The following is a 115,343-nucleotide window of genomic DNA, read 5'->3' on the forward strand; positions in this document are numbered from 1 at the left end:
AGGCAAATTGCACCGCGTCAAAGTGACGCAGGCGGACCTCAATTATGAAGGTTCCTGCGCTATCGATCAGGATTTCCTGGATGCATCCGGCATTCTGCAATATGAAGCTATTGATATTTATAACGTCACCAACGGTCAGCGCTTTTCCACCTACGCTATCGCGGCTGAGCGCGGCTCGAAAATCATTTCGGTCAACGGTGCAGCAGCCCGCTGCGCCTGCGAGGGCGATATATTAATTATCTGCTCCTATGTGCAGGTTGAGGATGCCGAAGCGCGTCAGTGGCAGCCTAAAGTCGCCTATTTTGAAGGTGACAACCAGATGAAGCGTCTGGCGAAAGCACTGCCAGTACAGATCGCCTGATTAATCGTTCCCCTGACAAAAAAAGGGCCGCCCGTAAAATGGCTGGCCCTTTTCTTTTCTGATAACTCAACCGGTTTGGTTGCCAACTGAAAAAGCCACGCCCTTATTCCGGCGTGGCCCTTACCTTTCGGGTTGACGTCAGGTACGCAATCCGCGCCCGCGCTGTATCAGCGCATAGACCAGCCAGTAGAACACCAGTATAAAGGCCACCAGCACCGTGAGCGTAAACACCAGCGGCACATCATTAATGCCCAAGAAGCCATAACGGAATCCGCTAATCATATAAACGATTGGATTGAGTTTAGAGACTGCCTGCCAGATTGGCGGCAGCAGACTCAGCGAATAGAACACGCCGCCCAGATAGGTCAGTGGCGTCAGCACAAAGGTCGGGATCAGGCTGATATCGTCAAAGGTACGGGCAAATACGGCGTTCAGCAGACCGGCCAGTGAAAACAGAATCGCGGTCAGCAACAGCGTGATCGCGACCATCGACCATGAGTGCACCTGGAACGGCACAAAGAACAGCGAGATGGCCGTCACCAGAATGCCGACGCAGACACCACGCGCTACGCCACCGCCAACATAACCGGCAATGATGATGTGGGTGGGCACCGGTGCAACCAGCAGCTCTTCAATGTTGCGCTGGAATTTGGCGCTGAAGAACGACGACGCGACGTTGGCATAGGCATTGGTAATTACCGCCATCATGATTAATCCCGGCACGATGAACTGCATATAGCTGAAGCCGTGCATCTCACCGATGCGCGAGCCAATCAGGTTGCCAAAGATGATGAAATAGAGCGTCATGGTGATGACCGGCGGCACCAGCGTCTGGATCCATATACGGGCGAAACGGTTAACCTCTTTGGCCCAGATGCTCTTCAGCGCCACCCAGTACAGATGTGTCATGCTTTTACTCCTGTTTTTCCCTGCGTCGTCAGGCCAACGAACAGCTCTTCCAGACGGTTGGCTTTATTGCGCATACTCAGCACCTGTACACCCTGCGCGCTCAGCTGGCTGAAGACGCTGTTGAGGCCCTGCTCACGCAATACTTCCACTTCGAGCGTTGAGGTATCGGTCAGACGGTACTGGAACCCTTCCAGCGTTGGCAGCGGGCTGCGCGGTGCCAGATCCAGAATAAAGGTTTCCGATTTTAGCTTGGACAACAGCCCTTTCATTGAGGTGTTCTCTACCAGCTCACCGCTCTGAATGATGCCGATGTTGCGGCACAGCATCTCTGCTTCCTCAAGATAGTGGGTCGTGAGAATAATGGTGGTGCCTTTGGCATTGAGATCCTTCAGGAACACCCACATAGATCGGCGTAATTCGATATCCACGCCAGCCGTCGGTTCATCCAGGATCAACAGCTTAGGCTCATGCATCAGTGCACGGGCGATCATCAGACGACGTTTCATGCCGCCGGAGAGCATACGGGCACGTTCAGTGCGTTTGCCCCACAAATCGAGCTGCTTCAGATACTTCTCTGCCCGTTCAATGGCTTCACGACGCTCGACGCCGTAGTAACCCGCCTGGCTGACGACGATCTGCATCACCGTCTCGAACGGGTTAAAGTTAAACTCCTGTGGCACCAGGCCGAGCTGGCGTTTGGCATTCACCACATCTTTATCCAGATCGTAGCCAAACACCCGCACGCTGCCCTCGGATTTATTGACCAGCGAACTGATAATGCCGATGGTTGTCGATTTACCGGCACCGTTTGGCCCCAGCAGCGCATAAAAGTCACCCGCTTCAACGTTAAGATCGATGCCCTTCAGCGCCTGCACGCCGCCGGGATAGGTCTTGGTCAGCCGGGAAAGTTCCAGTGCATAAGTCATTCTGCATCCATACCCTGTTTTGGTGGCATTGCAATGCCGTTTAAATTTATCAGGCCCTGGCATATAGTACGCGCGCGCACTTTGCGCAGTAACCGGTCGCTCAACGCCATGACAGACATCAATACCCTGATCAGAAACAACCGCGAATGGTCAAAATTACTGGTTGAAGAAGATCCCAGCTTTTTCGAGCGGCTTGCCCAGGCACAAAAACCGCGCTTCCTGTGGATTGGCTGCTCTGACAGCCGTGTCCCTGCCGAACGCCTGACCGGACTGGAACCAGGCGAACTTTTTGTTCACCGCAATGTTGCCAATCTGGTGATCCACACCGATCTGAACTGTCTGTCCGTGGTGCAGTACGCTATCGAAGTGCTGGAAGTGGAACACGTAATCGTGTGTGGCCACTACGGCTGCGGCGGCGTGCAGGCAGCGATGGATAATCCGGAGTTAGGATTAATCGACAACTGGCTGCTGCACATCCGCGACCTCTGGTACAAGCATAGCGTGTTGCTGGGGGAACTCCCGCCGGATAAGCGTCTGGACAAACTGTGCGAAATCAACGTTATTGAACAGGTCTATAACCTGGGGCATTCGACCGTGCTGCAATCTGCCTGGAAGCGCGGCAAGGATGTCTCCCTGCACGGCTGGGTATACGGCATTCAGGATGGCTGTCTGCGTAACCTTGATGTCACCGCAAACAGCCGGGAGATCCTCGAACAGCGCTACCGTCACGGCATTGCGAATCTGCGGATGAACAGCGAGTCCTGAGCCGATCGCGGCGTAAAGCGCGACATAGCCTACACCAGGCAACCGGTGCAGGCCTTGGAAGAATGTGCGGTCACAGCAGTATCAGGATTCCAGCGGCACCACTTTGCCGATGTAAGGCAGATGGCGATAGTGCTGAGCATAGTCGATGCCAAAGCCCACCACGAACTCATCCGGAATTGCAAAGCCGACATATTCGACGTTCACGTCGACTTCACGGCGCTCTGGCTTATCCAGCAGGGTACAGATCGCCAGTGATTTTGGCTGACGCAGTTGCAGAATCTCACGTACTTTGCTCAGGGTGTTACCGGAGTCGATGATATCTTCGACGATCAGCACATCCTTGCCACGAATGTCTTCATCCAGATCTTTCAGGATTTTCACATCACGGGAGCTGGACATGCCGCTGCCGTAACTGGAAGCCGTCATAAAGTCGACTTCATGGGGTACATCAATGGCGCGACAGAGATCAGCCATGAACATGAATGAGCCGCGCAGCAGCCCTACCAGCACCATATCACTGCCGCTGTCGCGGTAGTGCTCGTTAATCTCTTTGCCCAGTTCAGCGATGCGCGTGGCGATTGCCTGTTCAGGGATCATCACTTCAACAGTGTGTTTCATAGCGTTCCGCCCGGTTACGTCAGAAAAGCCCCGAAGTCTATCACAGACGCAGCCGTGACGGCTGTGCAGCCCCATACGCAAACGATTACCTCCCGAAATTTATTACCCAACGCCTGCGGGTAACTAAAATGCGCATTACCTTAGAACATTCTGGCATTTACCAGCATGATTCGCTGCGTGGTAGCCTTTATCCAACAGATCGTTACCCTACTCGCGCCGCTGGCCGGAGATCACAATGACTTCATCTTCAAGCAAAAAAACGCATATCGGTGACAGGCCGCTGCACCCTGAAACCCAGATGCTGAACTATGGCTATGATCCCCGTCTCTCTGAAGGTGCGGTGAAGCCGCCGGTGTTTCTGACCTCGACCTTTGTCTTTGACAGCGCTGAAGAGGGACGGGATTTCTTCGATTACGTCTCTGGCCGACGTGAACCACCGGAGGGCAAATCAGGTGGGCTGGTCTATTCCCGCTTTAATCACCCGAACAGCGAAATTGTTGAAGATCGGCTGGCGGTCTATGAGCAGGCAGAGAGCTGCTCGCTCTTCTCTTCCGGCATGGCGGCCATCTCCACTACCCTGCTCACGTTTGCCCGTCCGGGCGAGGTGATCCTGCATTCCCAGCCGCTCTATGGCGGCACCGAAACCCTGCTCAGTAAGACGCTGCATAATCTGGATATCAAAGCAGTCGGTTTCAGCGACGGTAATGATGAAGTCAAAGTGCGTGAAGCCGCTCAGCAGGCGATGGCTCAGGGCCGGGTAGCGGTGATCCTGATTGAAACACCGGCGAATCCCACTAACAGCCTCGTCAATATCCGCTTGATGGCGCGCATCGCCGATGAGATTGACCAGCAACAGGGTTCACGACCGATTATCGCCTGTGACAACACGCTGCTCGGCCCGCTGTTCCAGCAGCCGCTGACGCTGGGCGCTGATCTGTCGCTCTACTCGCTGACCAAGTATGTTGGCGGTCACTCTGACCTGATTGCGGGCGCGGCGATGGGCAGTAAAGTGCTGATGGCAAAAGTGCGCGCCCTGCGCAGCGCAATCGGCACGCAGCTGGACCCGCACTCAAGCTGGATGCTCAGCCGCTCACTGGAAACGCTGTCGCTGCGGATGGAGAAAGCCTTTCACAATGCAGAAGCCGTCGCGGCGTTTCTGCGCGATCACCCGAAGGTGGCGAAGCTGCACTGGCTGCCCTATCTGGATGCGGAGAGCGCCGAAGGGAAAACCTATCGCGAGCAGTGCAGCGGCGCAGGTTCGACCTTCTCATTTGATATCACTGGCGGCCAGCCCGCTGCATTCCGTTTTCTTAATGCGCTGTCGCTATTTAAGCAGGCAGTGAGCCTGGGCGGTACGGAGTCGCTGGCCAGCCATCCTGGCAGCACCACTCACTCCGGCGTGCCGCAGGCGGTGCGTCAGCGTATTGGTATCACTGACGCCACGGTGCGGCTATCGATTGGCATCGAGAACGCCGGTGACCTGATTGAAGACATCAGGCTGGCGCTGGAGCAGGCGTAATCAGCTCACAGTGAAGCCCAGCATCATGCCGGTATCTTCATGCTCCAGCAGATGGCAGTGGGCCATGTAAGCGTGTTCGGCGGTGGCGACATAGTTGAAGCGCACCAGCACTTCACTGCGCCAGCCGTCGACATTCACCATATCCTTCCAGCCCTGCCGATGCGGGGCGGGCGGTTTGCCGTTTTCTGAGAGAATACGGAACTGGGTGCCGTGAATGTGGAACGGATGCAGCATGGCATCGCCTTCCCCTGAAATCGTCCACTTCTCATAATCACCCAGCTTCACCGCAAATGACGGCTTCGTCATATCAAAGGCCTGACCGTTGATCGTGTTGCCGTTGCGGAAATCGTAACCCGCGGGCGGCGTATTGCCGTGCATGCTGTGATCCATGTTTTCCATATTTTCCATCGGCGGCATCGGCTCGGCAGCCGTTTTCTCCTGCATCTGCGGCATCGAATGATGAGCGCCCTTGCCCATCGCTTTCTCACCGTAGCGCTGCATTAATGCCTGCATTCCCTGCTGGTCCAGCTGCGGGTCCATCATCAGTTGCAGCCAGCGTGCCGTCAGGCCGTCGGTGGAGGGCAGCGCGGGCAGCGTCGCCAGCTGATCCGGCAGCGTGGCGCTGGCCATCACCCGCAGTGGCAGGATCTGCACCAGTGGCAGCGGCTGGTCAAACGGCGGCAACGTCATGCCCATCTGCTCCGTTGGCAGCGTCACCATATCAAAGGCCTTACCGTCAGAAGTATCGATCATCACCTCAAAACGTTCACCCGGCAGGATCGGCAGCGAGTCAAGCTTCACCGGCTCGGCCAGCAGGCCACCATCGCTGGCGATGACAAAGAGCGAACGTTTATCACTGGTGGCAACGTGCAGCGAACGGGCATTGCAGCCGTTGAGCAGACGCAGACGCAGCCAGCCGCGCGGCACCGCATGCTGCGGATACGGCACACCATTGGTCAGCATCATGTCGCCAAACCAGCCCACCGCGGCGCGCATCACATCAAGTTGATAATCGATAAGGCGCCCATCTTTGGTCAGTTGCTTATCCTGAAAAATCAGCGGCACATCATCCACACCCCACTGTGTGGGCAGCCTCAGCGTTCCACTCTCTTTGTCTTCCAGCAGGATCAAGCCCGCCAGCCCCTGCGCCACCTGATGCCCGGTTTTGCCGTGCAGATGCGGGTGATACCAGCAGGTCGCAGCGGGTTGATCGGGCGTGAAAGAGACCTGGCGCGACCCGCCAGGCGCAATTATCGCCTGCGGGCCACCATCCACGGCGCCGGGAATTTCCAGCCCGTGCCAGTGCAGGGTTGTCGCTTCGCTAAGCCGGTTATGGATGTTCACCGTCACCGGTTTGCCACTCTGCATCTTCAGCACCGGCCCCAGCAGGCTGCCGTTATAGCCCCACGTCGGCACCGCGTTGCCGTTCCACTGTGTGGTGCCCTGCATGGCGGTGAGGCTGTAGCTGCCCCTGGCATCGGGTTCCAGCAGTGACGGGATCGGCAACAGCGGACGGGTAGCCGCCATCAGCGGACGGCTCCAGAGCGGCAAGGCTCCGGCTGCACTCAGTGCGGCGGTGAGTTTCAGGAAATGGCGACGTTGCATGGTGATCATCCTTGTGGCATTGGAGCGAACAGCCTAAACCCTGACCTTATGGGAAGGTCAAGTCTTACCCGTGCGGATCTGACGAAAAAAGGCGTTACAGCGGCTTGCAGCCCCAAATTAATCGAAAACCTGAGAATAACTGTGCTAACGTCATGAGCAATATCCATTGAAGAGAACGACTATGAAGCAAAGTATCAGGATCCTGCTGTTGACGGGACTCCTTGGCTTCTCCTCCACCAGTTTTGCTCTGAGCGAATCCGAAGCGGAAGATCTGGCTGATCTTACGGCGGTTTTTGTTTATCTGAAAAATGATTGTGGCTATCAGGATTTACCGGATGCGCAGATTCGCAAAGCGCTGGTCTTTTTTGCTCAGCAGAATCGCTGGGATTTAAGCAACTACAGCAACTACAATATGAAAGCGCTGGGTGAAGACAGTTATCGCGATCTCAGCGGCATCGCCATCACTAACGACAAAAAATGTAAGTCACTGGCCCGCGACTCGCTGAGCCTGCTGGCCTACGTCAGGTAACAGCTCTGCCCTCTGCAGCCGGACATTGACCGTGCAACGACGGTCAGTGTTAGCTATCATGTGCCGCCCATCTTCATGGCGATGTCATCAGAGGAGAGCACCATGGCCCACAATGAAACGTGGTATGAAACCCTTCATGCCGGTTTTGGCCAGTATTTCACGGTAGACAACGAGCTGTACCGTGAGAAAACTGCGCATCAGGATTTAATCATTTTCGAAAATGCCGCGATGGGCCGTGTGATGGCGCTGGACGGCGTCGTGCAGACCACCGAACGCGACGAATTTATCTATCATGAAATGATGACCCACGTTCCGCTGCTGGCGCATGGCGCGGCGAAGCGCGTCCTGATCATCGGCGGCGGCGACGGTGCTATGCTGCGTGAAGTGTCACGTCATCCGGAAGTCGAAAAGATCACTATGGTGGAGATCGATGCGGGCGTCGTTACGTTTTGTCGCCAGTATCTGCCGAACCACAGCGCAGGTGCCTATGACGATCCGCGCTTTACGCTGGTGATTGATGACGGGGTTAACTTCGTCAACCAGACGCAGGAAAAATTCGATGTCATTATCTCCGACTGCACCGATCCGATTGGTCCAGGCGAGAGTCTGTTTACCTCCGAATTTTATGCCGGTTGCAAAGCAGCCCTTAATGAAAATGGCATCTTCGTGGCGCAGAATGGCGTCTGCTTCCTGCAGCAGGATGAGGCCGTCAACAGCCATCGCAAACTGGGCCATTACTTTGGCGATGTCAGTTTCTATCAGGCAGCGATTCCGACCTATTACGGCGGCATTATGACTTTTGCCTGGGCGAGTGACAATCCGGCGCTACGCCAGCTTGATACCGCCACTCTGCAGACACGATTCGAGGCCGCTGGCCTGACCTGCCGTTATTACACACCTGCGATCCATACCGGCAGCTTTGCCCTGCCACAATATCTGTTAAATGCGTTATCTGACGCGAGCTGATCGTGCATTTTTAAGGGGTTAACAAAATTGCAAAAGCTGAAACTACATGGCTTCAATAACCTGACGAAAAGCCTGAGTTTTTGTATTTACGATATCTGTTATGCGAATACTGAAGCTGAACGCGATGGTTACATCGCCTACATTGATGAACAATATAACGCTAACCGATTGACAGAAATCCTGACTGAGACCTGCTCAATCATCGGGGCTAATGTGCTCAACATTGCGCGTCAGGATTATGAACCGCAGGGAGCCAGCGTCACGATTCTGGTCAGCGAAGAGCCGATCGATCCTAAAGATATTGATAACTCCGAGCATCCCGGCCCGCTGCCTAACTCGGTGGTGGCGCATCTCGATAAAAGCCATATCTGCGTCCATACCTATCCGGAGAGCCATCCGGAAGGCGGACTTTGCACTTTTCGCGCCGATATCGAAGTCTCAACCTGTGGCGTAATCTCACCGCTTAAGGCGCTGAATTATCTGATCCACCAGCTGGAGTCAGACATTGTCACCGTCGATTACCGGGTGCGCGGTTTTACCCGTGATGTGAAAGGCATGAAGCACTTTATCGATCACGAGATCAATTCGATTCAGAACTTCATGTCTGACGATATGAAAGCGATGTATGACATGGTGGATGTGAATGTCTATCAGGAAAATATCTTCCATACCAAGATGTTACTGAAAGAGTTCGACCTTAAACATTACCTGTTTAACACCCGTCCGGAAGATCTCAGCCCGCAGGAGCACAAGCGCATTACTGACCTGCTCTGGAAAGAGATGCGTGAGATTTACTACGGCAGAAATATCCCCTCAGTGGGCCTGAAGACCCTTTGATTAACAGGCGCGCAGCGTTACGGCCTGCGCGTCTTATCCCGCCTGTTTTCTCCCCCACCGGTTTTAGAATGCGGTCTGGAAAAGATGGCGCGTTCTGTTCAGGCGGACGTCAGCGCCAGCGTAATCCCGCGCTCGCGCAGCGCGCGGCAGACCGTTTCATCTAACCGACTGTCGGTGACTACATCGGTCAGATCATCCACCGGTGAGGCGCAGAACAGTGACCAGGAACCATATTTGCTGCTGTCTGCCAGCAACACCCGACGTGCGGCATTAGCCAGCAGATCGTGTTTCAGCCCGGCTTTCTCCTCGGTCGGCGTGGTAATACCGCGCTCAAGGCTCCAGGAGTTACAGCTGACAAACGCGATATCGGGATTGATGCTGCGCAGCAACCGGCGTCCATGTTCGCCCACACAGGACTGACTGGAGTCGTCGATGCGTCCGCCAATAATCGTCACCTCGATCTGCTTAAACTCAGACAAAAACAGGGCAATGTGCAGATCGGCAGTGATGACCCGCAGTGGCAGATGCGTAAGCTGCCGCGCCAGCTCCAGCATCGTGGTGCCCGCATCCAGCACCACCGCATCGCCCGACCGGACAAAGCTGGCGGCGCATTCCGCGATCGCCTGCTTCTCGGCCAGGTTACGCTGCATTTTCTCCAGTGTGGTTGGCTGGGCAGGAATAAAACGATTCAGGGTCACGCCGCCATGACTGCGGCTGATCACGCCCTCTTTATCCAGCTTGATCAAATCACGTCGAATCGTGGCGGGTGAGGCGGAAATCGCACTGACCAGTTGCTCAACAGTCACCAGATTATGGCTTTTCAGGTAGTCCATAATCTGGTCAAGACGGCTCTGTCCCTTCATATATCCCTATGCGAGCTGCATCGCGAGTTTAATAGAGATCGCCATGCTGTCAGACTTCGCTTTACCTGTCCAGGCGATATCAAATGCGGTGCCATGGTCAGCAGAGGTGCGGATAAACGGCAGGCCTGCGGTGATGTTGACGCCATCATAGAAGCCCAGCAGTTTCAGCGGAATATGCCCCTGATCGTGATACATCGCGACCACCATGTCATACCGTCCATCCTGGCACTGCAGGAACACCGTGTCCGGCGGACAAGGCCCGGAGACATCAATCCCCTGCGCTTTCATCGCCTCAATAGCGGGCGCCACGGTGGTGATCTCCTCATCACCAAACAGGCCGTTCTCACCGGCGTGCGGATTAACGCCCGCCACGGCGATACGCGGGGCGCTGTAACCGACACGACGCAGGAAAGTGTCCGCCATACCAATCACGGTTTTAATGCGCGGCTGATTAAGCGTATCGAGAAACTTACGTAGCGCAATGTGGGTCGTGACATGAATCACTTTCAGCTTATCTGTGTAGAGGACCATGGCGTAATCTTTGGTCCTGGTAAGATGCGCCAGCAGTTCGGTGTGACCCGGATAGAGATGGCCCGCCGCATGCAGCGCCTCTTTGTTCAGCGGCGCCGTGGCAATGGCCTGCACGTCACCCGCCAGTGCCAGCTCAGTAGCACGTTTAACGCAACGCCATGCCAGATCGCCCGCCTCTTTCTGCACCACGCCAGGTTTCAGCGCGTCGGGATCGGCCAGGGGCTCATCGATTACGTTGATGATGCCGGGCGCAAACCGCGCATCCTGCACCCGATCCAGCACCCGCAGCTCGGCCTGTGGCGTAATGTTCATCGCCATAATGCGGCGCAGCGTACTGGCACAACCAATCACCACCGCAGGGATGCCATTCAGCTCACCTTCAGAGAGCGACCTGATGATGATTTCGGGGCTGATGCCCGCCGGATCGCCCATGGTGATCGCAATAATTTTACTCACTCGACTTCTCCTCAATAAAACCTATGGCTGCTACCAGCGTATTTTCATCACCAAAGCCACCCGCTTTGGTCATCACCGGCAGAGTAAATTCACTGTTAAGCAGAACCCCGTGCGGCACACAACCCGCCACCAGACCCTGAATTTTAAAACCGCTGGCCCCCAGTGCCTGGGCAACGGCAATCGCCACGTCGCCTCCCGACAGATAGAGCGCATGCGGCAACTGTGCCCGGCACAGGCTGTAGGTCATTTCGCCCAGCAACTGACTGATCGCTTCGCCCAGTTGCTGGCGGGTCACGCTATGCTGCTGGGTGAGATGCGCGATCTCGTGCCGCTGAGATGCATGCTGGCAGGTGCGGATCACCGTATGGCGACCGGCACGCAGTGCGGTAGCCGCCTGTTCGATCCAGCGATCCCGGTCGGTCCAGGCGGGATGTTGAAAGCGCTGACGGATATCGACATCCACTATCTCAACTGCCCGCTGGTTACGCAGCGTGGCTATCTGCTGCTGCGCGCTGCTGCTCATCGATCCCACCACCGCCAGCACGGGGCGCGACGGGCGAACAGAGAGCGCTGCGCCCAGCGCATCGCTTAATCCGGCGGCTCCGACCAGCAGCGGCTTTTCTGTCAGCTGCGCCGCCGCGGTTATCAGTCTCGCCAGATCGGCCTCATTCTCGGCATCCACCACCACGATGCCATGCGCCGCCGCTAACACTGCATCAAGTCGATCGCTGCGCAGCGTCGCGAGATCGATCTCCGTGCCGTCGATCTGCATCTGATCGAGGATGCAGGCGCTGAGGATCGGGGTTTTCGGATCGCTGGCAAATTCGGTGTCCGTCAGTAAACGCTGATTGACCCACACTTTACCCTCGCGTGTGGTGCGGCCCAGTCGTGGCACCGCTGGTGCAACCAGCGCCAGCATTTTGCCGCTGGCACGCAGCGCAGCACTGGTTTCAGCACCGACGTTGCCGCGCAGCGTGGAGTCGATCTTTTTAAACAGCCAGCCCTGCTGAAGCTGTGCGGCGAAATGCTGCACCACCTGAGCGACGCGCTCTGTGGCCTGGCTGGCGCTGACCGCCCGGCTGTCGGTGCTGATGACCAGCACATCCGCAGCGTCGTCTGGTAGCGGTACCGCAGTGCCAAACAGTACATGTACGCGGGCGCCAGCCTGTGCCAGGCCGCTCCCCGCATCGTTGGCACCGGTAAAGTCATCGGCGATGACCAGCACCGGGGTTTTCCATAATGATGAGCCCATCCTCACTCCTGTCAGGTGACTGCCGCTGCATTTGATTATATTCAATCATGATTGATTATATGTGAGCAAGTTCAAATTAATCGAAATCGATATGCCTTATAAAATTAGCCACAGAGAGTGACTGACTTCGCATTGTGCTGAGCAAGATTAATCATCTGCTCAGACATGACAGAAATAAGGGTATGAAATGAACATTAACAGCACGGTGATTAGCGGTTATCAGGCGTTAAATGACATGCGCTATCTGCTGAAAGGGAAATCAACAGCAGTCGTGGTCACTGATCGGAATATTGAGGCGATTCCGGCAGTGCAGGCGCTGATGGGTCAACTTCGGGATCAGATTCCAGGTATCAGCGTAGTCAACAGCGTCCCACCTGAACCAAGCCAGCATGACGTAGCAGCGATTATCTCAGCGCTTTCCCAGGGCCAGGTCGACATGGTGATTGGCATCGGCGGCGGTAGCGTGCTGGATGTGGCGAAGCTGCTCTCAGTGCTGTGCATCGACGCCGCGCCGTCTCTGGACGCCTTGCTGGCAGGCGAAAAGCCGCAGCGCCGTACCCGTTCAATACTGATCCCCACCACCGCAGGCACGGGTTCTGAAGCGACGCCCAATGCGATCCTGGCGATCCCGGAGAAAGAGACCAAAGTCGGTATTATTTCACCGGTGATGCTGCCCGATGTGGTGGCACTGTTGCCGGAGCTCACCACCAGCATGCCGGCACATATCGCGTCTTCAACCGGTATTGACGCCCTCTGCCATCTGATTGAGTGCTTTACCGCCAATGTCGCCAACCCGGTCAGCGACAACTATGCGCTGATTGGGATGAAGAAACTGTTCGCTAATCTCGAAACCACCCTGCGCGAGCCAGAAAATTTACAGGCGCGGCTGGAGATGCTCTGGGCCTCTTATTATGGCGGTGCATCGATTGCCCATGCAGGAACACATCTGGTGCATGCCCTCTCTTATCCGCTCGGCGGCAGATATCACCTGCCACACGGCGTCGCCAACGCCATTTTGCTGGCACCCTGCATGCGCTTTATCCGTCCGGGGGCAGTGAGCAAATTCGCTCAGGCCTATGATCTGCTGCCCGACGCCGACATCCGTTTAAGCGATGAAGAGAAATCACACGCGCTGGTCGACTACTTCACCGCGCTGGTGGCGCGGCTGCAACTGCCTGCCAGCCTGGAAGCACTGGGCATCAGCCCGGATCACCTGCCCGGATTAGTGGAAGCCGCGCTCGACGTCCAGCGTCTGATGAACAACGTGCCGATGGCAGTCACCGCCGACGATGTGCGCGCCGTCTACCTGACGCTTTTCCCTTCCTGCCAGGCGTAATGAGGAGTGTTATGAATAAGAAAATAAACGGCGTACTGACCGCCATCGTCACCACCTTTGATCGGGAAGGTGCCTTTGATCCGGTAACACAGCGTGAGCAGGTCAGACGCCAGATCAACGCCGGTAACGGCATCTTCTGTGGGGGTACCAATGGCGAGTTCTTTGTGCTGAACGAGCAGGAGAAGATCGCGGTGACCACCACCTGCGTCGATGAGGTTAACGGCCGGGCGCCGGTGGTGGCGCACATCGGGGAGATTTCGACCCGTGAAACGATCCGGCTAGGCAAACAGATTGCCCGCCTTGGCGTAGATGCTGTCTCCGCAATCACGCCGTGGTTTGTTCCGCTTAAACAGCAGGCGCTGATCGACCACTATCAGCGCGTGGCTGACGCGCTGTCGGTGCCGCTGTTCCTCTACAACATCCCGGCACGTACCGGCAATACCTTGCAGCCAGAGACCGTTCGAACGCTGGCCGCGCACCCGAACATCATCGGCATTAAAGATTCAGCAGGCAGCTATGAAAGTCTGAGCGGCTTTCTGCAGGCTACCGCCGACTGTGAGGACTTTGATGTGCTGAACGGCCCGGATTCGCTGATCCACCAGGGTTTCGTTGATGGCTGCTCTGCCGCTGTTTCCGGGCTGGCAAACGTGGCACCGGAGGCGATTAACGCCATCTGGGCGCGCTTCAGTGCGGGCGATATTGCCGGTTCGCATCAGGCTCAGGAGAACGTCACCGGCCTGCGCACCGCGCTTTACAGCATCGGTTTCTCACCTGCCGTCGTGAAAAAAGCCGTCAGCCTGCAGGGCTTTGAGGTGGGTGACAGTCGCTATGCGGTGCAGTTCAGCGACGAAGAGCAGCAGCAGATCCGTCAAATCGTGAACCACTACCTGCAATAACGTCCATCACCTTTGCACCCTACCGGTCAGATGAGAACGAACCTGATGGTCGCCATCTGCCAGAACAATCGAGGTCATGATGAAAGCATTTTCAACTGAGAGCACCTTACTGATCGTCGGCATGGTGGTCGCCTATATTCTGTTCACCACCTGGCTCACCTGGCGGCTGCGCAGTAAAACCAGCGGCGACTTTATGGAAGGCTCGCGCGCCATGCCTGCTTTTATCGTCGGCATTATGCTGATGTCTGAATATATCGGGGCAAAATCCACCATCGGCACCGCGCAGGCGGCCTTTGAAGATGGCTTTGCCGCTTCATGGTCGGTCATCGGTGCCGCGATTGGCTTCCCGCTGTTTGGCCTGATACTGGTCAAGCGCATCTACAACACCGGAAAGATCACGATCTCCGGTGCTATCGCCGAGAAATATGGCAGTTCAACCAAAAATATTATCTCGCTGATCATGATCTATGCACTCCTGCTGGTGAACGTCGGTAACTACATCAGCGGCGCGGCGGCCATCTCCACCGTGCTGAAGATCGACCTGACTCAGGCGGCCTTTATCACTGCAGTGGTGAGTACCTTCTACTTTGCGTTTGGCGGTATGAAAGGGGTGGCCTGGGTCACGCTGCTGCATAGCGCCATCAAGTATATGGGGATCCTGATCATCCTTTATGTCGCGCTGAAGATAACTGGTGGCGTCGCCCCGATGATGGAGAAAATGCCGGCGTTCTACTGGACATGGGATGGTCACGTCGGTGCCAGCACCATTGTGGCCTGGCTGATCGGAACCGTGGGCTCGATCTTCTGTACCCAGTTTGTGATCCAGGCGATCTCCTCCACCAAAGATGTGAAGTCAGCGAAGCGCGCTACCTGGGTCGCCTTCATCTTCTGCCTGCCGATCGGTCTGGCGATGGCGCTGATTGGCGTGGCGGCGAAGTTTGCTCATCCTGATATCAAGAGCCTCTATGCGCTGCCGGTGTTTCTGCAGGATATGTCACCGTGGCTGGCGGGCATTGTCACCACTTCGCTGGTAGCCTCGATCTTTGTCAGCGTCGGCACCGTGGCGCTGGCCATCGCCTCGCTGGTCGTCAAAGACTTTTACGTGCCCTATCGAAACCCGACGCCAGAGCGCGAATTTAAAATGACGCGCTGGATCTCGATTGGCATCGGCTTCTTTCCGCTGCTGTTTGTCCTGTTCTTCCCGGAAGTGCTGAAACTCTCGTTCTTTACCCGTGCGATTCGCCTGTCGATTACCGTGGTGGCGATCATGGCGTTCTACCTGCCGTGGTTTAAGAGCACCCGCGGTGCCAACGCCGGTCTGATTGGTGCCTGCGTGGTGACGTCCGTCTGGTTCCTGATGGGTAACCCGTTTGGTATCGACAATATGTACGTGGCGCTGCTCACCCCGGCCATTATTATGGTGATTGACCGCTGTATCCCGTCACGCCAGTCCCAGCCTCAATCGCAACACAATGCACAAAACAGTGGAGCCTAATATGACTCAGGAAACCGTCACCGCAGAACGTACCGGCCTGCTTGCGCCTCACCCGCAGGATAGCGCGCAGCAGGTTGCGATGCTGCCCTCTTCCTGCCCGCAAAACCACGCGGCTAACCTGCTCCCGCTGCCCGATGGCGATCTGCTTTGCGTCTGGTTTGGCGGCACGCAGGAAGGGATCGCTGATATCTCTGTCTGGTGTTCACGCCTGCAAAAAGGCCACGTTCGCTGGAGTGAAGCCCAAAAACTCTCCGACGATCCGGGGCGTTCAGAACAGAATCCGGTGCTGTTTCTCGATCCCGACCAGGTGCTGTGGCTGCTGTGGACGGCGCAGAAAGCGGGCAATCAGGACACCGCGATTGTGCGCTATCGCCAGTCTCACGATCTGGGTAAAAGCTGGGGCGAGATTAAAACCCTGCTGGATAAGCCTGGCACTTTTATTCGCCAGCCGATTGTGGTGCTGCCCAACGGTAACTGGTTACTGCCGGTGTTTTACTGCCTGACACAGCCCGGCGAAAAGTGGGTTGGCAGCTATGACATCAGCGCGGTAAAAATCTCAGACGATAAAGGCCAGAGCTGGCGCGACGTCAGCGTGCCCGACAGCACCGGCTGCGTCCATATGAACGTTACCCTGCTGGATGATGGTTCGCTGCTGGCGCTCTATCGCAGCCGCTGGGCCGACCACATCTACCAGAGTCGCTCATTTGATCAGGGGGAAAGCTGGAGCGCACCCGAGCCGCTGTCGCTGCCTAACAATAACTCCTCGATCCAGGTCACGACGCTGCGGAATGGTCATCTGGCGCTGGTGTTCAATGCCATGAGCGCCGAAGGTGCCAGCGAACGTCGGTTGTCGCTGTATGACGAAATTGAAGATGAGGAAGAGGACAGTGACGTTGCGGTCGTCGCCGAACCAGTCGTGCAAAACGGTCGCACCGCCTTCTGGGGTGCGCCACGCGCGCCGATGACGCTGGCTATCTCCACGGATGGCGGCAAAAGCTGGCCGCTGCAGCGTAATCTGGACGAAGGCGACGGCTACTGCATGACCAATAACTCCCAGCAGAAATTAAACCGTGAGTTCTCTTATCCCAGCATTAAACAGGGCATGAACGGCGAACTGCATATCGCCTACACGTGGTATCGCCAGGCGATTAAATATGTGCGGGTCGAGGAGTCATGGGTACAGGGAGGTGATGCGTGATTGAACGCACGGCGCTGGTGACCGGGGCCAGTTCCGGCATCGGCCAGGCGATTGTGGATCGCCTGCTGAATGAAGGCTGGCAGGTTACCGGCCTGAGCCGCTCGGCGATAAACCGGCCAGAAGTGGGATGGCAGAGCCATCAGATCGATATCAGCGACAGCGCGGCACTGCAGGCTTTACTGGACGAACTGCCGGTGCCGCAGGCCGTGATCCATGCAGCGGGAATGATGCAGGCCGCGCCGCTGGGGGCGCTGGATCTGATCGCCAGCGCACGTCTGTGGCAGCTGCATGTGGCCGCCGCAGAACAGCTGGCGAATCATTTTGCGCCCCGAATGAATGCAGGCGGCAGACTTGTGCTGCTGGGCAGCCGGACATCAGGGGGAGCGGCAGGCCGCAGTCAGTATGTGGCCACCAAATCGGCGATGATCGGCATGGTGCGCAGCTGGGCGGCGGAACTCGCTCCGCGCGGCATTACTGCCAATATTGTGGCGCCAGGCGCCACCGAAACGCCGATGCTGCAACAGCCGGGCCGGGCCAGTTCACCGCCAAAATTGCCGCCGATAGGTCGCTACATTCAGCCACAGGAGGTAGCCGGGCTGGTTGATTTCCTGCTCTCGCCTGCGGCGGCGGCGATTACCGGTCAGCAGTTGGTGATGTGTGGGGGAGCGTCGCTAAGTTAGTAAACTGGCCGGGCGGAGAAAATCGCCCGGCTTTTACCGTAAGGGCTTACCGTACGGGTTTGCCGTACTGGTTCACAAACTGACGCCAGGCGGTGATCACCAGCTGAAAATCTTCAATGCCGCAGAACGAGAGGCTCTCTTCATCGTAATAGTTCATCCCCTCTTCCATGCCGTCATCTTCCAGCGCCAGCAGGTTGGCGCGAATCATCACCTCTTCCTCATCCAGCAGGATGGTATATTCGCTGCCGACGCGCTGCCACTGACGCACGCTACCTTTGACGTCTTCGATTGCGGCTTCAACTTCATCCAGTAATCCCGGATCGTTTTTCACCTCTTCGTTGAACCAGTGGCCGACTACTTCATGACCCATCGACATGCGAACCTTAATCTGTCCGGTCACATCGCGTAAAAATTCATATTCCATCGCCCGTCCTCTCAACGTCGTCGCGTCATCTAATGAGTGTCAGTGCTGCCTGTGCAGCAAAGTGTGACACGTCGCGCATTATTACAGGCTGTCTGCCGAAATCCAGCTTTTGATGGTCTCTCTGCTCAATGCTGAGACGAAAAAAAGGGGCGAATCGTCGCCCCTTTCTATTACTGCCCGGTGAAAAATCAGACCGCGGTCTGGAAAATCACGCCGTCAGCTTTGTCAGTGTACTGCGTCAGCTGGTCGAAGTTGAGATAGCGATAAGTGTCGCTGGCCGTTTTATCGACCTGCGCCATAAATTGCTGATACTCATCCGGCGTTGGCAGTTTGCCAAGCAGAGACGCGACCGCAGCCAGCTCCGCTGACGCCAGGTAGACATTAGCGCCGTTACCCAGACGGTTCGGGAAGTTACGGGTCGAGGTAGAAACTACCGTCGAACCATCTGCGACACGTGCCTGGTTACCCATGCAGAGTGAACAGCCCGGGATCTCGATACGCGCACCGCTTTTGCCGAACACGCTGTAGTAGCCCTCTTCGGTCAGTTGTGCCGCATCCATCTTGGTTGGCGGCGCCACCCACAGACGGGTTGGCAGCTGGCCTTTGTGGCTATCCAGCAGTTTACCAGCAGCACGGAAGTGACCAATGTTGGTCATGCACGAGCCGATGAACACTTCGTCGATCTTCTCGCCCTGAACGTCAGAGAGCAGACGGGCATCGTCCGGATCGTTTGGCGCACAGAGGATCGGCTCTTTAATGTCGGCCAGATCGATTTCGATCACGGCGGCATATTCAGCATCGGCATCCGGCTCAAGCAGCTGAGGATCGGCCAGCCATTTTTCCATCCCTTCAATGCGGCGCTCCAGCGTACGACGATCGCCGTAGCCTTCTGCGATCATCCACTTCAGCAGCACGATGTTGGAGCTGAGGTATTCGATAATCGGCGCTTTATCCAGCTTGATGGTACAACCCGCAGCGGAACGTTCTGCTGACGCATCGGACAGCTCAAACGCCTGCTCGACTTTCAGATCCGGCAGACCTTCAATCTCCAGGATACGACCAGAGAAGATGTTTTTCTTACCTTTCTTCTCAACGGTCAGCAGACCCTGTTTGATAGCATACAGCGGAATGGCGTGAACCAGATCGCGCAGCGTAATGCCTGGCTCCATCTTACCTTTGAAGCGCACCAGCACTGATTCCGGCATGTCGAGTGGCATGACGCCCGTCGCTGCCGCAAACGCCACCAGGCCTGAACCCGCCGGGAAAGAGATGCCGATAGGGAAACGGGTATGGGAGTCACCACCGGTGCCGACCGTATCCGGCAGCAGCATACGGTTCAGCCAGCTGTGGATAATGCCGTCACCCGGACGCAGCGATACACCACCACGGTTCATGATGAAGTCTGGCAGCGTGTGGTGCGTGCTCACATCCACGGGCTTAGGATACGCGGCGGTGTGGCAGAAGGACTGCATCACCAGATCGGTCGAGAAGCCCAGGCAAGCCAGATCTTTCAGCTCGTCACGGGTCATCGGACCGGTAGTATCCTGCGAGCCAACCGAGGTCATCTTAGGTTCGCAATAGGCACCTGGACGAACACCGGTTACGCCACAGGCGCGGCCAACCATTTTCTGCGCCAGTGAGAAGCCACGGGTGCTCTCCGCCACATCTTTAGCCTGACGGAACACGGTGCTGTGCGGCAGACCCAGCGACTCGCGCGCTTTGGTGGTCAGGCCGCGACCAATGATCAGCGGAATACGGCCACCAGCACGCACTTCGTCAATCACCACTTCGGTTTTGAGTTCGAAGCTGGCCAGCAGTTCGTTGGTTTCGTGATTGAGGACTTCGCCTTTGAACGGATAGATGTCGATGACATCGCCCATGTTCAGGTTATTAACGTCCACTTCAATCGGCAGTGCACCCGCATCTTCCATGGTGTTGAAGAAGATTGGCGCAATTTTGCTGCCCAGCACCACGCCGCCGCCTTTTTTATTCGGCACGTTCGGGATGTCGTCGCCCATAAACCACAGCACCGAGTTGGTGGCAGATTTACGTGAAGAACCTGTCCCGACCACGTCACCGACATACGCCAGTGGGAAGCCTTTGGTCTTCAGTGCTTCGATCTGTTTGATCGGGCCGATGTTGCCTGCCTCATCCGGCTCAATGCCTTCGCGGGCATTTTTCAGCATCGCCAGGGCGTGCAGTGGAATGTCCGGACGTGACCAGGCATCCTGGGCGGGAGAGAGATCGTCGGTGTTGGTTTCGCCAGTGACTTTGAACACCGTAACGGTGATTTTTTCAGCCAGTTCAGGGCGTGACAGATACCATTCCGCATCAGCCCAGGATTGCATCACCTGTTTTGCGTATTCATTACCCGCTTTCGCTTTCTCTTCGACATCATAGAAGTTGTCGAACATCAGCAGCGTGTGTGAAAGGGCTTTCACCGCAATGGGGGCAAGCTTGCTATCGTCCAGCGCTTCAATCAGCGGATGAATATTGTAACCGCCCTGCATGGTGCCGAGCAGTTCAACCGCTTTTTCAGGAGATATCAGAGGAGAGGTTGCTTCGCCTTTGGCGACAGCCGCCAGGAAACCGGCTTTGACATACGCCGCTTCATCGACGCCAGGTGGGACACGGTTGACCAATAAATCGGTCAAAAATTCTTCTTCACCCGCAGGTGGATTTTTCAGCAGTTCAACCAGCGCGGCCATCTGGGAAGCCTCTAAAGGCTTAGGTACAATTCCCTGGGCAGCACGCTCGGCAACGTGCTTACGGTATTCTTCTAGCACGACGTTATCCTCGCTCTCATTATGTAGGGCTTTCCGACCACCTTGCTCACTTATGGAGAACAAACTTCCCTTTCTCGTCCAGGTTGAGGTGCCCGGTTTCGCGGAGGGCAGAATAGCAGGATTTCGTCTGTTTGTTAATCTGTTTACAAAAATACAACATAATCCACTACGGCTATTCTGCCCGCTCAGGCTCCCGCATCAGCCAGTCAGGTCAGCTGATCAGGTCTCTCAGCAGCTTACCGCATTCCACTCAGACAGAAGCATGATGGCGTCAGCTTAACCGCGATTTTAACGAAATGATTCAGTGAAATAGATAACTGGCAGGAATAGAAACGGCAGGTGTCTGGCGTACAGCTGAGGGGGATTCAGGAGGAAAACAACACCAGGTCGGATATCAGCCTGGTGATCGTCACGCGTCAGAGGATTACAGCGTCGTTTTCATTTCCCGTAGTGATACCGGCCAGTCCCCCGGCCAGACATAGTGATCTTTCAGAATTCGCGCACTGTAGTCGAGACAGATTTTCACCGGCAGGTTGGGATAGATTCGCTCCATCTCCTGCACCAGCGCTTCACTGTTGTTGACCTTATGCAGCGTCCTGATGAAGTCTTTGATGTAGGTGCGGGTAAAGCCAATCGCCGACGGGCTAAGCGTGGGCGTGGTTCGTGAGTGGCCAGGGATCAGCACTTTTGGCTCCAGCGCTTCCAGCCTGTCCAGGCTTTCCATCCATTTCTCCATGCGCTCCGGCGTGAGCATATCGGCAATCCAGACGTGTGCGTCAGCGAAGACTACATCGGAGGCGATCAGCGTTTTCGTCGAGGGGATCCAGAGCGGAGTCACCCGGATGCAATCGCCGCTGAGATCGCTCAGAATTTTAATCACCTGCCCTTCCAGCCAGATCGTGTCCTCTTCCAGTTCAGTAATCGAAAACGTCGTGCTGGTCACTACTGATAAAAACCTTCGTCGATAAATCCATTTTTCGTCCTCGCACGTTACACGTCAGAAGCAACAAGACAGACATTGCTATTCAGAAGAGGTCGTCATGACCTCTTCTGCTTTTTTGTTAATTTTTCAGGTTAGCGGGGAAATCGGCTGGCAGTTCGTTCGGCGGACAATCAATCACGCTTTCGTTATTTTCACCCACATCACGAATCACAGTCAGCGTCGCGAACTCATCAATCACTTCGGTTGGATAAGCCGGGCCTGCTTCACGGTAGCTTGCCATCTCGTCCAGATGATCATTCTGGAAGCAGACGGTTTTTTCCGGGTTGTTCATTACCCAGCGAGGGAAGAAGATGGTGCCGTGGAAGATTTTATCAGCCAGATTGACTGCCAGGCTGACATCGGTACCTGTAGGTTCGGTCCAGGATACTTTATAGACATCATGCGCCAGACGAACGACATAGACGTGCTGATTTTTAACCCAGCGATTACCCACCATGCCACTGTGAATACGGTAGTCGATGGTGCTGGCATTTTTAATGTAGAGCTCGTAGTTCCAGCCGTTGTCATAGGTGTAAACCAGATGTTTACCGACGATGCCTGACAGGTCATGTTTATCAAAAGTGCTCATGGTTAATTCCTCATGTGTTTTCCTTGAGGTGATTATTGCGCGTTACAAAAGCGATGAATAACGCTATTTTTAACGCTAAATAATTCATTTTTTAAATAAGTCATCATGTATAAGACAACACTCGAACAGTGGTATCTGCTGGATGCAGTCGTGAAGGAAGGGAATTTTGCGCTGGCAGCGGAGAAGAATAATCGCAGCCAGTCTTCACTGAGTTATCAGCTGGGCCTGTTACAACAGCGACTGGGTTTGACACTGTTACAGCAGGAGGGCCGCCGCGCTGTCCTGAGCGCAGAGGGACATCAGTTACTCGCGCAGGTGCGTCCGCTGCTGGAGGGATTCGGCGCGCTTGAGGCGCAGGCCAATGCACTGCAACGCGGCGAGCGGTCGCGCATCGATCTGATGGTCGATGCAACGTTGCCTAAACCCTTGCTGTTTGATGTGCTTCAGACCTTTCAGCAACGCTATCCGCATGTGCGTATCTGGTTTAGCGAAATCGTGCGAAGCGAAACGCCTGACAGACTGGCGGAACATCAGGCTGATCTCTGGCTGGTGGCGCAATACGGCGACACTCCATTAGCAGGCGAAAGCCTGATGAGGGTCGATTTCGTCGCCGTCGCCCATCGCGACCATCCGCTGCACCGCGAATCCGCCCCGCTTAATGCTGCTACGCTGGCACGCTGGCCCTGCATTACCATTCTGGATCGTCAGCAACAGCAGCAGTCAGAGGTCAATGGCGATCAGGCGGAGAACTGGTCATTCACGACGCTGTCAGCCGCCATTGAAGCGGTGCAGCATCAGTTAGGGTATGGCTGGCTGCCGGAACAGAATATCGCTGCGCTCTTAGAGAGCGGTGAGCTCCGTCCCCTGCCACTGCTACAGGGCCGCCGACGCAGTAGCTCGCTGGTGATGCATATAAATGAAGAGAGGTTGCCAGGCAATAGCGCCATTGCCGCACTGGCGCAGATGTTTATTGAACGGGTGGCGTCCTGGGAGGCGCGCGGATAAGCAACAAAACAGCGTGGTTTATACCCGCTCACGCGGGGAACACTCTAATTTATCTTTCTGATTATTAAATACTTACTGGCACCCAAAAACCCTGCCGAATCTAACGCTCTGATTTTACCCCACCTCACACCGAGTCCCGGCACCAAATCCAGCCGAAAAAAAAGCCCCCATAATGGGAGCTTTCTTTTTAACAGCGGCAGAAACTTATTTCTTCTTCGCTTTCGCGTTAGGCAGATCGGTGATGCTACCTTCGAAGATTTCTGCAGCCAGACCAACTGACTCATGCAGGGTCGGGTGAGCATGGATGGTAAGCGCGATATCTTCCGCATCACAACCCATCTCAATCGCCAGACCGATTTCGCCTAACAGCTCGCCGCCGTTCGTGCCGACAATCGCGCCACCAATAATACGGTGCGTCTCTTTATCGAAAATCAGTTTGGTCATGCCGTCTGCACAATCAGAAGCGATAGCACGGCCAGAAGCAGCCCACGGGAAGGTGGATGTTTCGTAGCTGATGCCTTTCTCTTTCGCTTCTTTCTCGGTGAGACCGACCCAGGCAACTTCTGGCTCAGTATAGGCAATTGAAGGGATCACTTTCGGATCGAAGTAGTGCTTCAGACCGGAGATCACTTCTGCCGCAACGTGGCCTTCATGCACACCTTTATGCGCCAGCATTGGCTGACCAACGATGTCGCCGATAGCATAGATGTGTGGCACGTTGGTGCGCATCTGCTTGTCGACGCGGATGAAGCCGCGATCGTCCACTTCCACGCCCGCTTTACCGGCATCCAGACCTTTACCGTTTGGCACACGACCGATAGCTACCAGCACCGCGTCATAACGCTGCGCTTCGCCTGGTGCTTTTTTGCCTTCCATTGAAACGTAAATGCCATCGTCTTTTGCTTCAACGGCGGTCACTTTGGTTTCCAGCATCAGGTTAAATTTCTTGCTGATTTTCTTAGTAAAGACTTTCACCACGTCTTTATCCGCAGCCGGGATAACCTGGTCGAACATCTCAACCACATCGATCTCTGAACCCAGCGCATGATAAACCGTCGCCATTTCCAGACCGATGATGCCGCCGCCCATAACCAGCAGACGCTTCGGCACTTCTTTCAGTTCCAGCGCATCGGTAGAATCCCAGACACGTGGATCTTCATGTGGAATAAATGGCAGCTCGATTGGACGTGAACCCGCAGCGATGATGGCGTTATCGAAGTTGATGGTGGTCGCGCCGCCTTCTCCTTCAACCACCAGGGTGTTAGCACCGGTGAATTTGCCGAGGCCATTAACCACGGTGACTTTACGACCTTTCGCCATACCTGACAGGCCGCCAGTCAACTGGTTGATAACCTTCTCTTTCCAGCTGCGAATCTTGTTGATATCAGTAGATGGCTGGCCAAACACAATGCCGTGCTCTTCAAGGGCTTTCGCCTCTTCAATCACTTTAGCAACGTGCAACAGCGCTTTAGATGGGATACAACCGACGTTCAGACACACACCACCGAGGGTGCTGTAACGCTCTACCAGTACGGTTTCCAGACCTAAATCCGCACAACGGAAGGCTGCAGAGTAACCTGCAGGACCTGCCCCAAGTACCACGACCTGGGTTTTAATCTCTGTACTCATCATGACCTCTTAATTGATATCCGGCGGGTCAGACTTTCTTATAATGCCCTTGTTCCACCGGGACTTTCACCGCAAGAGTTTACAGAATTGTTAACAAACTGCCAACAGCGGCGCGACGAATCGTTGCAGGAAGGCCGGCATCCGCCGGCCTTCTTTACATTTACATAACTAAACGACGAATGTCAGACAACATATTGCCGATGATAGTGATGAATCGCGCACCATCAGCACCGTCGATTACGCGGTGGTCGAAGGAGAGAGAAATCGGCATCATCAGACGCGGCGTAAACTCTTTTCCATTCCACACCGGCTCCATCGCCGACTTAGAGACACCCAGAATAGCCACTTCCGGCGCATTAACGATTGGCGCGAAGTGCGTGGTGCCCAGGCCGCCAAGGCTGGATATGGTGAAACATCCGCCCTGCATGTCGCCTGCTGTCAGCTTACCGTCACGCGCTTTCTTCGAAATCGCCATCAGTTCACGCGACAGCTCGGTGATGCCTTTCTTGTTCACGTCCTTGAAGACCGGAACAACCAGACCATTTGGCGTATCAACCGCCACACCGATGTTAATATATTTTTTCAGCGTCAGTTTCTGCGCATCTTCAGACAGTGAGCTGTTGAAGCGTGGCATCTGCTCAAGCGCCGCCGCGACCGCTTTCATGATGAACACCACCGGGGTGTACTTCACATCCAGCTTACGTTTCTCTGCTTCAGCGTTCTGCTGCTTACGGAAAGCTTCCAGATCGGTGATATCGGTTTTGTCGAAATGCGTAACGTGTGGGATAATCACCCAGTTACGGCTCAGGTTCGCGCCAGAAATTTTCTGGATACGACCCAGTTCGACTTCTTCGATTTCCCCAAACTTACTGAAATCAACTTTCGGCCATGGCAGCATGCCAGGCAGACCGCCGCCGCTGGCTGCAGCAGGTGCCGCTTCAGCGCGTTTCACGGCCTCTTTCACGTAAGTCTGCACATCTTCTTTCAGAATGCGACCTTTACGGCCGGTGCCTTTGACTTTCGCCAGATTCACACCGAACTCGCGCGCCAGGCGACGGATCACCGGAGTGGCGTGAACGTAAGCATCATTCTCGGCGAACTCACCTTTGCTCTCCGCTTTAGCTGGGGCGGGTGCCGCGGCTTTCGCTTCAGATTTGGCAGCAGGCGCCGGTGCGGCTTCCTGTTTCGCAGCCGCAGGGGCAGCCGGAGCAGCACCTTCAACTTCGAACACCATGATCAGTGAGCCGGTGCTGACTTTATCGCCAGTCGTGACTTTCAGCTCTTTGACAGTCCCCGCAAACGGTGCCGGGACTTCCATTGAGGCTTTGTCGCCTTCCACCACGATCAGTGACTGCTCAGCTTCAACTTTGTCGCCCACTTTGACCAGGATTTCGGTGACTTCAACTTCATCACCACCGATATCCGGGACGTTGACTTCTTTTGCGCCCGCAGCCGCGGCAGGTGCTGATGCCGCTTCTTCTTTCACTTCTGGCTTCGCATCAGAGGCCGGTGCTGCGCCTTCTGCTTCAAAGACCATGATGGCTGAACCGGTGCTGACTTTGTCGCCGGTCGCGATGGTGATCTCTTTGACCACACCCGCGAACGGTGCCGGGACTTCCATTGAGGCTTTATCCCCTTCCACCACGATCAGTGACTGCTCGGCTTCGACTTTGTCGCCAACCTTAACCAGAATCTCAGTGACTTCAACTTCGTCACCGCCGATATCCGGCACAGCCACTTCTTTGCTGGCAGTGGCCGCAGCAGCCGCTGGCGCAGGTGCCGCGTCCGCTTTTTTCTCTGCAGTGGGCGCAGGTGCCGCTTCAGCAGCACCTTCAGCATCAAATACCATGATCAGCGAGCCGGTCTCAACTTTGTCACCGGTAGAGATTTTAATCTCTTTCACAACGCCAGCCTGTGGCGACGGCACTTCCATTGAGGCTTTGTCGCCTTCCACGGTGATCAGCGACTGCTCGGCTTCCACCTTGTCGCCAACTTTCACCAGAATCTCGGTGACTTCAACTTCGTCAGACCCGATATCCGGAACCTTAATTTCGATAGCCATTACTCTATTACCTCTTAAGCCAGACGCGGGTTAACTTTATCGGCATCGATACTGAATTTGGTGATCGCGTCTGCAACCACTTTCTTCTCGATCTCGCCGCGTTTAGCCAGCTCACCCAGCGCGGCAACCACCACATAAGATGCATCAACTTCAAAGTGATGACGCAGGTTCTCACGGCTGTCAGAGCGACCAAAGCCATCGGTACCCAGTACGCGATAATCGCTGGCTGGGACATAGCTACGAACCTGCTCAGCAAACAGTTTCATGTAGTCGGTTGAAGCAACAGCCGGTGCGTCGTTCATCACCTGAGCGATGTAAGGTACGCGCGCTTCTTCTGTCGGATGCAGCATGTTCCAGCGCTCACAATCCTGGCCATCACGCGCCAGTTCGGTGAACGAGGTCACGCTGTAGACATCAGAGCCGATACCGTAATCTTTCGCCAGGATCTGCGCAGCTTCACGAACGTGACGCAGGATAGAACCTGAGCCCAGCAGCTGCACTTTACCTTTGCTGCCGTCTACCGTTTCCAGCTTATAGATACCCTTACGGATACCCTCTTCAACGCCCTGCGGCATTGCTGGCATATGGTAGTTTTCGTTCAGCGTGGTGATGTAGTAGTAAACGTTCTCCTGCGCTTCGCCATACATACGCACCAGACCATCATGCATGATGACGGCCACTTCATAGGCGTAAGAAGGATCGTAAGAGATACAGTTCGGGATAGTCAGAGACTGAATATGGCTGTGACCATCTTCATGCTGCAGACCTTCGCCGTTCAGGGTCGTGCGGCCTGAGGTGCCGCCGACCAGGAAGCCGCGCGCCTGTTGGTCGCCCGCCAGCCACATCAGATCGCCGATACGCTGGAAGCCGAACATCGAATAATAGATGTAGAACGGAATCATCGGCAGGTTGTTCGTACTGTAAGAGGTCGCCGCAGCCAGCCAGGATGAACCTGCGCCCAGCTCGTTGATCCCTTCCTGCAGAATCTGGCCTTTCTCGTCTTCTTTGTAGTAGGCAACCTGCTCGCGGTCCTGCGGGGTGTACTGCTGACCGTTCGGGCTATAAATACCAATCTGACGGAACAGACCTTCCATACCGAAGGTACGCGCTTCATCGGCAAGGATCGGAACCAGGCGATCTTTGATCGACTTGTTCTTCAGCATCACGTTCAGGGCACGTACAAAGGCGATGGTGGTAGAGATCTCTTTGTTCTGCTCATCCAGCAGCGCACTGAACTCTTCGAGTGCTGGCATTTCCAGCTTCTCAGTGAACTTCGGCTGACGTGTTGGCAGGTAGCCGCCTAACTTCTCACGCTGACCGTGCAGATAAGCATGCTCTTCTGAGCCTTTTTCAAAGGTCACGTATGGCAGTGATTCAATCTTGTCATCAGCAACCGGCACGTTGAAGCGATCACGGATATAGCGTACGCCATCCATGTTCATCTTCTTCACCTGGTGGGCAATGTTTTTGCCTTCCGCGGTGTCGCCCATACCATAACCTTTGATGGTATGCGCCAGGATCAATACTGGCTTACCTTTGGTGTCCTGCGCTTTTTTCAGCGCCGCGTAGATTTTCTTCGGATCGTGGCCGCCACGGTTCAATGCCCAGATTTCATCATCGGACATATCTTTAACCAGCGCAGCGGTTTCCGGATATTTGCCAAAGAAGTGCTCACGCACATAAGCACCATCACGGGATTTGAAGGTCTGGTAGTCACCATCGACAGTTTCGTTCATCAGCTGAATCAGCTTGCCGCTGGTATCTTTGCGCAGCAGTTCATCCCAGCGTCCGCCCCAGATGACCTTGATCACTTCCCATCCAGCACCAGCAAAGATGCCTTCCAGTTCGTTGATGATCTTGCCATTACCGGTTACCGGTCCATCCAGACGCTGCAGGTTGCAGTTGATGATGAAGACCAGGTTATCCAGTTTTTCACGGGTGGCGATGGTGATCGCACCTTTGGATTCTGGCTCATCCATCTCGCCGTCACCCAGGAAAGCGTAAACGGTCTGAGCAGAAGTGTCTTTCAGGCCACGGTGTTCCAGATACTTCAGGAATTTCGCCTGATAGATCGCCGACAGCGGACCCAGACCCATTGATACGGTCGGGAACTGCCAGAATTCCGGCATTAATTTCGGGTGCGGATAAGAAGAGAGGCCTTTGCCAGCCACTTCCTGGCGGAAGTTGTTCATCTGATCTTCGGTCAGGCGACCTTCAAGGAACGCACGGGCATAGATGCCTGGAGAGATGTGGCCCTGGAAATAGACCAGATCGCCGCCATCCTTCTCACTGCGCGCGCGGAAGAAGTGGTTGAAGCACACTTCATAAATCGTCGCAGAAGACTGGAAGGAGGACATGTGGCCACCGAGTTCCAGATCTTTCTTGGATGCGCGCAGCACCGACATGATGGCGTTCCAGCGGATTGCGGAACGGATACGACGTTCAAGAGAGGTGTTGCCCGGATAGTCGGGTTCATCTTCAACGGCAATAGAGTTGATGTAGTTGCTGATTGCAGAAGATCCTGCAGCCACTTTTACGCCGCCTTTGCGGGCTGCACCCAGTACCTGATCAATCAGATACTGTGCACGTTCAACACCTTCTTCACGGATGACCGATTCGATCGCCTGTAGCCAGTCACGAGTTTCAATCGGATCCACGTCATTGTGTAAACGTTCTGACATGGGTGTATTCCTTATCTGTGTCTAATACGTTGAATAATCGGGAGCCTGTTAAAGCAGATGCAGGCAGGCTCGTCTGATGTCAGTACGATCTTTGTCGCACATTATTCCTTACGTTGCTGTAAACGACGCAGGGAGCGTTCTCGACGGCTCTGCTCCCGACTTCTGTCCAGCAAGATTTCCTCTATGAACGCCAGGTGACGGTGTGAAGCCTCGCGCGCTTTTTCTGGCTCACGGGCCACAATCGCCTCAAAGATTCTGGCGCGGTGACCGCTCACTTTTGCCAGCATTTCCCGGCGCGAGTAGAGCAATTCGAAATTCTGACGAACGTTTTGTTCCAGCATAGGGCCCATTGAGCGTAGCAAATGTAAAAGCACAACATTATGGGCCGCTTCTGTGACAGCGATCTGATACTGCATCACTGCGTCCGCTTCGGCGTCTAAATCGCCGCTGTCCTGCGCCTGCTGGATATTCAGATGGCAGTCGCGAATGCGCAGCAGGTCTTCCTCTGTGCCGCGCAGTGCCGCGTAATAGGCGGCAATGCCTTCTAACGCATGACGCGTTTCCAGCAGATCAAACTGTGATTCCGGATGGTCGGCGAGCAGCTCAACGAGTGGATCGCTTAAGCTTTGCCAGAGATTCTCCTGCACGAACGTTCCGCCACCCTGTCGGCGCAGCAGTAATCCTTTGGCTTCTAAGCGCTGGATCGCTTCGCGGAGAGACGGACGTGAGACATCGAATTGTTTGGCGAGTTCGCGCTCAGGCAGCAGCTTCTCTCCCGGACGCAACGTCCCTTCCATAATCAGGGATTCGAGCTGTTGCTCGATAGCATCGGAGAGCTTAGGTTGGCGAATCTTACTGTAAGCCATCATCCCTTCTTATTAAGCCAGGCGTCCGGAGTAAATTGGTAATACCAATTGCAAAGAGGTGCCGGTAAAGTAACAAAGTATTCACCTTGTGTCTATATGGTGTCGGCGACATTCCCCCTGCCCCAAAGCCTGTGCTGGCGCTAACTTGCGGTTAAAAAAATGAAAAAATCGCGTTACCGCAAATGTTAAACAAATGCACTTTTACCAAACCTTACACCTGCTTAGCGCCTGATGAGCACGGCAACCATAAGTGAAAGCTATTCGTCATTACCCGAATTTCATGGCAGAAGTTTCGGGAGGCAGACGTGACCAGGACGGCGTTTTTTCAGTCAAGTCTCAGCACGAAAGGCGAAAGCAGGTGCAAAGCGAATCGCTTATCACTATTCTTGTCGCCAGGGTAGCAAATGGCCGCATTCAGCACGCCAGATACCGTAAAATAATCAATACGTTATTGTAACTCCTTCATTACAGCGAATTCCGCTGCGGACGAAGAATAAAAACATCACGAGGTTTGTATGGAACAACAGCAAGGCGAAGCGCTGAAACGTGGTCTCAAGAACCGCCATATTCAGCTCATCGCGCTGGGTGGTGCAGTGGGAACCGGCCTGTTTCTGGGCAGTGCATCGGTCATTGAATCCGCCGGACCGGCCGTTATTCTGGGTTATGCGATTGCCGGTTTTATTGCCTTTTTAATCATGCGCCAGCTGGGTGAGATGGTCGTGGAAGAGCCGGTTGCTGGCAGCTTCAGCCACTTTGCCTATAAATACTGGGGCAACTTTGCAGGCTTCGCCTCGGGCTGGAACTACTGGGTGCTCTATGTGCTGGTTGCCATGGCGGAACTCACCGCCGTCGGCAAATATGTCCAGTTCTGGTGGCCTGACTTCCCGACCTGGGCGTCGGCCGCCATCTTCTTCGTGATGATCAATGCCATCAACCTGACCAACGTAAAAGTGTTCGGTGAGATGGAATTCTGGTTCGCCATCATTAAAGTGGTTGCGGTCATTGGCATGATCCTGTTCGGCGGCTGGCTGCTGTTCAGCGGTCATGCCGGTCCGCAGGCGACGGTGCGCAACCTGTGGGAACAGGGCGGCTTCTTCCCGCATGGCATCGGCGGTCTGGTCACCGTCATGGCGATTATCATGTTCTCCTTTGGGGGGCTGGAGCTGGTGGGTATCACCGCAGCTGAAGCAGATAATCCGGAAGTAAGCATTCCCAAAGCGACCAATCAGGTGCTGTGGCGAATCCTGATTTTCTACATTGGTTCGCTGGCAGTGCTGCTGTCACTGATGCCCTGGACCCGCGTCACCTCAGAAGTCAGTCCGTTTGTATTTATCTTCCACGAACTGGGCGATGCCATGGTGGCGAATGCGCTCAACGTGGTGATACTGACGGCTGCCCTGTCGGTCTATAACAGCTGCGTTTACTGTAACAGCCGCATGCTGTTTGGTCTGGCACAGCAGGGCAATGCGCCGAAAGCACTGCTGAAAGTCGACCGTCGCGGTGTACCGGTGTTAACGATTCTGGTCTCTGCTGTCGCCACTGCGCTGTGCGTCCTGATCAACTACCTGATGCCAGGCGAAGCGTTTGGCCTGCTGATGTCGCTGGTGGTCTCAGCGCTGGTCATCAACTGGGCAATGATCAGCCTGGCGCATCTTAAGTTCCGTCGTAAGAAAGATCAGCAGGGCGTCACCACCCGCTTTAAAGCGCTGCTCTATCCGGCGGGTAACTGGATTTGCCTGCTCTTCCTGGCAGGGATTCTGGTACTGATGGCGACCACGCCGGGCATGGCGATCTCTGTCTGGCTGATTCCGGTCTGGCTGGTGATTCTGGGTGTGGGTTACTTTATCAAGAACCAGACACAGAAAGCCTGATGCCTGACTGCGTGCTGCGACCCTCCAAAGGGGTTGCAGCACGTTCCTGCACCAACCTGCACGCCTTATCAGCCCCGATCCAGTTCACACTTCTCTCCGCGCACCTGTTTTGTCCATCTTCATAACGAATTACTCCCGTTCATCTCGCTGATTTGCTCGCAATAATTCCTGTTCACACTGGATGCGCAGGAGAAAACCATGAAAGGTACAGCCCTCCCGTTTCGGGAAAAACTGGGATATGGCATGGGTGATGCCGGATGCAACATGATTGGCGGTGCCATCATGCTGTTCCTGAACTACTTCTATACCGATGTATTCGGTCTGGCCCCGGCACTGGTGGGCACCCTGCTGCTCTCGGTCAGGGTGGTGGATGCGGTCACCGATCCGATTATGGGCGCTATCGCCGATCGCACCCAGAGTCGCTGGGGCCGTTTTCGTCCCTGGCTGCTGTGGGTTTCCGTTCCGTATGTCGTGTTCAGCGTTCTGATGTTCACTACGCCAGACTGGACCTACCACAACAAGGTGATTTGGGCGTTCGTCACCTACTTCCTGATGTCGCTGACCTACACCGCGATTAACATTCCTTACTGTTCACTGGGCGGTGTAATAACCAACGATCCCGGCGAGCGCGTCTCCTGCCAGTCATACCGCTTCGTTATGGTCGGCATCGCCACGCTGATACTCTCTTTGTCACTGCTGCCGATGGCCGAGTGGTTTGGTGGCGAAGACAAAGCGCGTGGCTACCAGATGGCGATGGCTGTGCTGGCAACCATTGGCCTGGCGATGTTTCTGTTCTGCTTTGCCACGGTACGTGAACGTATCCGCCCTGCCGTGCCCAGCAATGATGACCTGAAAAAAGATCTGCGTGACGTCTGGAAGAATGACCAGTGGGTACGCATTCTGCTACTGACCTTCTGCAACGTCTGCCCCGGCTTCATCCGCATGGCGGCCACCATGTATTACGTCACCTGGGTCATGGGACAATCCACTCACTTCGCCACGCTGTTTATCAGCCTGGGTGTGATTGGCATGATGGTCGGCAGCACACTGGCGAAACTGCTCACCGATCGCTGGTGCAAACTCAAAGTCTTCTTCTGGACGAATATCGCGCTGGCGCTCTTCTCCAGCGGCTTCTACTGGATCGATCCTCACGCTACCGTGATGGTAGTGGTCGCCTACTTTGTGCTGAATATCCTGCATCAGATTCCCTCTCCGCTGCACTGGTCTCTGATGGCGGATGTGGATGACTACGGGGAATGGAAAACCGGCAAGCGCATCACGGGTATCAGCTTTTCCGGCAACCTGTTCTTCCTGAAGGTGGGACTGGCAGTAGCCGGTGCGATGGTCGGCTTTCTGCTGTCGATCTATGGCTACAATGCGGGCGCTAAACAGCAATCCCCGGAGGCGATTAACGGCATCATGCTGCTCTTCACCATTATTCCGGGCGTCGGCTATCTGATTACCGCCGGTGTGGTGCGACTGATGAAGGTCGACCGCAAAATGATGATTACCATCCAGCAGGATCTCGCGTTGCGCCGCGAAAACTTCAGGGACTTACAGACTGTTCGCCTGCGCGACGGTGCTGCCACGCCAACAGGAGACCTAAAATGACCGCAATTTTGCCAAATCCTTTTATTGAGCAGCGCGCCGACCCTTTTATTCTGCGCCATGAACAGCACTACTACTTTGTTGCATCCGTACCGGAGTATGATCGGCTGGAGATCCGACGCGCCACAACGCTGGCTGGCCTGCGCAGCGCCGAGCCGGTGGTAGTCTGGCACAAGCCTGATAGCGGCCCCTGCAGCGAGTTAATCTGGGCACCCGAGTTGCACTACATTGACGGCCAGTGGGTTATCTATTTCGCCGCAGCGCCGACGCGGGAGATCAAAGAAGGACTGTTTCAGCATCGGATGTATGCGCTGGTGTGTGAGGCGGCAGATCCGTTGCAGGGCGAATGGCAGCCATGCCGCCGTGTATTCAGTCAGTTTGACAGCTTCTCACTGGATGCCACTCACTTTGTGCATCAGGGCAAAAACTGGTATCTCTGGGCGCAAAAAGATCCAGTGATTCCCGGCAACTCTAATCTCTACCTGGCCGAGTTGCTGAATCCCTGGACGCTGAAAGGCACGCCGGTAATGCTGAGCCGGCCAGAATATGAGTGGGAGTGTGCAGGATTTAGCGTTAATGAAGGTCCGGCGGTCATCCGTCATGGCGATCGGCTGTTTGTGACCTACTCCGCCAGCGCCACGGATGAAAATTATTGTCTGGGGATATTGTCGATTGCTGCTGACGCTAACCCGCTTGATGTTGCAGCCTGGCAGAAATCTGCCCGGCCGGTGTTTGTGTCCAGCTGGGATAACCATCAGTATGGGCCGGGACACAACAGCTTTACTCAGGATGAGGCGGGACGCGACGTGCTGGTTTACCACGCACGTAACTACACTGAAATTGAAGGGGATCCGTTGTGGGATCCGAACCGCCATACCCGACTGAAATATTTCAGCTGGCGGGAAGATGGCACGCCCGATTTCGGCGTGCCACCTGCCGATTACACCAGCGTGCCGTAAATCGTCAGCAACGCGACGGCAACCACCAGTACCAGTGAGGTCTTTTTCGCTAACGCCACGGCAACCCGTGGCGTTTCTACTTTATCAGTGTGCGGATCGCGCGACAGGGAGAACTGTGCCAGCGTCGTCAGCACCTGATACTGAGAACGGTGACGATCGGTCAGCGAAGCAAACCACGCGGGCAGCGCCTTTTCGCCGTGGCCCAGCAGCGCGTAAGCCACACCCGCCAGCCGCACCGGGATCCAGTCGAGAAGGTGCAGAATCGCATCTACGCCCGATTGCGCACGCGCCATCGGGGTGCCGTGCTTTGCCAGCCAGCCTTGCCAGGCACGCAGAAACGCGTAACCCACCAGCAGCACCGGTCCCCACGGCCCCCCCACCACCAGCCAGAACATCGGGGCGAGATAGAAGCGGAAGTTTATCCAGATGAGCGCATTCTGCAGTTCGCGCAGGAACTCGCGCTCGCTACATTCCACCGGCACGCCATGAATCAGCGTCAGCTCAGCCGCCATCGCCTGATGCGCAGCGTCGTCGTCATGACTGGCTGCTTTCAGGTAGCTATGGTAGTGCCTGCGCACTGAACCGGCACCAATGCAGAGCAGTCCGGCAACGATCCAGAACAGGAGTTGCAGCACGCCAAAGAGCAGCCCTTTCAGACTCCAGACCACCAGCGCAGTCAGCGCCATCGCCAGCACGGTCATCAGGAGGGTGCGCATCATGGAGAAATGTCGACGATGGCGAAAGATCGGCTCCAGCCGGTGTTCGAGCTGCCAGTGCTCGCCCAGTTTGAACAGGCGCTCCCAGCCTAAAACCAACAACAAGGTAAACAACGTCATACTGACTCCGCAAAAATCAGGATTTTTGCTGCGTTAACAGCTGTTTGTAGTAGTCCCAGTCAAAAGCAGGTCCGGGATCGGTTTTACGTACCGGCGCGATGTCGCTGTGCCCCGTGATACGTGAAGGCGTTACCGGATAGTGTTGCAGCAGCAATTGGGTTACCTGCTGCAGGGCCCGATATTGCGCCTCGCTATATGGCTCGCTGTCAGTTCCTTCCAGCTCAATACCGATGGAAAAATCGTTGCAGTTTTCACGTCCTTCAAACTGCGAAACGCCCGCATGCCAGGCGCGTTTGTCAAAGGGGACATACTGCACAATCTCCCCATCACGGCGGATCAGGCAGTGTGCCGCCACTTTCAGCGCGGCGATATCCGCAAAATAGGGATGGGCATCCGGCGGTAGGGTACCGGTGAACAGTTTGTCGATCCATGGCCCGCCAAATTCACCGGGTGGCAGGCTGATATTGTGAATCACCAGCAGTGAAGGTGCCTCATTATCAGGCCGCTCATTACAATGCGTTGACGGCACATGACGCACACCGGTCAGCCAGCCCTGTTTGATTTTCATACCGGTTTCCTTGTTTCACCAGGCTGAGAATAGCATGAATAATAAAGGATTCTTGCCTCTTAGTGTGTCGGTCTGATGAGATTAAATCACTGCATGTTAAGGATACTAAACAAAATGCTATTCGTTGCTGGAACCTGATGGCGGTTCAGGCTATTGTGACCGCCTCTGCCATTCCCGTTTCTGGAGTAAAATACCTATGTCATCTCGTGGTTATGATCCCGACAGCCGCCATCAGGCACTGATTAAACGCATTGAAAGTGACATCCCGGATGCCGTTGCACTGGCGTTAAAAGAGGATCTTGGTGGTGAGATTGACGCTGACCGCGATATTACCGCGCAGTTGTTGCCCGCCGATATCCTGGCCCATGCGCAGGTCATCACCCGTGAAGCCGGTGTTTTCTGTGGTAAACGCTGGGTGGAAGAGGTGTTTATTCAGCTCGGCTCACACGTCACTCTGAACTGGCATGTCGAAGATGGCGATCAGATTAAAGCTGACCAGCTGCTGTTTGAAATCAGTGGTCCTGCTCGCCTGCTGCTGACCGCCGAACGTACGGCGCTTAATTTTGTGCAGACGCTCTCGGGGGTTGCCACCGAAGTCAGCCGCTATGTCGCGCTGCTGGCGGGAAGCCAGACACAACTTCTGGACACACGTAAAACCCTGCCCGGACTCCGGACTGCGCTGAAATATGCCGTGCTGTGCGGCGGCGGTAACAATCATCGGCTGGGCCTCTCTGACGCTTATCTGATCAAAGAGAACCATATTATTGCCAGCGGATCGATTGCTCAGGCGGTGGAAAGAGCCCAATGGCTGCAGCCCGATGTGCCGGTTGAAGTTGAGGTGGAATCCCTGGAGGAGTTACGTCAGGCGCTGGAGGCCGAAGCCGACATCGTGATGCTGGATAACTTCAGCCTGGAAGCGATGCGTGAAGCTGTCGAACTCAATCAGGGAAGGACGCTGCTGGAGGTTTCCGGCAACGTGACCGAAACCACCCTGCCGCAGATCGCCCTGACCGGCGTGGACTACGTATCGGTTGGCGCGCTGACCAAGCATGTGCGGGCGCTGGACCTCTCGATGCGTTTCAGACAAATGTAGCCTGCCTCGCCGTAGCCTGACACGGCGATTTTGCGATCCCGCTTCCGGCGCAGTTTCGACTGCGCTGCAATGCTGAAATTTCTCCATATCCCGCCTTCCAGTCTGCTGATCTCTGGCTGTCTTTCATTGCCCCCGGTTTTTAACCTGTCGCCTTCTTAAATCAGGAGGCGATGTGATGAATTATCAACGTGGATTTACGCTGGTTGAACTGATGATTGTGGTCGGTATTGTGGCGATATTAAGTGCTATAGGCCTGCCCGCTTATCAAAATTATCTGCAGCGCGCGGCGCTCACCGACATGCTGCAAACGATGGTGCCCTATAAAACGGCGGTAGAGCTTTGCGCCATGGAGCGTGGCGGCCCGACCCAGTGTCAGGCCGGAGAGGCCGGGATTCCGGCAGCCCGAGGATCGCGCTATGTCTCGGCACTGAGTGTGGCCAGTGGGGTGATTACGCTGACAGGTCAGGAGAGCCTCAATGGCCTGAGCGTTGAAATGCTGCCGATCTGGAACAGCGTCGATGGCGGTATCAGCTGGCAACGCAGCTGCAACAGCAGCAACAATAGCCTGCGCGACAATTGCCTGGCGCAGTTCCGCTTTGCGGATAAAGGAGCCAGCGATGAGCAAGCCTGATGAGGCGATCGCGACATTGTGTCAGCGCTACCGCGCTCTGGTTCTGCACCACGACGTCAGCCAGCTGCGTGTTGCCGTCGCGGAGAGCGTACCACCGGGGCTGGCTGAAGCGCTCCATTTTGCCAGCCAGTGTCAGATTGAGATCGAATGCTGGCCACAGGCCCGGCTCGACCAGCTTCAGCACACTGACACACCACGGGTGGCGCGTGAAGAGGCACCCGCAGAGTCAGCGATTGAGGCTACACAGTTGATCCTGCGTCAGGCAATGGAGAGGCGCGCCTCCGATGTGCATATCGAACCCTGCCGCGATGGCCTGCGCGTGCGACTGCGCATCGACGGCGTACTGCACCCGCTCTCTTCACTGCCTGCCACTCAGCCTGCGGCGCTGCTGGCAAGACTGAAGATCCTCGGCGGGCTGGATATCGCCGAACGCCGGTTACCACAGGATGGCCAGTTCAGCATGGAAATCACCGGTAAATCCGCCTCGTTTCGCCTGGCGACTTTACCCGTCTACGGCGGTGAAAAAGCGGTAGTCCGGCTGCTGCAAAGCGAAAGGGCCGCCCTGTCACTGGATAAGCTCGGCTTACCCGCGGCACAGTTACGCCTGTTCTGCGCCGCGCTGTCCCAGCCGCAGGGTCTGATCCTGGTGACCGGCCCCACCGGCAGCGGTAAGACGTTTACGCTCTACAGCGGACTCAGCGCCCTGAATAAGCCGGAAAAAAATCTGTGCAGCGTTGAAGATCCGATTGAGATCCCGCTGCCCGGCATTAACCAGACGCAGATCCATAGCAAAAACGGCCTCGATTTTAACCGCGTTCTGCGGGCGCTGCTGAGACAGGATCCGGATGTAATCATGGTGGGCGAGATCCGTGATGCCGAAACGGCGGAGATTGCGGTGAAAGCGGCGCAGACAGGGCACCTGGTGCTGTCGACGCTGCACACCAATTCCACCGCCGAAACGCTGACCCGGCTGCGGCAGATGGGGATTCCGGGTTATCTCCTGGGACCGGCCCTGAAACTGATCGTTGCTCAGCGCCTGGTTAGACGCCTCTGCACCCATTGCCGTCAGCCCGCCCAGGCGGTGGCGCACTATCCTGCAGAACTCTGGCCGGGCACCTTGCAAACCTGGCGAGCGCCCGGCTGTGACCACTGCTTTTCCGGCTATTTTGGCCGGCTGGCGCTGTTTGAACTGCTGCCGATCAATGCCAGGCTGCAAAATGCGATTGCGGCCGAAATGCCGCTGGAGAATCTGCTCACTCTGGCGAAACAGCAGGGATTGCGCACCCTGCTGGTTTCCGGCCTTGAGGCGGTAAGCCGGGGCGATACTTCGCTGGAAGAGATGCAACGGGTGATTGGGCTGGACGATGGCTAATGCGGCTTTATTCATCTGGCAGGCGGTCAATAGTCAGGGTCAGTTATGCAGTGGTCAGCTACTGGCTGTCGACAGTGACAACCTGCTGCTGATGCTGGCGCAGCGCGATCTCCTGCCAGTGAGCTGGAAACAGGAGAAAGTCTGGCGTCAGGGTGACTGGAAGTGGCAGCACAAAACCGATCTGATTCGCCAGCTGGCTACCCTGCTCAAAGCGGGCCTGCCGCTGGCAGAGAGCCTGGCTTTGCTGGCGGAGGGCCATCCGCATGCGGGCTGGCGCGCCCTGATGCTTGCTCTGCATCATCGGGTACTCAGCGGTGCATCTTTTTCCCAGGCATTGCGTGAATGGCCGCAGATCTTTCCGGCGCTCTATCCGGCCCTGATGGAGGTAGGTGAACTGACCGGTCAGCTGGACGTCTGTTGCAGCGAGCTTGCCCAGCAGCAGATTCGCCAACAGCAGTTATGGCATCAGGTGGCAAAGGCACTGCGCTATCCCTTGTTCATTCTGCTGGTGGCGATGGCAGTCACCTGCGGCATGCTACTGTTCGTGCTGCCGGAGTTCGTTGCGGTTTATGACTCCTTTGACGCGCCCCTGCCCGCTTTTACAGCAGCGGTAATGCAGTTATCAGCGGCGCTTCAGGAATGGGGAGGCGTGTTAGCCTTTGGGGTTTCACTTATGCTGGTTGGCTGGCATCAGCTGCGGCGACGTTCTGCGGACTGGCAACGTCGTGAGCAGGCACTTTTTCTGCGCATCCCACTGCTTTCCGGGTTGTGGCGCGGCACTCAACTGACGCAGATCTATACCATTCTGAATCTCACGCAGCGCGCCGGATTAACCCTGTTACAGGGGCTGGCAGCCGTTGAAGTGACGCTCTCCTCATTGCTGTGGCGGGAAGCGATGGCAGGGCTACAGCAGCACATTGCGCAGGGAAGTCCTCTGCATCAGGCACTGATGCATCATCCGTTGTTCACACCCTTATGTGGGCAGTTGATTCGGGTCGGGGAAGAGGCGGGCGCTCTGGATTTAATGCTGGCAAGACTGGCGGAATGGCACGAGGCAGAAACGCGAGAGCGCGCTGACGCACTGGCAGCTTCACTGGAACCGATGATGATGGTGGTGATTGGCGGCATTGTCGGCACGCTGGTGATTGCGATGTATTTACCCGTGTTCGGGCTTGGTGATGCGATGCATTAAAGGGCGCACGCAGCGCCCCACATGACTATCGGTTGAAAACACGGTTCTCCTGCTCGTTAACCCGGATAAAGGTCGTGCGCTTGGTCAGCTCTTTCAGTCGCTCTGCCCCTACGTAAGTACAGGCAGATCGCAGCCCACCCAGAATATCGCGCGCGGTGTCAGCAACCGGACCCCGCAATGGCAGTTTCACCGTTTTACCTTCTGCGGCACGATATTGGGCAACACCACCGACGTGACGCTTCATCGCTGATTCGGAACTCATGCCGTAAAAGAGCATAAAACTTTCGCCATTCTCTTCAACGACCTGCCCTTCACACTCATCATGCGCCGCCAGCATGCCACCGAGCATCACAAAGTCTGCGCCGCCGCCAAAGGCTTTGGCGATATCGCCCGGCACAGAACAGCCACCATCGCTGACAATCTGTCCGCTTAAGCCATGCGCAGCATCGGCACACTCAATGACGGCAGAAAGTTGCGGATAACCTACGCCGGTTTTTACACGGGTTGTGCAGACCGATCCCGGACCAATGCCGACTTTGACGATATCCGCACCGGAGAGGATCAGTTCTTCCACCATTTCGCCGGTGACCACGTTACCGGCACAGATGGTTTTAGCCGGGAAGGTTTCACGCGCGCGCTGCAGAAAATCGACGAAATGCTGTGAATAACCGTTGGCAACGTCGATACAGATAAACTGCAAATCGTCTGACAGGGCCATAATCGCGACCAGTTTATTAAGATCGGCCTCTGAGGTGCCGGTTGAAACCATCACATGTTTCAGTACCGATGCAGGTATCCGCTGAATAAACGCGCGCCAGTCATCTACGCTGTAATGCTTGTGGACGGCCGTGAGGATATTGAAGCTGGCGAGCGCCTCGGCCATCGAAAATGTGCCGACGGTATCCATGTTGGCGGCGATGATGGGTACGCCGCTCCAGCTCAGGCCCGAGTGTCTGAAGGTAAAGCTGCGTTCCAGCTCAACCTGTGAGCGACTTTGCAGCGTGGAGCGTTTGGGGCGGATTAATACATCTTTAAAGCCCAGTTTCAGATCTTCTTCAATACGCATAAACAGTGTCCTGGTAAGTGGCAACGAATCGTCGTTCACGAAGTAAGCACAGCTCCAGTGGCGTTATGATACGCGCCTCTCGCTGCACGACAAGACTGCGAATTTCACTTTATTTACGCTACAATCCTTTAAATTTAGTTGTGCTTTATCGGTGTGATCTGACGCGCATTTTTGCGTTTTTTAACCAGATCATTACCCTGAACTCATGCCAAAAAAGAAGTCAGGTGAGAAACATGCCCTATATCGTCGCGCTTACAGGGGGAATCGGCAGTGGAAAGAGTACGATTGCCCAGGCATTCGCTGCATCTGGCGTGGAAATTATTGATGCTGACCTGATCGCCCGTGAAGTTGTTGAACCAGGCACGCCCGCTTTGCAAGCCATTCAGGCGCGCTATGGTGCGTCTATAGTGACAAAACAGGGGATACTTGATCGTGCCCGACTTCGCGACATTATTTTCCAGCAGCCGGAAGAGAAAAGCTGGCTAAACGCGCTGCTCCATCCGCTGATAAACGCCCGGACACGACAACTGATCGCCCAGGCCACCTCACCTTATGTGCTCTGGGTGGTGCCATTACTGGTGGAAAATCAGTTACAGCACCAGGCTGATCGGGTACTGGTGGTGGATGTCGATGAGGCAACGCAGTTAGCGCGGACTCAGCAGCGTGACCATCTTTCCACCGATCAGGCGAAACGTATTCTTGCCGCACAGGCTACGCGCCAGCAGCGCCTCGCCTGTGCCGATGATATTATTGATAACAGTGGTGAGCCCGACGACGCCTTGCCACAGGTTGCCGAACTCCATCAGCGCTATCTCAGGCTGGCGGCAACGAAACAGGATTAATACCATGAGCACACCCGTTCTGTTTGAACACCCACTGAATGAAAAAATGCGAACCTGGTTACGGGTTGAGTTTTTGATTAATCAGTTAGATGAAACGACTCCACTGGATAAAACCGTTAATGCGCTGACCTTTTTTCGCCTGATTGGCGAGTTGCTCGATATTTTCGAGCGCGGCGATATGCGGACAGAACTGTTAAAAGAGCTGGAGCGTCAGCAGCAAAAGTTACGCGCCTGGGCTGATGTGCCCGGTGTCGACATGACGCTGGTGGATGCCCTGCGTGATAAACTCAAAATTCAGTCAACGCAGTTAATGAATGCGCCGCGTATGGGCCAGCAACTCCGCGAGGATCGTCTGATTGCTTTGGTGCGCCAGCGGCTGAGCATCCCTGGCGGCTGCTGCAGCTTTGATTTACCGGGCCTGCACATCTGGCTTCACCTGCCGCAGGAAACACGTGATGCGCAGGTCGAGGCCTGGATGTATACGCTGGAGCCAATGCATCATGCGCTGGCGATGATACTGGATTTGATCCGCCAGTCCGGCGCGTTCCACATGCAGACCAGTCTCAATGGTTTTTATCAGGATAATGCCGAGGGTGCCGATCTGCTGCGACTACAGCTGTCGCTGGACGATGCGCTCTATCCACAGGTGTCCGGACATAAAAGCCGCTACGCCATTCGTTTTATGCCACTTGATAGTGAGCGCGGTGAAGTTCCGGCCCGCCTTAACTTCCAACTGGCCTGTTGTTAGAGGTAAACATGCAGCAAGAAGTGATGACCGTTTCCTGTCCCCAGTGCGGCAAAGATGTGATCTGGGATGAGCTCAGCCCGTGGCGCCCCTTTTGCAGCAAGCGCTGTCAGCTTATCGATTTAGGTGAGTGGGCTGCAGAAGAGAAACGTATTCCCAGCAGCGACGATATGAATGACAGTGACAACTGGAGTGAAGAAGATCGTTGATAGCAGGATGGGGCACGCTGCCCCATCCGCTCAGAGTTCGCCAGCGATCAGACGCGCAATCAGCTGATGATTTGCGGGCGGAAACTCTTCTGCCACCAGCGAATGCTGATCAACCCAGCGCTGCGGCTGACCCTCTTTGCCCCAGGGTTCTCCTTTCCACCCTTCAACCAGAAAGAAGTGCAGCGTCACGCGCAGATCGTCATAACTGTGGTCTGCATGACCAATCGGGCGAGCCTCGGTGACGTCAATGCCGGTCTCTTCGTGTAGCTCCCTTATCAGTCCCTGTTCGGCGCTTTCGCCCGCTTCGATCTTACCGCCAGGAAACTCCCACTTATTCGCCATGTAAGAGGTCGCCGCGCGCTGGGCAAGGAAAATTTGTTTATTGGCATTGCGAATGATGCCAACTGCAACCTGCAGGTGCTTCATGGAAACTATCCGGTAGTAATAAGTGAATGAAGGCTGATTTTAGAGCATGCGGTCGCGGAAGTTAACCGCTTTAGCTCAGCGCTGGTGCACACACTGCGCTGGCCAGAACCATAAAAAAAGGAGCCTGCGGCTCCTTTTTTATCTGCATTCAGTCTCAGGCGATGCGGCCATGACACTGCTTAAACTTTTTACCGGAACCACATGGGCAGGGATCGTTGCGGCCCACTTTGCGTTCGCCACTCTGCTCCGACACAGGCTCTTCTGCCAGCAGATCTTCTTCTACATGGCTTAGTTGCTGTTGCTGTGCCAGACGTTCAGCTTCTTCACGACGCTGTTGCTCCATCGCTTCAACTTCTTCAGGCATACGCACCTGCACCTTGCTCAGCGTACTGATCACTTCATATTTCAGTGATTCAAGCATCGCAGCGAACATGGCGAAGGATTCACGCTTGTACTCCTGCTTCGGATCTTTCTGCGCATAGCCGCGCAGATGGATGCCCTGACGCAGATAGTCCATCGCTGCCAGATGCTCTTTCCACAACGAATCCAGCGTCTGCAACATCACGCCTTTTTCGAAGTTGCGCATCATTTCCGCGCCAACGATCTCTTCTTTCTCTGCATAGCTTTCCATGGCATGAGTCATGATGCGCTCTCGCAGCACTTCTTCATGCAGGTCAGGCTCTTTATCCAGCCACTCTGCTATCGGCAGGTTCAGATCGAAGTCAGTACGCAGACGCTCTTCCAGGCCTGGCACGTCCCACATTTCTTCCAGCGACTGTGGCGGAATGTAGGTATCGATGGTGGCTTTGTAGACATCGTGGCGAATGCTGTTGATGGTTTCGCTAACGTCAGACACATCCAGCAGCTCATTACGCTGACTGTAGATGGCGCGACGCTGGTCATTAGCCACATCATCATACTCCAGCAGTTGCTTACGAATATCGAAGTTACGGCTTTCAACTTTACGCTGAGCGTTGGCAATCGCTTTCGTCACCCACGGATGCTCAATCGCTTCACCTGGCTTCATGCCCAGTTTGCGCATCATATTCGACACGCGGTCTGAGGCGAAAATACGCATCAGCGCATCTTCCATCGACAGGTAGAAGCGTGAAGAACCGGCATCACCCTGACGGCCTGCACGACCACGCAGCTGGTTATCGATTCGACGGGATTCGTGACGCTCAGTACCCACGATGTGCAAACCCCCTGACGCCAGAACCGCATCATGACGAATCTGCCAGGCCGCTTTAATCTCCTGGATTTGCGCTTCAGTCGGCTCCTCCAGCTCTTCCACTTCAGCATGCCAGCTACCACCCAGCATAATGTCCGTACCACGTCCTGCCATGTTGGTCGCGATAGTGACCGCGCCTGGCTGACCAGCCTGCGCAACGATATCCGCTTCGCGGGCATGGAATTTGGCGTTCAGGACGTTATGTTTAATACCGGCTCGGGTCAGTTCGTTAGAAACCACTTCTGATTTTTCAATCGAGATGGTCCCCACCAGCACCGGCTGGCCATTGGCTGTGCGCTCGCGGATATCTTCGATAATCGCATCGATCTTCTCTTTCTCAGTCATGTAGACCAGGTCAGCCAGATCTTTACGCACCATTGGACGGTTAGTCGGCACGACAATGGTATCGAGCTTGTAAATGGAGCTGAATTCGAACGCTTCGGTATCCGCAGTACCGGTCATACCGGCCAGCTTCTCGTAAATACGGAAGTAGTTCTGGAAGGTGATAGAGGCCAGCGTCTGGTTCTCATTCTGAATCTCTACGCCTTCTTTGGCTTCAATCGCCTGATGCAGGCCATCTGACCAGCGACGCCCCTGCATGGTACGGCCGGTGTGTTCATCAACGATCACAACTTCGCCATCTTTAACGATGTAATCAACATCGCGGGTAAAGAGTGCGTGCGCACGCAGTGCTGCAGTGACGTGGTGCATCAGCATGATGTTGGTCGGTGAGTAGAGTGACTCGCCCGCTTCCATAATGCCCTGGCTGACCAGGAGCTCTTCCACTTTTACCAGACCGCGCTCAGACATGTGCGCCTGACGCGCTTTCTCATCGATCCAGAAGTCACCTTCGCCCTGATGGGTTTCAGTATCTTCTTTATCCTGGCGAACCAGATGAGGAATGATCTTGTTAACTTTGGTGTAGAGATCAGAACTGTCTTCTGCCGGACCGGAGATGATTAAAGGCGTACGCGCTTCATCGATCAGGATGGAGTCGACCTCATCCACCAGCGCATAATGAAGTTTACGCTGTACGCGCTCTTCCGGGCTGAAAGCCATGTTATCGCGCAGGTAGTCGAAGCCATATTCGTTGTTGGTACCGTAGGTGATGTCTGCTGCGTAGGCTTCACGCTTCGCCACAGCCGGCAGGCCCGACATGTTGATACCAATGCTTAAACCCAGGAACTCAAACAGTGGACGGTTATTTTCCGCATCACGCTGTGCCAGATAGTCGTTGACGGTAACCACGTGAACGCCTTTGCCGGACAGCGCATTCAGGTAGGCTGGCAGCGTTGCGGTCAGTGTTTTACCTTCACCGGTACGCATCTCAGCAATGCAACGGTCGTTCAGCACCATGCCACCGATCAGCTGCACGTCGAAGTGACGCATTCCGAACACACGTTTACTCGCCTCACGCACGGTCGCGAACGCTTCCGGGATCAGACTTTCCAGCGTTTCACCTTTTTTCAGGCGCTCGCGGAACAGGTCGGTTTTAGCTTTCAGTTCATCGTCAGTGAGCTTCTCAAAATCGGGCTCCATCTTATTGATGACGTCCACCACTTTGCGCATACGACGCAGCGTACGATCGTTACTGCTACCAAAAACCTTGGTTAATATTTTGCTAAACATAATAAATATATTCTCAATTCAGCCGGGGCATTCCGGGCTGCGAAATCTAAAAAGAGTGAGTAGAACCAATACTATTAGCAGAACAATCGGGTGGGTCCGGCGCGAATGCCATGCACGCGGGCATGCCATTCTACCCATGAGCGGGTAACGACCATGAAGAGAGGCGGTGTTGTCATCTGCTGCGAAGAGGTATGTTGCGCAGAATGTGATGTCAGTAAATTATGCAGCGAGTCGATCAGCGCCAGCTTTTGGGCCGCCAGCGGTAACTGTTGTTGCTCCGCCTGCGCCTGGGGCGACAACGTGAAAGAGAGGTGACGAATAACGGTGCGGATGGCGTGCTGATGCCAGTAATCCACGCTGAAGCTCGGGCGTCGGGATGCTTCCTGAAGCCGGATTAAGTGATCAAAGCGTGTGGCATTGCCAAGAAAGAGGCTGCTGGCTGGCGATTCAGACGACGCGTTGAGTTCAGAGCTTTGCGCACAGGCCGGCAGGCCAAAGCTGGCCGCTACCATCCCTAACAGGAGATGAGGCCAGAAGTAGCGTCTACCTAATTGTCGCCAGCGCAGAAGAATCCCGATCACAACCTTTCCATCGCGCACGCTCTGTTGCGCTTTTGTTTTCGTGTACCCGCCGCGAGCCGCAACGGATTTCGGCCTGTAAAAGCGCCACAGATAGTAACATTAATGTGGGGCATCCACACCTGGGATTAAAGTGGCGGCGTGAGAAAAGGTGTGTGATTGTTCAGCAATTCAGCAGAACAGACAATGCGTTGCGAGCGAGGTTGCAGTCTTTAGGCGTGTTACTGGAGGCAATAAAAAAACGGCTGGTGCCGCTGACCGGAGAGGGTGTCAGCATAACCAGCCGTTTCACGTTCTGGGGTAGTTAAGCCAGAACCAGATTCGGTGCTTTGAATGCCACTGGCAGTTCAGCTTCGTCTTCGAAGGTTGCCCATTCCCAGGCTTCCTGCTTCGCCAGAACCGCTTGCAGCAGCTTGTTGTTCAGTGCATGGCCTGATTTGAACGCAGTAAATGCGCCAATGATGTTATGACCACACATAAACAAGTCGCCAATCGCGTCCAGCATTTTGTGACGGACAAACTCGTCTTCAAAACGCAGACCTTCTTCATTCAGTACGCGGAAATCATCCAGGCCGATCGCACAATCTAAACTACCGCCCAGGCACAGGCCTTTAGACTGCAGATATTCGATTTCACGCATAAAGCCAAATGTACGCGCCCGGCTGATTTGACGAACAAACGCGTCAGCAGAGAAGTTCATCGCATAGCGCTGTGAACTGGAATCGATAGCCGGGTGTTTGAAGTCAATGGTGAAATCAAGCGAGAAACCGTTATACGGTTTGATCTCAGCCCATTTGTCACCCTCTTCCACACGCACGGTCTGCTTAACACGCACAAATTTCTTCGCGCTGTTGAGCTGCTCGATACCGGCATCCATCAGCAAATAGATAAACGGTGCTGCGCTACCATCCATGATCGGGATTTCTGGCGCATCAACTTCAACAATAATGTTGTCAATACCCAGACCCGCCAGGGCGGCATTGAGGTGTTCAACCGTTGAAATACGCACGCCTTCATCATTCACCAGGCAGGTACTTAGCATGGTGTCGCGCACGTATTTTGCATCAGCCGGAAAATCTACCGGTGGATTCAAGTCGGTGCGACGATAGATGACCCCGGTATTAGCCGACGCAGGGCGTAATGTCAGCGTGACTTTTTTGCCGGTATGTAAACCGACACCAGTCGCCTGAACAATACGTTTTAATGTCCTTTGTTTGATCATCGCATTATCTCGCAGTATCACCTTTCCGACCGCCAGTATACTTTACCAGCGGACAGACACTTTAGCACAAAGAGCGGACAATCCCAATTATAGGGTTAATCCTAGTCGGCCTGCTTGCGTAAAAAGGCCGGAATATCAAGATAGTCAGGCTCTTTGTTCGACTGCGCAGCCTGGTCGTTAACGACTTTGGCAGCAGGTTTCTGCTCTTGCGGCAGCGGTGACATACCGTGCTGCTGGTAGCGATGATCCATCACTGGCTGACTGGCTGGTTTGTTGGTGACCAGCGTGATTTCCGGACGCTTGTCCATGCCGATACCGGTTGCTACCACAGTAACGCGCAGTTCGTCATTCATTTCCGGATCCAGCGAGGTCCCGATAACCACAGTCGCGTTGTCAGAAGCGAAAGCGCGGATAGTGTTACCCACGGTCTCAAATTCATCCAGACGCAGATCGAAGCCCGCAGTAATGTTGACCAGCACGCCACGCGCGCCTGACAGGTCGATATCTTCCAGCAGTGGGCTGGAGATCGCCATTTCAGCCGCTTCTTCCGCACGATCTTCACCGCACGCAACGCCTGAACCCATCATTGCATAGCCCATTTCGGACATCACAGTACGCACGTCAGCAAAGTCGACGTTCATCAGGCCCGGACGGGTGATCAGCTCGGCGATACCCTGAACGGCGCCTTTCAGCACGTCGTTAGCAGCACCAAATGCATCCAGCAGGGAGATACCACGGCCCAGCACTTTCAGCAGCTTGTCGTTTGGAATAGTGATCAGTGAATCGACATGCTTAGAGAGTTCAGCGATCCCCTGCTCGGCAAACGCCATGCGCTTTTTGCCTTCGAAGTTGAACGGCTTGGTGACAACCGCCACCGTCAGGATACCAAGATCCTTGGCCACTTCAGCGACCACAGGTGCTGCACCGGTACCGGTACCGCCGCCCATGCCTGCTGCGATGAAGACCATGTCTGCCCCTTCCAGCGCAGCCCGCAGTGCTTCGCGATCTTCTTCTGCAGAGTTACGGCCTACTTCCGGATTCGCACCCGCACCCAGACCTTTGGTAATGTTATTACCGATCTGAATGGTCTGGCCGACAGCTGTTTTACGCAGCGCTTGCGCGTCGGTATTCACAGCAAAGAATTCCACACCTTCGATACGTTCGCGTACCATGTGCTCTACGGCGTTACCGCCGCCGCCACCGACGCCGATGACTTTAATCACCGCGTCGTTGGTTAATTCCATAGGTTCAAACATGATTTCTCTCCGTTATGTGCCTGTCGCCTGGAGATCACTAAAGAAAACAGCATGATCCCCTTTCACAAAAATTAAAACTCTTTTTTTAACCAACTGTTAATACGCTTGAACCAGTTACCTACTGAAACCCGTTTTTCGGTCTCTGCATCACCGTTCATGTGCGACTCTTTGCCGTAATGCAACAGTCCCACGGCAGTGGAGTAGTACGATTCCTGCGCATAGTCAGTCAGGCCGGTAATATTCAGCGGCTGTCCGATACGCACCTGCGTATGGAATACGCGTTGCGCACAGGCCGCCAGTCCTTCGATTTGCGCTGCACCACCCGTCAGGACGATACCTGCGGCTAAATGATGCTTTACGCCCTGCTGACGCAGTTGTTCCTGTAACTGCAGAATCTCGTCATTGACCAGATTCAAAAGTTCGGTGTAACGTGGCTCGATCACTTCAGCCAGCGTCTGACGCTGCAGGCTGCGCGGAGGACGTCCACCCACGCTTGGCACCTCAACGTTCTCATCTTTGCCGACAATCGAGCCCAGCGCGCAACCATGGCGTACTTTGATCGCCTCAGCATCCGTTGGCGGTGTGCCAAACGCATAGGCGATATCGCTGGTGACAACGTTACCTGCATACGGAATCACCTTAGTGTGCCGTAAAGCGCCGCCGGTATATACGGCTATGTCCATTGTACCGCCACCAATATCGACAACACACACGCCCAGCTCACGTTCGTCTTCAGTCAACACGGCAAAACTGGAGGCGAGCCCGGCAAAAATCAGCTGATCCACTTTCAGTCCGCAACGCTCAACCGCTTTAACGATGTTCTTCGCCATATCGTTGTGGCAGGTAATGAGGTGCACTTTCGCCTGCATACGCACGCCGGAAAGCCCGACCGGATTTTTAATCCCTTCCTGATAGTCGATGGCATACTCCTGAGGAATCACGTGCAGGATGCGATGCTCGTCACGTACTCTCACCGATTTGGCGGTATGCACGACGTTCTCTACATCATCCTGAGTCACTTCCTCTTCGGAAATCGGAACCATCCCGATTTCGTTCTGACAACTGATATGTTTGCCCGATAAAGCAAGGTAGACAGAGGAGATCTGGCAGTCTGCCATCAACTCAGCCTGATCGATGGCGCGCTGAACGCATTTCACCACCGACTCAAGGTCGTTTACGCCACCTTTATCCATACCGCGGGAAGGACAACTGCCCACCCCAATAATATTGACCATACCATCGGGCAGAATTTCCCCAACCAGGGCGGCAACCTTCGCAGTGCCGATTTCGAGTCCAACTACCAGTTTTCTGTCCGTTGCCTTGATCATTGTTGTTTAGCCTGTGCCTGGTTCTGTTGCTGATTACTGTCCTGTGGCTCCATCACGACCGGCGTCCAGCCAACAGAAGCGCCAGAGTCATATCGCAAATCCACGTAGCTGATACGTTTGCTCTCATTCTGACCTTGCTGCTGCAGCACCGGGTAGAGCTCAATAAAGCGATTCAGTCGTTTCATGGTGTCGCTGCGTCCCAGTTCGATACGTACATCATCGCTGGTGACCAGCTGCCATGAACGACGCGCCGTCATCGACGCCACCTTCAGGGTAAACTTCCGGGCCTTCAGCACATCATCCATGCTGTGATAGCCCGCAAGGACCTCTTTCTCACTCCCTTCAGGCCCGTACAACATCGGCAGTGTCTCTTTGCCGACATGACTGGCGGGTACGCTGAAGGCGTTACCTTCAGCGTCCACCATATGCAAATCGTTCCAGCGCGCCACCGGCGTATATTCCACCAGATGGATTTTCAGTTCGTCCGGCCACTGCTTACGCACGCTGACCTGCTTAATCCACGGCAGCCGCTCAATCTGCTGCTGCAGAATGTCCACGTTCTGAGACATAAATGTCCCCGGCGGACCCAGCGACAAAATCGCCTGACGAATATCGTCATGGGTGGTGTAGTGCGTCTGTCCTGTCACCACCAGCTTTGACAGTGGCAGCCGGGATGCATCGTTCATCCATTTCAGCACCACCAGTCCGCCAGCAACCATAATCCCGATAACGATCAGCAGGAAAAAAATGCCGAACAATCGGGCACCGTTACTGCGCCCGGTGCGAATACGCTCCTGCGGTTCACGGTTTCGAACTCTCATCGCCGCCTGTGACATATCAGACGGCCAGCTCCAGAATATGGGCGACCAACTGCGGGAAACTCATGCCCGCCTGTTTCGCTGCCATAGGAACCAGGCTGTGACTGGTCATGCCCGGCGAGGTGTTGGCTTCCAGTAACTGAAAGCGCCCTTCCCCGTCGGTCATCACATCAACCCGTCCCCAGCCACGACAGCCCAGTGCACGCCAGGCGGCCAGCACCAGCTGCTGTAATTCAGCTTCACGCTCAGCGCTTAAGTCGGCCGGACAGAGGTACTGAGTATCGTCAGAAATGTATTTAGCTTCATAGTCATAGAACTCGCTGGCGCTCTTTATTTCAATTGAGGGCAGAATACGATCGCCCACAATCGCGACGGTGTACTCTGCGCCACTGAGAAACGCCTCGACCAGTACGTCAATGTCAAACTTAAACGCCGTTTCCAGTGCCGCTGGCAGCGCGCTCAGATCGTTAACCCGGCTGATGCCTACGCTGGAGCCTTCACAGGCTGGCTTCACAAATAATGGCAGGCCAAGCGCTGCAATCGCCGCGTTGCTCTCCTCATCCAGCCCGGCCTCAAACTGCTGACGCGTCAGCCAGACAAACTTTCCTGACGGTAAACCGCGCCCCTGCCACAGCAGCTTGGTGCGCAACTTATCCATGGTCACCGCCGAGGCCATCACGCCGCTGCCGGTGTAAGGCAGTTGCAGGAACTCCAGCACCGCTTGCATCGTGCCGTCTTCACCGCCCCGGCCATGCAACGCGATAAAGGCTTTGGTGAATCCCTGCTCTTTCAGCGTCATGACGGAGACATCGCGGGTATCGATGCCATACGCATCAATGCCCATTTCCCGTAATCCGGCAATCACTGCCTGACCCGAGTTGAGTGAAACCTCGCGCTCTGCTGAGGTACCGCCCATTAACACTGCCACTTTATCCACCATGACGATCCTCCGCTTTGCGTTCCGGCTGGAGCTTAGTGTCCGCCAGCTTGCGGGCAACCTTGCCGACGTTACCGGCACCCTGTACCAGAATCAGGTCATTACCCGACAGCAGCGGCGCCAGCATCTCCGGCAGTGCATCATGTTCCGGCACCAGGATAGGATCGACCTTGCCCCGGTTACGAATGGCACGGCAGAGCGAACGACTGTCAGCGCCTGGAATCGCGGTCTCACCGGCGGAGTAAACATCCAGCATCAGTAACACATCGACATGCGACAGCACGTTAGCGAAATCATCAAACAGATCGCGGGTACGGCTATAACGGTGCGGCTGGAACACCATCACCAGTTTTTTATCCGGCCAGCCAGCCCGCGCGGCTTTAATCGTCGCGTCCACTTCGGTGGGGTGATGACCGTAATCATCCACCAGCATCGCGGTACCCGGCTGTCCGTTGACCGGTTCTGTCGGAAATTCACCCAGCAGATCAAAGCGACGCCCCGTCCCCTGGAAACTCTCCAGCGCAGCCAGGATAGCATTGTCTTCAATGCCCTCTTCAGTGGCGACAGCGACAGCAGCTGCCGCGTTCAGGGCATTGTGGCGACCCGGTGCGTTCAGCGTAATCTGCAGCGGCGCTTTGTCCTGACGGATCAGGGTGAAATGTCCCTGCGCACCGCTCTGCTCGTAGTTTTCAATACGTAAATCCGCATCATCGCTAAAACCGTATGTGGTGATATGACGGCCCACGCGTGGGATCAGGTCACGAATAACCGCATCATCGACACACATCACCGCACGACCGTAAAACGGCAGGTTGTGCAGGAAGTTAATAAACGTCTGTTTCAGGTTTTCGAAATCGCCCTGATAGGTGTCCATATGGTCAGCTTCGATGTTGGTCACAATCGCCACCATTGGCTGCAGATGCAGGAACGATGCATCGCTCTCATCTGCTTCAGCAATCAGATACCGGCTGTTACCCAGACGGGCATGGGTGCCTGCTGCTTTGACGAGTCCGCCGTTAACGAAGGTCGGATCGAGACCCGCTTCCGCATAAATGCTCGACACCATCGCCGTAGTCGTCGTTTTGCCATGCGTACCCGCGACGGCGATGCCGTGACGGAAACGCATCAGTTCAGCCAGCATCTCCGCACGACGGATCACCGGGATACGCTGTTCGCGTGCCGCGACCAGTTCGGGGTTATCCTGCGAAACGGCGCTGGAAACCACCACCACGCTGGCATCGGTCACGTTTTCGGGGCGATGGTTAAAATAAATGGTGGCACCCAGCGCAATCAGGTTCTGCGTCACCGGGTTAGGGGCCAGATCTGAACCGCTGATATGGTAGCCTTCATTTGCTAACACTTCGGCAATACCGCCCATGCCTGCACCGCCGATGCCGACAAAGTGGATGTGCCGGACGCGACGCATCTCGGGCACGATAGAACGCAGTTTTGCCAATTGTTGTGTATTCATCGATCTCTGTTACCTGCTATTTCAGTTTGTACCCAGTCCGGGTACAGGTCAGACGCGCTGACCGGAATGATTACTTTGCGGCGCGAGCCACTTCCTGAGCGACCCGTTCAGTCGCATCGGGGATCGCCACCTGACGGGCCTGTTCAGCCATCGTCAGCAATGTTGCACGATCCCAGTGGCGTAGCTGATCCGCTACAGCCTCCGCAGTAAATTGCGGCTGCTCAAAAATTCTGGCGGCGCCCGCTTTCTCCAGCGGCAGCGCGTTCCAGTACTGCTGACGATCTTTATGCAGAAACGGCACGAAAATCGCCGGTAAACCGGTAGCAGCGACTTCGCTCACGGTTAATGCGCCGGAGCGGCATACCACTACATCAGCCCAGGCGTAGGCAGCAGCCATATCATCAATAAATTCGGTCACCTTATGCTGCGTCTGACCAACCTGCTGATACGCTTTCTCTGTTTCGGGCAACGCGCCTTTACCGGTCTGATGCCACAGGGTGATCTCATCACCCACCAGCGCCGCAATTTGCGGTAACGTCTGGTTCAGTATCCGTGCGCCCTGACTTCCGCCAATCACCAGCACCCGAATCGGGCCATGACGACCTGCCAGACGTTGCGCGGGTAAAGGCAGTGCCAGAACATCAGTGCGAACCGGATTTCCTACCACGTCGGCGGCAGGAAATGCGCCCGGAAACGCCTGCAAAACTTTGGTGGCGATTTTCGCCAGCCATTTATTGGTCAGACCGGCAATACCGTTCTGCTCATGCAGCACAACCGGAATACCGCAGCTCCAGGCCGCTAAGCCGCCAGGACCGGAAACGTAGCCGCCCATGCCCAGCACGACATCCGGCTTCCACGCTTTCATGATGCGACGCGCCTGACGCCATGCATTGAAGATGCGCAACGGTGCCAGCAGCAACGCTTTCATGCCCTTACCGCGTAGTCCGCTGATGCGGATAAAGTCGATGTCGATGCCATGCTTTGGCACCAGATCGGCTTCCATACGGTCAGCGGTGCCTAACCAGCGAACCTGCCAGCCCTGTTCCATCAGATGATGGGCGACAGCCAGACCGGGAAAGACATGTCCACCGGTTCCGCCTGCCATCACCATCAATCGCTTACCGCTCATCGACCACCTCGGGTAAACGCCTGCGCTTTCGCCAGGCGCGTTTCATAATCTATGCGTAATAAAAAGACGATGGCGGTCGACATAATGATCAGACTCGACCCACCGTAACTAATCAGCGGTAAGGTCAGACCTTTGGTCGGTAACATACCGGCGGCAGCCCCGACGTTAACCAGCGCCTGGAAACTGAACCAGACACCAATAGAACAGGCTAAAAAGCCGGAAAAACGCTGATCCAGTTCCAGAGCACGACGGCCAATCGACATCGCACGAAAAGCGACGAAGAATACCATTAAAAGTGCCATTACCACACCGACGTAGCCGAGTTCTTCCCCGATGATGGCGAAAATAAAGTCGGTATGCGCTTCCGGCAGATATTCCAGCTTTTGCACGGAGTTACCGAGCCCCTGCCCCCAGAATTCACCGCGGCCAAATGCCATCAGTGACTGGGTTAGCTGGTAGCCGCTACCAAAGGGATCTTCCCACGGGTTCCAGAACGACGTCACACGGCGCATACGGTAGGGTTCTGCAATGATCAGCAGAATCACCGCAAAGATACCGGAGCCGATGATGGCCATGAACTGCCACAGCTTGGCGCCCGCCAGGAACAGCATCGCCAGCGTCGTTACGAACAGCACAACTACCGTACCGAGGTCCGGCTGCGCCAGCAGTAACACGGCCAGCACGACCATAACGCCCATCGGCTTACAGAAGCCCCAGAAGTTGTTACGCACCTCTTCAACTTTGCGCACCAGGTAGCTGGCGAGGTAGCAGAACAGGGAAAGTTTTGACAACTCCGCAGGCTGGATACGCAGTGGACCCAGTGCAATCCAGCGCGATGCACCGTTTACCGAGCTACCCACCACCAGAACAATCAGCAGCATCGCCACCGTGACCATCAGCATCACGTTGCTGTAGCGCTGCCAGAAATCCATTGGAACCCGTAGCGTGACCAGCGCCATACCCAGAGCCAGCACGATGTAGAAGGCATCACGCTTGGCGAAGTAGAAGAGATCGTCATTCAGACGCTGACCCACCGGCATTGACGCCGACGTCACCATCACAAAACCAATCACCGCCAGGCCCAGCGTGAGCCATAGCAGTGTGCGGTCATAAAGCACCAGCGAAGAGTCATCACTTTCGCGTGCGCCCATGACCCAATCCTTCAGGCGTCCTGAGAAATATCCCGCCAGTCCGGCACCAGGAATATGCATCAGCTCAGCTCCTTCGCCAGTTGCGCGAACTGCTCACCGCGCTGCTCAAAGTTACGGAACTGGTCAAGGCTGGCGCAGGCCGGCGACAGCAGAACCATATCGCCTGCTTTAACCTGCGGCGCGATCTGCTCCATCGCCTGTCGCATGGTTTCCGTGCGCACGGCGATGTCAGGACGCAGCGCGGCCAGTTCATCGCCATCGCGGCCAAAGCAATACAGACGCAGATTGTCACCCTGCAACCAGGGGATCAGTGGCGTAAAATCGGCTGACTTACCATCACCGCCCATCAGCAGCCACAGTGTTCCCTGAACCTGCAGGCCATTCAGCGCCGCTTCAGTGCTGCCGACGTTGGTGGCTTTGGAGTCATTGATCCAGCGTACGCCCTGATGCTCATGGACCAGCTGGAAGCGATGCGCCAGACCGTTAAAGTGCGTTAAAGCTGCCAGGCTTGAGGCACGTGGCAGACCGACCGCATCGGCCAGCGCCAGCGCCGCCAGCGCGTTGGTATAGTTATGCTGTCCCACCATCTTCATTTCAGCGGTGTTCAGCACTTTCTCGCCCTTCACCCGCAGCCAGATACTGCCCTGCTGCTTGTTGAGATGGTAGTCACCGAAATCGACACCAAAGCTGACACAGCGGGTATCTGCGCCGCGTACCGGCATCGTCAGCGCGTCATCGGCGTTAACGATGCAGATCTGCGCATTCTCATAGACCCGCAGCTTGGCGGCACGATACTGCTGCATACCGAGTGGATAACGATCCATGTGATCTTCGCTGACGTTAAGCACGGTTGCCGCAGCCGCTTTCAGACTGTGCGTCGTCTCAAGCTGGAAACTGGAAAGCTCCAGTACATAAAGTTGCGCCGGTGATTGCAGCAGACTCAGCGCGGGCAGACCAATATTGCCGCCGACACCCACCTGCCAGCCTGCAGCTTTCGCCATCTCACCCACCAGCGTGGTGACGGTGCTTTTACCGTTGGAGCCGGTGATCGCCACGATAGGTGCCTGCGCCTCGCGGCAGAACAGCTCAATGTCACCGACAATTTCAATTCCGGCTTCAACGGCTTCGCTAAGAATCGGATGCGCCAGTGCGACGCCAGGGCTGGCAACAATCAGATCGGCCGCCAGCAGCCAGTCGCCGTTGATGCCGCCCAGGTGGCGTTCAACCTGCCCGGGCAGCTTATCCAGCCCCGGCGGCGAGACACGGGTATCCATTACGCGAGGCGTTACGCCCTGCGCTAAAAAGAAATCAACACAGGAGAGCCCGGTAAGGCCCAGCCCGATGATGACCACTTTTCTACCCCGATAGTCAGCCATGATTAACGCACCTTCAGCGTGGCCAGGCCAATCAGCACCAGCATTAGCGAAATAATCCAGAAGCGCACAATGACGCGCGGTTCCGGCCAGCCCTTGAGTTCATAATGGTGATGGATCGGCGCCATGCGGAAAATACGCTGGCCGCGCAACTTAAACGATCCCACCTGCAGGATCACTGACAGCGTTTCAACCACAAACACACCGCCCATGATCACCAGTAAAAATTCCTGACGCAGTAACACCGCGATGGTGCCCAATGCGCCGCCCAACGCCAGTGAGCCGACATCGCCCATAAAGACCTGAGCCGGATAGGTGTTGAACCACAGGAAACCCAGCCCTGCCCCGACGATGGCGGTACAGACAATCACCAGCTCACCGGCGTGACGCAGATAAGGAATGTGAAGATATTCTGCAAATTTCACGTTACCGGTTGCCCAGGCGACCAGCGCAAAGCCCGCGGCAACAAAGACGGTTGGCATAATCGCCAGGCCATCCAGACCATCAGTCAGGTTGACCGCGTTACCCGTTCCAACAATCACAAAGTAGGCCAGCAGCACATAAAACAGACCTAACTGCGGCATGATGTCTTTGAAAAAGGGCACGACCAGTTGGGTCGCGGGGGTATCTTTGCCTGCGGCATAAAGCCCGAACGCGACACCCAGCGAAATCACCGACATCCAGAAATATTTCCAGCGGGCGATCAGCCCTTTGGTATCTTTACGCACCACTTTGCGGTAATCATCGACAAAGCCGATGATGCCAAAACCGATTAACACGAACAGCACACACCAGACATACGGATTCGACGGATACGCCCACATCAGTACCGAGATAGTGATGGAGGTCAGGATCATGATGCCGCCCATCGTCGGCGTCCCGCGCTTACTGAAATGCGATTCCGGGCCATCGTTACGGACAACCTGGCCAATCTGTAATTTCTGCAGCCACGCGATCAGACGCGGCCCCATCCAGAGAGAGATAAAGAGTGCAGTCAGCAGGCTGACAATGGCGCGAAACGTCAGATAGGAAAAGACGTTGAAGCCTGAATAAAAAGCGACCAGATGCTCGGCCAGCCAAACTAACATGTTCCTTTCTCCTTTAAGCTCTGTACTACCTGCTCCATGGCGGCACTACGTGAGCCTTTAATCAGGACGGTAATTTCTGAGTGTTCGGACAACAACTGACGCAAACGTTCAGTCAGCGCTGTCTTATCGCTGAAATGTTCACCAACTTCGCTGCTTTCACTAATGAAATGGCTGAATTTTCCGCAACTGAGCACGCAATCAATGCCTGCGTCACGTGCCGCTTCACCGATTTCGCGGTGACATTTTTCGGTTTCGTCGCCCAGTTCCGCCATATCTCCCGCGACCAGTACCTGATAACCCGGCATCTCTGACAGGACCTGGACGGCGGCGGTCATCGAACCGACGTTAGCGTTATAGCTGTCATCCAGCAGCAGCTGATGCGCAGAGAGGCGCACCGGGAACAGACGACCTGGCACCGATTGCAGGTCTTTCAGTCCCTGCCGGACGGCGCTAAGCGGGGCATCTACTGACAGGGCCAGTGCCGCCGCGGCCAGTGCGTTGGCGATGTTATGCCGACCCGGTAATGGCAGCACGATCTCAGCTTCGCCACGCGGTGTTTTCATCACAAAATGGGTGCCGTCCTGCGCAATGCGAATATCGCGGGCAGTGAATTCACACTCTTCCGCCTGCGGTGAGAAACGCCACACGGTTTTATCCTGCAGCGTGGTCTGCCAGTTTGGCCAGTCGTTGCTCTCTTCGTTGAGAATCGCAATGCCGTTAGCCGGCAAGCCCTGGAAGATTTCACCTTTAGCTTTAGCGACACCCGCCAGCGAACCAAAGCCTTCCAGATGTGCTGCCGCCAGGTTATTCACCAGCGCACTTTCCGGTTTAACTAAGTCAGTGGTATAGGCAATTTCACCCTGATGATTAGCACCAAGCTCAATAACCGCATACTGATGTTCTGTGGTCAGACGCAGCAGCGTCATCGGCACGCCATAATCGTTGTTGAGATTACCTGCGGTGTAGAGCGTTTCGCCGCACTGACGCAGAATCGCTGCCGTCATCTCTTTCACTGAGGTTTTGCCTGAGGATCCGGTCAGCGCTACGACGCGGGCGGTCGACTGCTGACGGACCCAGCCACCCAGCCTGCCAAAGGCGATACGGGTATCTTCAACCACCACCTGAGGAACCGCGACAGGTAAGTGCTTACTGACCAACAGCGCCTGCGCACCACGGGCAATCGCATCTTCAGCGAAGTCATGGGCATCAAAACGTTCGCCCACCAGCGCGACAAACAGACTGCCCGCCGTTACTTTGCGGGTATCGGTGGTCACGTCACTCAGGGTTAAATCGCTGCCGTGCAGCATACCGCCCGTGATCTCCGCCAGAGTCTTTAATGAAACCGGAATCATGCTGCGCCTCCCATCAGTGCCGCAACCGTGGCACGATCGGAATAGTCGAGACGACGGTTGCCAATAATCTGATAATCTTCGTGACCTTTACCGGCCACCAGCACGATATCGTCGGGCTGCGCCTGCATGATGGTGTTAGTGACCGCTTGCGCACGACCAGCCACCACGCGGGCTCGGCCTGGATCCAGCAGACCGGTCAGAATATCTTTTACAATCGCCTGCGGGTCTTCGCTGCGCGGATTGTCATCTGTAATCACCACCACATCCGCATACTGCTCAGCAATCGCCCCCATTAAGGGACGCTTGCCTTTGTCACGGTCGCCGCCGCAGCCGAACAGGCACCACAGTTTGCCTTTGCAGTGCAGGCGTGCCGCTTCGAGCGCTTTTTCCAGCGCATCCGGCGTGTGGGCATAATCCACCACGACCGTTGGTTTTCCTGCGGCGCTGAACACTTCCATACGCCCATTGACCGGCTGCAACTGCGGTGCAACGCGGATGAGCATCGCCAGTGGATAATCCAGTGACAGCAGTGTTGCCAGCGCCAGCATCAGATTGCTGACGTTGAAGGCGCCCATAAGCGGGCTGTCGATTTCGCCGTTGCCCCAGCTGGAGCTGAAACAGATGTGCGCGCCGTTATCGTGATAGTCCACCGCATCGGCTTTCAGCCAGCGGCCATGGCAGCCCGGCTGAAGGTTATCCTCCATGGTGACGGCAACAGCATCCGGTAAGCGGGCCAGCCAGCGACGGCCAACGTCGTCATCAGCGTTAAGAATTGCCTGCCCGACCTGATGCTCAGAAAACAGCAGCCATTTGGCTGACTCATAGCGCTGCATATCACCGTGATAATCGAGGTGATCGCGGCTGAGATTGGTGAAGACGGCTGCGGCAAACGGCAGCGCCGCGACGCGATGCTGAACCAGGCCATGTGACGAGACTTCCATTGCGGTCAGGGTCGCCCCTTTTTCCGCAAGATCGTTCAGCAGATGCTGAACATCCACCGCTGAACCGGTGGTATTTTCTGCAGCGGATAAGCGCCCCACCAGCCCATTGCCAACGGTGCCCATTACCGCGCTGGTTTCACCCAGCAGCGTCGCCCACTGCGCCAGCAATTGGGTCGTGGTGGTTTTACCGTTGGTGCCGGTGACGCCAATCAGCTTCTGCTTCTCACCCGGTTGCTGGTAAAACCGGCCTGCTAAGGCCGAAAGACGCTGATTCAACTGCGCCAGATAGATAACCGGTACGCCGTGCATTTCACGGATTTCGCCGTCGGCCGCTTCGCCCTCAGCTTCAGCCACCACGGCGGCGACGCCCTGCGCAATAGCCTGCGGAATGAAACGGCGTCCATCGACCTGATGGCCCGCAACCGCAACAAACAGATCGCCAGAAGCCGCAATGCGGCTATCCAGGGTCATGTCGCGTAGTGGGCGCGCCGGCGCACCTGGCACCCAGGGGCCGAGTAAGTCGCGCAGGTTACGATCTGTCACTAGATTCCTCACTTCTGTTAGTCACCAACTCATTCTTGTCATTGGTCGTCGGTAAAGCGTCGGGCTCGATGTTCATGGTACGCAGTACGCCACCCATGATGGCACCAAACACCGGTGCAGAAACCGCACCGCCGTAATACTTGCCGGCCTGGGGATCGTTGATCACCACCACCAGCGCGAATCGGGGATGACTGGCAGGCGCAACGCCTGCGGTGTAGGCAATATATTTGTTGACGTAGCGTCCGTCCGGCCCGACTTTTTTCGCCGTACCGGTTTTTATCGCGATGCGATAACCCTTGATGGCCGCTTTGACACCACCGCCACCGGGCAGCGCCACGCTTTCCATCATGTGCATCACGGTTTTCACCAGTGACTCATCGAAAACGCGTTGTCCCGCGACGGGCGGATCCACTTTGGTGATAGACAGTGGGCGATTAATGCCATAGCTGCCAATTGTTGCGTAGACTCGCGCTAACTGTAACGGCGTTACCATTAGCCCGTAGCCGAAAGAGAAGGTGGCCCTCTCTATGTCAGACCACCGTTGTTTTTTAGGGTATAAGCCACTGCTTTCCCCGACCAGCCCCAAATTGGTCGGTTTACCCAGTCCAAAGCGCGCGTAAGTTTCTACCAGCGCAGAGGAGGGCATCGCTAACGCCAGACGTGAAACACCGACGTTACTCGACTTCTGTAAAACCCCTGTCAGGGTCAATTCGTTGTAGCGCGCCACATCTTTGATCTCATGACCATTGACGCGGTACGGCACGGTATTCAGAACGCTGTTTTCTTTGACCACGCCGCGCTGCAGCGCCGCCATCACCACCATCGGCTTCACAGTCGAGCCAGGCTCGAAAATGTCGGTAATGGCGCGGTTACGCATCAGATCTTTTGGCGTATTACCCAGATTGTTAGGGTTGTAAGCCGGGCTGTTGGCCATTGCCAGCACTTCACCGGTATTGACATCCACCAGCACCGCCGTACCCGATTCCGCTTTGTTAAAGGCTACGGCGTTATTCAGTTCACGGTAGACCAGGGCCTGCAGCCGCTCATCAATGCTCAGGGTCAGGTTATGGGCGGCGCGGCTGTCCACAGAGGAGATATCTTCGATGACGCGACCGTAGCGATCTTTACGCACCGTACGCTCGCCTGGCGCGCCGGTCAGCCATTTATCAAAGCTTTTCTCAATACCTTCGATGCCCTGCCCGTCGATGTTGGTAAAACCAATCAGATGGGAGGTAACCTGCCCGGCTGGATAGTAACGGCGCGACTCTTCGCGCAGATGAATACCAGGAAGTTTGAGTTTTTTGACGTATTCGCCGATGGCCGGATTGACCTGACGTGCCAGATAGACAAAGCGGCCTTTAGGATTGGCATTCACGCGCGCGGCCAGCTGATCAAGGGGAATAGAGAGTGCATCGGACAGTGCCTTCCAGCGGCTGTCCAGCGTGACGCCGCCACCGGCGTGCAGCTCTTTAGGATCAGCCCAGATAGCATTAACCGGTACACTGACTGCCAGTGGACGTCCGGCGCGATCGCTGATCATCCCGCGCGAGGTCGGCACTGCCTGAACACGCAGCGAGCGTAAATCGCCCTCTTTGACCAGCTTGCCAGGATTGATCACCTGCAGCCAGGCAACACGTGAAAGCAATCCACCCAGCGCCAGTAAAATACAGCCGCACAGCAACGCAAAACGCCAGCTTACAAAGCTGGCTTTATCTTCCGGTTTCTTCAACTTCAGCGTTCTGCCTGTGCCGCTCATTCGCTAACTGAGGTCCTTATTTCTGCACCACGATATTTTCTTGTGAAGGATCAACGTGCTGCAGCTGCAGCTTCTCGGTGGCGATGCGTTCAACACGACTGTGGTCGCCCAACGCATTCTCTTCCAGAATCAGGTTGCGCCACTCGATATCCAGCGCGTCACGCTCCAGCACCAGCTGTTCGCGCTGCGCGGTTAACAATCGTGTTTTATGGGTGGTGGTCACCACCAGCACGGCAGACACCACCACCGCGATCAGCAACAGCACCGGAATCTTGCCTTTTCTCAGCAGATCCCCGCCGATGACGGCAGGCAGGCTGTGACGCTCATTACCGATCATTCGTCGGTTTTCTCCGCGATACGTAATACCGAGCTGCGCGCGCGTGGGTTTTCAGAGACTTCAGCATCACCCGGCGACATTTTGCCAAGCAACTTCAGTTCACGTCCGCCCAGGGCGCGCAGCTGATGTTCAGTCATGGGAATCCCAGGCGGCACCTGCGGCCCGCGACTCTGATCGCGCATAAAGCGCTTCACCAGCCGATCTTCCAGTGAATGGAAGCTGATAACAGAGAGACGCCCCTGCGGGGCCAGTACTTCAACAGCTCCTTTCAGTGCAATGTCGATCTCTTCCAGCTCGCTGTTAATCCAGATACGAATCGCCTGGAAGCTGCGCGTGGCCGGATGCTTAAACTTATCTTTCACCGGCATGGCGATGGAGATAACTTCAGCCAGTTCACGGGTGCGGGTCATGGGCTGCTCGCGGTTGCGCTCAACAATGGCCCGGGCAATACGCTTAGCGAAACGCTCTTCACCGTAGGTCTTCAGGACGAAAGCGATATCCGCCTCTTCTGCGTGCAGTAACCATTCTGCGGCGGAGTGACCCCGTGAAGGGTCCATACGCATATCCAGTGGTCCGTCACGCATAAAGGAGAAGCCACGTTCGGCGTCATCCAGCTGCGGCGATGAAACCCCCAGGTCGAGTAAAATGCCGTCAATTTTTCCGACTAATTCCCGTTCAGAGACATACTCTGCCAGCGCGGAAAAAGGGCCATGAATAATTGAAAAACGCGGGTCGGTAATCTCAGCAGCAGCAGCGATAGCTTGCGGATCACGATCGATGGCGATCAGTTTTCCCTTCTCTCCCAGTTGCGAAAGAATCAGGCGTGAATGGCCACCACGACCAAATGTGCCGTCGATGTAAATACCGTCTTCCCTGATATTGAGGCCGTTAACCGCCTCATCCAACAGCACGGTGGTATGTTTGAAATTTTCCTGCATAGCTATAGCGACAAGTCCTGCAACCGCTCAGATAAAGGTTCCTGAGCCGACTGTTCTGCGTCAATATCGTCCCTGACTTGTTGATACCAGGTCTGTTCATCCCACAGCTCAAACTTATTGAACTGTCCAACCAGCATCACTTCTTTGGTTAATTTTGCGTGCTGCCGAAGCGTATTTGCCAGCAGCAGGCGGCCTGCATTGTCCATCTGACATTCACTGGCATGTCCCAGCAGCAAACGCTGCACGCGGCGCTCAAGTGGATTCATACTGGAAAGGCGTGCCAGCTTTTTTTCAATGATTTCCCATTCGGGCAGGGTATAAAGCAACAGGCATGGCTGGTGGAGGTCGATGGTACAGACCATCTGCCCCTGAGACTCCCCAATCAGCAAATCGCGATATCGCGTGGGTACGGCGAGTCGCCCTTTGCTGTCGAGATTGACTAACGTTGCTCCGCGGAACATGCCAGTCTCTTCTCCTCGTTACCCATTTACGCCACTTTATCCCACTTTTTACCACGAAACGAGTTTAAGGATCCCATGAAATCCTTGTCAAGCCGGAGCGGTAGTTGAATATCACTCTTTACAAGGCGCAGAATTAAAGTCTGGCGACGATATAATCGAATAAAAGAGGGAAGTAAAAATTAAACCAATGAATACCTGAATAAAAAAAACAGCCCGTAAAAAAACGACTAAAAATGAAACAATGTAAAGGGCTAAATATTTATCGTGGTTTCTGAGACAGCGGCAGCATTTTAGGGGATTTCCGAAAGGAAGCCCAGCGGCTTCAGGCCACACGGGAAAGGAAGTTTGTTGAAGTTGTAAGCAGATAATAAAAATAAGCCTTTCTGCTTTGTTAGATTTGATGAGCAGAATTTACGCTTTTTTACGTCGACCTGTTTATTTAATCAGTTAAATTGCGAAATAAAATGACTGGGCAGTGTAATACTGCCCGTTAATCATTTAACGCGTCGGCTTAATTGCCCGCGACGGTATAAATTACGGCGGATGCGGGTTAATCCCGGTTTCGGTTTTCTGGGTTCGTCCAGCGAGGCTAAAACTAATTCCAGCACGCGCTCGGCCACGTCACGATGACGCTGACCAACCGCCAGAACCGGACACTCAAGAAAGTCCAGTAATTCATGGTCGCCAAAAGTGGCAATCGCCAGCTCGGTCGGCAGACGGCCGTCTCGTTTCAGCGTCACATCCATCACACCCTGCAGCAGACCAAATGAGGTGGTAAACAGTGCCTCGGGCATCGGGTGCTCTTCAAGGTACTTTTCAAAGAGTGCTGCGGCGGCAGTACGTTCGAAACTATTGCAGTAGATATAGTCAATCGGACGGGGATCGTCTTTCCATGCATCGCGGAATCCCATCTCGCGCAGAAAACTCACTGACAACTCAGGTAACGCGCCGAGGAACAACACGTTTTTAACTTCAAGCTGACGCAGTTCAGCGGCCAGCGTCTGCGCATCGTCCTGATCGGCACCCACTACGCTGGTGAAATGCTCACGATCCAGCGCGCGGTCTAATGCAATAATTGGCAGAGGATCGTTGATCCAGCGCTGATAGAAAGGATGCTCGGGTGGCAGCGAGGTGGAAACGATGATTGCATCGACCTGCCGCTGCAACAGATGTTCTATACAGCGCATCTCGTTATCGGGCTGGTCTTCAGAACAGGCGATCAGCAGCTGATAGCCACGCTGACGCGCCTGTCGCTCAAGATAGTTTGCAATACGCGTATAACTGGTATTTTCCAGATCCGGGATCACTAACCCAATTGAGCGTGTACGCCCGGCACGCAGCCCGGCAGCCACCGCATTAGGGTGATAATTATGCTCACGAACCACTGCCATGACTTTTTCAACGGTTTTGTCGCTGACACGATACTGCCGCGCTTTTCCGTTGATCACATAACTGGCCGTGGTGCGCGACACGCCTGCCAAACGCGCAATTTCATCCAGTTTCACGATAACCCCACCATCAAATCCGCTTTTACGGCAGAAATAGCCGCAGTTAAGCTATGGATAACTCATGTCTATCATCTAACAGCAGAAAAGTGCGCGGAGCAACCGCTTTTCTGAATGTAACCCGCCTGGCGCATAAAAAATAAAAAAACCCGGCATTTCGCCGGGTTAGGTGAGGATTTATGATGCCACAGCGTGATTAACGCATGATGCGATCGCCGCGTGAAACGCCCACGATACCGGAACGCGCCACTTCAACAATTTCGGCAACATCGCGGACAGTGCTCAGGAAGGCATCCAGTTTGTCGCTGGTGCCTGCCAGCTGAACCGTGTACAGCGTCGGAGTCACATCGATGATCTGACCACGGAAGATCTCGGCGTTACGCTTCACCTCTTCGCGACCATAACCACTGGCCTGAATCTTCACCAGCATGATTTCGCGTTCAACGTAGGCGCCCTGCCCCAGCTCGGTGACGCGCAGCACATCCACCAGCTTGTGGAGTTGCTTTTCAATCTGCTCCAGCACCTTCTGATCGCCCACCGTCTGAATGGTCATCCGCGACAGCGTCGGATCGTCCGTCGGTGCCACGGTGAGGCTTTCAATGTTGTAGCCGCGCTGTGAGAACAGGCCGACGACACGGGATAATGCGCCGGATTCGTTCTCCAGCAGAACTGATAAAATACGACGCATAATTATGTCCTCTCCGTTTTGCTCAACCACATCTCATCCATGCTGCCACCGCGAATCTGCATCGGGTAAACATGCTCGCTACCGTCAACGGTAACATCCACAAAGACCAGACGCCCCTTCGCCAGCGTTTCCAGCGCCAGCGTCAGCTTCTCTTCCAGTTCAGCCGGATGCTCAATTGCGATCCCGACGTGACCATAGGCTTCCGCCAGACGCACGAAGTCAGGCAGCGACTCCATATAAGACTGGGAGTGGCGGCCAGAATAAATCATATCCTGCCACTGTTTCACCATGCCCAGCACCCGGTTATTCAGGTTCAGCACCAGCACCGGCAGGTCGTACTGCAGCGCGGTGGAAAGCTCCTGAATGTTCATCTGGATACTGCCATCGCCCGTTACGCAGATCACGGTTTCTTCCGGGAGCGCCATCTTCACGCCCAGCGCAGCAGGCAGGCCAAAGCCCATGGTGCCCAGACCGCCAGAGTTGATCCAGCGGCGCGGTTTGTCGAAAGGATAATAGAGCGCAGCAAACATCTGGTGCTGACCCACATCTGACGTGACATAGGCATCGCCTTTGGTCAGACGGCTGATGGTTTCAATCACGGCCTGCGGTTTAATTTTGTCGCTGGTGCGATCAAATTCCAGACAGTGACGACCGCGCCAGCCCTCAATTGCCTGCCACCAGTCGTGCAGGCTCTCCGCGCGCGATGGGGTGTCGCTCTGCGCCAGCAACTCCAGCATTTGCTGCAGCACCTGTTTTGCATCACCCACAATCGGGATATCCGCCGACACCGTCTTGGAGATAGAGGTCGGGTCGATATCGATGTGCATCACCGTGGCGTCAGGACAATATTTCGCCAGATTGTTGGTGGTACGGTCATCAAAGCGAACACCGATACCAAAAATCAGGTCGGTGTTGTGCATCGTCATATTGGCTTCATAGGTGCCGTGCATACCCAACATGCCAACGCACTGACGATGGGTGCCAGGGAACGCGCCCAGGCCCATCAGCGAGGTCGTCACCGGAATATTCAGGCTTTCTGCCAGCTGTAACAGTTCCGCTTCGCAGCCTGCGGTAATGGCACCGCCACCCGCGTAGATCACCGGCTTCTTCGCAGCCAGCAATGTGGTCAGCGCGCGTTTAATCTGCCCTTTGTGGCCCTGAATGGTCGGATTGTAGGAGCGCATGCTCACTGACTCCGGCCAGTGATAAGGCAGTTTGTTGGCCGGGTTGAGAATATCTTTTGGCAGATCGATCACCACCGGTCCCGGACGGCCGGTGGAAGCCAGCCAGAACGCCTTTTTCAACACGGTTGGAATCTCTTCGGTGTTTTTCACCAGGAAGCTATGCTTCACCACCGGACGAGAGATGCCGACCATGTCGCACTCCTGAAAGGCGTCATAGCCAATCAGGGACGAGGGAACCTGACCCGACAGAATCACCAGCGGAATCGAGTCCATATAGGCGGTGGCGATACCGGTAATCGCATTGGTTGCACCCGGTCCTGAGGTGACCAGCACCACGCCGACTTCGCCAGTGGCGCGCGCCAGGCCGTCAGCCATATGCACTGCGCCCTGCTCATGACGCACCAGAATATGATCGATACCCCCGACGGTTTGCAGCGCATCATAGATATCTAAGACTGCGCCACCCGGATAACCGAATACCTGCTTAACGCCCTGATCGATTAACGAACGGACGACCATCTCGGCTCCTGACAACATCTCCATCTTCTGCCTCCAGGCTTGAGGACCCGACTCTGTAATTACGCCCGTTTGTGCGTATCACGTTGCCCTGGTGCCTGCTTTGCCAATCAAAAACTTATGTTTATGCACGACAGCGGAAACATCTGCCGCTGTCCGGTTACAGAGAAATCTGTTGAGTTTATTTTTCTGAGAGTAGGTCGATTACCATAACCGCTGTTAACCGGGCAGGCAAACCGCAAACCCGCGTAAATTAAAAGGCAGGGACGTAAAGGCTCTGCCCGATAAGAATTGACTGCGCGGATTAAACTAATTACGCGGCAGAACCGCAGAGGAAAATGCTGGGTAAGAAATTATTTTCAGCGTGATCTAAGAAATAACGAAAACTTATTACCGACTGCAATAGCCTACAATCGCCTGACACTTTTCTTTTCTGGCGTAATTAACCAGTAAACCTCTAAAGCGCATTGGATTATGCTAACTAACAGGTGATAAATGTTGTGATAGCGCAAAGCAGCAATTCAATAAATTTCATAAATATCAATTAAATACACTAAAAATTACGTCTGTAAGCATGCATTCAGGGGTGCTGATTGCGACCGCAGCAAGACCATGCTGCTTATTACGCTGCCTGACCGATGAATAACAGAATATCTTCCTCTGGCGCCCCAGAGAACACCCCTGCATTGAAGGTTGACATCCCTGAGTGATTCCAGTACCAATATGTACAGCACAACATTTTATAAGGTTTGAATCCATGTTTCGTTCTGTTCGCCTTCTCGGTCTACTACTAAACGCACTCAGCTTGCGCGGTAGACTTGTGGGCGGAATCAAACACTGATTCAAACCTGCTGAAAGTTAAAAACCCGCGCCTGTCGCGGGTTTTTTTATGCTCGTTGCCAGGCCAGAAAAAGCATAAGGATGAATACGATGAGCCAGCAAGTCATTATTTTCGATACCACTCTGCGCGACGGTGAGCAGGCGTTACAGGCCAGCCTGAGTGTGAAAGAAAAATTGCAGATTGCGTTAGCGCTGGAGCGCATGGGCGTGGATGTAATGGAAGTTGGTTTTCCGGTCTCCTCACCGGGCGACTTTGAGTCTGTACAGACCATTGCGCGGACCATCAAAAACAGCCGTGTCTGCGGACTGGCGCGCTGTGTAGAAAAAGATATCGACGCAGCATATGAATCACTGCGCGTTGCCGAAGCCTTCCGCATTCATACCTTTATCGCCACCTCCCCAATGCACATCGCGACCAAACTGCGCAGCACGCTGCCAGAAGTGATTGAGCGTGCGGTGCAGATGGTGAAGCGTGCGCGTAACTACACCAGTGACGTTGAGTTCTCCTGCGAAGATGGCGGCCGTACCCCGATTGATGACCTGTGCCGGATGGTCGAAGCCACAATTAACGCTGGTGCGACCACCATCAACATCCCGGATACCGTTGGCTACACCCTGCCAGGCGAATATGCTCACATCATCAGTGAACTGATGAACCGCGTTCCCAACATTGATAAAGCGATTATCTCTGTGCATACCCACGATGACCTGGGCATGGCAACCGGTAATGCCCTGGCTGCCGTCCAGGCAGGCGCGCGTCAGGTTGAAGGCACGATGAATGGCCTGGGTGAACGTGCCGGTAACTGTGCGCTGGAAGAGGTGATCATGGCGATTAAAACCCGACAGCAGATCATGAACGTCCACACCAATATCAATCATCAGGAAATTTACCGTACCAGCCAGATGGTCAGCCAGATCTGCAACATGCCAATCCCAGCGAATAAAGCAGTGGTCGGCTCCAATGCTTTCGCCCACTCCTCCGGTATCCATCAGGATGGCGTGCTGAAGAACCGCGAGAATTATGAAATCCTGACGCCTGAATCAATCGGTTTACACAAAATTCAGCTGAACCTGACTTCACGTTCAGGCCGTGCGGCGGTAAAACATCGTATGGAAGAGATGGGCTATGCCGAACAGGATTACAATCTGGATACGCTGTATGACGCCTTCCTGAAGCTGGCCGACAAAAAAGGTCAGGTCTTCGATTACGACCTGGAAGCACTGGCCTTCATCAACAAACAGAATGAAGAACCTGAGCATTTCCAGCTGCACGAATTTAATGTCCAGACCGGTTCCAGCATGACGGCCACCGCCTCTGTTAATCTGGGCTGCGGCGATATCGCCAAATCTGATGCAGCCACCGGTAATGGCCCGGTTGACGCAGTTTACCAGGCGATTAACCGCATCACCCAGTTTGACGCTGAGCTGGTTAACTACAAACTGACCGCGAAAGGCCACGGCGAGAATGCGCTGGGTCAGGTCGATATCGTCATAAGCTACAACGGCCGCAAATTCCACGGCATTGGTCTGGCGACCGATATTGTGGAGTCCTCCGCTAAAGCGATGGTCAACGCCCTGAACAATATCTGGCGTGCCCGTCAGGTTGAACAAGAATTGCAGCGCAAATTTAAAGACCAGAAGGAAACCGTATAACCATGTCCAGCTCATCTCATATCGCAGTTTTACCCGGTGACGGTATCGGCCCGGAAGTGATGGCGCAGGCGATGAAAGTGCTTGATGCCATTCGTCAGCGCTTTGATATGCAGATCACTACTCAGGAATATGCGGTCGGCGGCATTGCTATCGATCAGCATGGCGAACCCCTGCCACCGGCTACGGTTGCAGGCTGTGAGCAGGCCGACGCGATCCTGTTTGGTTCCGTTGGCGGTCCGAAGTGGGAGCACTTACCGCCCGCATCACAGCCGGAGCGTGGCGCGCTGCTGCCGCTGCGCAAACACTTTCAGCTGTTCAGTAACCTGCGTCCGGCTGCGCTCTACAGCGGTCTGGAAGCATTTTGCCCGTTGCGCGCCGACATTGCTGCCAAAGGCTTCGACATTCTGTGCGTGCGTGAACTGACCGGCGGCATCTATTTTGGCCAGCCGAAAGGACGCGAAGGCAGCGGCCCGGAGGAGCGTGCTTTTGATACCGAGGTCTATCACCGTTTCGAAATCGAGCGCATCGCCCGCATCGCGTTTGAATCGGCGCGCAAACGTCGCAACAAAGTCACCTCGGTTGATAAAGCCAACGTACTGCAGACCTCGGTGATGTGGCGTGAAATCGTCAACGAAGTGGCGAAAGAATACCCTGACGTGCAACTGAGTCATATCTACATCGACAACGCGACCATGCAGTTGATCAAAGACCCGTCGCAGTTTGACGTGCTGCTCTGCTCCAACCTGTTTGGTGACATTCTCTCTGATGAGTGCGCCATGATTACCGGCTCGATGGGTATGCTGCCGTCAGCCAGCCTGAATGAAACGGGCTTTGGCCTGTTCGAACCAGCGGGTGGTTCAGCGCCGGATATTGCCGGTCAGAATATTGCTAACCCGGTCGCCCAGATTTTGTCCCTGTCCCTGCTGCTGCGTTACAGCCTGAATGCCGATGCGGCTGCCGACAGTATCGAACGCGCCATCAGTCGTGCGCTGGAACAGGGCTACCGCACCAGCGATTTAGCCGGTGATGGCCCCGCGGTCAGCACAGATGAGATGGGCAGCATCATTGCCCGCTTTATCGCCGAGGAAAAATAAAAAATGAAAACCTTATACCAGAAGTTATTTGATGCACATGTCGTCCACGAAACGCCAGAAGAAACCCCGTTACTCTATATTGATCGCCATCTGATCCATGAAGTGACGTCACCACAGGCCTTTGATGGTCTGCGTGCGCACGGACGTAAAGTCCGTCAGCCGGGCAAAACCTTTGCCACCATGGACCACAACGTTTCTACGCAGACCAAAGATATTAATGCGTCGGGCGAAATGGCGCGTATTCAGATGCAGGAGCTGATGAAGAACTGCGCAGAGTTTGGCGTACAGCTCTATGACCTGAATCACCCGTTCCAGGGTATTGTCCACGTTATTGGCCCTGAGCAGGGCATGACGCTGCCGGGCATGACCATTGTGTGCGGCGACTCGCACACTGCGACGCATGGCGCATTTGGCTCACTGGCCTTTGGTATCGGCACCTCCGAAGTGGAACATGTGTTTGCCACTCAGACCCTGAAACAGGGTCGGGCGAAAACCATGAAGATTGAAGTGCTGGGCCAGGCCTCCACTGGCATTACCGCAAAAGATATCGTGCTGGCGATCATCGGTAAAACAGGCAGCGCAGGCGGCACCGGCTATGTCGTTGAGTTCTGCGGCCCTGCGATTCAGGCGCTGAGCATGGAAGGTCGTATGACCCTGTGCAACATGGCCATTGAGATGGGGGCGAAAGCGGGCCTGGTGGCACCGGATGAAACCACCTTCAGCTATCTGAAAGGTCGCCAGTTCTCACCTGAGGGAGAGAAATGGGAGCAGGCAGTCGATTACTGGCGCACCCTGAAGTCTGATGAAGGCGCGAAGTATGATGCAGTGGTCACGCTGCATGCAGAAGAAATCGCACCGCAGGTCACCTGGGGCACCAACCCGGGTCAGGTGATTGCCGTTGATCAGGTGATCCCGAATCCGGCTTCATTCGCCGATCCGGTTGAGCGCGCCTCAGCAGAAAAAGCGCTGGCCTACATGAACCTGCAGCCGGGCATCAGACTGACCGATGTCGCAATTGATAAAGTGTTTATCGGCTCCTGCACCAACTCACGCATTGAAGATCTGCGTGCCGCCGCCGCCATCGCCAAAGGCCGTAAAGTCGCGCCTGGCGTGGTTGCTATGGTGGTGCCAGGTTCGGGCCCGGTTAAAGCGCAGGCCGAAGCAGAAGGCCTGGATAAAATCTTCCTGGAAGCGGGCTTTGAATGGCGCCTGCCAGGCTGTTCAATGTGCCTGGCGATGAACAATGACCGTTTGAATCCGGGCGAGCGTTGCGCCTCTACCAGCAACCGTAACTTTGAAGGCCGTCAGGGCCGTGGTGGACGTACCCATCTGGTCAGCCCGGCCATGGCCGCGGCGGCTGCCGTGACCGGCCACTTTGCCGACATCCGTGAACTGACGACAGGAGCTTAAGTCATGGCGAATAAATTTACTCAGCATACCGGGATTGTTGCGCCGCTGGATGCCGCGAACGTCGACACGGACGCAATCATTCCTAAGCAGTTTTTGCAGAAGGTCACCCGCACCGGTTTCGGTCAGCACCTGTTCCACGACTGGCGTTTTGAAGATGACGCCGGCACGGTGCCGACGCCTGGCTTTGTGCTGAACAAGCCGGAGTTTAAAGGGACCAGCATCCTGCTGGCGCGCGAGAACTTTGGCTGCGGCTCCTCACGTGAGCATGCGCCCTGGGCACTGACCGATTTCGGTTTCCACGTGGTAATTGCGCCGAGCTTCGCCGATATCTTTTATGGCAACAGCTTCAACAACCAACTGCTGCCGGTGAAATTAAGCGAAGAGGAAGTGGATGAGCTGTTCAGACTGGTTGCAGCCCAGCCAGGCATCAGCTTCACGGTCGATCTGGAAGCACAGACGGTGACGGCAGGCGACAAAGTCTATTCGTTTGAACTCGACAGCTTCCGTCGCCACTGCATGATTAATGGCCTCGACAGCATCGGCCTGACGCTGCAGCATGAAGCCTCTATTTCGCAGTATGAGCAGAATCAACCCGCCTTCCTGCGCTGATTGCGTTAAAGCAGGGCGACATCGGGTCGCCCTTCTTCTTTATACGTCGCGCACCCGCGCCGACATCACCAGCGCCACTATCGCCAGCCCGAATGCCAGCCAGTAAACCGCCTCATGACCCAGTCGCTCACTCAGCGTTCCCTGAATAACCCCCGCCAGAATCATGCCCGTTGAGATCGAATTGGTGAACATGGTGGTCGCAGCACCCGGTCGTCCTGGCATCAGATCCTGGAACCACAGCATCCCTATACCCGCTATAATCCCGACAAACACCGCGTTAAACAGCTGTAACACCATCAGCGAGGTGCGGGAATTGAACAGCACCAGCCCCAGATAAAACAGGACGCCCGCCGCCACCGCAATCAGCATTAACCGCCGCTTACCGAAGCGGCGCGCGTAATGACCCGCCAGCAGCATTACCGGGATCTCCAGCCCGGCAGCCGTTCCCATCAGCAGACCGGCCAGCTTCTCCGGCAGACCCAGCGTGGTGCTGATATAGAGCGGCATATCGATGATATACATGGTGTTACAGGTCCACATCGCGACTGAAGCCAGGAACAGCAAACGCACGTCGCGATCGCGCCAGCCGCTCAACGGCAGCCCGCCGCTTTGCATCAGCGGCTGCGAACGTGGCACCGACGGCAGGGTAAACCAGACCAGCAGAATACAGAGCAGAAACAGTAACGCGGCCACCATAAATAGCGTCACAAAGCCGTAGTTCAGCGCCAGCGCGAACGATAATGGCGGCCCGATCACCCACGCCAGCGACAGCTGCGCACGCATCACCGAACTGAACATCACCGCTTCACGCGCCGACTGATCGGCATACTCTCTCGCCAGCGCAAACAGCTGAGGCATTGAGACGCTGGCCAGCGCCGACAGCAGCACACCGAGCGTCAGCAGGGTCAGATAATCGCGGGTAAAGGCAAACAGCAGCGCATTGATCAGCGCCATCAGACAGCAGAAGAGAATGATATGACGACGATCGCCGACGCTGTCTGAGCGCTTTGCCACCAGCATACTCACTACGATACCGGCCACCGCATTGATGGTGAAAAACAGCCCGACCCAGAAGGGCCGCGCCTGCACCTCGCGCGTCAGAAACAGGCTGAGCGTCGGCGCCTGCAGTGCGCCCGCGATGCCCAGCATGAACGAGGCGACCATAAAGGCGAGGTAAACCGGATTGATACGGCGCTGCCGCGTTAACAGCGATTTCATAGCGAAATCCCTTACAGAACAAACAGAGGGGAAAAAAGAAGGGTAGACGATACCGTGCAACATGAAAAAAGCCAGCAGAGATCATCTGCTGGCGGTGTAAACGCACCCTACTCAGAAAAGCACTCCGCTGAACAGCGCAGTGAGGGTTGAACGCCATTCACTGTGAATGCCTCCCGCTCTTCCCACCGCGTAAAGTTTGCTCTTAAAATAGGGCAGGAAAAACAGAGCGCTTTTCACAGGGAGTTCCCCTTTTATGTCCTCATCACGTCTGAAGCAGCAGTTCATCCGCCTGTGGCAAAGCTGTCAGGGCCAGACGCAGGCGATCACGCTCAGCGAACTGGCTGATCTGCTGCACTGCTCGCGCCGCCATATGCGCAATCTGCTCAATCGGATGCAGGCCGCAGGCTGGCTGACCTGGCAGGCTGAAGCCGGACGCGGCAAGCGATCGCAGCTTATCTTCTGCTACACCGGCCTGGCCCTGCAGCAGCAGCGTGCCGAGGATTTGCTGGAACAGGATCGCATCGAGCAGCTGGTCCGGCTGGTAGGCGATAAAAACCAGGTGCGGCAGATGATCAGCGCGCACCTGGGGCGCAGTTTCCGGCAGGGCAAGCATATCCTGCGGGTGCTCTACTATCGTCCGCTGCTTAACCTTTTGCCCGGCTCGCCGCTGCGGCGCTCGGAAACCCACATTGCCCGACAGATTTTCAACGGTCTGACGCGGATAAATGAGGAAAACGGGGAAATCGAACCCGATATTGCGCACCACTGGCAGCAGACCTCCCCGCTTCACTGGCGCTTCTTCCTGCGTCCGGCGATTCGGTTCCATCATGGCAGAGAACTGGAGATGGAGGATGTGCTCGCCACGCTGGAGCGTCAGCGCCCGCATCCGCTCTTTTCCCATATTGCGCAGATCGACTCGCCTGCCCCCTGGACGCTGGATATCCGTTTAAGTCAGCCCGACGAGAGTTTGCCCTGGTTACTGGGCAGCGTCAGTGCAATGATCCTGCCGCGCGAATGGCCCACGCTGCACGACTTTGCCCGCCAGCCAGTTGGCACCGGTCCTTACCGGGTGATCCGCAATCAGGAGAGCCAGCTCAAGATCGAAGCGTTTGATGACTATTTTGGTTTTCGCGCCCTGATTGATGATGTCTCTATCTGGGTACTGCCCGACATCAGTGATGAGCTGGTCTATGCCGGGGTTCGTCTGCAGGGCGACAGCGCCGATGAAGTTCAGGAAGAGAGCCGTCTCGAAGAGGGCTGCTATTATCTGCTGTTCGACCAGCGTTCAGAGCAGGGCCGCAGCGAGGCAGTCCGGCGCTGGGTCAGCTACCTGTTTAACCCCATCGCCCTGCTCAATCACGCGGGTGTGGGCTATCAGCGCTACTGGTTCCCGGCGTATGGTCTGCTGCCGCGCTGGCATCATCGCCGTGACCTGACGCCAGTGGAAAAACCGCCTGGCTTAACCCATCTGACGCTGACCTGGTACAGCCAGCACGTGGAGCATGAAGGCATCTCGAATGCGCTGCGTCCCCTGCTGGCAGAGCATGGCGTCACGCTGGAGACCCGTGAGATCAGCTACGAAAGCTGGTATCAGGGCGAAGCGGAGAGTGATATCTGGCTGGGAAGCGTGAACTTTACCCTGCCGCTGAATTATTCACTGTTCGCGCAGCTTTATGAGATCCCGCTGCTGCATCATTGTCTGGCGATCGACTGGCACGGCGATGCGGCCCGCTGGCGCGAGAAAACGCTGCCGCTGGCCGAATGGAGCAAACAGCTGGTCGAAGAAGCCGGTTTGCATCCGCTGTTTCACCACTGGCTACTGCTTGAAGGACAGCGCAGCATGCGCGGCGTGCGGATGAATACGCTGGGCTGGTTCGATTTTAAATCGGCCTGGTTCGCACCACCGGTGCTGTGATGCTTTCGCGCCGGCGCTGAAATGACTAGAATGTGACGTTCTCAACGGGGTGCGGCCTGCTACAAGCAAGCCGCTGAGAGAGACCCGTCGAACCTGATTCGGTTAATACCGACGTAGGGATTTGAGAGGCCTCTGTGCTCAGATCCTTTGCGACTCATCCCCTATTCTCCTGAAGGAGCGCAAAGTGTTAAACAAAGTTCTGCCGGTGCTGCTGTTACTCTCCGCCCCCGTTCTGGCGGCTAAGCCGGTTCTCACGGTCTACACCTACGACTCCTTCTCCGCCGACTGGGGCCCTGGCCCGGCGGTTAAAAAAGCTTTTGAAGCACAGTGCAACTGCGAGCTGAAATTCGTCACGCTGGAAGATGGCGTGTCGCTGCTGAACCGCGTGCGGATGGAAGGCAAAAACAGTAAAGCCGATGTGGTGCTGGGGCTGGATAACAATCTGGTGCAGGCCGCGCAGAAAACAGGTCTGTTTGCCGAAAGTCAGGTCGACACATCGAAACTAAAGCTGCCCGATGGCTGGCACAACACCACCTTCGTGCCGTTCGATTATGGCTACTTCGCCTTTGTCTATGACAAAACCCGGCTGAAAAATCCGCCAAAAAGCCTGAAAGAGCTGGTCGACAGTCCGGAGAAGTGGCGGGTGATCTACGAAGATCCCCGCACCAGCACGCCCGGCTTAGGTCTGCTGCTCTGGATGCAGAAAGTCTATGGCGATCAGGCTCCGCAGGCGTGGCAAAAGCTGGCGCAGAAAACTGTGACGGTCACCAAAGGCTGGAGTGAAGCCTATGGTCTGTTCCTCAAGGGCGAAGGCGATCTGGTGCTGAGCTACACTACCTCTCCGGCTTACCACATCATCGAAGAGAAGAAAGAGAACTACGCCGCTGCACCCTTTGCTGAGGGTCACTATCTGCAGGTCGAAGTTGCGGCGCAGTTAGCCAGCAGCAAACAGCCGGCGCTGGCACAGCAGTTCATGAAGTTTATGGTCTCACCTGACTTCCAGCGCACCATCCCCACCGGCAACTGGATGTACCCGGTAATCCACACGCCGCTGCCAGCGGGTTTCACGGCGCTCAGCGTGCCTTCTACTGCTCTGCAGTTCTCGCCGGAAGAAGTGGCCAGCCAGCGTTCGAACTGGATTAGCCAGTGGCAACGCGCCGTCAGCCGCTGATGCCGCGCTGGCTGATTCCCGGTTCCCTCGTCACGATATTGTTGACCATCGTGGCATTCATGGCGTTCGGTGCACTCTGGAGCGCCGCGCCGGATACGGACTTACGCGGCGTGCTGCAGGATGACTACCTGCATCACGTTATCGCGTTCTCTTTCGGTCAGGCCCTGCTCTCCGCCGTGCTGTCACTGCTGCCTGCGGTGCCGCTGGCGCGGGCGCTCTATCGACGCCGTTTCCCTGGTCGTCTGCTGCTGCTGCGCCTGTGCGCCATGACGCTGGTGCTGCCGGTGCTGGTCGCGGTGTTCGGCCTGCTGACCGTCTATGGTCGTAATGGCTGGCTGGCGCAATTGTGCCAGCTGGCAGGGATGGGTTATCACTTCTCCCCGTATGGTCTGCCAGGCATCCTGCTGGCGCACGTCTTCTTTAACCTGCCGCTGGCAACCCGCCTGATGCTGCAGGCTCTGGAAAGCATCCCCGCAGAACAACGCCAGCTGGCGGCACAGCTCGGCCTGCGTGGCTGGCATCATTTTCGTCTGCTGGAGTGGCCATGGCTGCGGCGTCAGCTGCTGCCGACCGGTGCGCTGATCTTTATGCTCTGTTTCGCCAGCTTTGCCACTGTGCTGTCGCTGGGCGGCGGTCCGCAGGCCACCACCATTGAGCTGGCGATATTCCAGGCGCTGAGTTATGACTACGATCCCGGACGCGCAGCGCTGCTGGCGCTGATCCAGCTCAGCTGCTGTCTGACGCTGGTGCTGCTCAGCCAGCGCTTCAGCAAGGCGATTCCCGCCGGAACCAGCCAGCTTAACGGCTGGCGTGATCCGCAGGATTCACGCGGGGCACAGCGGGTCGATGCGCTGCTGATCGGGCTGGCGCTGATTCTGCTGCTGCCCCCGCTGGCGGCGGTCATCGTCGATGGTCTGCATGGCGGACTGCGCGGCGCGCTGGCGCAGCCTGCACTGTGGCAGGCCACCTTTACTTCACTGCGCATCGCCATCGGTGCCGGTCTGATCTGTGTGGTGCTGACCATGATGCTGCTGTGGAGCAGTCGGGAACTTCGTCTGCGCCAGCGTCCGGCGGCGGCACAGTTGATCGACACAAGCGGCATGCTGATTCTGGCGATGCCAGGCATTGTGCTCGCCACCGGCTTTTTCCTGCTGTTTAACGCCACTGTTGGCCTGCCTGATTCGGCTGAAGGACTGGTGATCTTTACCAATGCGCTGATCGCCATTCCCTATGCGCTGAAAGTGCTGGAAAACCCGATGCGGGATGTCGCAGAGCGCTACGGCAGACTCTGCGATTCACTGGACATTCACGGCTGGAACCGGCTGCGGCTGATTGAGTTGCGGGCGCTGAGACGTCCACTGGCCCAGGCGCTGGCCTTTGCCTGCGTGCTGTCGATTGGTGATTTCGGCGTGGTGGCACTGTTTGGCAGTGCCGACTTCCGTACACTGCCGTTCTACCTTTATCAGCAGATTGGCGCCTATCGCGGCGCAGATGGCGCGGTCACCGCCCTGCTATTGCTGTTGCTCTGCTTATTGCTGTTCACGCTAATGGAAAAATTACCAGGCCGCCATGCTGACTCTTGATAACCTCACTTACCTTTATCAGCATCTGCCGATGCGCTTCAGCCTCACTGCCACGCGCGGTGAGCGCATCGCGATTCTTGGCCCGAGCGGGGCGGGTAAAAGCACTCTGCTGAGTCTGATCGCCGGTTTCCTGCCGGTAAAACAGGGCACGCTGATGATTGACGGCCAGGATCACACCCACAGCGTCCCGGCCAGACGACCGGTCTCCATGCTGTTTCAGGAGAACAACCTGTTTCCGCACCTCAGCGTGCAGCAGAACATGGCGCTGGGACTGCATCCGGGATTAAAACTCAGTACTGCACAGCGCCAGCAACTGGCCGAACTGGCCGATCAGGTGGGATTAGGCGATCTGCTGGCCCGCCTGCCGGGCGCGCTGTCGGGTGGGCAGCGACAGCGCGTGGCGCTGGCACGTTGCCTGCTGCGTGACCGTCCGGTGCTGTTGCTGGATGAGCCTTTTTCTGCGCTGGATCCCGCCCTGCGTGGCGAGATGCTGCAACTGGTGCGTTCGGTGTGCGAAGCGCGCAGCATTACACTGCTGATGGTGTCGCACAGTCTGGAAGATGCACAGCAGATTGCACCGCGTAGCGTAGTGATTGTGGATGGACGGGTTTACTGGGATGGCGAGACCCGACAACTGCTGTCGGGCGACACGCGGGAGGCCGAAGTGCTCGGCATCCCGCGTCGTTAAGTGTCAGGCGAAGAAAACCTGCCACAGCAGATGACGGAAAATGGGCATCATCGGATGGAACTGAATACCAGCGAACGCCGCGACGGCGATCACCAGCCCCAGCGGTCCTGCCCAGCGCAGGCGCTCAGGTGGCAGCCAGGCGGTGGCCCAGTCGCGACTCTTGCCGCTGCGCCACCAGCGCCAGCATAACCAGCCACCCAGCCAGATCAGCAATGCTGCGCCGAGTAACAGCCATTTAAAGCTGCCGCCCTGCGCGGCTTTCGGCACATCGATCGCCACACCCGCCAGGATACCAGGCAGCAGATAGAGCGGCGGCCAGAGAATGCAGCCGATAAGGTTCGGCGGCAGGAACTTACGCACCGGCAGCTCCAGCATACCGGCCGCCAGCGGGATCAGCGGACGCGTAGGCCCCACAAAGCGTCCGACCAGAATCGTAAACATGCTGTGCTGATGCAGGGCGTGCTCGGTTTTATCCAGCAGACCTTTATACTTTTGCAGATATTTCCAGCGGTGCAGCGGCCCCTGAAATTTCCAGCCGATGCCGTAGGAAACCCAGTCACCAATCAGACAGCCCGCAAATCCTGCCGCCCAGGCAGGATAAAGGCCCAGTTCGCCACTGCCGATCAGTGCGCCCAGGCTGGCCATCATCACTGTACCTGGCAGCAACAGCCCGACCAGCGCCAGCGACTCCAGAAACGTCACCAGTGCAACGGCAAACAGCGCCCACTCCAGGGACTGCGTAATCAGTTGTTGAATCCAGGCTTCCATAATCATCCTAAGTAAAAGCAGAAGGCTGGATTGTCCAGAGCCAGCCACACAGCGTCAAGGCAAGAATTGTAGGACAATGTTGACAAAACGCAGCGGCGGGAACTGTATAAATATCCATGATATACTTAAGCCGTTTTCTCACCCCTGAATTGCTGAGTCCGGAGAACATCTGAATATGCCCCGCGCAGGTTTTCTGCTCACCCGCCACTGGCGCGACAGCCCGCATGGCACCGAAATTATCCTCTGGCTCGCCACTGATGCCGGTGCACAGCGCGTGGTGCTGCCGGTACAGGAGTCCGTCGCGTTTATTCCCGAGGAATTTCAGTCGCAGGTCAGCGAACTCCTCAAAGATGAACGTCAGTTTCGGATTCAGTCCCTGGCGCTCAAAGATTTCCGCCGTCGTCCGGTGTTTGGCCTCTACTGCTCACAGAACCGTCAGCTACAGCGCATCGAAAAACGGCTCCGCGAACAGGGTATTCCGGTTTATGAGGCGGATATCCGCCCGCCGGAGCGCTACCTGATGGAGCGTTTTATTACCGCGCCCGTCTGGTTTGACGGCGAGCAGCACGGCGACAGTGTGGTCAATGCGCGCCTCAAGCCCCATCCCGACTATCGCCCGCCACTGAAGTGGGTCTCGCTGGACATTGAAACCACGCAGCATGGCGAGCTTTACTGCATCGGGCTGGAGGGCTGCGGTCAGCGCCAGGTCTACATGCTCGGCCCCGCCAACGGCGATGCCAGCACGCTGGATTTTGAGCTGATCTATCTCGACAGCCGCCCACAGTTGCTTGAGGCGCTGAACCAGTGGTTTGCCGATCATGACCCGGACGTGTTGATTGGCTGGAACGTGGTGCAGTTTGATCTGCGCGTGCTGCAAAAGCATGCCGACCGCTACGGTATTCCGCTACGTCTTGGCCGTCAGCAGGCCGCACTGGAGTGGCGTGAACATGGCTTCAAGCCCGGCGTTTTTTTCGCTCAGGCCAGCGGCCGGTTGATCATCGACGGCATTGACGCACTGAAATCGGCATTCTGGGATTTCCCGTCGTTCAGCCTGGAAGCGGTGTCGCAACAGCTGCTGGGTGAAGGCAAAGCGATCGATAATCCCTGGCAGCGCATGGAGGAGATTAACTGGCGATTTGCCAACGATAAGCCCGCGCTGGCACGTTATAACCTGAAAGATTGCGAGCTGGTGACGCGCATTTTTCACAAAACGGCGATAATGCCTTTCCTGCTGGAACGCGCAGCGGTCAATGGCCTGGCCGTCGATCGTCACGGCGGTTCGGTAGCGGCCTTTGGTCACCTCTATATTCCGCGGATGCATCGTGCCGGGTTTGTTGCCCCGAACATGGGTGATGTCGCCCCTGAAGCCAGTCCGGGCGGCTATGTAATGGATTCGCGCCCCGGCCTGTATGACTCGGTGCTGGTACTGGATTATAAAAGTCTTTATCCGTCGATTATCCGCACCTTCCTGATCGACCCGGTAGGGCTGGTCGAAGGACTGGCCCATCCTGATGATGCCGATTCGGTCGAAGGTTTTCGCGAAGCGCGTTTCTCCCGGCATACCCACTGCCTGCCTGCGATCGTAGAGCAGATCTGGCTGGGTCGTGAAGCGGCGAAAAAGCAGAAAAACCAGCCGCTGTCACAGGCACTGAAGATCATCATGAACGCCTTTTACGGCGTGCTGGGTACCAGCGCCTGCCGCTTCTTTGATCCGCGTCTCGCCTCCTCGATTACCCTGCGCGGTCACGCCATCATGCAGCAGACCCGCACGCTGATTGAGGCGGAAGGCTATGACGTCATCTATGGCGACACAGACTCCACCTTTGTCTGGCTGAAATCCGCCCACAGCGAAGAGCAGGCCGCCGCGATTGGTCAGCAACTGGTGCGGAAAGTGAATGCCTGGTGGCGTGACCACCTGCAGCAGACTCATGGGCTGACCAGTGCACTGGAGCTGGAATATGAAAACCACTTCTGTCGTTTTCTGATGCCGACCATTCGTGGCGCGGAACAGGGCAGTAAAAAACGCTACGCCGGACTGATTCGTGACGCCGCCGGTGAGCGCATGATCTTTAAGGGGCTGGAGTCGGTGCGGACGGACTGGACGCCGCTGGCAAAAGCGTTTCAGCAGCAGCTCTATCACCGTATCTTCCACCGCGAGCCGTGGCAGGACTACATCCGCACTACCGTGGCGCAGCTGCTGGCAGGTGAACTTGACGATCAGCTGATCTACAAAAAGCGTCTGCGACGTCCGCTGAAGGAATATGAACGAAATGTGCCCCCACACGTGCGCGCCGCCCGGCTGGCCGATGAGCAGAATCGCAAATTAAACCGGCCTTTACAGTACCAGAATGGTGGCCGGATTCGTTACGTCATTGCTACGGCAGGCCCTGAGCCACTGGAGGCGCGCAGCACACCGCTGGACTATGACCACTACGTGACGAAGCAACTTCAGCCGGTCGCAGAGGGGATTTTGCCCTTTGTCGAAGGGGACTTTGCTACACTGATTACCGGACAGCTGGGGCTTTTTTGACAGGTGACGAACGCCCTGCCATCCAGTACCATAGCGCCCTTCCTGAAACTCACCGCTCTTACAGCCGCTCCAGACCTTGTTGTCTGGCGGTAACGCTATTGCCTGAGCTTTGGGAACACCTCTAAAAACGTTAAAATTCGAGCAAAAAATATATGGTTTTTACATTAGGTCAGCGCTGGATTAGTGATACGGAAAGTGAACTGGGACTGGGCACCGTGGTGGCGATCGATACCCGCATGATCACCCTGCTGTTTCCGGCCACGGGGGAAAACCGCCTCTACGCCCGCAACGATTCGCCGGTTACCCGCGTCATCTTTAATCCGGGTGATACCATCACCAGCCACGAAGGCTGGCAGATGCGCGTCGATGAAGTACGCAACGAAAATGACCTGATGACCTATATCGGTACGCGTCTGGATACCGAAGCAAGCGAAGTGATGCTGCGCGAAGTGATGCTCGACAGCAAGCTGGTGTTCAGTAAGCCGCAGGATCGTCTGTTTGCCGGCCAGCTCGACCGGATGGATCGTTTTGCCCTGCGCTTCCGCGCCCGTAAATACCAGAGTGAGCAGTACCGCCTGCCGATCAGCGGCTTACGCGGCATGCGCACCAACCTGATTCCTCACCAGCTGCACATCGCCCATGATGTGGGCCGTCGCCATGCGCCGCGCGTGCTGCTGGCAGATGAAGTGGGCCTGGGTAAAACCATTGAAGCCGGGATGATCATCCAGCAGCAGCTGCTGGCTGGCCGTGCTGACCGCGTTTTGATCGTGGTGCCTGAAACCTTACAGCATCAGTGGCTGGTGGAAATGCTGCGTCGCTTCAACCTGCGCTTTGCGCTGTTCGACGACGACCGTTATACCGAAGCGCAGCACGACAGTGATAACCCGTTTGAAACGGAGCAGCTGATTATCTGCTCGCTCGACTTCGTGCGCCGTAACAAGCAGCGTCTTGAGATGCTGGCCGATGCCGAATGGGATCTGCTGGTTGTCGATGAAGCGCACCATCTGGCCTGGTCAGAAGGTGAGCCAAGCCGTGAATATCAGGTTATCGAACAGCTGGCTGAGAAAACCGCCGGCGTTCTGCTGCTGACTGCGACGCCTGAGCAGCTGGGCATGGAGAGTCATTTCGCCCGTCTGCGCCTGCTCGATCCTAATCGCTTCCATGACTTCGCAGCCTTTGTTGAAGAGCAGCAGCATTTTCGTCCGATTGCCGATGCCGTTACCGCGCTGCTGGCAGATAAGTCAATCTCCCAGGAGGAGATGAACAGAATCAACGACCTGGTCGGCGAGCAGGACATCGAGCCGCTGCTGCAGGTCGCCAACAGCGACCGCGAAGGCAAGCTGGAAGCGCGTCAGGAACTCATCTCCATGCTGATGGATCGCCACGGCACCAGCCGCGTGCTGTTCCGAAACACCCGTAATGGGGTTAAAGGCTTCCCGAAACGCGAACTGCATCAAATCCGCCTGCCGCTGCCTGCGCAGTATCAGACGGCAATTAAAGTCTCCGGCATTATGGGCGCACGCAAAAGCGCAGAAGAGCGGGCGCGGGACCTGCTCTATCCGGAGCAGATTTATCAGGAATTTGAAGGCGAAAGCGGCACCTGGTGGAACTTCGATCCGCGCGTGGAATGGCTGATGGGCTATCTCACCACTAACCGTAAAGAGAAAGTGCTGGTGATCTGCGCCAAAGCAGCCACCGCGCTGCAGCTGGAGCAGGTACTGCGCGAGCGCGAAGGCATCCGCGCTGCGGTGTTCCACGAAGGTCTGTCGATCATTGAACGTGACCGTGCTGCCGCCTGGTTTGCCTCAGAAGAGAACGGCGCGCAGGTGCTGTTGTGCTCTGAGATTGGTTCAGAAGGCCGTAACTTCCAGTTTGCCAGCCGTCTGGTGATGTTCGATCTGCCGTTTAACCCGGACCTGCTGGAGCAGCGTATTGGTCGTCTGGATCGTATCGGTCAGGCGCACGATATTCAGATTCTGGTGCCGTGGCTGGAGCAGACCGCACAGGCGGTACTGCTGCGCTGGTATCACGAAGGGCTGGACGCGTTTGAACACACCTGCCCGACCGGCCGGACAATCTATGACAGCGTCCATTCACAGCTGATCGGCTATCTGGCCGCACCCGAAAACAATGAAGGCTTTGATGCGTTTATCACCGACTGCCGCAAACAGCATGACGCGCTGAAACTGCAGCTGGAACAAGGTCGTGATCGCCTGCTGGAGCTGAACTCTAACGGTGGTGAATCGGCTCAGCTGCTGGCTAATGCTATCAGTGAGCAGGATAACGACACCGGCCTGGTCAACTTCGCGCTCAACCTGTTTGATATCGTGGGTATCAATCAGGAAGATCGCAGCGATAACCTGATTGTGCTGACCCCTTCCGATCACATGCTGGTGCCTGATTTCCCTGGCCTGCCGGAAGATGGCTGCACCATCACTTTTAACCGCGATCAGGCGCTGTCACGCGAAGATACCCAGTTCATTACCTGGGAACATCCGCTGATTCGCAACGGCCTGGATCTGATTCTGTCGGGCGATACCGGCAGCAGCGCGCTGTCACTGCTGAAAAACAAGGCGCTGCCAGTGGGAACGCTGCTGGTCGAGCTGATCTATGTGGTTGAGGCGCAGGCACCGAAGCATCTGCAACTGACCCGCTTCCTGCCGCCGACACCAATTCGTCTGCTGATGGATACCAAAGGCACCAACCTGGCGGGCAAAGTGGAGTTCGAAAGCTTTAACCGTCAGCTGAATGCGGTTAACCGCCATACCGCCAGTAAACTGGTGAATGCGGTACAGCAGGATGTGCATGCGATTCTGACCCAGGGTGAACAGAGCGTCGTCAGCGAAGCGCGTGCGGTGATTGATGCGGCGCGTGCCGAAGCGAATGAGAAGCTGGGCGCAGAACTCTCGCGTCTCAACGCGCTGAAGGCCGTTAACCCGAACATTCGTGAAGATGAAATTGAAGCGCTGGAAAGCAATCGTGAACAGGTGCTGGAAAGTCTTGATGAGGCCAACTGGCGTCTCGATGCGCTGCGCCTGATTGTGGTGACACACCAGTAAGCTCAGGGGCCGCATGGCCCCTTATTTTTGGAAAGCCCCATGGAACCTTACAATCCACCGCGTGAACCCTGGCTGCACATTCTTTATCAGGATGCGCATATCATGGTGGTGAACAAACCCAGCGGTCTGCTCTCGGTACCCGGTCGGCTGGAGGAGCACAAAGATAGCGTGATGACGCGGGTTCAGCGTGATTTCCCGCAGGCCGAATCTGTCCACCGACTGGATATGGCGACCAGCGGCGTGATGGTGGTGGCACTGACCAAGGCGGCGGAACGCGAGCTGAAACGACAGTTCCGTGAGCGCGAGCCTTCTAAGACCTACGTGGCCTGCATCTGGGGTCATCCGGAGAAGGAAGAGGGACTGGTTGATCTGCCGCTGATTTGTGACTGGCCAAACCGTCCGAAGCAGAGGGTCTGCTTCGAGACCGGCAAAGCCGCACAGACGGAATATCAGGTGCTGGAATACCGTACGGATAACAGTGCGCGCGTTTCGCTGAAACCGATCACAGGCCGCTCGCACCAGCTGCGCGTGCATATGCTGGCGCTGGGCCATCCGATTCTGGGGGACAACTTCTATGCGCATCCGGAGGCCAAAGCGATGGCACCCCGTTTGCTACTGCATGCGGAGTCACTGACCATTACCCATCCGGCATTTGGTAATGCCATGACGTTTCGCCAGCCCGCCGATTTTTAAGGTTTACTCCAGCACTGTCGCCGTGGCCTCCTCTGTTGCAGAAGAGGCCACAGGGCTGGATGATTACTTGAAGCCTTTCTCTTTGCGAATCAGATCGTAAGCCGCCTGGATTTCCTGCGCTTTCTGCTTCGCCATCTCCATCATCTCTGGCGGTAACCCTTTCGCCACCAGCTTATCCGGATGATGCTCGCTCATGAGTTTACGGTAGGCACGTTTAATCGTGGTGGCGTCATCGCTGCTCTTCACACCCAGCACGCTACAGGCATCTTCCAGCGTTGGGCCGCGTTGCGCCTGCTGGAAACCGCCTGAACTACGCTGCCCCCCGCCAAACTGCTGACCGCCTTCCATCATGCGCAGGAACTGATCGAACTGACCGCGCGAGATACCCAGTTCTTCGGCAATCACATAAAGTACCTGACGCTCATTGGGATGCAGTGAACCGTCGGCAAAGGCGGCCTGAATCTGTATCTCCAGGAACATCCGAATCAGATCGAAGCGGCCAAAACAGGCGCTGCGCAGTTCACGCAGCTTGCTGCGCAACGGGTAATCCGCCTGCTTGCCCTCGCGGAACGCGCGCTGGGCAGCCGTGCGTGAGTCACCGTGCAGCTGCATCCGCTCCATTAACAGCGAAGCAATCTGAATATCCGCTTCCGTGACGCGCCCTTTTGACTTGGTCAGATGGCCCATAACCTGAAAGGTCGTGCTGAAAAACAGTGTCTGTCGGGTCTGATTATTTGAGAAGTAAGCCTTGCCTTGTGCGCCGCGTACTTTGTCAATCATATGGCCAATGATCAAACCGATCACAATACCCCAAAAGCCTGCGCCGGAAAGTAATCCCACCGTCAGACCCACAACTTTTCCCCAGTAGCGCATAAACTCCTCAATTCGCCATGCTTGCGGCTGAAAATTGCATTATCATACCTGTCATTTATCTCAGCGCCTAACGGCAACGCTGACAGACCAGGATTAACACTGGCGCAACGCCGGGCAGTAAGTTAGTCTCTGACCCGATTGTCGGCATGATGCCAGTTTTCATGGAATTCTCGATACCGCGTATGAAAAAACATATACCTACCCTGCTGGCCACACTGATCGGCGCAGCCATTAGCCAGCAAGCCTTTGCCGACGATTTGATGTCGCAGTGTATGTTAGGCGTGCCGAGTTATAACCGCCCGCTGGTGAACGGCGATACCAACCAGATGCCTGTTACTATTCACTCCGACGCCGCCAAAGGGAACTATCCCAATGATGCGGTCTTCACCGGCAATGTGAATATTGAGCAGGGTAACAGCCGTATGCAGGCCGATGAAGTTCAGCTTCATCAGCGTCAGCAAGAGGGCCAGACCGCGCCAGTTCGTACCGTCGATGCCCTGGGTAATGTGCACTACGATGACAATCAGGTCATCCTGAAAGGTCCGAAAGCCTGGTCAAACCTTAACAGCAAAGATACCAACGTCTGGAACGGTCAGTACCAGATGGTGGATCGTCAGGGACGCGGTGACGCCGATCAGATGAAGCTGCGTGGGGATAACCGCTACACCATTCTGGAAAACGGCACCTTTACCTCCTGCCTGCCCGGCTCCAATAGCTGGAGCGTGGTCGGTTCAGAAGTGATTCAGGATCGCGAAGAGGAAGTGGCAGAAATCTGGAACGCCCGCTTTAAAATCGGTTCGGTTCCCGTGTTCTACAGTCCCTATCTGCAATTACCGATTGGCGATCGTCGTCGGTCCGGTTTCCTGATTCCGAATGCAAAATATGGCAGCAACAATGGCTTTGAGTTCATGCTGCCTTATTACTGGAACATCGCGCCGCAGGCCGATGCGACCATCACGCCGCACTACATGAGCAAGCGCGGCATGCAGTTCCAGAACGAATTCCGTTATCTGACGACGCTGGGGGCCGGACTGGTCGAATTCGACTACCTCGGCTCAGATAAACAGTACGATAATGACAAATCAATGCGCGGCATCGCCGAAAGTGCTGACTCCGATCGCTGGCTATTCTACTGGCGTCACGCTGGCGTTTATGACCAGAACTGGCGTTTCAGCGCGGACTACACCAAGGTCAGTGATAAATACTACTTCAACGATCTCGACTCGAAGTATTACAGCTCGACCGACAACTACGCCACGCAGAAATTCAGCATTGGCTATGCGGACACCAACTGGGATGCCACGCTCTCCTCCAAAGATTTCCAGGTGTTCGGCGATACCACCAGCAATAACGTCTACCGTGCCATGCCGCAGCTGGACGTCAATCTCTATCAGAACGATATCGGTCCATTTGATGGACGGATCTATGCGCAGGCGGTGAAATTCACCAACGTCAGCAGCCGCTATCCTGAAGCAACCCGTTTACATGTGGAGCCAACGCTGAACCTGCCGCTGTCAAACGGCTGGGCCAGTCTGGATACTGAAGCGAAGTTCCTGGCAACGCATTATCAGCAAACTAACGTTGATTATTACAACAATAACTTTGCGAACAAAAATGGTAAAAGTGGCGATCTGGATGAGTCTGTCAACCGTACCCTGCCACAGTTTAAAGTGGATGGCCGGCTGGTGTTTGACCGCGATATGGACTCCGCTGCGGGTTACACCCAGACGCTGGAACCGCGCGTGCAGTACCTTTATATCCCGTACCGCAACCAGAGCAATATCTACCCGTACGACTCTACATTGCTGCAAACCGATTACACCGGTCTGTTCCGCGATCGCACTTATAGCGGTCTGGATCGCATCGCATCCGCCAATGAAGTGGCCACCGGTGTCACTTCGCGTATTTATGATAACGATCTGGTTGAACGTTTTAACGTTTCTGTAGGTCAAATCTACTCGTTTACCCCTTCTCGTACTGGTGTGAATCAAACCAGTAAAGAAGATGACACCGGCAGCCTGATCTGGGCTGGCGATACATACTGGAAAATCAGCGATCGCTGGGGCGTCCGGGGTGGGCTGCAATATGACACCAAACTCGACAACGTCTCCCAGGGCAATACCGTACTGGAATACCGTCGTGATGCCGATCGTATGGTGCAGCTGAGCTACCGTTACAGTAGCCCGGAATATGTGGCGACCGCGCTGAACGACAGTAGCCTGGTCACAAATCCTATATACAAAAATGGGATTTCACAGGTCGGTACTACGGCCAGCTGGCCGATTGCTGATGCATGGTCTGTGGTAGGCGCTTACTACTACGATACCCGCAACAAGCGTCCGGCTTCGCAGCTGGTTGGCCTGCAATACAGTTCTTGCTGTTACGCTGTCCGGGTCGGTTACGAGCGCAAAATTAACGGTTGGGAAAACGACGACAGTAAGTACGACAACCAAATCTCATTCAACATTGAGCTACGTGGTCTGAGTCCGAACTATGGCTTAGGCACCAACGATATGCTGCGTCAGGGCATTATCCCTTACCAGCCTGCTTTCTGATGTTGTGATGTTTGACAGGCAATCCCGCAGTGCGGAACCAACAATGGATAAAGTATGAAGAACTGGAGAATGCTGATTCTTGGTGTGGCAATCAGTGCCAACACCGCGTTCGCAGCACCACAAGTCGTTGATAAAGTTGCAGCCGTGGTCAATAACGGCGTGGTTCTTGAGAGTGACGTGGACGGCATGATGAGCACCGTTAAATCTCAGGCCCAGCAGGCAGGTCAGCAGTTGCCGGATGATAAAACGTTACGCCATCAGATTCTGGAACGTCAGATCATGGACAACATCATTCTGCAAATGGGTGATAAAGCGGGAGTTCAGATCAGCGACGAGCAGCTGGACCAGGCTATTCAGAACATCGCTGCGCAGAACAAGATGAGCCTTGACCAGCTGCGTAGCCGTCTGGCTTATGACGGCATGAACTACAGCGTTTATCGTTCTCAGATCCGCAAAGAGATGGCCATCGCTGAAGTGCGCAACAATGAAGTGCGTCGTCGCGTGACTATTCTGCCGCAGGAAGTTGATACGCTTGCCACCCAGATCGGTTCTCAGAATAGTCAGGGCACCGAGCTGAACGTCAGTCATATCCTGCTGCCGCTGTCGGAAAACCCGACGCAACAACAGGTTGATGAACAGGAAACGCTGGCGAAACAGCTGGTTGGCGAACTAAAAAATGGCGCTGACTTCGGCAAGATGGCCGTGACCTACTCTGCCGACTCCCAGGCGCTGAAAGGCGGCAACATGGGCTGGGGTAAAATCGAAGAGTTACCGACCCTGTTTGCTCAGGCACTGTCGAGCGCCAAAAAAGGCGATATCGTCGGTCCAATCCGCTCTGGTGTGGGCTTCCACATCCTGAAAGTAAACGACCTCCGTGGCGAGAGCAAAAATGTCTCGGTCACCGAAGTTCATTCGCGTCACATTCTGCTGAAGCCATCGCCAATCCTGACAGACGAGCAGGCACGCGCACAGCTGGAGCAGATTGCTAACGATATCCGCAGTGGTAAAACCACTTTTGCGGCGGCGGCTAAGCAATACTCTGATGACCCGGGTTCAGCGAATCAGGGCGGCGATCTTGGCTGGACCTCTCCGGAAGTCTTTGATCCGGCCTTCCGTGACGCGCTGCTGCGCCTGAAAAAAGGCCAGACCAGCCAGCCGGTTCACTCCTCTTTCGGCTGGCATCTGATTCAGTTGCTGGATACCCGTCAGGTCGATAAAACCGATGCTGCTCAGAAAGAGCGTGCTTACCGTATGCTGTTTAATCGTAAGTTCGCGGAAGAAGCACAGACCTGGATGCAGGAACAACGCGCCAGTGCCTACGTGAAGATTCTGGATGGCAATGCGCAGTAGTGCCCGTGTAGTGATCACGCCCGGCGAACCTGCCGGGATTGGTCCCGACCTTACCGTTCAGCTGGCCCAGCAGTCGTGGCCGGTTGAACTGGTGGTCTGCGCCTCGCCAGCCCTGTTGCACCAGCGTGCGGCGCAACTTGGTCTGCCGCTGACCCTGCGACCCTACCTGCCTGGCGTGGCAGCAGAGCCACAGCAGGCGGGTACGCTGACTATCCTGCCGATTGACACGGCAGCGCCGGTCACGCCTGGCGAGCTTTGCGTCGCTAACAGCGACTATGTGCTGGCCACGCTGGCGCGCGCGTGTGACGGTTGTCTCGACGGTGAATTCGCTGCCCTGATAACCGGCCCGGTGCACAAAGGCGTCATCAACGATGCCGGCATCGCCTTTACCGGCCATACCGAATTCTTCGCCGATCGCGCAGGCGGCCATCGGGTAGTGATGATGCTGGCGACAGAAGCGTTACGCGTCGCGCTGGCCACTACCCATTTGCCGCTGAAAGATGTTTCCGCTGCGGTAACGCGCGACTGTCTGCATGAAGTGATTACAATTCTGCATCGTGATCTGCAGCAGAAGTTTGCCATTGCCGAGCCGCAAATTTATGTCTGTGGTCTTAACCCTCATGCGGGCGAAAGCGGCCACATGGGTCGCGAAGAGATCGAGACCATCACGCCCGCACTCAATGAGCTGCGTCAGCAGGGCATTAAACTGACCGGCCCGCTGCCTGCGGATACCCTTTTCCAGCCTAAATATCTGCAACATGCCGATGCGGTGCTGGCGATGTATCACGACCAGGGCCTGCCAGTACTCAAATTTCAGGGGTTTGGCCGGGCGGTTAATATCACCCTGGGCCTGCCCTTTATCCGGACTTCAGTTGACCACGGCACCGCGCTTGAACTCGCCGGTCTGGGTCAGGCTGAACCGGGCAGCTTCATCACGGCGCTTAACCTCGCCATCACTATGATCAAGAGCAGTAATGAATAATCGCGTCCATCAGGGGCACTACGCCCGTAAACGTTTCGGGCAGAACTTCCTGAACGATCAGTACATTATCGACAGCATTGTCTCCGCCATCCATCCACAGCGCGATGAAGCGCTGGTCGAGATCGGTCCAGGCCTGGGTGCCTTAACCGAGCCGGTTGGCGATCGCCTCGATAAATTAACGGTGATAGAACTGGACCGCGATCTCGCTGCGCGTCTGGAAACGCATCCGTTCCTTGGTCCGAAGCTGACTATCTTCCAGCAGGATGCCATGACTTTCGACTTCGCCGCGCTGGCGCAGGAGAGAGGCCAGCCGCTGCGGGTATTTGGTAACCTGCCGTACAATATTTCGACCCCGCTGATGTTCCACCTTTTCAGCTATACTGGTTCGATCAAAGATATGCACTTCATGCTGCAGAAAGAAGTGGTCAATCGTCTGGTCGCCGGCCCGGGTAACAAAACCTACGGTCGTCTGACGGTAATGGCGCAGTATTATTGCCAGATCATTCCGGTGCTGGAAGTGCCTCCGCACTCCTTTACACCGCCACCGAAAGTGGACTCTGCCGTGGTGCGTCTGGTGCCCTATCCTGAGCCGCCGTACCCGGTCAGCGATGTGCGTATCCTGAGCCGTATTACTACAGAAGCGTTCGGTCAGCGTCGCAAAACGCTGCGCAACAGTCTGAGCCACATGGTGGCTGCCGGTGCGCTGGAAGAGTTATCCATAGATCCAACCCTGCGTGCCGAGAACGTCTCCGTCGCGCAATATTGTCAGCTGGCGAACTGGCTGGCGAATCATCAGGGAAAATCGCAGGAGTAAGTCATGAGTGAAACGGCCCGCGTCTCCGTCCATGTGCAAAGCCAGTACGTTGCCTCACAATCCTCACCGGATGATGATCGCTACGTCTTCGCCTATACCATTACGATTCGCAATCTGGGCCGTTCCTCCGTGCAACTGCTGGGACGTTACTGGCTGATTACCAACGGTAACGGCCGTGAAACGGAAGTTCAGGGTGAAGGTGTCGTCGGTGAACAGCCGCTTATTACACCGGGCAATGAATTTCAGTACACCAGCGGTGCCGTGATCGAAACACCGATGGGCACCATGCAGGGCCACTATGTAATGGTCGACGAACAGGGTGACACCTTCCACGTCGAGATCCCGGTGTTCCGCCTCGCCATTCAGACCCACATTCATTGATTCACACGCTTTCTGCCCGTTAAGTCGGGCACCTTCCTGATGGATAAAACGTTATGAGCACATACCTGATCGGCGACGTTCACGGTTGTTACGACGAATTACGTGCCTTGTTGCAACAGGTTGATTTCAATCCTGAGCAGGATACCCTGTGGCTGACCGGCGACCTGGTGGCGCGGGGTCCGGGCTCACTTGAGGTTCTGCGCTACGTAAAATCGCTGGGCGACGCAGTGCGTCTGGTGCTGGGCAATCACGATTTACATCTGCTGGCGGTCTATGCTGGGATCAGCCGTAATAAGCCCAAAGATCGCCTGACACCCTTGCTGGAAGCAGATGATGCGGATGAGCTGATCAACTGGCTGCGTCGTCAGCCGCTGTTACAGGTTGATGAAGAGAAAAAGCTGGTGATGGGACACGCCGGTATCACGCCGCAATGGGATATCGAGACCGCGAAAAAGTGCGCGCGGGAAGTTGAAGCGGTTCTCGCCAGCGACAGCTATCCGCTGTTTCTGGATGCCATGTATGGCGACATGCCGAACAACTGGAGCGAAGATCTGACCGGCCTGGCACGTCTGCGCTTCAGCACCAACGCCCTGACCCGTATGCGTTACTGCTTCCCTAATGGTCAGCTGGACATGATCTGCAAAGATGCCCCTGAATCTGCCCTTCCGCCGCTGAAACCCTGGTTTAACATTGAGGGGCCGGTCGCACGTGACTACACCATCGTGTTTGGTCACTGGGCCTCGCTGGAAGGCAAAGGGACGCCAGAAGGCATTATCGGTCTTGATACCGGTTGCTGCTGGGGCGGAACGCTGACCCTGCTGCACTGGGAAACGCAGCGCTATGTGGTGCAGCCTTCCAATCGCGAAAAAGCGCTGGCCTCCAGCGAAAGCCTGGCACCACCTGCGCTATAACGGCGATGCTGGCCATTAAGGCCAGCATCCTGTCTTATGCGCCGATAATGCCGCCATCCTCGCGGGTGATCATAACCACCGATGACCGGGGACGCGGACTGTTATTGGGAAAGTGCGAGTCACCCTCCTCGCCGGGATGCTGCACATTCACGAACAGCGTTTTGTAATCGGGCGTGAAGGTGATGCCGGTCAGCTCGCACGATTTGGGGCCGACCATAAACCGGCGGATCTCGCCGCTGTCAGGATCCCCCACCAGCATCTGATTGTTCCCCTGCCCCTGATAATCCTCTTTGTTACTGTATTTACCGTCGGTCAGGATCCATAACCGCCCATGCGCATCAAAGCCCAGACCATCGGGACTGTTAAAGGTGTTTTCAGCGGTGATGTTAGGCGTGCCGCGATAGATTCCCTCAGGATGCGCGATCGGATTGCCGCACAACGCATAGATATCCCACTCAAATGCCTGCGCGGTGGCATCGCCCTTCTCATCCCAGCGGATAATCTGGCCGTAAATATTTTTAGGTCGCGGATTCGCCGCATTGACCGGCATGCCTTCATTACCGCGCTTGTTGTTATTGGTCAGCGTGCAGTAAGCACGGCCATCATGCGGGTTAACGGCAATCCATTCCGGCCGGTCCATCCGCGTGGCGTTAACCACATCAGCCGCAGCTCGCGCATTAATCAGGATATCAGCCTGACTGTTAAACCCCTTTTCAGCGGTGAGTCCATTTTCGCCCCACTTCAGTGCCAGCCAGCGCCCGGTGCCTTTCAGCGGTGTGCCCTGCGCATCGCCATTGAACTGCGCCACATAGAGCGTGCCTTTATCAAGCAGTCCGTGATTGGCTTTGGCATCATCCGGGATGACCTTGTCATCTGAGACATATTTATAGATATATTCGCCGCGCTCATCATCGCCCATGTAAACCACCAGCTGCCCGGTTTTAGCCACCGTAACGGCGGCATTCTCATGCTTAAATCGGCCCAGCGCGGTACGTTTGATCGGCACTGAGCGTGGATCAAAGGGATCGATTTCGACAATCCAGCCGTGGCGGTTAAATTCATTGGGGTTTCTGGCGATATCGAAACGGGGATCAAAGTCGGCCCAGTTGCGCTCAGGTTCGGCGGCATTCAGGGTATAGCGCTTCTGCTGAGACGTTGGCGTAAAGTCCGCCTGATGGGTGCCAAAGTAGGTGTCGTAGTTCTCTTCACAGGTGAGATAAGTGCCCCACGGCGTTTTACCGTTGGCGCAGTTACCAAAAGTGCCCAGTACATTCATACCCTGTGGATCGGCGGCGGTCTGCAGCGCTTTATCGCCCGCTGCCGGACCGGAAAAACGCATAGGCGTATTGGCGGTGATACGGCGGTTGTAGTCAGAAGGACGCACCACCTGCCAGCGGTTGTTCTCACCCCGTTTGACTTCAACGATGGAGATGCCGTGCGCCGCCTGCGACTTTTTCACATCTTCCAGGCTGGTCGCTTTGTTGCCGCCGTGGGCGAACAGCGTCGGCTCATTCACATATTCATTGTTGATCGCCATGACGCCACGATGGTCATCAATTGCGAAGAAGCTCATCCCATCGTTGTTGTCACCGAACTGCTTTTCCTGATCTTCCGCGCTGTTATTGCCCTGGGGATCAAATGCGACTGCGCCATTCACCAGCGGATCTCCCCAGGAGATCAACACGTCTGCGCGATAGCCGGGAGCCACCACAACCTCATCGGCGGTGGATGCGGCAATCGCCTGAAAGCCCAGCAATGGGCTGCCCGCTGGCTTCTCCTGCGCCAGTGCGCTTCCTGAGAGCGTGAGGCCACCGCTCAGAAAGCCAGTCAGACCCAGAGCGCCGGAACCGGCAATGAATTTACGACGCAGAGGATCACGCAGACGGTCAGTGCTTAATGCGGAGAGTTCGGTTTTCATTTTTGATTGCTTCCTTTATGACGATCCCAGAAAAGAAGCAATGCTAATGAATAGAGATGACAGCCAGGTTACAACCTGGCAGCGGGAGGATTAGCGACGGCGGTCGAGGATCTCAAAACAGTAGCTGTGGGAGTTCTGCTCATCAGCGTCGTGAAACTCGCTGAACGTGGACTGCCACTCATCCGGCTCGTAGTCCGGGAACTGCGTATCACCTTCAACTTCCGCATCAATGTGCGTCAGATAGAGACGATCGGCACGCTTCAGCATCTGTTCATAGACGCGTCCACCGCCAATGACCATGATCTCTTCAGCATCACCGGCTGCCTGTATCGCCTCATCCAGTGAAGTAACCCAGGTGACGCCATCCGTGGTGCCAGGCTTACTGCTGACTACGATGTTCAGTCGACCAGGTAACGGGCGACCAATGGATTCAAAGGTCAGTCGACCCATAATGACCGGTTTCTTCAGCGTATTGCGTTTGAACCACGCCAGATCTGCAGGCAGGTCCCACGGCATGGCGTTCTCCATTCCAATAATGCGATCTGTTGCTAATGCCGCGATAAGACTAATCATGTTAACCACTCACTGAAAAAAATTGGCGCCATGATACGTAAAGGTGAAACTTTCGTCGATAGGGGGAAAGGTCTATTTGCGTAAAGCTTTTCATGATGCCGTTTTTCGCGGCCTGTGTAGCGTTTTTCACCGCGTAATCGCGTCAGTTTGCTGCAGCTCGCCAGTGAATGGCCTCTGGCTGGCACAATAAGCATGCGCAAAAGAAAACGGCTCCCACAGGAGCCGTCAGGGTTATCAGAAGTCGTAGCGCACACGCACCAGATTCATATCACCCAGATTATTAGTGCTGGAGGTGAAGACATGTTCGTAATCAACACGGAAACCATAGTCGAGGAACAGCACTACACCCAGACCGTTGTCGATGCGCTGGTAATCACGGCCTGTCATGACCTCAATGCGATCGCCCATAACATAAGGCTGCACTGCTTTCAGACCATACTGCGCCACCGGGATTTTGTAACCGGCAAAATATTCAACACCCCACGCATCGCCAGCAAAGTAGTCATGCACATCTTTGCGTTTGGTCGTCATGAAGTTCTGATACCAGCCACCACCGGCTGACAACGTCCAGTTGCCTGGTGTCCAGCTCAGCGCGGTGCCGTAAATGTTCTGATCGTAGTCGCGGCTGTCGCCGTTGTTCGGGTTACGCATCGCCGCGCGGGTGTAGTTCCACGCCGTGCCCCAGCTCAGATCGTCTGTGATGTGGTAATCCACGCCCAGCGAGCCGCCGCCTTTGCGCTTATAGCGCAGACCATTACCAGGCAGATACTCGTTATCGTCGAACAGATAAGAAGCGTAGATATCCGCATCGCCGAAGGTGTTTTTGTACTTCAGCTGCTTACGTGAACGGTAAGATCCGTCGTAGTCGCCGTTGATTCCGTTGCCCGGCGCCTGGCCGACCATGTCGTAATCCCAGATATCAGTCTTCGCACCGACGGTGTCGTAATAGACGCTGTTCTGCTGACCAAAGGTAAGCTGACCCCAGGTTTTGCTTTTCAGACCGGTGTAGAGCTGGCGACGCGTAGTGTTATTGGCACCGTCCGCATAGTGACGATCCCAGCTGAAGACGGCCGGAACGTTAACGCCCAGCTCGTAGTAGCTAATCCAGCTGACATCATCAAAGAGGTAATAGTCAGCGCCGAAACGGAAACGGGTGCCGCCATCAAAACCGTCACGCTTGTAGGATTTGTCATCTACACCAGTCTGATGATTGAACTGAGCACGAACGCTGCCGCCAACCGCAAAGTTAAGACGGCTAAGCGGATCGCCCGCCTGCGGATCCTGTTTTAACAGCGTCACTTCCGCCTGGCTGGCGAAAGGAAGAATAGCCATCAGTGCAGCCACTGCACTCAGAGAAAAAGTACGCATTTTCATTTTTATATATGTCCCGATACGCTCCAGTGATGAGCGGCAGGCATAGTACTGGCGAAAAATCCGCACAGGAAGTGTTTATATTATAAATTTGTGCGAACCGGCCCCATTCGCACCTATAGCTAAAAAATTAAGCCAAATCAGATACTTTAACGCAAACTCCAGACTCTTCCTGGACCTGACTTTCAGATTATCGCCAATGAAGCGGCAAAAAAAACGGCTCCCGAAGGAGCCGTTTTTCGCATCACATCACCTTACATGGCCTTTATCTGAGCATGCATTTCCTGAACGGAGATAACCTGTTCCGTCGGGTCTGCATTCAGCGCCATCGCAGTCGCGAAGCCGCCGTTCAGCGTGGTGTCGTAGTGCACTTTATACTGCAGTGCGCTGCGGCGAATCAGCTTAGAATCTTCAATCGCCTGACGACCCGCCGTGGTATTGACGATATAGCTATACTCACCATTCTTCAGACGGTCCTGAATGTGCGGACGACCTTCATGTACCTTGTTCACCAGGCGCGGATTGATACCCGCTTCGCCCAGCACAACCGCCGTGCCGTGAGTCGCATCCAGTTCGAAACCAAACTTCTGCAGCTTAGCGGCCAGGTCAACGATACGTTTCTTGTCGCCTTCACGCACCGACAGCAGCGCGCGGCCCGACTTCTTCATGTTGCTCTGTGCGCCCAGCATCGCTTTAGAGAATGCCTCAGCGAACGTGCGGCCCACACCCATGACTTCACCGGTAGAGCGCATTTCTGGCCCCAGAATCGGGTCAACGCCCTGGAACTTGTTGAACGGCAGCACCACTTCTTTAACCGAGTAGTAAGGCGGAATGACTTCTTCAGTGACGCCCTGCTCTGCCAGCGTTTTACCTGCCATCACGCGCGCGGCCACTTTCGCCAGCGGAACACCGGTCGCTTTAGAGACAAACGGCACGGTACGCGCCGCACGTGGGTTCACTTCGATCAGGTAGACTTCGTTGTCTTTCACCGCGAACTGGACGTTCATCAGACCGCGAACGTTTAGCTCGAACGCCAGTTTCTCAACCTGCTGGCGCATCACATTCTGAATCTCCTGATTCAGGGTGTAGGCCGGCAGTGAACAGGCAGAGTCACCAGAGTGAACGCCAGCCTGCTCGATGTGTTCCATGATGCCACCAATCAGCACCCGCTCCCCGTCGCAAATCGCATCCACATCCACTTCAACCGCATCATCCAGGAAGCGATCCAGCAGCACCGGCGCATCATTGGAAACCGAAACTGCTGTCTGGAAGTAGCGTTTCAGGTCAATTTCATCGTAGACGATTTCCATGGCACGGCCGCCAAGCACATAAGAAGGACGCACCACCAGCGGATAACCCAGGCCAGCCGCTTTCTCCACCGCCTGCTCCAGCGTCGCAACTGTGGCGTTAGCCGGTTGCTTCAGGTTCAGGCGATCGACTGCCTGCTGGAAACGCTCACGGTCTTCAGCACGGTCAATTGAGTCCGGGCTGGTACCGATAACCGGTACGCCTGCGGCTTCCAGCGCACGCGCCAGTTTCAGCGGGGTCTGACCGCCATACTGCACGATGACGCCTTTTGGCTGCTCAATGCGCACAATCTCCAGCACATCTTCCAGCGTGACCGGCTCGAAGTAGAGGCGATCAGAGGTGTCGTAATCGGTCGAGACGGTTTCCGGGTTACAGTTGACCATAATGGTCTGATAACCATCTTCACGCAGCGCCAGGGCAGCGTGAACGCAGCAGTAGTCGAATTCGATACCCTGACCGATACGGTTGGGCCCACCACCCAGAATCATGATTTTTTCGCGATCCTGACTTGGGTTGGCTTCGCACTCCTCTTCATAAGTGGAGTACATGTAGGCAGTATCCGTCGCGAATTCTGCAGCACAGGTATCTACGCGCTTATAGACCGGGTGCAGGTTAAACTGCTGACGCAGCTTGCGGATTTCGCTCTCTGCCACACCCGCCAGCGTCGCCAGCCGTGCATCGGCAAAGCCTTTACGCTTCAGCGTGCGCAGGAAGGTCGCATCCAGGCTGTTCACGCCTTCGCGGGCCACCTGATCTTCCAGTTTCACCAGCTCTTCAATCTGCACCAGGAACCAGCGGTCCACATTGGTCAGGTTGAATACGCCATCCACTGACATACCTGCACGGAAAGCGTCTGCGATATACCAGATGCGGTCTGAACCGGCATCTTTCAGCTCGCGGCGGATGCGGGTTAACGCTTCCGGGTCGTCAAGGTGTACTTTCGGGTCGAAGCCATTAGCACCCACTTCCAGGCCGCGCAGCGCTTTCTGCATGGATTCCTGGAATGTGCGCCCAATCGCCATCACTTCACCGACCGACTTCATCTGCGTGGTCAGGCGATCGTTGGCACCGGCAAATTTTTCAAAGTTGAAACGTGGGATCTTGGTGACGACGTAGTCGATTGAAGGCTCGAACGAGGCTGGCGTTAAACCGCCGGTAATATCGTTCATCAGCTCGTCGAGGGTATAGCCGACCGCCAGTTTGGCCGCCACTTTAGCAATCGGGAAGCCGGTCGCTTTTGACGCCAGCGCCGAGGAGCGTGACACGCGTGGGTTCATCTCGATGACAATCAGACGGCCATCTTTCGGGTTAACCGAGAACTGCACGTTGGAGCCGCCGGTTTCAACACCGATTTCACGCAGTACCGCCAGCGAGGCGTTACGCATGATCTGATACTCTTTGTCGGTCAGCGTCTGGGCAGGTGCAACCGTGATGGAGTCACCGGTGTGAATCCCCATCGCGTCGAAGTTCTCAATTGAGCAGACGATGATGCAGTTGTCGTTTTTATCACGCACGACTTCCATCTCATACTCTTTCCAGCCAATCAGCGACTCATCAATCAGTAGCTCGTTGGTCGGTGAGAGGTCGAGACCGCGTTCGCAAATCTCTTCAAACTCTTCGCGGTTGTAGGCGATGCCGCCACCGGTGCCGCCCATGGTAAAAGAGGGACGGATAATGCACGGGAAGCCAACATCTTCCGCTACGGCCAGCGCTTCTTCCATGGTGTGTGCAATGCCGGAGCGCGCGGTATCGAGGCCAATGCTTTTCATGGCCACGTCGAAACGACGACGATCTTCTGCTTTATCGATCGCATCAGCGGTCGCGCCAATCATGGTGACGCCAAACTCTTCCAGCACGCCATGACGTTCCAGCTCCAGCGCACAGTTCAGCGCTGTCTGTCCGCCCATCGTTGGCAGTACTGCATCCGGACGCTCTTTTTCGATGATTTTGCGCACTACTTCCCAGTGAATCGGCTCAATGTAGGTCGCATCAGCCATTTCCGGGTCGGTCATAATGGTCGCCGGGTTGGAGTTCACCAGAATGACGCGGTAACCCTCTTCACGTAGCGCTTTACACGCCTGCGCACCGGAATAATCAAATTCGCAGGCCTGGCCGATCACAATCGGACCGGCACCAAGAATCAGGATGGATTTTAGGTCTGTACGTTTTGGCATGAATTAGCTCCTGATTACTTCGCTTGCAGACGGAATGCGTCAATCAATTCAATAAAGTGGTCAAACAGCGGCGCAGCATCACCGGGACCCGGGCTGGCTTCAGGGTGTCCCTGGAAGCTGAATGCTGGCTTGTCAGTGCGGTGAATGCCCTGAACGGTTTTATCGAACAACGAAATGTGGGTTACACGCAGGTTCGCGGGCAGATTGTTTTCATCCACCGCAAAACCGTGGTTCTGCGCCGTGATCATCACGCGGTTGTTTTCGAGATCTTTCACCGGATGGTTGCCGCCGTGGTGGCCGAGCTTCATCTTTACGGTCTTAGCACCGCTGGCCAGCGCCAGTAGCTGATGACCCAGACAGATACCAAAGACCGGAATCTCTGTCTTCAGGAAGGCCTGAATGGCGCTGATAGCGTAATCGCACGGCTCCGGGTCGCCAGGACCGTTGGAGAGGAAGATACCATCCGGATTCAGCTTCAGTACTTCTTCGGCTGGCGTCTGTGCCGGAACGACGGTCAGACGGCAGCCGCGATCCACCAGCATGCGCAGGATGTTGCGCTTAACGCCGTAATCGTAAGCCACCACGTGGTAAGGCAGCGACGCCGCAGCAGCCTGCTCTGGCAGGCCCGCGTCCAGCGTCCAGCTGCCCTGCTGCCAGCTGTACGTTTCAGTGGTGCAGACCTCTTTCGCCAGATCCATCCCTTTCAGTCCCGGGAACGCCTGCGCTTTTTGCAGCGCCAGCGCGGCATCCGGATTGTCGCCCGCGATGATGCAGCCATTCTGCGCCCCTTTTTCACGCAGCAGGCGCGTCAGCTTGCGGGTATCAATATCGGCAATGCCCACGATGTTATTTCGCTGCAGGTAAGCAGATAAGCCCTCTGCGCTACGGAAGTTGCTGGCAATCAGCGGCAGGTCACGAATAACCAGGCCTTGCGCATGAATCTGACTGGATTCTTCATCGGCGGCATTGACACCGACATTACCGATATGGGGATAAGTGAGAGTAACGATTTGGCGGGAATAGGAAGGATCAGTGAGGATTTCTTGATAACCGGTCATTGAGGTGTTGAAAACGACTTCCCCCACTGCCGACCCTGTTGCCCCGATGGCCCGACCGTGGAATTGGGTTCCGTCTTCCAGAACCAAAAGTGCTGACTTAATCAAAACATCCTCCAGGGAATAAACAGTCAATATATCTGCATATTAATTCAAAATAGCCGCCTGAATCAATGCAAAAACCGCCTGAATTGTCGATTTTTGGCAAATTGCGCGCATTCTAATGATCGCCCTGGTCATTGTCTACCCTGGAGTGGATTTTTTTCATGGTTATCTGCCTTATGAGGAATAAAACGGGCATAAGCGGCAAAAAGAGGTGAAAACTCGGTGGAATAATCGTTTGCCAGGCAGCGTTAAAACTAAACTGGCGCAACAGGACCTTTATTTTTGACCAAATGGTCAAAAATGGCATTTAGCTGAGCGGATAAAGCAGGGAAACAGACAAAAAAAAGGGTTAAAGTTAGATTATAGAACAGAATGACATTTTTCAGATAAAATTAAGGGCAATGAAAACATTGCCCCTTTTCAATCAAGTGATTACCGATTGAAATAACCACATCACGATGGTTCACAACACTTACAACATCGACAAATCCAGCACATCACGCATATCAAAAAGGCCAGATTTTTTATCCTTCAGCCATAAAGCTGACTTAACTGCACCTTTTGCAAAGGTCATGCGGCTTGAAGCCTTGTGGGTAATCTCTACCCGCTCTCCGATATCTGCAAAAATTGCTGTATGCTCACCGACGATGTCACCCGCGCGTACCGTCGCAAAACCAATAGTCTGCGGCTGACGTTCGCCGGTGTGACCTTCGCGCGTATAAACTGCATGCTCATCCAGTTTCCACTGCATTGCGTCGGCTATCGCCTCACCCATCGCCAGCGCGGTGCCAGACGGCGCATCCACTTTATGGCGGTGGTGTGCTTCAACAATCTCAATATCCGCGTACTCACCCATCACTTTGGCAGCCTTCTCTAACAGTTTCAGCACCAGGTTAACCCCTACGCTGAAGTTAGCGGCAAACACAATGGCGATATCTTCCGCCGCCGTGCGAATGGCCGCTTTGCCCGCCTCATCAAAACCGGTAGTGCCAATCACCATCGCTTTGCCGTACTCACGGCAGATCGCCATATACGCCAGCGTGCCTTCCGGGCGGGTGAAATCGATCAGCACATCAAAGTCGTTGATCACCGCGCGTAAATCGTCTGCGATGACGATCCCATTTTTTCCGATGCCCGCTAATTCACCAGCGTCGCTGCCGGTCAGCGATGAGCCTGAGCGGACCAGTGCCGCACCCAGTTCTACGCCTTCTGCTTGTTGCGTCGCCTGAATCAGATTACGGCCCATTCGGCCCGGCGCGCCCACAATAGCAATGCGGATAGTGTTCATATTTATTCATTCCTAAAACAAAACTATGCATCCAAAGCGTCATCAGGTTAACGATGAGTTAACATTCACGCCACTATTAATCCGTGATAATAAGAATTTTATGCCAGCCGCCTGTGATTATCAGTAAAAGCAATCATCGCAGCAATTCATGGCGTTTCTGGCAGACTACAAAAACAAAAAAGACCGAACAGAGTCGGCCTTTTTATCAATCATATCGAAGAGTTATTGCACGTTGCGAACTTCGACGCGCAACTCTTTAGGCACTTCAAAGACAATATTCTCTTCACGACCAATGAGCTCAATCGCCGCTTCGCCGCCCAGCTCACGCAGACGCTGGATCACCTGCTGCACCAGAATATCGGGGGCTGAGGCACCTGCGGTAACGCCGATGCAGGCCACGCCTTTTACCCACTCTTCCTGAATATCATCCGCAGAATCGATCAGCTTCGCCAGTTTACCGGCACGCTGTGCCAGCTCGGCCAGACGGTTAGAGTTAGAGGAGTTCTTCGAACCGACCACCAGCACCACTTCTGCATCTTTCGCCAGCGTACGAACGGCTTCCTGACGGTTGGTGGTGGCGTAGCAGATATCATCTTTACGCGGCCCGATGATCGCCGGGAAACGCTGACGCAGGGCATCAATGATGTCAGAGGTGTCATCCACAGAAAGCGTGGTCTGCGTCATGAAGCTCAGATTGTTTTCGTCTTTGACGGTCAGTCTGAAGACATCGTCCGGTGATTCCACCAGATACATGCCACCATTGGGGCTGTTGTACTGCCCCATAGTGCCTTCAACTTCCGGATGACCCGCATGACCAATCAGTATTGCTTCAACGCCTTTACGGCTGGCGCGCGCGACTTCCATATGGACTTTAGTCACCAGCGGACAGGTGGCGTCGAACAGCATGGTCAGATTGCGCGCTTTAGCTTCGGCCCGCACCGCCTGTGAAACCCCGTGCGCGGAGAAGATCAGAATTGCGTTATCCGGCACTTCACTGATCTCTTCAATGAAGATGGCACCACGCTCACGCAGGCTGTTCACCACGTAACGGTTATGCACCACTTCGTGACGGACATAGATTGGCGCGCCATACATCTCCAGCGCGCGCTCTACAATACTGATGGCGCGATCAACGCCAGCGCAGAAACCGCGCGGATTAGCTAACAGGATTTGCATCGTTCGCCTCCAGTGCCGGATCGATTTCCAGCACCTCTACATCAAACTGAATACGACGACCTGCCAGCGGATGGTTAAAATCCACGGTGATCGAGTCTCCGGAAACTTCACGGATCACGCCTGGCATTTCACTGCCGCCCATGCCGCTGAACAGCATGATGGCACCCACTTCCGGTTCGCCTGCATCAATAAAGTCCCGACGCGAGAAATACTGGATCAGGTCCGGGCTGACGCCACCAAAGGCGTCTTCCGGCTCGAGGGTGAACTGTTTGGTTTCACCCGCTTTCAGCCCCAGTAGTGCCTGCTCAAGCGCTGCAGAGAGGCTGCCATCACCGAGACGAAACAGCGCGGGCTTGCCGTTTGCACGGGTCGATTCCGCCGTCGAGCCATCTTCCAGCTTCAGCGTAAAATGCACCAACACCGCGCTTTCGCGCTGTACGGACTCAGTCATCACTTACCCTTTCTGTTTAGCTTGTTTGCCGTTCGGGCTGAAAAAGCCCTCCAGCACCACCAGTGCGGCACCAATACAGATGCCGCAGTCAGCGATATTAAATGTAGCGAAGTGCCAGTTACCGACATAGAAATCGATAAAATCGACCACAAAGCCGTGGTAGGAGCGATCGAACAGATTGCCGATCGCGCCACCAATGATCAGAGCATAGGCGATGTTAGCCATCTTCTGACTGGCATGATTACGATACATCATCACCATCAGTGAGATCACGATAGCCAGCGCGATACCCGCAAAGAACCAGCGCTGCCAGCCGCCTTTGTCTGCCAGGAAGCTGAATGCCGCGCCATAGTTGTGCGCGTAGAACAGGTTCAGGTAGGGCATAAGCGGCTGGGTTTCATGCAGCATCATGTTGTTCATCACCCACTGCTTACTGGCGAAGTCGACAACAATCACCACCAGCACCAGCCAAAGCCAGCGCAATCCGGTTGAGAAAATAGGTTTACGCATCAGGCAAATTCACGCTGTTCGCCGTCACCGGCTACGTTAGTGTAACAACGACCACAGACCTCAGCGTGCTCAGGATTCTGCCCGACGTCGGTAGTGTAATGCCAGCAGCGCTGACATTTCTCGCCTTCCGCCTTGTGCAGCGCGATTTTCAGACCTTTCAGCAGTTCACTCTGCTGCGCTTCGTCGTTCGCCAGGGCGTAATCCGCTACCTGTGCGCCAGAGGTCAGCAGCACAAAGCGCAGTTCGTTGCCCAGCGCCTGCAGTTTAGCGGCCAGCTCCGGATCGGCATACAGTGTGACCGTTGCTTCCAGTGCGCCTCCGATACGTTTATCCGCACGTGCCTGCTCGATCACTTTGTTCACTTCGCCACGCACTTTCAGCAGCTCGGCCCAGTAGGCGTCATTCAGTGCTTCATCTTCCGCCAGGCCAAACAGACCCTGATACCACTCTTCGGTGAAGACATACTGCGCACGTTCGCCTGGCAGATAGCCCCAGATCTCATCCGCAGTAAAGGACATGATCGGTGCCATCCAGCGCACCAGCGCTTCGACGATATGCCATAGCGCGGTCTGGCAGCTGCGACGCGCCAGGCCATCGCCTTTCGCGGTGTACTGACGATCCTTGATAATATCGAGATAGAAGCTGCCCATCTCAATCGAACAGAACTGCATCAGACGCTGGATCACTTCGTGGAAATCGTAGTTCTCGTATGAGGCAACGATATCAGCCTGTGCCGCCTGTGCACGACCCACTGCCCAACGATCCACTACGACCATCTCTTCTGGTTTCACCAGATCGGTGGCCGGGTTGAAGCCGCTGAGGTTAGCCAGCAGGAAACGCGCGGTGTTACGGATGCGACGATAAGCATCGGCAGAGCGCTTAAGGATCTCATCAGAGACCGCCATTTCACCCGAGTAATCGGTTGAGGCCACCCACAGACGCAGAATATCGGCACCCAGTTTGTTCATCACATCCTGCGGCGCGACCGTATTGCCGATTGATTTCGACATCTTACGGCCCTGACCGTCCACGGTGAAACCGTGCGTCAGTACCTGACGATAAGGCGCTTTGCCCTTCATTGCCGTGGAGATCATCAGCGAGGACATAAACCAGCCGCGATGCTGATCGGATCCTTCCAGATAGAGGTCAGGAGCATGTCCGCCAAATTCCGGACGCGCATCAACCACGGAATAGCTGGTTGAACCAGAGTCAAACCAGACATCCAGCGTATCCGGCACTTTGACGTAATGATCGGCGTCGTCGCCCATCAGTTCGCGCGGGTCGAGATCCCACCAGGCCTGAATACCCTCCTGCTCAACACGCTGCGCCACTTTCTCCATCAGCGCCAGTGTGTCCGGATGCAGCTCTTCGCTCTCTTTATGAACGAACAGTGCCATCGGTACGCCCCAGGTACGCTGACGAGAGATGCACCAGTCAGGACGGTTCGCCACCATGGATTCGATACGCGCCTGGCCCCAGTCCGGGATCCACTGCACGCCTTTGATCTCTTTCAGTGACTGCGCACGCAATCCTTTCTGATCCATGCTGATGAACCACTGCGGCGTAGCGCGGAAGATGATCGGCGTTTTATGACGCCAGCAGTGCGGATAGCTGTGCAGCAGTTTCTCAACGTGCAGCAGCGCGCCCTTCTCTTTCAGCAGTTCAACGATCAGGTCGTTGGCTTTAAAGACGTTGACCCCATCCAGCGTCGGATAAGTGCCTGGCAGATAGCTGCCATCCGGTCCGACCGGGTTGGCCGTTTCGATGCCATATTTCTGACCAATGACATAGTCATCCGGGCCGTGGCCTGGCGCGGTGTGAACGGCACCGGTACCCGCGTCCAGGGTCACGTGCTCGCCCAGTACGACCAGCGACTCAATCGCCAGGAACGGATGCTGGAACTTCTGCAGCTCCAGTGCAGCGCCCTGACATTCGCCCAGTACCTGCCATTCGCTGACACCGGCGCGCTTCATAACGCTTTCCACCAGCTCTTTCGCCAGGATCAGGGCACGGCCCTCGATCTGGATCAGCTGATACTCAAATTCAGGATGCAGGGAGATGGCGCGGTTAGCCGGTAATGTCCACGGCGTTGTCGTCCAGATCACCAGTGAGATCGGGCCATCGACCTGGGATACGCCAAACGCCCCACGTACCGCGTCGGTATCGATGGCGTTAAACATCACATCAATCGACGGAGACGTTTTGTCGTAATACTCCACTTCCGCTTCTGCCAGGGCAGAACGGCAATCCAGGCACCAGTGCACCGGCTTCGCGCCTTTGTGCAGATGGCCGTTGCCGATGATTTTACCCAGCGCACGAATGATGTTGGCTTCGGTTCCGAAATCCATGGTCAGGTAAGGACGATCCCAGTCGCCCAGCACGCCGAGACGAATAAAGTCCGCCTTCTGGCCTTCAACCTGTTCAGCGGCGTATTTGCGGCACGCTGCACGGAATTCAGCGGCGGTGACTTTCTCGCCTGGCTTGCCGATCATCTGCTCAACTTTGTGTTCAATTGGCAGACCGTGACAGTCCCAGCCCGGCACATACGGCGAGTCGTAACCCGCCATGCCTTTCGACTTAACGATAATGTCTTTCAGAATCTTGTTAACGGAGTGACCAATATGAATGCTGCCGTTCGCATACGGAGGGCCATCATGCAGGATAAAGGTTTTTTTCCCTTTTTTGGCTTCGCGGATGATGCCGTACAGGTTGTCGGCATTCCAGCGTTGCAACATTCCCGGTTCGCGTTTGGCCAGATCGCCACGCATCGGGAATCCCGTTTCCGGCAAATTCAGGGTAGATTTATAGTCACTCATCAGATTCTCGATTCCGTTTTTCGCTCAGGTTAAAGCAGCCCAAAGAACTGCCGGGCCGTTACCACATCGTTCGCAATTTGTTCTTTCAACGCCTCCAGTGAGGCAAAGCGCTGCTCGTTTCGTATTTTCTGTTTCAGCACCACATCAATGTGACGACCATAGAGATCCATATTGATGTCGAGCAGGTGAACTTCAAGCTGCTGGCGTAAACCTTTTACGGTCGGACGGGTGCCGATATTAGCAACACCCGGCAGTGGCTCGGGCGTCAGACCCTGTACCTCCACGGCATAAACCCCTTTCACCGGCGTGACGCTGCGGCGTAAAGGAAGATTCGCAGTCGGGAAACCCAGCGTACGTCCCAGTGCATCACCGTGCACGACGCGGCCGGAAATAGTGAAGGGATGACCTAACAGCGACTGTGCCAGCGCTAAATCATCTGCAGCCAGCGCCTGACGCACGGCAGTGCTGCTGATTCGCTTACCGCCATCACAAAAGGTTTCGGTGCTGACGACCTCAAAGCCATACTCCAGACCGGCTTTCTGTAATAACAGGAAATCCCCCTGGCGACCAGCGCCGAAGCGGAAATCATCGCCAACCGCAAGGTACTTCACGTCCAGCTTGTCGACTAACAGATCACTGATAAAGCGCTGGGCAGACAAGGCCGCAAAGCGAGGGTCGAACCGCACACACAGCACTTTATCCACGCCGGCTTCCGCCATGTACCGCAGCTTTTCACGCAGGCGAGTCAGGCGAGCCGGGGCTTTATCACCGGCAAACAGCTCCAGCGGCTGTGGCTCAAACACCATGACCACGACCGGCAGATTACGCTTACGTCCTTCTTCACACAGACGCGACATCAGCGCCTGATGCCCACGGTGCACGCCATCGAAATTACCAATGGTCAGAACGCAGCCGCGATGCTGCTCGTTAAGATTATGAATACCGCGGATAAACTTCATGGCTGGCCCAAACCGGTGGAAATCGGCGGATTATACCCTTGAAAGCGACTCAGGTTAACCCGTCAGCACGCCTTTCATGCTTTAGGCGCTGCATTTCCTGTTGCGGATGCGCATGTTAAGAATTTTGTCGCGAAATACTGTATTCAGCGAGGGGAAGCTGGTAGAATCTTGCGCCATCAAATACGTAACCGAGTGCCGCTTTTAGGGCGACGCTTATTTGCACAAATCCATTGACAAAATCAGGTTAGAAGGGCATAGTCCTCGGCCTTTGATTTGTCTCTATAGAACACATTTGGGAGTTGGACCTTGGCTAATATCAAATCAGCTAAGAAACGCGCCGTAACATCTGAGAAACGCCGCAAGCATAACGCTAGCCGCCGCTCAATGATGCGTACCTTCGTTAAGAAAGTATACGCGGCGATCGCTTCAGGCGACAAAGCTGCTGCGCAGAACGCATTCAATGAAATGCAACCACTCGTGGATCGTCAGGCCGCTAAAGGTCTGATCCACAAAAACAAAGCTGCACGTTATAAATCTAACCTGACTGCACAGATCAACAAACTGGCTTAATCGCCTGTTGTTTATCACTTTGTTGAAAAAGCCGGCTTACGCCGGTTTTTTTTCGTCTGTACTCTGGCGGGGAAAGAGTCCGCTGAAGTCTGCGTGACAGAGACGCTGCACTGCCGGATGCTGAATCATCCGCTCCGCGAAGAGGATGTGATATTCCTCTGACACCGCATCAAGCCGCCCGACTTCATAGACGCCTTCCCGCTCACCCATTTCAAGCGCAGGCGCGACAAAAATCGCCTTCTGCCGCGCACCAAATGCTTTCATCAGTGCTGCATCATCAAACTCGCCGAGAATCTCTACCTGCAGCCCTTGCGTAGTGATCCAGTTGAGGATTTTGCGTCCCAGCATTGAGCGGCGGCCGGGAATCAGGAGTGGGCGCGTTTCCAGACAGGCCGGAAAAGAGGAATCAGAAAGCGGCTGTGTTGACCAGAAGCTGACCATACATTCGCCCAGCTTCACCGAAAAAAGGCCTTCCTGCTGCGTAGGATCAATGGAGCAGTCAGAGATAATCATATCCAGCTTATGCTGACTGAGCTGCTCCAGCAGCATTTCGTGGGTTGACTCAAAACAGCGCAGATGAATCTTCTCTTCTGCAACCACTGCGGTTTCCAGCACCTTGCTGACAAGCTGCTTAGAGAGCGCATCTGCCACGCCGACATCCAGCAGCAGATGGAACTCTTTGCGGTAGTTAACGATATCCAGCATCTCCTGACCCAGCATAAACATGCGGTCCGCATAACGGAACACCAGCTGACCCAGTTCAGTCGGCACCAGGCCCCTTCCCTGCCGCCGGAACAGCTTACCCTGCAGGCGCTCCTCAAGTGCCTTAATCTGCCCGGAAATAGTCTGTGGTGTCAGAGATAGCACTTCTGCCGCAGCCGCCACAGAGCCGCTTTTGCAGATCTGCCAGAAGTAATAGAGATGGTTGAAATTGAGCTGATTCATCGAAAAAAAGGAGGCTTTCGCCTCCTCTCCATTAACGCAGTTTAATCCGCAGCAGGGTATAGCCAATTACCGCTGACAGCACAGAGCCCGTCAGGATCCCCAGTTTAGAGAAGGTCACAAGCTGCTCATGTGTCGAATCGAAGGCCAGCGAACTGATGAAAATAGACATCGTAAAACCGATGCCGCACAGCACGCCAATCGCCATGATATCGCGGATGGTGGTGCCGTCAGGTAATACCGCCAGCCGCAGTTTTACGGCCAGCCAGCAGAACAGCGTAATGCCTAAGGGCTTACCGATTAACAGGCCGAGGATGATACCTGAAGGCTCCGGTGAAAGGACGTCACGCAGCGTAATACCGGCCAGTGAGATACCGGCGTTAGCGAAGGCAAACAGCGGCAGAATCAACCAGTTCACCCACGGCATCAGACCGTGCGCCAGATGTTCTGCTGGTGAATGCCCTTCTCTCTTTTCCAGCGGTATGAAGAAGCCAACAATGACGCCCGCCAGCGTGGCATGGACCCCTGACTTCAGCACTGCGGTCCAGAGCACGATCCCAACCAGCATATAGACCGAGATTTTACGGACATTAAAGTAATTCAGCACTGCCAGTACAACGATAGCCCCTGCAGCAACGCCCAGGGATAACAATGAGAGGCCACTGGTATAGAACAGGGCGATAATAACGATAGCCCCCAGATCATCGATAATCGCCAGTGCCATCAGGAAAACTTTCAGTGCAGCAGGAACACGACTGCCAAGCAGGGCAAGTACACCCAGAGCAAATGCGATATCGGTCGCCGTAGGGATAGCCCAGCCGTTGCGTGCTATCTCATCACCATGGTTGAAACCCAGGAAGACAAGGGCGGGCAGTGCCATGCCGCCTAATGCCGCTATGACGGGAAAGATCGCCTTGTCACGGCTTGCAAGTTCGCCGACTATCAGCTCGCGCTTCACTTCCAGACCAATCAGCAGGAAAAACAGCGCCATCAGCGCATCGTTAATCCACAACAGCAGATTTTTACTGATATCCAGCGCACCGAAGCGGATTTGCACAGGTTCATTGAGAAACGCCTGATAGCCCTGAGCGGTTTCGGCAGAGTTGGCGAGAATCATGGCAGCCACTGCCGCCATAATTAACACCATGCCATTGCTGGCGTCGCTTTCAATGAAGCTTTTAAGCAGGTTTTTGAGACTACGGGGCTTATTCAACGTGTATCTTCCTGATCAGCGGTAGAAAGATAAAGAGTGTAGCGGCTACTATAGTTCGTTAAAAGCAGCTTATTCCTCACGTTTCCTTCGGTTTAAGCGAAGAGAAAGCGGTTAACGCTAAAGAAGGATGAACTTTTTTTACGCATACCATCAAAACGGCAAAAAAAAACGGAACCTGAGGCTCCGTTTTTTCAGACACTG

97 protein-coding genes and 1 riboswitch (1 of these 98 running past the window's edge) are annotated in these 115,343 nt (G+C 55.4%); of the genes, 41 read left to right on the forward strand and 56 right to left on the reverse strand.

What is annotated here, in order from left to right; translation table 11 throughout:
* Positions 1-361, forward strand: the 3' portion of a protein-coding gene (panD, locus tag ACR8BF_RS15575) for an aspartate 1-decarboxylase (protein WP_090964354.1). The gene continues 20 nt to the left of window position 1, outside the view; only the last 361 of its 381 coding nucleotides appear in the window; the start codon falls outside the window, past its left edge; it ends in the stop codon at positions 359-361.
* Positions 362-499: 138 nt separating this feature from the next.
* On the opposite strand, the gene ACR8BF_RS15580 is transcribed toward panD, so the two are convergent.
* Both ACR8BF_RS15580 and ACR8BF_RS15585 read right to left on the reverse strand, forming a co-directional pair.
* The gene (locus ACR8BF_RS15580; RefSeq protein ID WP_003854661.1) at positions 500-1,270 is read right to left on the reverse strand and encodes an ABC transporter permease; all 771 of its coding nucleotides are present in this window, start codon (positions 1,268-1,270) and stop codon (positions 500-502) included.
* Entirely contained in the window at positions 1,267-2,196 is a 930-nt protein-coding gene (locus ACR8BF_RS15585) for an ABC transporter ATP-binding protein (RefSeq protein WP_179897726.1), read from the reverse strand. Before ACR8BF_RS15585 ends, ACR8BF_RS15580 begins: the two co-directional genes overlap by 4 nt.
* A 108-nt stretch (positions 2,197-2,304) precedes the next feature.
* Between ACR8BF_RS15585 and can the strand changes: the two genes are divergently transcribed.
* Complete coding sequence (can, locus tag ACR8BF_RS15590) at positions 2,305-2,961, forward strand: carbonate dehydratase (protein ID WP_136197297.1); 657 nt, start codon at positions 2,305-2,307, stop codon at positions 2,959-2,961.
* Positions 2,962-3,042: 81 nt separating this feature from the next.
* Here can and hpt read toward each other — a convergent pair whose 3' ends face one another.
* Positions 3,043-3,579: a hypoxanthine phosphoribosyltransferase gene (hpt, locus tag ACR8BF_RS15595; RefSeq protein WP_179897723.1), complete on the reverse strand. Its 537-nt coding sequence runs from the start codon at positions 3,577-3,579 to the stop codon at positions 3,043-3,045.
* Between the two features lie 235 nt (positions 3,580-3,814).
* Here hpt and ACR8BF_RS15600 point away from each other — a divergent pair, with 235 nt between their 5' ends.
* Positions 3,815-5,098 (forward strand): cystathionine gamma-synthase family protein, encoded by a 1,284-nt coding sequence (locus ACR8BF_RS15600; RefSeq protein WP_179897721.1) that lies wholly within the window; start codon positions 3,815-3,817, stop codon positions 5,096-5,098.
* Here ACR8BF_RS15600 and cueO read toward each other — a convergent pair whose 3' ends face one another.
* Positions 5,099-6,703, reverse strand: a complete 1,605-nt coding sequence (cueO, locus tag ACR8BF_RS15605; RefSeq protein WP_179897719.1) for a multicopper oxidase CueO — start codon at positions 6,701-6,703, stop codon at positions 5,099-5,101. It abuts the gene before it with no gap.
* A gap of 181 nt (positions 6,704-6,884) precedes the next feature.
* On the opposite strand from cueO, the gene ACR8BF_RS15610 reads away from it, so the two are divergent.
* From ACR8BF_RS15610 to speD, 3 genes are all read left to right on the forward strand, one after another.
* Positions 6,885-7,232, forward strand: coding sequence for a YacC family pilotin-like protein (locus ACR8BF_RS15610; protein ID WP_003854673.1), 348 nt, complete (start codon positions 6,885-6,887; stop codon positions 7,230-7,232).
* A 102-nt stretch (positions 7,233-7,334) separates the two neighbouring features.
* Positions 7,335-8,198, forward strand: coding sequence for a polyamine aminopropyltransferase (gene speE, locus ACR8BF_RS15615; protein WP_179897716.1), 864 nt, complete (start codon positions 7,335-7,337; stop codon positions 8,196-8,198).
* 27 nt (positions 8,199-8,225) lie between these two features.
* Positions 8,226-9,035 (forward strand): adenosylmethionine decarboxylase, encoded by an 810-nt coding sequence (gene speD / locus ACR8BF_RS15620; RefSeq protein WP_003854677.1) that lies wholly within the window; start codon positions 8,226-8,228, stop codon positions 9,033-9,035.
* Positions 9,036-9,133: 98 nt separating this feature from the next.
* On the opposite strand, the gene ACR8BF_RS15625 is transcribed toward speD, so the two are convergent.
* From ACR8BF_RS15625 to dtnK, 3 genes are read right to left on the reverse strand one after another with little or no spacing between them, the layout of a single operon-like run.
* Positions 9,134-9,898, reverse strand: a complete 765-nt coding sequence (locus ACR8BF_RS15625; RefSeq protein WP_179897714.1) for a DeoR/GlpR family DNA-binding transcription regulator — start codon at positions 9,896-9,898, stop codon at positions 9,134-9,136.
* Between the two features lie 6 nt (positions 9,899-9,904).
* Positions 9,905-10,885, reverse strand: a complete 981-nt coding sequence (locus tag ACR8BF_RS15630) for a D-threonate 4-phosphate dehydrogenase (RefSeq protein ID WP_434745241.1) — start codon at positions 10,883-10,885, stop codon at positions 9,905-9,907.
* Positions 10,878-12,137 (reverse strand): D-threonate kinase, encoded by a 1,260-nt coding sequence (gene dtnK, locus ACR8BF_RS15635; RefSeq protein WP_434745242.1) that lies wholly within the window; start codon positions 12,135-12,137, stop codon positions 10,878-10,880. Before dtnK ends, ACR8BF_RS15630 begins: the two co-directional genes overlap by 8 nt.
* 187 nt (positions 12,138-12,324) lie before the next feature.
* Here dtnK and ACR8BF_RS15640 point away from each other — a divergent pair, with 187 nt between their 5' ends.
* The 5 genes from ACR8BF_RS15640 to ACR8BF_RS15660 all read left to right on the forward strand — a co-directional run bounded on the left by ACR8BF_RS15640 (position 12,325) and on the right by ACR8BF_RS15660 (position 17,742).
* Positions 12,325-13,473, forward strand: coding sequence for an iron-containing alcohol dehydrogenase (locus tag ACR8BF_RS15640; RefSeq protein ID WP_434745243.1), 1,149 nt, complete (start codon positions 12,325-12,327; stop codon positions 13,471-13,473).
* Between the two features lie 11 nt (positions 13,474-13,484).
* On the forward strand, positions 13,485-14,369 hold the full coding sequence (locus tag ACR8BF_RS15645) for a dihydrodipicolinate synthase family protein (RefSeq protein ID WP_313697510.1): 885 nt from the start codon (positions 13,485-13,487) through the stop codon (positions 14,367-14,369).
* Between the two features lie 79 nt (positions 14,370-14,448).
* Positions 14,449-15,864: a sodium:solute symporter family protein gene (locus ACR8BF_RS15650; RefSeq protein WP_434745948.1), complete on the forward strand. Its 1,416-nt coding sequence runs from the start codon at positions 14,449-14,451 to the stop codon at positions 15,862-15,864.
* Between the two features lies 1 nt (position 15,865).
* Complete coding sequence (locus ACR8BF_RS15655; protein ID WP_434745244.1) at positions 15,866-17,062, forward strand: sialidase family protein; 1,197 nt, start codon at positions 15,866-15,868, stop codon at positions 17,060-17,062.
* On the forward strand, positions 17,059-17,742 hold the full coding sequence (locus tag ACR8BF_RS15660) for an SDR family NAD(P)-dependent oxidoreductase (RefSeq protein ID WP_434745245.1): 684 nt from the start codon (positions 17,059-17,061) through the stop codon (positions 17,740-17,742). The genes ACR8BF_RS15655 and ACR8BF_RS15660 overlap by 4 nt, the downstream gene beginning before the upstream one ends.
* Before the next feature lie 46 nt (positions 17,743-17,788).
* Here ACR8BF_RS15660 and yacL read toward each other — a convergent pair whose 3' ends face one another.
* The 4 genes from yacL to ACR8BF_RS15680 form a co-directional block, all read right to left on the reverse strand.
* Positions 17,789-18,166, reverse strand: coding sequence for a protein YacL (gene yacL / locus ACR8BF_RS15665; RefSeq protein WP_179897700.1), 378 nt, complete (start codon positions 18,164-18,166; stop codon positions 17,789-17,791).
* A gap of 188 nt (positions 18,167-18,354) precedes the next feature.
* A complete protein-coding gene (gene acnB, locus ACR8BF_RS15670) occupies positions 18,355-20,952 on the reverse strand; it encodes a bifunctional aconitate hydratase 2/2-methylisocitrate dehydratase (RefSeq protein WP_434745246.1) in 2,598 nt (865 codons plus the stop codon).
* 424 nt (positions 20,953-21,376) lie between these two features.
* The gene (locus ACR8BF_RS15675; protein WP_434745247.1) at positions 21,377-21,895 is read right to left on the reverse strand and encodes an MBL fold metallo-hydrolase; all 519 of its coding nucleotides are present in this window, start codon (positions 21,893-21,895) and stop codon (positions 21,377-21,379) included.
* Between the two features lie 118 nt (positions 21,896-22,013).
* Positions 22,014-22,523 carry a phenolic acid decarboxylase gene (locus tag ACR8BF_RS15680; RefSeq protein ID WP_179897696.1) on the reverse strand — a complete coding sequence of 170 codons (510 nt, stop codon included), beginning with the start codon at positions 22,521-22,523 and terminating at the stop codon, positions 22,014-22,016.
* Between the two features lie 105 nt (positions 22,524-22,628).
* Between ACR8BF_RS15680 and ACR8BF_RS15685 the strand changes: the two genes are divergently transcribed.
* On the forward strand, positions 22,629-23,528 hold the full coding sequence (locus ACR8BF_RS15685) for a LysR family transcriptional regulator (RefSeq protein WP_434745248.1): 900 nt from the start codon (positions 22,629-22,631) through the stop codon (positions 23,526-23,528).
* Positions 23,529-23,732: 204 nt separating this feature from the next.
* Here ACR8BF_RS15685 and lpdA read toward each other — a convergent pair whose 3' ends face one another.
* From lpdA to pdhR, 4 genes are all read right to left on the reverse strand, one after another.
* Complete coding sequence (gene lpdA, locus ACR8BF_RS15690) at positions 23,733-25,157, reverse strand: dihydrolipoyl dehydrogenase (RefSeq protein ID WP_010253950.1); 1,425 nt, start codon at positions 25,155-25,157, stop codon at positions 23,733-23,735.
* Between the two features lie 160 nt (positions 25,158-25,317).
* The gene (aceF, locus tag ACR8BF_RS15695; RefSeq protein ID WP_434745249.1) at positions 25,318-27,219 is read right to left on the reverse strand and encodes a pyruvate dehydrogenase complex dihydrolipoyllysine-residue acetyltransferase; all 1,902 of its coding nucleotides are present in this window, start codon (positions 27,217-27,219) and stop codon (positions 25,318-25,320) included.
* A gap of 14 nt (positions 27,220-27,233) precedes the next feature.
* Complete coding sequence (gene aceE / locus ACR8BF_RS15700) at positions 27,234-29,900, reverse strand: pyruvate dehydrogenase (acetyl-transferring), homodimeric type (protein ID WP_292985510.1); 2,667 nt, start codon at positions 29,898-29,900, stop codon at positions 27,234-27,236.
* A 101-nt stretch (positions 29,901-30,001) separates the two neighbouring features.
* Complete coding sequence (pdhR, locus tag ACR8BF_RS15705; protein WP_179897851.1) at positions 30,002-30,766, reverse strand: pyruvate dehydrogenase complex transcriptional repressor PdhR; 765 nt, start codon at positions 30,764-30,766, stop codon at positions 30,002-30,004.
* Between the two features lie 515 nt (positions 30,767-31,281).
* On the opposite strand from pdhR, the gene aroP reads away from it, so the two are divergent.
* The 3 genes from aroP to ACR8BF_RS15720 all read left to right on the forward strand — a co-directional run bounded on the left by aroP (position 31,282) and on the right by ACR8BF_RS15720 (position 35,204).
* Positions 31,282-32,637, forward strand: coding sequence for an aromatic amino acid transporter AroP (gene aroP, locus ACR8BF_RS15710; RefSeq protein WP_179897691.1), 1,356 nt, complete (start codon positions 31,282-31,284; stop codon positions 32,635-32,637).
* 198 nt (positions 32,638-32,835) lie between these two features.
* Positions 32,836-34,248, forward strand: coding sequence for a glycoside-pentoside-hexuronide (GPH):cation symporter (locus tag ACR8BF_RS15715; protein WP_434745250.1), 1,413 nt, complete (start codon positions 32,836-32,838; stop codon positions 34,246-34,248).
* On the forward strand, positions 34,245-35,204 hold the full coding sequence (locus tag ACR8BF_RS15720) for a glycoside hydrolase family 43 protein (RefSeq protein ID WP_434745251.1): 960 nt from the start codon (positions 34,245-34,247) through the stop codon (positions 35,202-35,204). The genes ACR8BF_RS15715 and ACR8BF_RS15720 overlap by 4 nt, the downstream gene beginning before the upstream one ends.
* Here the strand turns inward: ACR8BF_RS15720 and ampE are convergent.
* Both ampE and ampD read right to left on the reverse strand, forming a co-directional pair.
* Positions 35,186-36,040, reverse strand: coding sequence for a beta-lactamase regulator AmpE (ampE, locus tag ACR8BF_RS15725; protein ID WP_179897685.1), 855 nt, complete (start codon positions 36,038-36,040; stop codon positions 35,186-35,188). The two genes, ACR8BF_RS15720 and ampE, sit on opposite strands and share 19 nt — an antisense overlap.
* A 16-nt stretch (positions 36,041-36,056) precedes the next feature.
* The gene (gene ampD / locus ACR8BF_RS15730) at positions 36,057-36,608 is read right to left on the reverse strand and encodes a 1,6-anhydro-N-acetylmuramyl-L-alanine amidase AmpD (RefSeq protein WP_434745252.1); all 552 of its coding nucleotides are present in this window, start codon (positions 36,606-36,608) and stop codon (positions 36,057-36,059) included.
* A gap of 196 nt (positions 36,609-36,804) precedes the next feature.
* On the opposite strand from ampD, the gene nadC reads away from it, so the two are divergent.
* From nadC to hofC, 4 genes are all read left to right on the forward strand, one after another.
* Positions 36,805-37,701: a carboxylating nicotinate-nucleotide diphosphorylase gene (gene nadC / locus ACR8BF_RS15735; protein WP_434745253.1), complete on the forward strand. Its 897-nt coding sequence runs from the start codon at positions 36,805-36,807 to the stop codon at positions 37,699-37,701.
* Positions 37,702-37,876: 175 nt separating this feature from the next.
* A complete protein-coding gene (gene ppdD / locus ACR8BF_RS15740) occupies positions 37,877-38,332 on the forward strand; it encodes a prepilin peptidase-dependent pilin (protein WP_292985500.1) in 456 nt (151 codons plus the stop codon).
* Positions 38,319-39,704 carry a type II secretion system protein GspE gene (gene gspE / locus ACR8BF_RS15745; protein WP_434745254.1) on the forward strand — a complete coding sequence of 462 codons (1,386 nt, stop codon included), beginning with the start codon at positions 38,319-38,321 and terminating at the stop codon, positions 39,702-39,704. Before ppdD ends, gspE begins: the two co-directional genes overlap by 14 nt.
* A complete protein-coding gene (hofC, locus tag ACR8BF_RS15750; RefSeq protein WP_434745255.1) occupies positions 39,697-40,896 on the forward strand; it encodes a protein transport protein HofC in 1,200 nt (399 codons plus the stop codon). The genes gspE and hofC overlap by 8 nt, the downstream gene beginning before the upstream one ends.
* Positions 40,897-40,921: 25 nt before the next feature.
* On the opposite strand, the gene ACR8BF_RS15755 is transcribed toward hofC, so the two are convergent.
* Complete coding sequence (locus ACR8BF_RS15755; RefSeq protein ID WP_179897676.1) at positions 40,922-41,962, reverse strand: GMP reductase; 1,041 nt, start codon at positions 41,960-41,962, stop codon at positions 40,922-40,924.
* Positions 41,963-42,195: 233 nt separating this feature from the next.
* On the opposite strand from ACR8BF_RS15755, the gene coaE reads away from it, so the two are divergent.
* From coaE to yacG, 3 genes are read left to right on the forward strand one after another with little or no spacing between them, the layout of a single operon-like run.
* Entirely contained in the window at positions 42,196-42,804 is a 609-nt protein-coding gene (coaE, locus tag ACR8BF_RS15760; protein WP_179897674.1) for a dephospho-CoA kinase, read from the forward strand.
* A 4-nt stretch (positions 42,805-42,808) separates the two neighbouring features.
* The gene (zapD, locus tag ACR8BF_RS15765) at positions 42,809-43,552 is read left to right on the forward strand and encodes a cell division protein ZapD (RefSeq protein ID WP_179897672.1); all 744 of its coding nucleotides are present in this window, start codon (positions 42,809-42,811) and stop codon (positions 43,550-43,552) included.
* A gap of 8 nt (positions 43,553-43,560) precedes the next feature.
* Positions 43,561-43,758: a DNA gyrase inhibitor YacG gene (gene yacG / locus ACR8BF_RS15770; RefSeq protein WP_136196541.1), complete on the forward strand. Its 198-nt coding sequence runs from the start codon at positions 43,561-43,563 to the stop codon at positions 43,756-43,758.
* A 30-nt stretch (positions 43,759-43,788) separates the two neighbouring features.
* Here yacG and mutT read toward each other — a convergent pair whose 3' ends face one another.
* The 22 genes from mutT to ilvI form a co-directional block, all read right to left on the reverse strand.
* Entirely contained in the window at positions 43,789-44,184 is a 396-nt protein-coding gene (mutT, locus tag ACR8BF_RS15775; protein WP_179897670.1) for an 8-oxo-dGTP diphosphatase MutT, read from the reverse strand.
* A gap of 154 nt (positions 44,185-44,338) precedes the next feature.
* Entirely contained in the window at positions 44,339-47,044 is a 2,706-nt protein-coding gene (gene secA / locus ACR8BF_RS15780; RefSeq protein WP_292985493.1) for a preprotein translocase subunit SecA, read from the reverse strand.
* A gap of 74 nt (positions 47,045-47,118) precedes the next feature.
* A complete protein-coding gene (secM, locus tag ACR8BF_RS15785) occupies positions 47,119-47,625 on the reverse strand; it encodes a secA translation cis-regulator SecM (RefSeq protein WP_313697536.1) in 507 nt (168 codons plus the stop codon).
* Positions 47,626-47,926: 301 nt separating this feature from the next.
* Positions 47,927-48,844 carry a UDP-3-O-acyl-N-acetylglucosamine deacetylase gene (lpxC, locus tag ACR8BF_RS15790; RefSeq protein ID WP_013356769.1) on the reverse strand — a complete coding sequence of 306 codons (918 nt, stop codon included), beginning with the start codon at positions 48,842-48,844 and terminating at the stop codon, positions 47,927-47,929.
* Positions 48,845-48,945: 101 nt separating this feature from the next.
* Positions 48,946-50,100, reverse strand: a complete 1,155-nt coding sequence (ftsZ, locus tag ACR8BF_RS15795) for a cell division protein FtsZ (RefSeq protein WP_003854738.1) — start codon at positions 50,098-50,100, stop codon at positions 48,946-48,948.
* 71 nt (positions 50,101-50,171) lie between these two features.
* Positions 50,172-51,428, reverse strand: a complete 1,257-nt coding sequence (gene ftsA, locus ACR8BF_RS15800) for a cell division protein FtsA (protein ID WP_003854739.1) — start codon at positions 51,426-51,428, stop codon at positions 50,172-50,174.
* Positions 51,425-52,264 (reverse strand): cell division protein FtsQ, encoded by an 840-nt coding sequence (ftsQ, locus tag ACR8BF_RS15805; protein WP_003854740.1) that lies wholly within the window; start codon positions 52,262-52,264, stop codon positions 51,425-51,427. Before ftsQ ends, ftsA begins: the two co-directional genes overlap by 4 nt.
* Before the next feature lies 1 nt (position 52,265).
* Positions 52,266-53,186, reverse strand: coding sequence for a D-alanine--D-alanine ligase (locus ACR8BF_RS15810; protein WP_434745256.1), 921 nt, complete (start codon positions 53,184-53,186; stop codon positions 52,266-52,268).
* Positions 53,176-54,654 carry a UDP-N-acetylmuramate--L-alanine ligase gene (gene murC / locus ACR8BF_RS15815; RefSeq protein ID WP_136196535.1) on the reverse strand — a complete coding sequence of 493 codons (1,479 nt, stop codon included), beginning with the start codon at positions 54,652-54,654 and terminating at the stop codon, positions 53,176-53,178. Before murC ends, ACR8BF_RS15810 begins: the two co-directional genes overlap by 11 nt.
* A 70-nt stretch (positions 54,655-54,724) precedes the next feature.
* Positions 54,725-55,783, reverse strand: coding sequence for an undecaprenyldiphospho-muramoylpentapeptide beta-N-acetylglucosaminyltransferase (gene murG, locus ACR8BF_RS15820; protein WP_434745257.1), 1,059 nt, complete (start codon positions 55,781-55,783; stop codon positions 54,725-54,727).
* Positions 55,780-56,994: a cell division protein FtsW gene (ftsW, locus tag ACR8BF_RS15825; protein ID WP_179897660.1), complete on the reverse strand. Its 1,215-nt coding sequence runs from the start codon at positions 56,992-56,994 to the stop codon at positions 55,780-55,782. Before ftsW ends, murG begins: the two co-directional genes overlap by 4 nt.
* Positions 56,994-58,310 (reverse strand): UDP-N-acetylmuramoyl-L-alanine--D-glutamate ligase, encoded by a 1,317-nt coding sequence (gene murD / locus ACR8BF_RS15830; protein WP_434745258.1) that lies wholly within the window; start codon positions 58,308-58,310, stop codon positions 56,994-56,996. Before murD ends, ftsW begins: the two co-directional genes overlap by 1 nt.
* A gap of 2 nt (positions 58,311-58,312) precedes the next feature.
* Positions 58,313-59,395, reverse strand: a complete 1,083-nt coding sequence (gene mraY, locus ACR8BF_RS15835) for a phospho-N-acetylmuramoyl-pentapeptide-transferase (protein WP_003854755.1) — start codon at positions 59,393-59,395, stop codon at positions 58,313-58,315.
* Positions 59,389-60,747 (reverse strand): UDP-N-acetylmuramoyl-tripeptide--D-alanyl-D-alanine ligase, encoded by a 1,359-nt coding sequence (gene murF / locus ACR8BF_RS15840; protein WP_434745259.1) that lies wholly within the window; start codon positions 60,745-60,747, stop codon positions 59,389-59,391. The genes mraY and murF overlap by 7 nt, the downstream gene beginning before the upstream one ends.
* Positions 60,744-62,231 (reverse strand): UDP-N-acetylmuramoyl-L-alanyl-D-glutamate--2,6-diaminopimelate ligase, encoded by a 1,488-nt coding sequence (gene murE, locus ACR8BF_RS15845; RefSeq protein ID WP_434745260.1) that lies wholly within the window; start codon positions 62,229-62,231, stop codon positions 60,744-60,746. Before murE ends, murF begins: the two co-directional genes overlap by 4 nt.
* The gene (locus ACR8BF_RS15850) at positions 62,218-63,987 is read right to left on the reverse strand and encodes a peptidoglycan glycosyltransferase FtsI (RefSeq protein ID WP_179897652.1); all 1,770 of its coding nucleotides are present in this window, start codon (positions 63,985-63,987) and stop codon (positions 62,218-62,220) included. Before ACR8BF_RS15850 ends, murE begins: the two co-directional genes overlap by 14 nt.
* Before the next feature lie 16 nt (positions 63,988-64,003).
* Positions 64,004-64,324 (reverse strand): cell division protein FtsL, encoded by a 321-nt coding sequence (gene ftsL, locus ACR8BF_RS15855; RefSeq protein WP_003854764.1) that lies wholly within the window; start codon positions 64,322-64,324, stop codon positions 64,004-64,006.
* Positions 64,321-65,262 (reverse strand): 16S rRNA (cytosine(1402)-N(4))-methyltransferase RsmH, encoded by a 942-nt coding sequence (gene rsmH / locus ACR8BF_RS15860; protein WP_313697550.1) that lies wholly within the window; start codon positions 65,260-65,262, stop codon positions 64,321-64,323. Before rsmH ends, ftsL begins: the two co-directional genes overlap by 4 nt.
* Positions 65,263-65,264: 2 nt before the next feature.
* Positions 65,265-65,723: a division/cell wall cluster transcriptional repressor MraZ gene (gene mraZ, locus ACR8BF_RS15865; protein ID WP_009092149.1), complete on the reverse strand. Its 459-nt coding sequence runs from the start codon at positions 65,721-65,723 to the stop codon at positions 65,265-65,267.
* A 494-nt stretch (positions 65,724-66,217) separates the two neighbouring features.
* Entirely contained in the window at positions 66,218-67,228 is a 1,011-nt protein-coding gene (gene cra / locus ACR8BF_RS15870; RefSeq protein ID WP_179897648.1) for a catabolite repressor/activator, read from the reverse strand.
* Positions 67,229-67,424: 196 nt separating this feature from the next.
* Complete coding sequence (gene ilvN / locus ACR8BF_RS15875) at positions 67,425-67,916, reverse strand: acetolactate synthase small subunit (RefSeq protein WP_003854770.1); 492 nt, start codon at positions 67,914-67,916, stop codon at positions 67,425-67,427.
* 2 nt (positions 67,917-67,918) lie between these two features.
* A complete protein-coding gene (gene ilvI, locus ACR8BF_RS15880; protein WP_292985443.1) occupies positions 67,919-69,643 on the reverse strand; it encodes an acetolactate synthase 3 large subunit in 1,725 nt (574 codons plus the stop codon).
* Positions 69,644-70,373: 730 nt separating this feature from the next.
* On the opposite strand from ilvI, the gene leuL reads away from it, so the two are divergent.
* The 5 genes from leuL (at position 70,374) to leuD (ending at position 75,222) form a co-directional block, all read left to right on the forward strand.
* Positions 70,374-70,457, forward strand: coding sequence for a leu operon leader peptide (gene leuL, locus ACR8BF_RS15885; RefSeq protein ID WP_099257765.1), 84 nt, complete (start codon positions 70,374-70,376; stop codon positions 70,455-70,457).
* 89 nt (positions 70,458-70,546) lie between these two features.
* Entirely contained in the window at positions 70,547-72,109 is a 1,563-nt protein-coding gene (gene leuA, locus ACR8BF_RS15890; RefSeq protein ID WP_292985441.1) for a 2-isopropylmalate synthase, read from the forward strand.
* 2 nt (positions 72,110-72,111) lie between these two features.
* Positions 72,112-73,203, forward strand: a complete 1,092-nt coding sequence (leuB, locus tag ACR8BF_RS15895; RefSeq protein WP_434745261.1) for a 3-isopropylmalate dehydrogenase — start codon at positions 72,112-72,114, stop codon at positions 73,201-73,203.
* A gap of 3 nt (positions 73,204-73,206) precedes the next feature.
* Positions 73,207-74,613 carry a 3-isopropylmalate dehydratase large subunit gene (leuC, locus tag ACR8BF_RS15900; RefSeq protein WP_292985439.1) on the forward strand — a complete coding sequence of 469 codons (1,407 nt, stop codon included), beginning with the start codon at positions 73,207-73,209 and terminating at the stop codon, positions 74,611-74,613.
* Between the two features lie 3 nt (positions 74,614-74,616).
* Complete coding sequence (leuD, locus tag ACR8BF_RS15905; protein ID WP_008925570.1) at positions 74,617-75,222, forward strand: 3-isopropylmalate dehydratase small subunit; 606 nt, start codon at positions 74,617-74,619, stop codon at positions 75,220-75,222.
* Between the two features lie 39 nt (positions 75,223-75,261).
* Here the strand turns inward: leuD and ACR8BF_RS15910 are convergent, their stop codons facing one another.
* Positions 75,262-76,440 (reverse strand): MFS transporter, encoded by a 1,179-nt coding sequence (locus tag ACR8BF_RS15910; protein ID WP_179897640.1) that lies wholly within the window; start codon positions 76,438-76,440, stop codon positions 75,262-75,264.
* Between the two features lie 253 nt (positions 76,441-76,693).
* Between ACR8BF_RS15910 and sgrR the strand changes: the two genes are divergently transcribed.
* The 4 genes from sgrR (at position 76,694) to thiQ (ending at position 81,797) form a co-directional block, all read left to right on the forward strand.
* Positions 76,694-78,355, forward strand: a complete 1,662-nt coding sequence (gene sgrR, locus ACR8BF_RS15915) for an HTH-type transcriptional regulator SgrR (protein WP_434745262.1) — start codon at positions 76,694-76,696, stop codon at positions 78,353-78,355.
* A 35-nt stretch (positions 78,356-78,390) separates the two neighbouring features.
* Positions 78,391-78,493, forward strand: a riboswitch (TPP riboswitch).
* Positions 78,494-78,539: 46 nt separating this feature from the next.
* The gene (gene thiB, locus ACR8BF_RS15920; protein WP_434745263.1) at positions 78,540-79,526 is read left to right on the forward strand and encodes a thiamine ABC transporter substrate binding subunit; all 987 of its coding nucleotides are present in this window, start codon (positions 78,540-78,542) and stop codon (positions 79,524-79,526) included.
* The gene (thiP, locus tag ACR8BF_RS15925) at positions 79,502-81,109 is read left to right on the forward strand and encodes a thiamine/thiamine pyrophosphate ABC transporter permease ThiP (RefSeq protein ID WP_434745264.1); all 1,608 of its coding nucleotides are present in this window, start codon (positions 79,502-79,504) and stop codon (positions 81,107-81,109) included. Before thiB ends, thiP begins: the two co-directional genes overlap by 25 nt.
* Positions 81,096-81,797, forward strand: coding sequence for a thiamine ABC transporter ATP-binding protein ThiQ (gene thiQ / locus ACR8BF_RS15930; protein WP_314985551.1), 702 nt, complete (start codon positions 81,096-81,098; stop codon positions 81,795-81,797). The genes thiP and thiQ overlap by 14 nt, the downstream gene beginning before the upstream one ends.
* Positions 81,798-81,800: 3 nt before the next feature.
* Here thiQ and ACR8BF_RS15935 read toward each other — a convergent pair whose 3' ends face one another.
* Entirely contained in the window at positions 81,801-82,565 is a 765-nt protein-coding gene (locus ACR8BF_RS15935) for a DedA family protein (protein WP_179897631.1), read from the reverse strand.
* A gap of 169 nt (positions 82,566-82,734) precedes the next feature.
* On the opposite strand from ACR8BF_RS15935, the gene polB reads away from it, so the two are divergent.
* The 3 genes from polB (at position 82,735) to rluA (ending at position 88,847) form a co-directional block, all read left to right on the forward strand.
* Complete coding sequence (gene polB / locus ACR8BF_RS15940; RefSeq protein ID WP_434745949.1) at positions 82,735-85,095, forward strand: DNA polymerase II; 2,361 nt, start codon at positions 82,735-82,737, stop codon at positions 85,093-85,095.
* A 152-nt stretch (positions 85,096-85,247) separates the two neighbouring features.
* A complete protein-coding gene (gene rapA / locus ACR8BF_RS15945) occupies positions 85,248-88,154 on the forward strand; it encodes an RNA polymerase-associated protein RapA (RefSeq protein ID WP_434745265.1) in 2,907 nt (968 codons plus the stop codon).
* 39 nt (positions 88,155-88,193) lie between these two features.
* The gene (rluA, locus tag ACR8BF_RS15950) at positions 88,194-88,847 is read left to right on the forward strand and encodes a bifunctional tRNA pseudouridine(32) synthase/23S rRNA pseudouridine(746) synthase RluA (RefSeq protein ID WP_179897628.1); all 654 of its coding nucleotides are present in this window, start codon (positions 88,194-88,196) and stop codon (positions 88,845-88,847) included.
* Positions 88,848-88,910: 63 nt separating this feature from the next.
* Here rluA and djlA read toward each other — a convergent pair whose 3' ends face one another.
* Positions 88,911-89,720, reverse strand: a complete 810-nt coding sequence (gene djlA / locus ACR8BF_RS15955; protein ID WP_090964219.1) for a co-chaperone DjlA — start codon at positions 89,718-89,720, stop codon at positions 88,911-88,913.
* A gap of 182 nt (positions 89,721-89,902) precedes the next feature.
* On the opposite strand from djlA, the gene lptD reads away from it, so the two are divergent.
* From lptD to apaH, 6 genes are read left to right on the forward strand one after another with little or no spacing between them, the layout of a single operon-like run.
* Positions 89,903-92,275 carry an LPS assembly protein LptD gene (gene lptD / locus ACR8BF_RS15960; RefSeq protein WP_292985419.1) on the forward strand — a complete coding sequence of 791 codons (2,373 nt, stop codon included), beginning with the start codon at positions 89,903-89,905 and terminating at the stop codon, positions 92,273-92,275.
* A 54-nt stretch (positions 92,276-92,329) separates the two neighbouring features.
* On the forward strand, positions 92,330-93,625 hold the full coding sequence (gene surA, locus ACR8BF_RS15965; RefSeq protein WP_179897624.1) for a peptidylprolyl isomerase SurA: 1,296 nt from the start codon (positions 92,330-92,332) through the stop codon (positions 93,623-93,625).
* Entirely contained in the window at positions 93,615-94,607 is a 993-nt protein-coding gene (gene pdxA, locus ACR8BF_RS15970; protein WP_313697565.1) for a 4-hydroxythreonine-4-phosphate dehydrogenase PdxA, read from the forward strand. Before surA ends, pdxA begins: the two co-directional genes overlap by 11 nt.
* Positions 94,600-95,421, forward strand: coding sequence for a 16S rRNA (adenine(1518)-N(6)/adenine(1519)-N(6))-dimethyltransferase RsmA (gene rsmA, locus ACR8BF_RS15975; RefSeq protein WP_179897621.1), 822 nt, complete (start codon positions 94,600-94,602; stop codon positions 95,419-95,421). Before pdxA ends, rsmA begins: the two co-directional genes overlap by 8 nt.
* 3 nt (positions 95,422-95,424) lie before the next feature.
* A complete protein-coding gene (apaG, locus tag ACR8BF_RS15980) occupies positions 95,425-95,802 on the forward strand; it encodes a Co2+/Mg2+ efflux protein ApaG (protein WP_179897619.1) in 378 nt (125 codons plus the stop codon).
* A 53-nt stretch (positions 95,803-95,855) separates the two neighbouring features.
* Positions 95,856-96,713, forward strand: a complete 858-nt coding sequence (gene apaH, locus ACR8BF_RS15985) for a bis(5'-nucleosyl)-tetraphosphatase (symmetrical) ApaH (protein ID WP_292985411.1) — start codon at positions 95,856-95,858, stop codon at positions 96,711-96,713.
* Between the two features lie 34 nt (positions 96,714-96,747).
* Here the strand turns inward: apaH and ACR8BF_RS15990 are convergent, their stop codons facing one another.
* The 11 genes from ACR8BF_RS15990 to ribF form a co-directional block, all read right to left on the reverse strand.
* The gene (locus ACR8BF_RS15990) at positions 96,748-98,631 is read right to left on the reverse strand and encodes a PhoX family protein (RefSeq protein WP_292985409.1); all 1,884 of its coding nucleotides are present in this window, start codon (positions 98,629-98,631) and stop codon (positions 96,748-96,750) included.
* Positions 98,632-98,721: 90 nt separating this feature from the next.
* On the reverse strand, positions 98,722-99,204 hold the full coding sequence (gene folA / locus ACR8BF_RS15995; RefSeq protein WP_179897614.1) for a type 3 dihydrofolate reductase: 483 nt from the start codon (positions 99,202-99,204) through the stop codon (positions 98,722-98,724).
* A gap of 234 nt (positions 99,205-99,438) precedes the next feature.
* Entirely contained in the window at positions 99,439-100,578 is a 1,140-nt protein-coding gene (locus tag ACR8BF_RS16000) for a porin (RefSeq protein WP_292985407.1), read from the reverse strand.
* A 251-nt stretch (positions 100,579-100,829) separates the two neighbouring features.
* Positions 100,830-104,057, reverse strand: coding sequence for a carbamoyl-phosphate synthase large subunit (gene carB, locus ACR8BF_RS16005; protein WP_179897610.1), 3,228 nt, complete (start codon positions 104,055-104,057; stop codon positions 100,830-100,832).
* Positions 104,058-104,071: 14 nt separating this feature from the next.
* On the reverse strand, positions 104,072-105,220 hold the full coding sequence (gene carA, locus ACR8BF_RS16010) for a glutamine-hydrolyzing carbamoyl-phosphate synthase small subunit (protein ID WP_434745266.1): 1,149 nt from the start codon (positions 105,218-105,220) through the stop codon (positions 104,072-104,074).
* A 469-nt stretch (positions 105,221-105,689) separates the two neighbouring features.
* Positions 105,690-106,505 carry a 4-hydroxy-tetrahydrodipicolinate reductase gene (dapB, locus tag ACR8BF_RS16015; protein WP_434745267.1) on the reverse strand — a complete coding sequence of 272 codons (816 nt, stop codon included), beginning with the start codon at positions 106,503-106,505 and terminating at the stop codon, positions 105,690-105,692.
* 222 nt (positions 106,506-106,727) lie between these two features.
* On the reverse strand, positions 106,728-107,681 hold the full coding sequence (gene ispH / locus ACR8BF_RS16020; protein WP_434745268.1) for a 4-hydroxy-3-methylbut-2-enyl diphosphate reductase: 954 nt from the start codon (positions 107,679-107,681) through the stop codon (positions 106,728-106,730).
* On the reverse strand, positions 107,662-108,132 hold the full coding sequence (gene fkpB / locus ACR8BF_RS16025; RefSeq protein ID WP_136196733.1) for an FKBP-type peptidyl-prolyl cis-trans isomerase: 471 nt from the start codon (positions 108,130-108,132) through the stop codon (positions 107,662-107,664). The genes ispH and fkpB overlap by 20 nt, the downstream gene beginning before the upstream one ends.
* Positions 108,133-108,135: 3 nt before the next feature.
* The gene (lspA, locus tag ACR8BF_RS16030) at positions 108,136-108,642 is read right to left on the reverse strand and encodes a signal peptidase II (protein WP_179897602.1); all 507 of its coding nucleotides are present in this window, start codon (positions 108,640-108,642) and stop codon (positions 108,136-108,138) included.
* Entirely contained in the window at positions 108,642-111,458 is a 2,817-nt protein-coding gene (gene ileS, locus ACR8BF_RS16035) for an isoleucine--tRNA ligase (protein ID WP_434745269.1), read from the reverse strand. Before ileS ends, lspA begins: the two co-directional genes overlap by 1 nt.
* Before the next feature lie 29 nt (positions 111,459-111,487).
* Positions 111,488-112,417 (reverse strand): bifunctional riboflavin kinase/FAD synthetase, encoded by a 930-nt coding sequence (gene ribF / locus ACR8BF_RS16040; RefSeq protein ID WP_434745270.1) that lies wholly within the window; start codon positions 112,415-112,417, stop codon positions 111,488-111,490.
* A 306-nt stretch (positions 112,418-112,723) separates the two neighbouring features.
* Between ribF and rpsT the strand changes: the two genes are divergently transcribed.
* Positions 112,724-112,987: a 30S ribosomal protein S20 gene (gene rpsT / locus ACR8BF_RS16045; protein WP_008925553.1), complete on the forward strand. Its 264-nt coding sequence runs from the start codon at positions 112,724-112,726 to the stop codon at positions 112,985-112,987.
* A gap of 36 nt (positions 112,988-113,023) precedes the next feature.
* Here rpsT and nhaR read toward each other — a convergent pair whose 3' ends face one another.
* Positions 113,024-113,932, reverse strand: coding sequence for a transcriptional activator NhaR (nhaR, locus tag ACR8BF_RS16050; protein WP_434745271.1), 909 nt, complete (start codon positions 113,930-113,932; stop codon positions 113,024-113,026).
* A gap of 31 nt (positions 113,933-113,963) precedes the next feature.
* Positions 113,964-115,142: a Na+/H+ antiporter NhaA gene (gene nhaA / locus ACR8BF_RS16055; protein WP_179897594.1), complete on the reverse strand. Its 1,179-nt coding sequence runs from the start codon at positions 115,140-115,142 to the stop codon at positions 113,964-113,966.
* Positions 115,143-115,343 lie beyond the last annotated feature (201 nt).

It is taken from the genome of Candidatus Pantoea rara (assembly GCF_051136265.1).
Classification (GTDB): Bacteria; Pseudomonadota; Gammaproteobacteria; order Enterobacterales; family Enterobacteriaceae; genus Pantoea; species Pantoea rara.

Excerpts from the sequence above, each read along its gene's own strand:
- ACR8BF_RS15580 (WP_003854661.1), bottom strand. The coding sequence starts at position 1,270 with ATGACACATCTGTACTGGGTGGCGCTGAAGAGCATCTGGGCCAAAGAG.
- ACR8BF_RS15585 (WP_179897726.1), bottom strand. The coding sequence starts at position 2,196 with ATGACTTATGCACTGGAACTTTCCCGGCTGACCAAGACCTATCCCGGC.
- can (WP_136197297.1), top strand. The coding sequence starts at position 2,305 with ATGACAGACATCAATACCCTGATCAGAAACAACCGCGAATGGTCAAAA.
- hpt (WP_179897723.1), bottom strand. The coding sequence starts at position 3,579 with ATGAAACACACTGTTGAAGTGATGATCCCTGAACAGGCAATCGCCACG.
- ACR8BF_RS15600 (WP_179897721.1), top strand. The coding sequence starts at position 3,815 with ATGACTTCATCTTCAAGCAAAAAAACGCATATCGGTGACAGGCCGCTG.
- cueO (WP_179897719.1), bottom strand. The coding sequence starts at position 6,703 with ATGCAACGTCGCCATTTCCTGAAACTCACCGCCGCACTGAGTGCAGCC.
- ACR8BF_RS15610 (WP_003854673.1), top strand. The coding sequence starts at position 6,885 with ATGAAGCAAAGTATCAGGATCCTGCTGTTGACGGGACTCCTTGGCTTC.
- speE (WP_179897716.1), top strand. The coding sequence starts at position 7,335 with ATGGCCCACAATGAAACGTGGTATGAAACCCTTCATGCCGGTTTTGGC.
- ACR8BF_RS15625 (WP_179897714.1), bottom strand. The coding sequence starts at position 9,898 with ATGAAGGGACAGAGCCGTCTTGACCAGATTATGGACTACCTGAAAAGC.
- dtnK (WP_434745242.1), bottom strand. The coding sequence starts at position 12,137 with ATGGGCTCATCATTATGGAAAACCCCGGTGCTGGTCATCGCCGATGAC.
- ACR8BF_RS15640 (WP_434745243.1), top strand. The coding sequence starts at position 12,325 with ATGAACATTAACAGCACGGTGATTAGCGGTTATCAGGCGTTAAATGAC.
- ACR8BF_RS15645 (WP_313697510.1), top strand. The coding sequence starts at position 13,485 with ATGAATAAGAAAATAAACGGCGTACTGACCGCCATCGTCACCACCTTT.
- ACR8BF_RS15650 (WP_434745948.1), top strand. The coding sequence starts at position 14,449 with ATGAAAGCATTTTCAACTGAGAGCACCTTACTGATCGTCGGCATGGTG.
- ACR8BF_RS15655 (WP_434745244.1), top strand. The coding sequence starts at position 15,866 with ATGACTCAGGAAACCGTCACCGCAGAACGTACCGGCCTGCTTGCGCCT.
- yacL (WP_179897700.1), bottom strand. The coding sequence starts at position 18,166 with ATGGAATATGAATTTTTACGCGATGTGACCGGACAGATTAAGGTTCGC.
- ACR8BF_RS15680 (WP_179897696.1), bottom strand. The coding sequence starts at position 22,523 with ATGAGCACTTTTGATAAACATGACCTGTCAGGCATCGTCGGTAAACAT.
- ACR8BF_RS15685 (WP_434745248.1), top strand. The coding sequence starts at position 22,629 with ATGTATAAGACAACACTCGAACAGTGGTATCTGCTGGATGCAGTCGTG.
- lpdA (WP_010253950.1), bottom strand. The coding sequence starts at position 25,157 with ATGAGTACAGAGATTAAAACCCAGGTCGTGGTACTTGGGGCAGGTCCT.
- aceF (WP_434745249.1), bottom strand. The coding sequence starts at position 27,219 with ATGGCTATCGAAATTAAGGTTCCGGATATCGGGTCTGACGAAGTTGAA.
- aceE (WP_292985510.1), bottom strand. The coding sequence starts at position 29,900 with ATGTCAGAACGTTTACACAATGACGTGGATCCGATTGAAACTCGTGAC.
- pdhR (WP_179897851.1), bottom strand. The coding sequence starts at position 30,766 with ATGGCTTACAGTAAGATTCGCCAACCTAAGCTCTCCGATGCTATCGAG.
- aroP (WP_179897691.1), top strand. The coding sequence starts at position 31,282 with ATGGAACAACAGCAAGGCGAAGCGCTGAAACGTGGTCTCAAGAACCGC.
- ACR8BF_RS15715 (WP_434745250.1), top strand. The coding sequence starts at position 32,836 with ATGAAAGGTACAGCCCTCCCGTTTCGGGAAAAACTGGGATATGGCATG.
- ACR8BF_RS15720 (WP_434745251.1), top strand. The coding sequence starts at position 34,245 with ATGACCGCAATTTTGCCAAATCCTTTTATTGAGCAGCGCGCCGACCCT.
- ampE (WP_179897685.1), bottom strand. The coding sequence starts at position 36,040 with ATGACGTTGTTTACCTTGTTGTTGGTTTTAGGCTGGGAGCGCCTGTTC.
- ampD (WP_434745252.1), bottom strand. The coding sequence starts at position 36,608 with ATGAAAATCAAACAGGGCTGGCTGACCGGTGTGCGTCATGTGCCGTCA.
- nadC (WP_434745253.1), top strand. The coding sequence starts at position 36,805 with ATGTCATCTCGTGGTTATGATCCCGACAGCCGCCATCAGGCACTGATT.
- ppdD (WP_292985500.1), top strand. The coding sequence starts at position 37,877 with ATGAATTATCAACGTGGATTTACGCTGGTTGAACTGATGATTGTGGTC.
- gspE (WP_434745254.1), top strand. The coding sequence starts at position 38,319 with ATGAGCAAGCCTGATGAGGCGATCGCGACATTGTGTCAGCGCTACCGC.
- hofC (WP_434745255.1), top strand. The coding sequence starts at position 39,697 with ATGGCTAATGCGGCTTTATTCATCTGGCAGGCGGTCAATAGTCAGGGT.
- ACR8BF_RS15755 (WP_179897676.1), bottom strand. The coding sequence starts at position 41,962 with ATGCGTATTGAAGAAGATCTGAAACTGGGCTTTAAAGATGTATTAATC.
- coaE (WP_179897674.1), top strand. The coding sequence starts at position 42,196 with ATGCCCTATATCGTCGCGCTTACAGGGGGAATCGGCAGTGGAAAGAGT.
- zapD (WP_179897672.1), top strand. The coding sequence starts at position 42,809 with ATGAGCACACCCGTTCTGTTTGAACACCCACTGAATGAAAAAATGCGA.
- yacG (WP_136196541.1), top strand. The coding sequence starts at position 43,561 with ATGCAGCAAGAAGTGATGACCGTTTCCTGTCCCCAGTGCGGCAAAGAT.
- mutT (WP_179897670.1), bottom strand. The coding sequence starts at position 44,184 with ATGAAGCACCTGCAGGTTGCAGTTGGCATCATTCGCAATGCCAATAAA.
- secA (WP_292985493.1), bottom strand. The coding sequence starts at position 47,044 with ATGTTTAGCAAAATATTAACCAAGGTTTTTGGTAGCAGTAACGATCGT.
- lpxC (WP_013356769.1), bottom strand. The coding sequence starts at position 48,844 with ATGATCAAACAAAGGACATTAAAACGTATTGTTCAGGCGACTGGTGTC.
- ftsZ (WP_003854738.1), bottom strand. The coding sequence starts at position 50,100 with ATGTTTGAACCTATGGAATTAACCAACGACGCGGTGATTAAAGTCATC.
- ftsA (WP_003854739.1), bottom strand. The coding sequence starts at position 51,428 with ATGATCAAGGCAACGGACAGAAAACTGGTAGTTGGACTCGAAATCGGC.
- ftsQ (WP_003854740.1), bottom strand. The coding sequence starts at position 52,264 with ATGTCACAGGCGGCGATGAGAGTTCGAAACCGTGAACCGCAGGAGCGT.
- ACR8BF_RS15810 (WP_434745256.1), bottom strand. The coding sequence starts at position 53,186 with ATGGTGGATAAAGTGGCAGTGTTAATGGGCGGTACCTCAGCAGAGCGC.
- murC (WP_136196535.1), bottom strand. The coding sequence starts at position 54,654 with ATGAATACACAACAATTGGCAAAACTGCGTTCTATCGTGCCCGAGATG.
- murG (WP_434745257.1), bottom strand. The coding sequence starts at position 55,783 with ATGAGCGGTAAGCGATTGATGGTGATGGCAGGCGGAACCGGTGGACAT.
- ftsW (WP_179897660.1), bottom strand. The coding sequence starts at position 56,994 with ATGCATATTCCTGGTGCCGGACTGGCGGGATATTTCTCAGGACGCCTG.
- murD (WP_434745258.1), bottom strand. The coding sequence starts at position 58,310 with ATGGCTGACTATCGGGGTAGAAAAGTGGTCATCATCGGGCTGGGCCTT.
- mraY (WP_003854755.1), bottom strand. The coding sequence starts at position 59,395 with ATGTTAGTTTGGCTGGCCGAGCATCTGGTCGCTTTTTATTCAGGCTTC.
- murF (WP_434745259.1), bottom strand. The coding sequence starts at position 60,747 with ATGATTCCGGTTTCATTAAAGACTCTGGCGGAGATCACGGGCGGTATG.
- ACR8BF_RS15850 (WP_179897652.1), bottom strand. The coding sequence starts at position 63,987 with ATGAGCGGCACAGGCAGAACGCTGAAGTTGAAGAAACCGGAAGATAAA.
- ftsL (WP_003854764.1), bottom strand. The coding sequence starts at position 64,324 with ATGATCGGTAATGAGCGTCACAGCCTGCCTGCCGTCATCGGCGGGGAT.
- rsmH (WP_313697550.1), bottom strand. The coding sequence starts at position 65,262 with ATGCAGGAAAATTTCAAACATACCACCGTGCTGTTGGATGAGGCGGTT.
- mraZ (WP_009092149.1), bottom strand. The coding sequence starts at position 65,723 with ATGTTCCGCGGAGCAACGTTAGTCAATCTCGACAGCAAAGGGCGACTC.
- ilvN (WP_003854770.1), bottom strand. The coding sequence starts at position 67,916 with ATGCGTCGTATTTTATCAGTTCTGCTGGAGAACGAATCCGGCGCATTA.
- ilvI (WP_292985443.1), bottom strand. The coding sequence starts at position 69,643 with ATGGAGATGTTGTCAGGAGCCGAGATGGTCGTCCGTTCGTTAATCGAT.
- leuL (WP_099257765.1), top strand. The coding sequence starts at position 70,374 with ATGTTTCGTTCTGTTCGCCTTCTCGGTCTACTACTAAACGCACTCAGC.
- leuA (WP_292985441.1), top strand. The coding sequence starts at position 70,547 with ATGAGCCAGCAAGTCATTATTTTCGATACCACTCTGCGCGACGGTGAG.
- leuB (WP_434745261.1), top strand. The coding sequence starts at position 72,112 with ATGTCCAGCTCATCTCATATCGCAGTTTTACCCGGTGACGGTATCGGC.
- leuC (WP_292985439.1), top strand. The coding sequence starts at position 73,207 with ATGAAAACCTTATACCAGAAGTTATTTGATGCACATGTCGTCCACGAA.
- leuD (WP_008925570.1), top strand. The coding sequence starts at position 74,617 with ATGGCGAATAAATTTACTCAGCATACCGGGATTGTTGCGCCGCTGGAT.
- ACR8BF_RS15910 (WP_179897640.1), bottom strand. The coding sequence starts at position 76,440 with ATGAAATCGCTGTTAACGCGGCAGCGCCGTATCAATCCGGTTTACCTC.
- sgrR (WP_434745262.1), top strand. The coding sequence starts at position 76,694 with ATGTCCTCATCACGTCTGAAGCAGCAGTTCATCCGCCTGTGGCAAAGC.
- thiQ (WP_314985551.1), top strand. The coding sequence starts at position 81,096 with ATGCTGACTCTTGATAACCTCACTTACCTTTATCAGCATCTGCCGATG.
- ACR8BF_RS15935 (WP_179897631.1), bottom strand. The coding sequence starts at position 82,565 with ATGGAAGCCTGGATTCAACAACTGATTACGCAGTCCCTGGAGTGGGCG.
- rapA (WP_434745265.1), top strand. The coding sequence starts at position 85,248 with ATGGTTTTTACATTAGGTCAGCGCTGGATTAGTGATACGGAAAGTGAA.
- rluA (WP_179897628.1), top strand. The coding sequence starts at position 88,194 with ATGGAACCTTACAATCCACCGCGTGAACCCTGGCTGCACATTCTTTAT.
- djlA (WP_090964219.1), bottom strand. The coding sequence starts at position 89,720 with ATGCGCTACTGGGGAAAAGTTGTGGGTCTGACGGTGGGATTACTTTCC.
- lptD (WP_292985419.1), top strand. The coding sequence starts at position 89,903 with ATGAAAAAACATATACCTACCCTGCTGGCCACACTGATCGGCGCAGCC.
- surA (WP_179897624.1), top strand. The coding sequence starts at position 92,330 with ATGAAGAACTGGAGAATGCTGATTCTTGGTGTGGCAATCAGTGCCAAC.
- pdxA (WP_313697565.1), top strand. The coding sequence starts at position 93,615 with ATGCGCAGTAGTGCCCGTGTAGTGATCACGCCCGGCGAACCTGCCGGG.
- rsmA (WP_179897621.1), top strand. The coding sequence starts at position 94,600 with ATGAATAATCGCGTCCATCAGGGGCACTACGCCCGTAAACGTTTCGGG.
- apaG (WP_179897619.1), top strand. The coding sequence starts at position 95,425 with ATGAGTGAAACGGCCCGCGTCTCCGTCCATGTGCAAAGCCAGTACGTT.
- apaH (WP_292985411.1), top strand. The coding sequence starts at position 95,856 with ATGAGCACATACCTGATCGGCGACGTTCACGGTTGTTACGACGAATTA.
- ACR8BF_RS15990 (WP_292985409.1), bottom strand. The coding sequence starts at position 98,631 with ATGAAAACCGAACTCTCCGCATTAAGCACTGACCGTCTGCGTGATCCT.
- folA (WP_179897614.1), bottom strand. The coding sequence starts at position 99,204 with ATGATTAGTCTTATCGCGGCATTAGCAACAGATCGCATTATTGGAATG.
- ACR8BF_RS16000 (WP_292985407.1), bottom strand. The coding sequence starts at position 100,578 with ATGAAAATGCGTACTTTTTCTCTGAGTGCAGTGGCTGCACTGATGGCT.
- carB (WP_179897610.1), bottom strand. The coding sequence starts at position 104,057 with ATGCCAAAACGTACAGACCTAAAATCCATCCTGATTCTTGGTGCCGGT.
- dapB (WP_434745267.1), bottom strand. The coding sequence starts at position 106,505 with ATGAACACTATCCGCATTGCTATTGTGGGCGCGCCGGGCCGAATGGGC.
- ispH (WP_434745268.1), bottom strand. The coding sequence starts at position 107,681 with ATGCAAATCCTGTTAGCTAATCCGCGCGGTTTCTGCGCTGGCGTTGAT.
- fkpB (WP_136196733.1), bottom strand. The coding sequence starts at position 108,132 with ATGACTGAGTCCGTACAGCGCGAAAGCGCGGTGTTGGTGCATTTTACG.
- lspA (WP_179897602.1), bottom strand. The coding sequence starts at position 108,642 with ATGCGTAAACCTATTTTCTCAACCGGATTGCGCTGGCTTTGGCTGGTG.
- ileS (WP_434745269.1), bottom strand. The coding sequence starts at position 111,458 with ATGAGTGACTATAAATCTACCCTGAATTTGCCGGAAACGGGATTCCCG.
- ribF (WP_434745270.1), bottom strand. The coding sequence starts at position 112,417 with ATGAAGTTTATCCGCGGTATTCATAATCTTAACGAGCAGCATCGCGGC.
- nhaR (WP_434745271.1), bottom strand. The coding sequence starts at position 113,932 with ATGAATCAGCTCAATTTCAACCATCTCTATTACTTCTGGCAGATCTGC.